We start from the raw sequence: 114,911 nt of genomic DNA on the forward strand, positions 1-114,911 counted from the left end.
CAGGCTCGACGGCTACACGGAGGACGAGAAGGTCGTCATCGCCCGCGACCACCTGCTGCCCCGGCAGCTGGAGCGCGCGGGCCTGGAGCCCGGCGAGGTCGTCCTGGAGGACGCGAGCCTGCGCAGGCTGGCCGGCGAGTACACCCGCGAGGCCGGCGTACGCACCCTGGAGCGGGCCGTCTCCCGGCTGCTCCGCAAGATCGCGGCCCAGCACGAACTGGGCGACCGGGAACTCCCGTTCACGGTCAGCCCCGACGATCTGCGTGAGCTCATCGGACGGCCGCACCACGTGCCCGAGTCGGCCCAGGATCCGGCGGAGCGGCGCACCGCCGTCCCCGGTGTCGCCACCGGGCTCGCCGTGACCGGAGCGGGCGGTGACGTCCTCTTCGTCGAGGCGTCGCTGGCCGACCCCGAGACCGGCGCGGCCGGGCTGACGCTCACCGGCCAGCTGGGCGACGTGATGAAGGAGTCGGCGCAGATCGCGCTCTCCTTCCTCCGCTCGCACGGCGCGGAACTGGAGCTGCCCGTCACCGGTCTGAAGGACCGCGGCGTGCACATCCACTTCCCCGCGGGCGCGGTCCCCAAGGACGGTCCGAGCGCGGGCGTCACCATGACGACCGCCCTCGCCTCCCTGCTGAGCGGTCGGCTGGTCCGTACGGACGTGGCCATGACCGGCGAGGTCTCCCTCACCGGCCGGGTCCTCCCGATCGGCGGCGTGAAGCAGAAGCTCCTCGCCGCGCACCGGGCGGGCATCACCACGGTCGTGATCCCCAAGCGGAACGAGGCCGACCTGGACGACGTCCCGGCCGAGATCCTGGAGAAGCTGGAGGTCCACCCGGTGACGGACGTCCGGCAGGTCCTGGAGATCGCCCTGGCCCCGGCGACGGTGCCGGTGGGAGTGGCGGCGGCGTAACTCCCGCAGGCGCGGACGACGGAGCGGGGTGCCCTGGTCGGGGCACCCCGCTCCGTCATGCCCTGGACGTGCGATTACTCGCAGGTAAATCGTCACCCGGATGTCAGCCGGGGGTGTCATGCTCGTACGCATGAACGAAGACGCCTTCTGGGCTCTCATCGACGAGTTGAGCCGCCGCACCGGGGACCCGGATGAGCGGACGGAGTGGCTGCGCACGGAGCTGCTCCGGCGACCGGCCGCCGAGAGCGTGGAGTTCCAGGTGCGCCTCGAGGACGCGTGCGACGTCGCGGGCACGCGCGCGGTGTGGCGGGCGGCGAACCGGATCGAGAGCGGGGCCTGCACCGACGACGGCTTCCACTACTTCACCCTCTGGCTGGTCGGGCAGGGGCGGAAGGTGTACGACTCGGTCGTCGCCGACCCGGACGCGCTGGCCGACGTGCCGGGGATCCGGGCCCTGGTGGGCCGGCACCGGGACGAGTGGGACGACGACGAGTGGCCGGAGTGGGAGGGGCTGGACTATGTCGCGCAGGACGCGTACGACGAACTGACCGGTCAGGAGGACGACGGCGGCGAGGAGTTCGACGACGCCGTGGACGAGCGCGCCGAGAAGCTCGCGGACGAGCTCCCCGGGGACGCCGAGGGGGAGTGGGAAGAGGGCGACGAGGCCCGGGGGTCTCGTCCGGAGGGGGTGGCGATCCCCCGGCTCACCGCCCTCTTCCCGCTCGGTACGTCCGGCTCCTAGGACCCTCGGGAGGGGCCCCGGGAGCCGGACGGTCCTGGACGGCCTCGGGGACATGTCCGGAGCGCCCCGTCCGGCCCGCGGGCCGGACGGAAGCCGCTCTCCGGACACGGCTCCTAGGAGGCCGACGAGTTCCTGCGGCGGCCCACGAGGAGGCTGCCCGCGCCGAAGGCGGCGAGGGCGCCGGCGCCCGCCAGTGCCATGGGCAGCGGCGAGGCGGGGGTCTCGGCCGTCTCGGCGGAGAGGGCCGGGGCCTGCTCGTCGCCGCCGTGGCCCGCGTGGCTCACGGTGGAGAGCGACGCGCCCGCCGCGATCTTCGCCTCGCTCGGGGCCTGGGCCTTCGCCGCGGCCGGCTGCGCGGCCGCACCGCCGAAGGTGACGTCCGAGCAGCTGTAGAAGGCCTCGGGGCTGTCGTTGCGCTGCCACACCTTGTAGACGATGTGGCGGCCGGTGCGGGCGGGGAGGTTGCCCGTGAAGTTGTAGTAGCCGTCGGTGGCCGTACGGGTGGTGTTGTAGACGGCGACCGGGGTCGTGTCCAGGTCCGACCACTTCAGCGGCTGCGTGGGGTCGAAGCCCGGCTTCGTGATGTAGACGGTCATGGTGCCGGAGTGGGCGGCCGTCACCCGGACCTTGAAGTCGAAGCCGCCCGCCGCGACCGCCGTCGCCGGCCAGTCGGTGCGCGCCCAGTCGAGCGCCCGGTACTTCGCGCGGTTCGCCGAGCAGAGCTTGCCGTCCGGGATGAGGGCCTGGTGCTGTCCGGCGGCGTTGGCGATGTTGACCTCGTTCCAGTCGTAGAGCGGCTGGGTGCCGGAGTCGGCGACGAGGTCCTTGCAGACCTGTGACTTGGGGGTCTCGGGGCCCTCCGCGTAACAGGCGGCGATGCGGCTCACGGGGTTGAAGACGGCTCCGTGGGCGCTCGCGGTGGTGGGGGTGAGGGTGACGAGTGCTGCGGCGGCGGACAGGGCGGCGACACCGGCGGCGGTGCGTCGGGAGGACTGCATGCGGGGGCTCTCTCTCGTGCGTGGGGGAGGACGGACGAGCAACGCGCGCTGAGCGCACGGAAGTTGAATTCCGGGCGATCGCCGTAGAGCCTCGCATTGGTCCATACCAATAGGCAAGGGGGAGGGCCGGAATAGCCGAAGGCCCCCGGGGTGCCGCACACCCGGGGGCCGCCGTACGCGCGGGGACGTCAGCCGTTGGCGAGCGCCTGCACGCGCGAGAGGTCGCCGTTGAAGTGGTTGTGGTCGCCGACCGTCGGGCCGGAGGAGGTGTACTGCCACATCGTGTAGTACTGCCAGCCGGCGGGGAGTTCGCCCACCGAGGCGGCGTACCGCGCGATCCACAGCGGGTTGGTCGAGGCGAAGGCGGCGGAGTTGCCGGTGCACTGCGTCCACCAGCTGGTCGCCGTGTAGATGACGGCGTCCCGGCCGGTCCTGGCCCGGTACCGGTCCACGAAGTCGCGGATCCAGGCCACCATCCCGGCCTGGGTCTTGCCGTAGCAGCTCGCGCCGTACGGGTTCCACTCGATGTCGAGCACGCCCGGCAGCGTCCTGCCGTCCTTCGACCAGCCCCCGCCGTTGTTGACGAAGTAGTCGGCCTGGGCCGCGCCCGTCGTCGTGTCGGGGGTCGCGAAGTGGTACGTGCCCCGGATCATGCCGACGTTGTACGAGCCGGTGTACTGCTGGTTGAAGGAGGTGTTCTTGTAGTAGGTGCCCTCCGTCGCCTTGACGTAGGCCCACTTGACGCCGCTGTTCCACAGGGTGGACCAGGCGACGTTGCCCTGGTGGCTGGAGACGTCCACGCCTTCGGTCTGGACGGCCAGGGCGGAGGTGCCGCCGGGGGCGCTGCCGCGCCCGTCGTGGGCGAGGACGCCCATGCCCATGCTGGCGGAGCCGCGCGGGGGCGCCCCTCCGGCGCCGGGGGCCGGGGCGGCTCCGGCGGACGCGGCGAGGGGGACGAGGAGGGTCAGGGCCGCGAGCGCGGCGCCGGCGAGGGTCGTTCCGGATCTGTGCACACGCATTGCGTGCCTCCGAAAGGATCGGTGGGGGGAGCGATGTCGAAGGTCCTGGACACCGGTCGGCAAGTCATGGTGTGGACATGTCAGCCGGGGTGTCGTGGACGACGCTACGCACGTAGACCCGGCCCATGGAAGGGGTCCCGGATACCGCCGTTGGTCTACGCCTGCGAAATACTGGAAGAGCTGCGGCGATGGCCTCGGCCGAAAGAAACTTTCAGCGGCGGGAAAGCCGTCGGCGGGTCGCCGGAGAACGTGTGAGAGGTGCTGACGTGCACGGAAGCGGTACGGGACATGAAGGCGGGCTCCCGTCGGCCCCCGGCGGCGAAGCCCACGCCCCGTCCGGCGGCGTCGACCGGGAGTTCCTCGCGCTCGAACGCGAACTCGCGGTCTTCCTCCGCCGCGCCCGCGCCCAGTCCGGCGAGATGGCCCGCGAGGTCCACCCCGAACTGGAGCCCGCCGCCTACGGCCTGTTCGTACGGCTCGACGACGCGGGCCCCCAGCGGGCCACCGAACTCGCCGGGTACTTCGGCGTCGGCAAGGCGACCATGAGCCGCCAGCTCCGGGCCCTGGAGGACCTCGGGCTCGTCGCCCGCGACCCCGACCCCGCGGACGGGCGCGCCTCCCTGGTCCGGCTCACCGAGGAGGGCCGGGACCGCTTCCGCCACGTCCGGGACGCACGGCGCGAGCGGTACGTCCGCAAGCTCGCCGACTGGGACCGCGCCGAGGTCGCCGAACTGGCCCGGCTCCTGAACCACTTCAACGTCAGATCCGAGGGCTGAGCCCCCGGAGGTCGTCGACGCTCCACGGACGGACGCCCGGCAGGCCGTCGTTCAGCCGACCGCCAGTTCCACCAGGACCGCCGTCGCGTCGTCGTGGAGCTTCCAGCGGCGCGTCCCGCCGGCCGCCTCGTCCGCCGTCTCCCGGGCGCGCACGCGGTGGAGCAGCCCGAGCGCGCCCTCCTCCCGCAGCACGCCGAAGCAGTCCGCCCAGTCGCCCTCGGCGAAGAGCTCCACCCAGCGGCCGGCCCCGTCCGTGAGAGCCGCCAGGGCCCGCACCTCCGCGCGCGGAGTCGTCCCCGTCACCGCCCGGCCGGCGACCGCCGGGTCGGCCGCCGCCGTGAAGAAGCCGCCCTCCTGGTTCCGCAGCCGGTCCGTCGCCGCGTGCGAGCGCAGGACCTCCTCGGGGACGCGGTCGAGCCGGTCGTCCAGCACGGCCCGCACGACCCCGTCGGGGGACTCCAGGAGGAGCGCGGAGTCGGAGAGGACGAGGTGTTCGACCGAGGTCTCGTCCCAGCGCGCGAGCACGACGGTCGCCTGCGGCGTACGGACGTGAGAAAGGTCACAGGTGCCCCGATGGGCGTCCGCGGTGCGCCGGATTGCCAGCGCCAGGATCCCGGGCAAGGGCATGTCCCGGCGGGAAGCGGACAGTTCGGTCAAAGCCCCGCCGAGACGCGCGGTGAACCACGGCACCGTGTGCACACAACCGACATCACCGGCCGGCGGCGTGACGCCGTCGAGGAGGACGACGGTTCCCCCGCCGCCCGAGGCGGGCAGGGCGGCGGCCACCCAGTCCTCGTTGGGGCGTTCGGGGCTGCCGGGGAGGGTGGCGACGTCGCTGCGCATGACGACCAGTGTGCCCGGACCGGCGCCCGTTCCCGGCGTACGTCTTCACCGGACCTGCAAACGTGCGGAAATGGCCTGTACCAACCCGGCGGAGGTCCCTGGGGAGCCGGAGCGGCAGGCTTCGCGGAGCTGCGGGCGGGCATCCTGCCAAAGCCCGCGCGGAAGATCCAACCGGGGGCCCTTCGGGGCCTCCTCCGGCCGCCCGGAGAAGTTGTTCGCCAACTCATGAGTGTTGTTCACTCGTTCGGGTGGCGGAGCGGCCGATGCGCGCCCCCTTCCCAGAAGCGCTGGAATGGTCGGAAGCCGTACCAGGGGTGGGGGTGCTCCATGTGACCGGCCGTCACCCCTGCTTCATGGGCGGACGAATCAAGAATGCGAGCACCGGTGCAGATGAAGCGGCCTCGGAGCAAGAACGGCACGCGGAGCCAGACCCCCGGTGCGGCGCCGACCCCGGACGGCGCCGCGGCGCCCACCGGCAGCGTCCCCAGCAGCAGCACCTTCGCCGGCAGCGCCCCCAAGGGCCGCCCCAAGCGCGTCCGCAACCGTCTCGTCGCCGGCGTCGCCCTCGTCGGCATCACGGTCATCGTCGCCGGAGCACCGGCGATCCTCGCCGCCTCCACCGGACTCAACGACTCCCAGAGCCTGGTCACCCTCGCCGAACTCGACCGGCAGGCCGTCACCCTGGCCCACTCCCTCGCCGACGAGCGCGACGAGGTCGTCGCGTACATCGCCGCGGGCCGTGACAACCAGGCCGGCGACGCCAAGCGCAAGCGCCAGGTCACCTCCACCCGTTCCACCCGGGTCGACCGCCAGATCGACGAGATCCGCCCCGCCGCGTCCGCCGAACTCCGCCGCGACCTCGCCGGCGTCCCCTCCGTCCGCCGGTCCGCCCTCACCGGCAAGGGCACGGCCCTGGAGGCGTACCGGGCGTACTCGGAAGTCATCACCAAGCTCCAGGCCCTCGCCGACGAGCTGGCCGACAAGACCCCGGCCCGCGCCTCCGACACCGCGCTCACCGAGGCCACCCGCGCCCCCGCCGCCCTCGGCCGCGCCGTCGAACAGGCCTCGGCCACCCGCGGCCTGCTCCTCGCCGCGCTCTCCGTGCCGCAGCCCGAGCCCAGCGGCGAGGTCCACTACGACGCCGAGACCGACTCCTACGTCCCCGACGTACCCGCTGGCTCCGCCGAGGCCGACCGCGCACGCGACGCCCTCACCGCCGCCGCCCAGCTGGCCCGGGTCCGTGAACTCGCCGCCCTCGGCGACTTCGACCAGGCCGCCGGCTCCACCGCCCGCGACTCCCTCGCCGCCACCGTGGCCGGCCCCGACGTCAAGAGCGCCGAGCGCTCCCTGGCCTCCCTCACCGACCAGCCGCGGCTGACGGAGGGCGAGCGCGGTACCGACCCGGCAGCCCTGGAGGCCGCCCTCTCCGCCCGCATCGAGCAGATGCGCGGCGTCGAGTCCGCCCTCGCCGCCGAGCGGGTCGAACGCCTCGGCGCGCTCCGCGACGACGACGTCACCGCCCTGGAACTGCGGATCGCCTTCCTCGGCGGCTGCCTGATCGTCGCGATCGGCATCTCCACGTACGTCGCCCGCACCCTCACCCGCCCGCTCGCCGTCCTGCGGCTCGGCGCCGCCCGGCTCGCCGCCGCCCCCGAGCCCGGCGCCGAGGAACCGGTCCGCTTCACCGGCCGCAACGACGAGTTCGCCCAGGTCGTCCGCTCCCTCAACACCCTGCACGGCAAGCTCTCCGGCCTCGCCGCGCACACCGAGCGGCTCACCGACGACCGGACCGACCTGGTCGCCGCGAAGGAGGCCCTCGGCGCCGAGCTGGCCGCCCAGCGCGCCGAACTCCAGGGGCAGGTCGCGCTCCTCACCGCCGACCTCGAACGGTTCAGGAGCACCGTCCACCACACGTTCGTCAACCTCTCGCTGCGCAGCCTCGGGCTCGTCGAACGACAGCTCGGCGTCATCGAGAAGCTGGAGGAGCGCGAGCAGGACCCGGACCGCCTCGCGACCCTCTTCAAGCTCGACCACCTGGCGACCGTCATGCGCCGCCACAGCGAGAACCTCCTCGTCCTCGCCGGGCACGAGCACGTCCACGGCCACGCCGGGCCCGTCCCGCTGGTCGACGTGCTGCGCGCCGCCGTCAGCGAGATCGAGCGGTACGAGCGGGTCACCATCCAGTCCCTGCCGCCGCACGCCCAGATCGCCGGATTCGCCGCGGACGACCTGAGCCACCTCGTCGCCGAACTCCTGGAGAACGCCACCTCCTTCTCGCCGCCCGACGCGGAGGTCCAGCTCTCCGGCTGGCTCCTGGAGTCCGGCGAGGTGATGCTCTCCGTGCAGGACTCGGGCATCGGCATGACCGCCTCCCGGCTCGCCGAGCTCAACGCCCGGCTGGCCGAGGCCGACCCCGCGGCCTTCGACGGTGAGGGCCTCGGCATGCGGGTCATCGCGCTGCTCGCCGCCCGCCACGGCGTGCGGGTGGAGCTGCGCGAGCAGCAGCCGGGCGGCACGGCGGCCGTCGTGGTCCTGCCGCAGCCCCTGCTCCCCACCGCCCTGCCGGCCACCGTCACGGAGCCCGTACGGGTGGCCGGCGAGGGCCCCACGCTCCACCTGCCCGGCTCGGCCGCGGAGGCCAACTCCAACACGCTGCCGTCCAGGAACCGCGACCCCCTCGTCGAGGCGGCGGAGCGCGCGTTCCTGGCGGCCGAGGTGACGGCGGCGAGGGAACAGGACCGGCGGGACCAGGACCGGTCCGAGGCCCCGGAGCGGCCCGAGGCCCCGGAGCCGGCGTACGAGCCGGAGCCGGTCACGGCGTACGAGCCCGAGTCGGCGTACGAGCCCGCGCCCGTCGGCCACAAGCCCGCCGCGGCCCTCCACGAGCCCGCGCCCGTCCACGACGAGCCCGTCACCCACGACGAGCCCGCCCCCCTCGGCGAGAGCGTCTCCGAGACCACGCTCCAGGTCCGGCTGCCCGACCCGCCGCCGGAGCCGGACGCCCACGAGCGCGCGGCGGACGTCACCGCCTCCGCCGCCTTCCCCGCGGAGCCCGAGGCTCCGCGGACTCCCGCCGTCGCCGCCCCGGAGCCGGTCACCGACCAGCCCGTTCCCGGGCCGCGTACCGCGCAGGGGGAGCGCGTCACCGACAAGGGCCTGCCCAAGCGGACCCCCCAGGTGGTCCGCCCCGCCGGCCCCGCCACCACACCCCCCCGGCAGGGCGGCGTGGACGCGGAGGCCCTGCGCCGCCGCCTCGGCGGCTTCCACCAGGGCGCCAAGGCCGGGCGCCGCGACGTGGAGGCGGAGATGGAGACGGAGCGGATAGATGACGTAAGGACTGCACGTACAGAGGAGATGACGGGGGACACAGTCGAGGAGGCACGCAGTTGACTGCGACGGGAACGTTCGGACTGAGCACGGAAGCCCGCAACCTGCAATGGCTGCTGGGGAATCTGGTGGAGGAGGTGCCCGGGGTCCACTCGGTCACCGTCGTCTCCTCCGACGGCCTGATGCTGCTCTCGTCCGACCCGGCCGCCCAGCAGAGCACGACGGTCGCCGCCGAAGCCGGCCGTCCCCACGGGCCGCGCGGCTCCAGCGCCGACCTGGCCACCATCGTCTCCGGCATCGGCAGTCTGACCATCGGCGCCGCACGCCTGATGGACGGCGGCGGGGTCAAGCAGACCATGGTGGCGATGGAGGAGGGCAGCGTCTTCGTCATGTCGATCAGCGACGGTTCGCTGCTCGGCGTGCACGCCACGCCCGACTGCGACATGAGCGTGGTGGCCTACCACATGGCGCTCTTCGTGGGCCGCGCCGGTCACGTACTCACCCCCGAAGTCCGCAGCGAGCTGCGCAAATCGATGGAGAGCACCCAGTGACGTCAGTGTTTCCGGGGTATTCGGGATTTCACGCCCACCGGCTGCCCGTACGGGGCGACGGACGCCGCCCCGCGCGCGTCCGCCCCTACTCGCTGACCGGCGGGCGCACCCGCTTCGGCCATGTCCTGCTCGTCGAGACCTTCGTGGCGGCGCTCGAAGCGCCCGCCGTACGCAAGCTCCTGACGGACGGCGGGCCCGGCGCCCGCGGCCTGATGCCGGAGATGCGCGCCATCGTCGAGATCTGCCGCCGGATGCGGACGGTCGCGGAGATCTCGGCGCTTCTGAAGATGCCGTTGGGGGTCGTCCGGGTGCTTCTCAGCGACCTGGCCGACCAGGGAAAGATCCGTGTGTACGGGACCGGTCACGGCACCGGCCAGCCCGACCGCGCGCTCCTCGAAAGGGTGCTGAGTGGACTCCGTCGTCTCTGACGCCTCCGCCGTCTCCGATGCCGACACCGAATCGCCGTCGGTGACCGGCATTCCCGCGCAGCCCCAGGCCCCCGCGGCCGACCTGTTCACCCGCGATACCGCCGGCCCCGATACCACCGGCCCCGACGCGGCAGGCCCCGACGCCGAGGACGGCGCGCAGGACTGGCAGCTCGACCACACCCGCGCCCCGATCGCGACGAAGATCGTCGTCGCGGGCGGTTTCGGCGTCGGCAAGACCACCTTCGTGCGCGCGGTCTCGGAGATCACCCCGCTCCAGACCGAGGCGCTGATGACCCGGGCGAGCGAGGAGACCGACGACCTCACCGCCACGCCGGACAAGCTCACCACCACGGTGGCGATGGACTTCGGCCGGATCACCCTCGACAACGACCTGGTGCTGTACGTCTTCGGTACGCCGGGACAGCAGCGTTTCTGGTTCATGTGGGACGACCTGGTGCGCGGGGCGATCGGCGCGATCGTGCTGGCCGACACGCGGCGGCTCACGGACTGCTTCCCGGCCCTCGACTACTTCGAGAGCTGCGGGCTGCCGTACATCGTGGCGGTCAACCACTTCGAGGGCACCGAGCTGTTCGAGGCGGACGACGTCAGGGAGGCGCTGACCGTGCCCGCGCACGTCCCCGTGGTGATCATGGACGCGCGCAAGCGGTACAGCGTCGTCGAGAGCCTTCTCGCGATGGTCGCGCACGCGCTGGAACACACCCCCGAATAGATCACCCCGCTCTCCCCGTCACGCCAGGAGCACCACCCATGCGGAAGATACTCATAGTCGGCGCCGGCCAGTCCGGTCTGCAGCTCGCCCTCGGACTCCAGTCGTCGGGGTACGAGGTCACCCTCATGTCGAACCGGACGGCGGACGAGATCCGGGCCGGCCGGGTCATGTCCACCCAGTGCATGTTCGACACCGCGCTCCAGCACGAGCGGGACCTCGGTCTCCACTTCTGGGAGTCCCAGGCGCCCCGCATCGAGGGCCTCGGCGTCTCGGTCGCCGCGCCCGACTCCACCCGAGCCATCGACTGGGTCGGCAGGCTCGACGGGTTCGCGCAGTCCGTCGACCAGCGGGTGAAGATGGCCGGCTGGATGGAGACCTTCGCCCAGCGCGGCGGCCAGCTGGTGATACACGGCGCGGCCGTCAGCGACCTGGACTACTTCTCGCGCGGCTACGACCTGGTGCTCGTCGCGGCGGGCAAGGGCGAGCTGGTCTCGATGTTCGGCCGGGACGCGTCCCGTTCGCCGTACAGCGAGCCGCAGCGCGCGCTGGCCGTCGCGTACGTCCACGGCCTCGGCCCGCGCCCGGAGCACCCGGACTTCGACGCGGTGCGGTGCAACGTGGTCCCGGGCGTGGGCGAGCTGTTCGTCATGCCGACGCTGACCACGGGCGGCCGTGCGGACATCCTCTTCTGGGAGGGCGTCCCCGGCGGTCCGCTCGACGCCTTCACGGGCGTCAAGGACCCGGCGGAGCACCTGTCGCTGACCCTGGAGCTGATGGAGCGGTTCACGCCCTGGGAGTACGCGCGGGCCACCAAGGTCGAACTGACCGACGCGGGCGGCACGCTCGCCGGCCGGTACGCACCGACGGTCCGCAACCCGATCGGCCGGCTCCCCGGCGGCGGCCTGGTCCTCGGCGTGGCCGACGTGGTCGTGGCCAACGACCCGATCACCGGCCAGGGTTCGAACTCGGCGTCGAAGTGCGCGGCCGCGTACCTGGCGGCCATCGTCGAGCAGGGCGACCGGCCCTTCGACGAGGAGTGGATGCGGTCCGCCTTCGACCGCTACTGGCAGACGGCCCAGCACGTCACCAAGTGGACGAACGCGATGCTGGCGCCCCCGCCGGAGCACGTCCTGAACCTCCTGGGCGCCGCGGGCCAGCTGCAGCCGGTCGCAGACCGCTTCGCGAACGGCTTCAACGACCCGTCCGACTTCGAGAACTTCTTCTTCGACCCGGAGAAGACGAACGCGTACCTGGCGTCGGTCTCCGGGAACTGACCGAGCGCCGACCGGCGTGCTGCGCGCCGCAGGTACGGGCGCGGTGGATCATCCACCGCGCCCGTAGCCGATTCCGGGGGAGGCCCGGGCCGGCCGAACTCCCGTTCCGCCGGCCGGGGGACCCGCCGGTCAGGAGAGCAGGTCGTACCGGATGTCCGGGGCGCTGCTGTACCAGGCGACGCCGTCCCGTGCGAGGAACGGCTGCTTCCACGAGCCCGTGCCCTTGTACACGTACGCGCTGCCTCCGCCGCCCTTGACGGAGGCGTACAGGTCGGGGCGGCCGTCGCGGTTCGCGTCGCCGACGCCGAGGAGACGGTCGTACGCCCCCCAGCCCGCGCCGACCCTCACCCGGGGCGCGAAGGTGCCGTCGCCCTTGCCGAGGTACAGCCAGAGGACGCCGGCCGCGTCACGGGCGACGAGGTCCCCGGCCGGGTCCCCGGCGAGGTTCCCGGTGGCGGTGAGCTGGTTGTAGGCGCCCCAGCCGGTGCCGATCCTCTTCCGGGCGGCGAAGGGGGCGGTGGCCGAGCCGGTGCCCTTGTACAGGTACAGGTCGCCGGCCGTGTCGGCCGCGACCAGGTCGGCGCGGCCGTCCCCGGTGAGGTCGCTGCCGCCGGTGAGCCGGGGGTAGGCGCCCCAGCCGGAGCCGACGCGGACGCGGGTGGCCAGCGGGGCCTTGGCGTTGCCGGTGCCCTGGTAGAGCCAGAGGACTCCGGCCTTGTCCCGGGCCACCACGTCGCTCACGGCCGAGCCGGCGATGTTCCCGACGGCCTCGATCCGGTCGTAGGCGTTCCAGCCGCTGCCCACGAGGAGCCCCGGGTTCTGCTCGACGTACCCCGCGTACGGGTTGGGGAACGTGTCGTCGATCCACAGGCGGCCCGTGGTGTCCCGGACCAGTACGTCGGGCGAGCCGTCGGCGTCGTAGTCGTGCAGGCCGGGCTTGCGGGTCACCGTGAACGCGCCGGAGCTCTTCAGCTCCGGTCCGATGCCGTTCATCGGCTTGGCCGTGATCTCCCAGGTGTACGGCCCGCTCGCGGCCCCGGTCCACATGTCGCGGGTGTTGTTCCAGGTGAGCTGGCCGTTCCAGGTGTACGCCGCCCGGTGCGGGTCGTAGTCGCCGTTGAGCGGGTAGACCCCGTCGGTCAGGGTCTCGCCCGTCCGGGTGTTGCGGATCCGGAGGGTCATCTCGACCTCGGACCGGCTGAGCCGCCAGACCATGGCGAGGCGGCCGCCGGTCCTGTCGAGGTCGACGACCGCCGGGATGTCGTGGCCGAGCAGGGTGACCTTGGTGGACAGGCCGGAGGAGGCGACCTGGGTGGCGGCCGGTTCGCCGTTCGCCCCGGGGGCGATGCGGTACAGGCCCTCGCCGTCCTCGAGGGTGCCGCCCTGGACGATCAGGGACCCGTCAGGAGCCGCGACCGAGGAGTCCGAGTCGTCCATGAGCTTGCGGGTCACGCCGGTGGCGAGGGAGCGCGCTGTCACGGCGTACGTCGGGGACGGGTTCCGCTCCCCGTACCCGCCGGTCTGCCCGTACGTCAGCCAGCCGCCGACCAGGCCGAGCGAGTCGACCGCACCCGGCAGGGTGATCCGCTGGGTGGCGGGGGCGGCCTTGCGCTCGGTGACCACCGCGGTCCGGACGCCGCCGGCGGCGGGTCCCAGCCAGGCGACGTGCGTGCCCGAGAGCGCGATCGGGGTCTGGGTGAGGTCGCTCGTCATGGCGCCCGTGCCGGTGACCTGTGCGGTGGCGAGGTCCACGGTGGCCCAGTGGCCGCCCGTGGAGGTGGTGTACGTGAGCAGCGCGGTGTCCGAGGTGGCGGCCCTGACCCGCGGGTCCTTCGCGGTGGGCGGAAGGCCGGTCACGGTGTCGTCGGCCACCTTGCCGTCGTCGCCCGGGGCGAGCAGGTGCACGTCGTGGCCGCCCTGGCTGTTGGACGCCTTGACGAACACGGACCGGCCGACGGCACCGAGGAAGTCGGCGTTCCTGGCGCGGACGGACAGGACGTCCTGGCCCGTCGCCATGTCCCGGAGCGTGATGGTGCCGTCGGACCCCACCCGGACGATCACGTCGGAGGCGCGCGAGGCGGTGATCCAGGACTCGTCGAACGACCACGGCTCCGACGTGGTGCCGTCGTAGCGCGTCCACACGGCGCGCATGCGGTCGTCGGACCGGACCCAGGTCAGGAATCCGGTCGCGCCGGCGCCGATGAGGACCGGGTCCTCCTTCGGGTAGGGCACCACCGCCGAGGCGGAGGCGGAGACCGCGGAAGGGGCGGCGGCCGCCGCGGGGACGGCCGTGGCCAGGCCGCCCGCGGTGACGGCGAGGACGGCCGCGACGGCCGCGCCGAGCCGGAGGCGACGGGTGGATACGGGGGTCAAAAGGGTGTTCCTCCCCAGTGTGAGGGCATGGCGAACTCTCGCCATGTCCTCAGGACTTCCGAGGGCGTCGAATGGTTGTACGGCCGATCGGACGACCGGCGTCGCCCCCGTACCGTCGCGGAAAACGGTTCGAGTTGTCCGGCCCCGTGCTCGACCATGTGTCCATGACTCAGTCGAACACCCTGGCTCGTGTGGACGCCGACCTCGACGCCGGGCGGGTCCCCATGGCGCGGCAGCGGCTGCGCGGGCTGGTCTCCTCGTTCCCGTCCGAGGCGACGCCGCGGCGTCGCCTCGCCGAGGTGTACCGGCTGTACGGGGACGCGGCCGAGGCGGGGCGCTGGATGTACCTGGAAGAGGACCGGGACGCCGAGGAGACAGCGGCCTTCGAGCAGCGCTACGGGACTCCCGGGTGGCGGATGAAGGCCCTCGCCTGGCGTGGTCCCGAGGCGCTGGCGGCGACCCCCTTCGCCGCCGGGCAGCTCGCCGCGGTGCGGGGCGCCTGCGCCGAGCGGCTCGGACACCCCGTCGACTGGGACGACCCGGACTCCTACGCGGGGGACCGGGGCGAGGAGGCCGGCGCACCGGAAGCCGGGCGCCGGACGCTCTCCGGAGCGATCGCGTGTGCCGGCGCCCTCGGGGGGACCGTCGTCATGGTGGGCATCTGGGTGCTCGGGGTCGTCTCCCTCTTCTCGTAGCGTCCGTCGGCCCCGTGCCGTCCGGCGGACGTCTCCGTCCTCGCGTGGCGTCCGTCGGCCTCCGCCCGCCGGACGGCCCACGGCGCCAGCAGCCCGGCCAGTGCGAAGAGCGCGCCGACGGCGTACCAGCCGGGACGGCCCCAGCCGATGCAGAGCGCGATGAGCAGGCCGGGTCCCACCGCCTCGGAGAGGCCCGCGCCGAGGCCGAAGACACCCAGGTACTGGCCGGTGGCGCGGGGCGGGGCGAGGGCGTACGACACCTCGAAACCGCCCGCGGAGTGCCACAGTTCGCCGATCGTGTGGACCACGACGGCCGCCAGGAGCAGGCCGGCCGCCACCGCCCCCGGCGCGCCCGCCGAGAGCGGGACCAGCGCGCAGGAGACGAGGAACGCCGCTCCCGCGCGACGGTAGGCCCGGCCGCCCGCGCGCGGCGAGTCGATGCCCCGGCTCGCCCGCACCTGGAGTCCCACGACGATCACGGTGTTGGTGAGCATCGCGCCCGAGACGAGCCAGTGCGGGGCGCTGGTGGACCCCACCAGCCAGAGCGGGATCGCCACCGTCAGCACCTTGAACTGCGTCGCCATGACCCCGTCGAGCAGGGTGAGCGCCAGATACGGCCGGTCCCGCAGCGCGATCCAGCGCGGCCCCCGGGCGACGGGCGCGGGCGCCACCGGCGGCAGCAGGAGCAGCACGGCCGCCGAGGCCCCGAAGGCCAACGCGTTGCCCATCACCAGGAGTTGGTACGCGCCCAGTGTGCCGACCTGGACCGCCCAGCCCGCGAGGACGGCGCCCAGGGAGATGCCGACGTTGGTCACGGCCCGCAGACAGGCCCGGAACTCCTGCGGCCGCTCGCCCCCGTAGTGCCGGACGAGCGGCGCCCGCGCGGCCAGTCCGGCGGCCTTCGCCCCGGTGGCCGTCGAGACCGCGAGCACGAACGGCCAGAATCCGTCCGCGAACACGAACGCCCCCGTCGCCACCGCCTGTACGGCCAGCGTGGCCCCGTACACGCCCCGCGCCCCGCGGCGGTCGGCGAGATGGCCGACCCCGATCCCCACGGCGAGCGAGAGGGTCCCGGCGATGCCGAGCCCGAGTCCCACCGCGGCGGCCGACAGGCGCACGGCCTGGGTGAAGTACAGGACACCGGCCGTCAGGAAGAGGCCACTGCCGACGGCGTTCACGAAATTGGAGACGGCGAGGGTGCGCCGGGGGCCGGTGGAGGGCAGCGGTCGGGGCATGGCGGGGCTCCGCGTCCGTTCGGGCGAAGGTGCGGCGAGTAAGGACCCGAACAGCATGTTGCATCTTACGTGTAGGAGCAAGAGGCATTCCAGGCACGGGAGTCGGCGGTCAGCCTCGGTCGTACCCCTCGTCCCCGCCGTCCCGCGCCCCCGCCGGCAGCACCGGCGGGGTGTACGCGGCCAGGGCCGCCCCGTCCGGATCCGGCCGCACCGCCCCCAGCAGCGGATTCGCCGCGATCGGGGAGGCCTTCACCTTCCCGCCCGGCCGCGGCGCCTGCACCACCAGGCCCTCGCCCAGATAGACCGCCACATGGGTCGCCCCCGGGAAATACACCACCAGGTCCCCGGGGCGGAGCTCCGCGAGCGACACCCGGGGCAGCGTCGCCCACTGCTCCTGACTCGTCCGCGGCACCTCCACGCCCGCCGCCGCCCACGCCCGCTGGGTGAGTCCCGAGCAGTCGTACGTCTCCGGGCCCTCCGCCCCCCACTCGTACGGCTTGCCGATCTGGCCCACCGCGAACCGCAGCGCCTCCGCACCCGCCCCCGACGGAGCGCGCCGGCCCTCCAGGACACCCGAGTCGAGCAGCTCCCGCTGCGCGCCCGCCGTCTGGACCCGCTCCAGCTCGGTGAGCCGGGCCAGCTGCTCGGGGGAGAGCGCGGCCAGCAGCTTCTCGACCTCCGCGAGCCGCACCCGCACCTCCTCGCGCCGGGCACGCTGCGCGGCGGCGAGGGTCTGCTGCCGGTCGAGCGCCTTCCGGGAGGCGCTCGCCAGGCCGGCCGCCTGCCGCTCGGCCTTCTCGAGCCGCGGCACGGCCGACGCCCGGTCCCGGGAGGCCCGCGCCATCAGATGCCCCTGGTCGAGCGCCGCCTGGGGATCCGGCGCGAACAGCAGCCGCAGATAGGAGGAGAACTCGGACCCGCCCTGGTACTGGCCGCGGGCGATCCGCCCGGCCGCCGCCCGCCCCTGCGCCAGCGCGGTACGGGCGGCGGTGAGCCGGGCGGTGACCTTCCTGGTGTCGGCGGTCTGGAGCCTCAGTGCCTCCTCGGCGGCGTTGAACCGCTCGGTCGCCGCCTCGGCCTGCTGGTAGAGCGTCCGCATCCGCGTGAGCAGGGCGGTGACGGAGTCGCCGCCGGGGGGAGGCAGGGCGGAGGCGTCGTTGGGGGCGGGGTCGCTGGATGCGGCGGGTTCCGCGGCCGGGGCGACCGGTCCGGCGGGGGCCGCGGTGGGGTCGGCCGTGCCGACGGGTTCCGCGGTCGGGTCGGTCGGGTCGGTGGGGTCGACGGGGCTCACGGGTTCCGCGGCCGGGTCCGCGCGGGCGACGGGTGCCTCCATCGGGGGGTCTGCGGGAGGCGGCTCGGGGGCGGCGGCGCCCGCCGGGAGAATGCCCGAGAGAGCGGTCACGGCGGCCAGGGCCCCCGTGCAGACCGAACGCAGCAGCCTTCGCGACACGTCACCACCTCCACGGGGATGATGACGCGCCACTTCATGTGATGAACGGATGAATGGGGGCGAGTCCGGCGCCCTCACCCGTTCGGCTCAGCGCCGTCCCGGGGAGGGGTCGTGCCGGTGCCCGGCTTCGACCACGGCCACTTCAGCTCGCGACGCTCGCGGCCCTCGGGGGCGTACACGTAGACCCAGCCGCGCTGGAGGCCCAGTCGCTTCGTGTATCCGGCGGGCTCGCGGCGATAGGCGTGGAGGACCGGAGGGTTCCCGTCGTGGGCCGGGACCGGGATCTCGTACCACTTCGGCGGGTGGCCCGTCGGGCCGAGCAGGATCGGCAGGACCCGGCCGTCGAGGGGGCCGCCGCGGAAGGAGGTGTTCTGGCTTCTCACCCCTCCAGTGTCCCCTCCGGCTCCCGGATCCCGTATCCGGCTCAGAGCAGGTGGGCGGCCTCGCCGACCACCGGGATCACCCGACGGGCCAGCCGGGCCACGGGGCCCTCGGGCGTCTCCTGGGCGAGGAGACGGCCGACGACCCGCGCGGTCTCCTCGTCACTGGCCGTGCTCGCGGCGAGCAGGGCGATGAGATGGTCCACGAGCCACTCCCGCAGCTCACGGGCCGGAGGCCGCTTGTCCTCGTCGAGCCAGATGAGGGAGGCGGCCTCGACGGCGGCGATCCAGGTGCGGACCAGCATGCTGAGACGGGGGCCCGGCTCGTCCACACCGAGGTGGACGAGGATCTGCTCGGCGGCGCCGCGGCGGACCTCGTCGACGATCGCGGTGGTACGGGAGGTCTCGGCGACACTGCCGCCGCGGAGCAGGGCGCTGAAACCGGCGTCGTGCTCGTCGACGAAGGTCAGATAGCGGTCGAGCACCCGGCCGAGCCGCTCGGTGGGAGGCCCGGCCGGAGGCTCGGTGAAGCAGTGGTTCAGGGCGTCGGCGGAGGAGCGGAGGGCGGCCTCGTAGAGCTGCTGCTTGCCGCCGGGGAAGTAGCGGTAGACGAGGGGGCGGGAGACGCCGGCCGCCTCGGCGACGTCGTCGAGGGAGACGTCCTCGGGGGTGCGGTGGGCGAAGAGCCCCTGGGCGGCCTCGAGGAGCTGGCCGCGCCGCGCCTCGACGCTGAGCCTGCGGTACGCGGGGGTGGCGGCGGCAGTCATGTCCCGCAGCGTAGCGGTCGCACCCCCACCACCTGCGATGTCCGCCCACCGGCCCGCCATGGACCCGCGCCTCCGCCCCGCGCCCGCCGCCCCGCCAAGGCCTGCCGCCGCACCGCCCTCAGACGGCGCCGATGCGCGGCGCGGCCGCCGGCGCTCAGGCGGCGGGGGTGCCACCGACACACCCCCCGCCCCCCTCACGCCAGCAGCCCCGAAGACTTCCAGAGCCGCCGCCCCGCCCCCCGCAGCACCCCGATGTCGTCCAGGAAGTCCGTCAGGCGGCGCGCGCCGGACTGCATCACCTCGCGGCGGTGTCCGCTCGCCCGCACCTGTGCGACCGCCTCCCGCCGGTCCAGGCCCACCGCCTCGTACACCCGAGGGTTCACGAAGCACGTCGAGAAGACCCGTGCGGCCTGTCCGCAGCTCACCCGCGTGAACTCCTGTTCCCAGCGCGGCGCGGTCACCATCTGGCGGCGCAGTTCCTCGCGGGCGTACCGCACATGCCGTGCCTCCTCGACCACATGGATGCGGGTCACTCCGCGCACCAGCGTCTGCACCCGCTCGTCCGGGAACGTCAGCCGCTGCATCCAGTCGAGGATCTCCTCGCCGAGCAGCGTCGAGGCGAACGAGCCCGGGGTCGTGGACACGGTCTTCAGTACGCGCGCGAGGTTGTGGTAGAGCCTCGGCACCGGGTACGCCGGGGTCCCGCCCTGCTGGATCAGCCGCGCGAACATCATCGAGTGCCGGCATTCGTCCGCTATCTCGGTGAGCGCGTACCGGACGTGATGGCTGGTCAGCGATTTGTCGTAGATGTGCCGGACGAGCAGCTGCATCAGGATGATCTCGAACCAGACGCCGAGCGACGCGAGCGACGCCGCCTCGTGGCGCGAGAGCGCGATCCGCTGTTCCTCGGACATCGTGCGCCACAGCGGCGTGTCGTACAGGGAGAGCAGCTCGGGCGGCCAGAACCACTTGCCGTCCTCGAAGGGCGCGTCCCAGTCGAGCTCGACGTCCGGGTCGTAGGAGTGCTTGCGGGAGGACTCCAGCAGTCGTTCGGCGACCTGTTCGCGGTCGCGCAGCTGACCCAGGGCGTCCCTGAGGAGGCTGAAGTCCGGCTCCGCGGCCGTCCGGGAGTCGGTGAAGGGGGTCATGGTTGCGCACCTCGCTGTGCTCGTCGCGGCGGCGTGACGTCACCGGTGGTCACCGTTTATCAGACTGCCCGTCAGTAGCGTCGTCAATCCCTTGTGCGCGACTTGTTGACGATCCGTCTACCAACGTGTGAGCCTGGCCCGGCCACAGGACTCGCACCACGGGAAAGGCCCGACCCCCCCAAGGAGGCGTCAGTGTCGACGCGCGACCTCTACACCACGGCCCCGTCCACCCCGAGCTGGCAGGTCCCCGCCACCGGCGCGGCCCGCTTCTCCTGGGAGTACGAGGACGGCCGCGAGCGCCTCCTCGCCCTCTACCAGAAGGGCAAGGACAAACAGTGGGACGGCGCCACCCGGATCGACTGGGACCTGGAGGTCGATCCGTACGACCCCCTCGGCACCCCCGACGAGGTCCTGACCCTCCACGGCACCCGCCACTGGGCGAAGATGACCGAGAAGGACAAGGGCGAGCTGCGCCGGCACTACTCCTCCTGGCAGTTCAGCCAGTTCCTCCACGGCGAGCAGGGCGCCATGATCTGCGCCGCCCGGATCGTCGAGTCCGTCCCCGACCTGGACGCCAAGTTCTACTCGGCAACCCAGACCATGGACGAGGCCCGGCACGCCGAGATCTACGGCCGCTTCCTCCACGACAAGATCGGCATGCTCTACCCGATCAACGACAACCTGCAGAGCCTCCTCGACGACACCCTGCGGGACTCCCGCTGGGACATGCCCTACCTCGGCATGCAGGTCCTCATCGAAGGCCTCGCCCTCGCCGCGTTCGGCATGATCCGCGACACCACCGACAAGCCGTTGCCCAAGCAGATCCTCGCGTACGTGATGCAGGACGAGGCCCGGCACGTCGCCTTCGGGCGGATGGCCCTGCGCGACTACTACAAGCAGCTGTCCGACGCCGAACTCCGCGAGCGCGAGGAGTTCGTCATCGAGGGCTGCTACCTGATGCGCGACCGGCTGCGTGGCGTCGAGGTCCTGGACAACTTCGGCATCCCGCGGAAGGAGGCGGAGGAGCTGACCGAGCAGAGCGAGTTCCTGCACCTCTTCCGCAAGCTGCTCTTCAGCCGGATCGTCCCCTGCGTCAAGGACATCGGCCTCTGGGGAGAACGCCTCCAGAAGGCCTACCTCGACATGGGCGTCTTCGACCTCGGCGACTCCAACCTCGACCTCCTCATGACCCAGGACGAGGAGATCGCGGAACAGCTCGACGCGGAACGCTTCGCCAGGGAGGAGCGGGCCCGGGTGGCGGAGGTCGCGGACGCGATCGCGGACGGGGCGGCGCGGGACTGAGCCCGGGACCAAGCCCCTGTACGGACCCCGCGACCGGGCCCCGCACGGACCCCGGACCCGGTCCCGTCCGCACGTGGAAGAACGGGTTGTCGTACAGGTGACGTAGCGTGCCCGTCATGACCATGCCGCCACCGCCGAACCAGCCGCCCCACAACCCGTACGGCGGGCCGGTGCCGCCCCCGCAGCAGCCCGGCCCGTACGGCGCCCCGCAGGGCTTCCCCCCGCCGGGCCACCCCCGACAGGCCCACGCCCAGCCGGGTGTTCCGTCGCAGTACCCGCCGGGCCCCGTGCCCGGCCCCGGCGGCTGGGGGCAGCCGCCCATGGGACCGCCGCCGAAGAAGAAGCTGTCGGCGGGCGCGATCGTCGCCATCGTCGTCGGCTCCCTGGTCGTGGTCGGCGGTATCGGTTACGGGGTCAAGGCCGGGCTCGACGGCGTCACCGGTTCCTTCCCCGCGGCGACGCACAGGCTGGTCGTCCCGCAGACCCTTCTCGACGGCGAGTTCACCCTCGTCTCCGACCTCTCCGACACGCAGGGCAAGGAGATCGAGGACACCCCCGACTTCACCGTGAAGGACGCGACGGCGGCGGTCGGGCAGTACAGCGGCAAGGACGAGTCGGTCCTCGTCCTCTCCGGGCTGTACGGGCAGATCAAGAGCCCCGGTTCCACCCGTTCGTCCATCCTCAAGGGGGCGGCCACGGACAAGGGCTCCACCCTCGTCGTCAAGCCCGAGGACTTCACCCCCGCCGGGTACGGCGTGACCGTCAGCTGCCAGGTCACCACGTCGAAGGACGGGCTCAGCTCGACGACCCTGCCCATGTGCGCCTGGGGCGACGAGAACACCGCCGCCGCCGTGGCCCTCGTCGGCGCCGGGGAGGCCACGGCCGATCCCAAGGACATCGACCTGGCCGATCTGGCCGAGAAGACGGCCAGGATCCGCGCGCAGATCCGCAAGCCGATCGCCGCCGCCGGCAGCTGACGCGGACGCCGACGCCGGCAGCGAGGGGCGGGGAGCGAGGGGCGAGGGGGCCGAGGAGCGGAGTGGTGCCGGGCAAGCACCCCCCACCGGACCGAAGCCCCCGCACAGGACCGCCCCCAGGGCCCACGACCGCCACCGGCGCACCGCCCCCCCGGCTACCCCCGCGCCTCCTCCTCCAGCCGCAGCGCCTCCTCCATCACCGCCCTCGCGATCGGCGCCGCGCTGCCGCCCCCGCTGATGTCCGTCCGGGACGCCTCCGCGTCCTCGACGACCACCGCCACCGCGACCGCCGGCTGGGCCGCGTCGTCCGCCTGCGCCCAGGCGATGAACCAGGCGTACGGGGTGCCGGTGTTGCCGAAGCCGTGCTGGGCCGTGCCCGTCTTGCCGCCGACCAGCGCGCCGGGGATCGCCGCGTTCGTCCCCGTCCCGTCCGTCACCGCCTTCACCATCAGCCGTTGGAGCTGCATCGCCGTCGCGGGGTTCATCGCCTGCCGGTAACTGCGGCGGCCCGTACGGTCGATCGTCGTGCCGCCCGAGGTCGTCGTGCGGTCGACGAGGTACGGCTGGGCGATCTCGCCGTTGTTGGCGACCGCCGACGCCACCATCGCCATCTGGAGGGGCGTCGCCGTCGTGTCGAACTGTCCGATCGACGACAGCGCGAGCTGGTCCGGGCTCATCTCCCGGTCGAAGTTGGACTTGGCGACCCAGGACGGCACCCGCAGCCCCGTGTCGTTGAAGCCGAACCTCCCCACCGCGTCGAGCATCCCCTCCAGGCCCACCTCCACGCCCAGGCCGGCCATCACCGTGTTGCACGACCACTGGATCGCGTACGCGAGGGACGCGTCGCCGCAGGCCTTCGCCTCGTTCGGCAGCACCTGCCGGGTGCCGGGCAGCACGAACGGGTCAGGGGTGTCCGTCGGCGCGTCCACGTCCCGCACCACCCCCGCGTCGAGCGCCGCCGCGGCCGTCACGATCTTGAACGTGGAGCCCGGCGGGTACGTCTGCCGCAGCGCCCGGTTCAGCATCGGCTGGTTCGGCGAGGTGGTGAGCCGTCCCCAGGCGTCCTTGACCCCCTGCCCCGTACCGGAGAGGACACCCGGGTCGTACGAGGGCGAGCTGACGAGCGCGAGGATGCGGCCGCTGTGCGGCTCGATCGCGACGACCGCGCCCCGCTTCCCGTCGAGGCCCCGGAAGGCCGCCTCCTGCATCGGGGTCCGGATCGTCGTCACGACGTCGCCGCCGGACTGCCGGCCCCGGGTGAGGTCGTTCCAGAGCGGCAGCGGGGCCAGCATCGGGTCGGTGCCGGACAGGATCGCGTCCTCGGCGTTCTCGACGAGGGTCGTGCCGTACGTCTGCGAGGAGTAGCCGGTGAGCGGCGCGTACAACGGTCCCTGACGGTAGGTCCGTTCCCAGCGCAGCTGCTGCCCGCTGTCCCGGGAGCCGGTGACCGGCTTCCCGTCGACGACGATCTCGCCGCGCGGCTGCGCGTAGCGGTTGATCGCGATGCGCCGGTTGGCCGGGTTGTCGTCGAGCGACTCGGCCTCGAAGACCATCACGCGCGCGGAGTTGACGAGGAGCGCCACGAGGAGCACGAGACAGAGCGCGGCGGCCCGCCGGGCGTACCGGATCACGCGGCACCCTCCCGCACCGGCGCGAGCGTCCCGGTGTCGGCGTCGTCCGGTTGCGGCGCGCGCGCCGAGTCGCTGACCCGGATGAGGAGCGCCACGATCACCCAGTTCGTGACCACCGACGACCCTCCCTGCGCCAGGAACGGCATCGCCATGCCGGTCAGCGGGATCAGGCCCATCACCCCGCCGGCGATGACGAACACCTGGAGCGCCACGATCGAGGCGAGCCCGATCGCGAGGAGCCGGCCGAAGGGGTCCCGCAGCGAGAGGCCGGCGCGGTAGCCGCGGGCGACGAGCAGCGCGTACAGCAGGAAGAGCGCGGTCAGTCCGACGAGCCCCAGCTCCTCCCCGGCCGTGGCCAGGATGAAGTCGGACTTGGTGGCGAAGCCGATGAGGACGGAATGGCCGAGGCCGAGCCCGGAGCCGAGCATGCCGCCGGCCGCGAACGAGAAGAGCGACTGGGCGAGCTGCCCGGGACCGTCCCCGGCCCGGATCGAGGCGAACGGGTCGAGCCAGTCCTGCACCCGGCTGTGCACATGCGGTTCGAGCGAGCCGACGAGGAAGGCCCCGGCGGCGGCGAGCACGAGCCCGACCGCGATCCAGCCGGTCCGGCCGGTGGCCACGTACAGCATGATCACGAAGAGTCCGAAGAAGAGCAGCGAGGTGCCCAGGTCCCGTTCGAGGACGAGCACGCCGACGCTCAGCAGCCAGATCGCCACGATCGGCCCGAGCACCCGCCCGGTCGGGAACTGGAACTTCCAGATCCGGCGGCCGGTGTACGCGAGCGCGTTGTGGTTGGCGGCGAGGTACGCGGCGAAGAAGACCGCGAGCAGGATCTTGGCGAACTCGCCCGGCTGGAAGGAGAGGCCGCCGAGCCGGATCCAGATCTTGGCGCCGTTCACCGCCGGGAAGAAGATCGGCAGGATCATCAGGGCGAGCGCGGCGGCCACCGACACGTACGCGTACCCCTGGAGCGCGCGATGGTCGCGGAGCAGCAGCACGACCACGATGAAGAGCGCGACCCCGAGCGTCGACCAGATCAGCTGCGTCGTCGCGGCCTGGTCCTTCGGGGTCTCCAGGTCGAGCCGGTAGATCAGCACCAGCCCGAGGCCGTTGAGCAGGACCGCGATCGGCAGGAGCAGCGGATCGGCGTACGGGGCGCGGAACCGGACCGCGAGGTGGGCGACGAGCGCGAGCAGACCGAGCCCGGCCCCGTAGCGCGCGGCGTCCGGCGGTACGGCCCCGCTGCGGGCGAGGCCGACCTCGGCGTACCCGTAGACGCAGATGAGGACGGCGCAGACGAGGAGGGAGAGTTCCACGCCGCGGCGCTTCGGCAGGCGTACCCCGGGCGGGGGAGCGTCCGTGCGCGGTGCGGTCATGGCCGCAACGTAGCAAGCGGTATGCGCTATGTCCCTTTTGTGTGACGGTGCGCCGTGGGGCCGTGTCGCCTTTGTGTGGCGGTGCGCCGTGGGGCCGTGTGGCCCGCGGAACGGATCCGCGGAGGGCCCTTCCGGTCCCGCCCGGCCGCTCCGGTCCCGCCCCGCCCTGGCCGCTCCGGGCGTCGCTCGGTCAGTCCTCCGGCGTCGGGTCCACGAGGCTCACGTACTCGGGCAGCCGCAGCCGGGCCTCCGCGCCCACGCCGTCGTCGGCGCCGGCGAAGACGAGTCCGGCGCCGATCACCTCCGCCTGCCCGGCCGCGATCGTCAGACCGAGGCCGTGCCCCTTGCCCCCGCTCTCGGTGCGGAACCGCTGCGGCCCCGACTCCAGCAGATACGCCGGATACCCGGGCCCGTGGTCCCGCACCGACACCACCGGCCCGTCCACGGTCAGGACCACCGGCGGGGCCCCGTGCTTGTGCGCGTTGGCGATCAGATTGCCGAGCACCCGCTCCAGCCGCCGCCGGTCCGTCTCCACCGTCGCGTCCCGCACGACCCGCACCTCGGTGTCCGTGCCCGAGGCGCGCACCACCCGCTCGGCGAGCGGACCGAGTTCGTGGACGGCCAGGTCGACGGTCTCGTTGCGGGCGTCGAGCCGCGAGATCTCCAGGAGGTCCTCGGTCAGCCCGCGCATCGCCCGCACCCTGTCCCGTACGAGCTCCGACGGCCGCCCCTCCGGCAGCAGCTCGGCCGCCGCCGAGAGCCCGGTGAGCGGGGTGCGCAGCTCGTGCGCCACGTCGGCGGTGAACCGCTGCTCGCTCTGCAGCTTGCTCTGCAGCGAGGAGGCCATCGTGTCGAGCGCCCCGGACACCGTGGCCACCTCGTCCTGGGGCCGCGAGGAGTCCTTCGTCCGGGGGTCGTCGACGCGCGCGTCGAGATCACCGGCGCTGATCCGGCGGGCCACCTGGGCGGTGAGGTGCAGCCGCCGGGTGACCCGGGTGACCGCGAAGACGCCGACGAGCAGGGTCGCGCCGATCGCGAGGACGGAGGAGCCGAGGATCGAGCGGTCGAGCGCGTCGATCGTCTCGGCGCTCTGGGTGTAGTCGAGGCGTACGGCGAGGGCGCGGCCGTCCGCCGGGCCCGCCGCCCACATCGTCGGCCTGCCCCGGTCGTCGGCGACCAGGGTGCCGCGCTCGCCCCGGACGGCCAGCGCGTGGAGGGAGGGCGGGAGTCCCGGCGGATCGACCCCGGCGAACCGGGGGAGCGGCTCGCCGGCCTCGTAGAGCCGGGTGACGTCGGTGAGCCGCGCGAGGGCCTTCTCCCGGGAGTCGTTCACGGTCTGACCGGTCACCGACACATGGACGAGGACGCCGAGCAGCGCGGCCAGGGCGCAGCACATCACCGCGATGAAGACCGCGGCCTTCCAGGTGAGGGTCGCGGTCCAGGCGGGCAGCCGGGGCGCCCTCACGGGCTCGGCTCGACGGGAACGGCCACGTCCGGGGGGGCCGGGAGCGGGGCGGGCGTCGCGGTCGAGCCCGGCGTCGGACTGACGAGGCGGGGCGCGGGGAGGGTCGGGGGCGCGGTGCGTCCCGGCTTCACCCGGACGATCTCGTCGCGGGTGGGCAACATGCTGTGCTGCTGCTCGTCCCAGGACCAGGCGGTGCGGTACTCGTACCCGGGGATGCCCGCCGAACCGACCCGTGTGATCAGGTCCCGGCCGGCCACCTCCACGCTGATGACCTGGTCGACGGTGGACATGATGCGGGTGAGCCCGCTGTTCTCGGCGAGGTAGACGCGCAGGCCGACCTGCTGGTCGGGCATCCGGATCCCGACGATCAGCTCGTCCCGGCCGTTGCCGGTGAGGTCGCGGTAGTACGGCCGCATGACCGGGCACGCGGCCGGCGCGGTGCCGCAGGCCTTGATCGCGCGGGCGGTCTCCTCGTAGAGGCCGTCGCCGCCGCTGTACGTGCCGGGGTGGGCGCGGACCTCGGCGGCGACCACCGCGACCGCGTCGACGGCGTGGACGTCGTTGTCGGCGGCCTTGATGCCGGGGACGCGTTCGGTGTCGGACTCCCCGTAGTCGAGCGGCGGATCGGTGGCGGGCGGCAGATCGGGCCAGAGCCGTACGGGCCCGACGGCGGTGGGCGTGGACCCGGCGCTCTCGAGCCCGCCCTCGTTGCGTCCGCAGCCGACGGCGCCGCCCAGGACGAGGGCGCACAGGACACCGGCGGCGAGCTGCACTCCGCGCGGTCTCACACTGCTCCTCGTACGGGTCGATCGGTGGGGCGGCCGGGGTTCCGGGTTGTCCGGGACGACCGTACGGCGGACCCGGTCCGGGCCCGCTTCCAGTAGACCTTATTCAGAGAGAAGTCCATTTTGTCCACTCGTGGGCTCGGCTCGACCCGACAGCGGAGCCGATCGGTCCGACAGCGGACCGGGCCGGTCCGAGTGCGGCCCCGGCATGCTCCGGCAGCGGACCGCGGCCCACCCTCCGCGGCTCCGTCGGCCCGTCTCCGCGGCCTACCGCCCACCGTCCGCGGCTCCGTCGGCCTGCCTCCGCGACGCCACCGGTCCGCCTCCGCGGGCCTCCGCGCGGGCCTCCGCGCGGGCCTCCGCGGGCCACCGCGCGGGCCTCCGCGGCCAGGTCACGCCGCCTAGAACGCGCCTCGCTCCATCCTCGCGAGGGCCGCCCGGCACACCGTGAGGAGCTTCTCGTCGAGGTGGACGTCATGGCTGCCCGAGGCGCCCTCGCGGGCGTTGTGACGCCGCCGCCGGGTCAGCTCCGTGAGGATGATCAGCTGCGCCTCCGAGGCCGCCGGGCCCATCTCCGCCAGGCACTCCGCCACGTCCACGCGCGCGTGCCGGTTCTCCTCCCAGGCCGAGAGCAGCACCGGCAGCGCCGCCGCCGCGTCCCCGGACACCCGCCACAGGGCCGCGGCGCTGCGGACCCGTACCCACAGGTCCCGCGAGGCCAGTCCCGGTCTCAGGGCGGGGGCCGCCGAGGCGGCGGCCGGACCGATCTCGCCGAGGGCCTGGGCGGCGGAGCACCAGTCCGCGCCCGAGGAGCCGGGCCGGAGCCACCGCTCCAGGGCGGTCAGGACCTCGCCCAGATCGCCCTCGGCCGCCCACAGGGCCCGCGCCGCCGTCGTGGCGACGGTGGCCGAGTCGGCGGCGAGGAGGCCGCGCATGTCCGGTACGGCTTCCTGGGCCGCGGGCCCGAACGCCGCCAGGGTCCGCAGCGCGGACTCGCGCACCCAGTCGCGCCGGTTCGCGGGCGCCCCGCGCAGGACCCGCAGGACCTCGGGCACGGCCTGGGAGCCCCGGACCGCCGCGAGGGCGTAGAGCAGGGGAGCCGCCCGGTCGTACAGCCGCTCGTCGAGCTCGACCTCGGCGAGGCGGCGGCGCAGCAGCGGCGCCAGCATGGCGGCGGAGGGGCCGAGGCCGTCCATCGCGTACAGCAGCTCGCGCCGTACCTCGTGCTCCTCCAGGGCGCGGGCGAGCAGCGGGACGGCGCGGGTGTCCCCGGCGCGGGCGAGCGCGAGGAGGGCGCCGTCGCGCCCGGACCGCCCGACGAAGCCGTTCTGGGGGCCGCCGCCGAGGCCGGAGCCCTGGGCGCCGCCGCCCCGGGTGGTGCCGGTGCCGGAACGGGTGGAGCCGCCGGAGCCGGTGGCCGGCCCCACGGCGAGTCGGGCGGCGAGTGCGTCGGCGGCGGGCGCGCCGAGTTCGAAGAGCCGCTCCAGGAACGAGGTCGCGGCCTCCCGGAGCCGTGGCTCGGGGTCGTCGAGCTGGGCGCCGACGAGCCGGACGACCTCCTCGTACCGCCCCCGCCAGATCCGTATCAGCCCGCCGCACAGCCAGATCGCGTCCGAACGCTGTCCCCAGTCCGGGCTGCGCAGTTGCGCCAGGACGAGCGCGATGCGGTCGTCGACCCGGTCGTCGAGCGCCGCGTGCAGGGTCCGGAGCAGTTCCTCCGTCCAGGGGGCCGGGCGCCCGGCGGCGTGCTCCTCCAGGAGTTCGCGGACCTGCCCGATGAGGGTCGGCGTCGCGGCGCGCTCGATGCCGGGCGCGGTCGTCCCCAGCGCCGAGGTCCTGATCTCCTCCAGGAGGCCCGTCACCCACGGCACGATGTCGTCCGGGATGTCGCCGGGCGCGCAGCGCGCCCGCTGGGCGAGGGCCGCGAGCCGGAGGCCCGGGTCCTGGGCGGCGCGGGCGAGCCAGCCCAGCCATTCGACGGTCTCGGTGCGCAGCGACGCATGGCGCAGGGCGATCCGTCCGACGGCGGCGACCAGGGCGAGCCGTACCTCGGTGTCCCGCTCGACGGTGAGCCGTTCCCGCAGCAGGGTCAGCACCCGCGCGGGCTCGGGGTGCAGCGAGGCGAGCGCGCAGGGCGCGGCGAGCCGCACCTCCAGGTCCGGGTCGGAGACGAGTCCGAGGAAGACGTCGGCGCCGGCGGCGATCGCGGCGGCGGCCATCGCGTAGTTGGCGGCGGGAATGAACTCCTCGTCGTCCGGGTCGATTTCGTCCAGTTCCTCGTCGTCGTCGAGCTCGATCCCGCCGATGCTGGTGAGCAGTTCGACGATGCAGCCGCGGTCCTGGACGGCGGGGTCGGCGACGAGTTCGAGGAGGAAGGGGATGCAGGCGAGGGTGGAGTCGTACACGTCGCCCTGGTGGTGCACGGCGCCGTACATGCCGTCGAGGGCCGTCTCCCGCTCGGCGGGGTCGGCGGAGGCGAGTCCGCGGAGCAGCTCCGGCACGTCGTCCGCGGGGCCGTACGCGTGCCCCAGCGAGGCCCAGTCGACCTCCTCGATCCCCGTCAGCATTTGCCAGGCCGCCTTCCCCGTGAGCCCTGTACCAGGCAGCAAGTGTGCACCACGGGACGGGTAGCAAGGCCTTACCGGCAACACCGGGCGCGCGTAGACCCCCAGTTCCGCTCTGTTTGCGCCATGTGCGGTACGCAGTGGGGCAGTTGCACTCAGTGCACACCCGCGGAACGGTGCTCCGCGGTGGTCTACCCCTCGGAGCGGACGCGGACGAAGGTAGCGGTCTCCTGCCGTTGCCGCACGGCCAGCTGCCGCAGTTCGACGGGGAGCGGAGGGTCGATCCACCGCACCGGGCCGTGCTCGGGATCCTGGACGAGCGGCCCCGCGCGGTCCCCGGCCAGGGCGCCGACCTCACGTGACTGCGCCGGGGTGAGCCGGGGCGAGGTGGACACCGTACGGCCGTCCGCGAGGCGGACGACCAGGGCGCGCGGCCGGTCGGGCGGCCCGGCGACACCGAGGAGCACGCCGTCGCTCGTCTCCGTGTGCCGGATCTTCCGCCAGGCCCAGGTGGAGCCGGCCCGGTAGGTGGAGGCCAGGGACTTCGCGACGATCCCCTCGACGCCCGCGTCCCGCAGATCGCGGAACCACCCGCGGGCCGTCTCCTCGTCCCGGGTGGCGAGCACCCGCTGGAGCGGCGGCTCGGCGTCGAGCAGCGCCGTACCGAGCAGCTCCCACCGGTCGCGGAGCGGCAGCGCCCGTACGTCGCGCCCCGGGACGGCGAGCAGGTCGAAGGCGATGTACGAGACGGGAACACCGGCCCGCGCCCGGTCGGCGGGGGAACGCAGCAGGTCGGTGAAGCTCAGCCGCCCCTCCCGGTAGGCGCACAGCTCGCCGTCGAGGACGATCCCGGGCGGCAGCCGGTCCCGCAGGTGCGCGGCGATCCCGGGGAACTCGGGAGCGAGGTCCCTACGGGAACGCGACTGGAGGACGACCTTCCCGTCGCCGAGGACGAAGGCGAGCGCGCGGAAGCCGTCGAGCTTGAGCGAGTACTGGAGCTCCCGGGGCGGCTCTCCCTGCGCGGGGATCTCATCGGCGGCGCGGGGCCGCATGACGTCGACGGGCGGGAGCAGCGCGAGGTCGTGGGGGCCGGTGCGGGCCTCGTCCCCGGCGGCGGTGGTGATCCCGGCGCGGGCGGAGGCGCGGGGAGAGGCGCGGCCGTGACCCGGAGTGCCATCCGCCGCGGGGGTCCGGCCGGGAACCCTGCCGGCGGTCCGGTCGGGGGCCTTGCCGGGGGTCCGGCCGGGAACCCTGCCGGCGGTCCGGTCGGGGGCCTTGCCGGGGGTCCCGCCGTGCCCGCCCCGAGCGCCGCCACCGGCGCTCGCGGCGTCGTCACCCGCGCCCCGGGCGTGCGCCCCGGCCTCGTTCATGACGCGCTCCCGATGCGGTTCACGAGGTGTCTCCGGCCCCGGTTCACGAGGCGCTCCCGGCCCGGTTCACGGCACGCCCCCGGCCCTCTCGGGCGCGAAAAGTGGCGCAAGGAGATCCCCGTACCGCTCAAGACGTGGCGCGATGTCATCCATGAGGAGGACGAGGGACTCGGGGTCCGAGGCGGCCCCGGAGCACTCCTCGACCTCCTCCCACGTGACGGGCGCGGAGACCATGGGACGCGGCCGCGCCCGCAGGGTGTAGGGCGTGGCGGTGGTCTTGGCGGCGGCGTTCTGGCTGTGGTCGACGAAGACCTTCCCGGGCCGCAGAGCCCGGGCCATCCGGTGCACGACGAGCCGCGGCAGCGCGGCCTCCGCCTCGACGGCGAGCGTGCGCGCGTACGCCGAGACGAGCGGGGACGGCGTGGGCACCACCGGGACGAGCAGGTGCAGCCCCTTGGAGCCGGAGGTCTTGGCGAAGGCGTCGAGACCGTCGGCGGCGAGCCGTTCGCGCAGGTGGAGGGCGACGCGGCAGCACTCGACGACCGTCGCGGGCGGGCCGGGGTCGAGGTCGAACACGAGCCGGTCGGCGACGCCGGGGGAGGAGGCCCGCCACTGGGGCGTGTGGAACTCCACCACGAGGTTCGCGGCCCACATCAGCGAGGCGAGGTCCTCGACGACCACCTGCCGGGCCCGGGGGTCCTCGGAGCGGGGCACAGGGGTGGTCCTCACCCAGGAGGGTGTGCCGGGCGGCGGATTCTTCGTGAAGAACAGCTGCCCGTCGGGGCCGTCCGGATAGCGCAGGAAGGACACCGGACGATCGCGCAGATGCGGCAGGATCGCGGGCCCGACGGTCGCGTAGTAGTGGAGCAGCTCACCCTTGGTGGTGCCGGTGACCGGGTGGAGCACCTTGTCCAGGTTGCTGAGCGCCAGGCGCCGCCCCTCCACCTCTGTGAGAGGCGTCATACGATGAGAATCCCACGATTACGGACAAATCGGGGGCGGCGAAACGTCCTGACTCCACCCGAAGGGAACACCTGTGCGATCCATCTGGAACGGCGCCATATCCTTCGGCCTGGTCAGCATCCCGATCAAGCTGGTGAACGCCACCGAGAGCCGGTCCGTCTCCTTCCGGCAGATCCACACCGAGGACGGCGGCCGCGTCCGCTACAAGAAGGTGTGCGAGCTCGACGGCGAGGAGGTCCCGCAGGCGGAGATCGGGAAGGCGTACGAGGACGCCGACGGGACCATGATCCCGATCACCGAGGAGGACCTGGCCTCGCTGCCGCTCCCCACGGCGAAGACGATCGAGATCGTCGCCTTCGTGCCGGCCGGCGACATCGACCCGCTGCAGATGGACGCGGCGTACTACCTCTCGGCGAACGGCGTCCCGGCGGCCAAGCCGTACACCCTGCTCCGCGAGGCGCTGAAGCGCAGCGAGAAGGTGGCCGTGGCGAAATACGCCCTCAGGGGGCGGGAGCGCCTGGGCATGCTCCGGGTCGTGGACGACGTGATCGCCATGCACGGCCTGCTCTGGCCGGACGAGATCCGCGCGCCGGAGGGCGTGGCCCCGGAGAACCCGGTGAGCGTACGGGACGCCGAACTCGACCTGGCGGACGCCCTGATGGCCACCCTGGGCGAGGTCGACATGAACACCCTGCACGACGACTACCGCACGGCGGTCGAGGAGATGATCGCGGCGAAGGCGGAGGGTGGCGAGGGGGTCGCGCCCCCGGCCGCCGGCGAGGAGCAGGGCGGCGGCCAGGTCATCGACCTGATGGCGGCCCTGGAGAGCAGCGTCAGGGCGGCGAAGGAGGCCCGGGGCGAGCAGGAGGAGGGAAAGGGGCGGGCGGAGGTCACCCCGCTGAAGTCCCGGGAGCGTACGCCGAAGACGACGGACGCGAAGAAGTCCACGTCGAAGGCGGCGGCGAAGAAGACGGCGGCTCCGGCGCACAAGTCGACGGCGAAGAGCACGGCGAGCACGGCGACGAAGAGCACGGCGACGAAGAGCACGGCGACGAAGAAGACGACGGCGAAGAAGACCACGGCGAAGAAGACGGCGGCGAAGAAGACGACGGCGAGGAAGGCCACCCCGCACAAGCGCACGGCGTGAGGCGACGGCCCGGGGCGGGCGCCGGGCTCGGGCATCGGCACCCGGAGGCGGGGTACAGGCGCGGGCACAGGCACCCGGAGGCGCGGGCGCGGGTGACGCGCAGGCGCACGCGCTCTCACCGGGAAGGCGGCTCCCCGGCGGAACGCAGCTCCTCGTAAGCGGTGTTGACGTCGGCGACGCGCACGGTGGTGAGGTCCTCCCGGCTCGGGGCGACGTTCCCGCCGTGGGTGTCGTAGAGGCGCAGGTCGCGGGAGGAGGCGGCCTTGCGGCAGAGCTCACGGGCGAGCCGCCCGTTGCCCAACTGGTCGACGAGGCCGTCCCGTACGACGCTCTGGAAGTGGGAATGCAGGACGGCGGCGGCGTCCTCGTCCACGACGTCGCCCTGGGCCTCCAGAACTCCGTAGGAGATCTGCAGCAGTTCGGCCGCCGAGTACGAGGGGAAGTCGATCCGCGTACTGAAACGGGAGGTGAGGCCCGGGTTCGTGGAGAGGAGCTCGGCCATCTCGTCCGGGTATCCGGCCAGGATGACGACGAGCCGGTCACGGTCGTCCTCGGCCCGCTTGAGCAACACCTGGAGGGCTTCCTTGCCGAACGCGTCGCCCCCGGAGTAACCGGTGTTGTAGAGGGCGTAGGCCTCGTCGACGAAGAGGACACCCCCGAGGGCGGAGTCGATGACCGCCTTCGTCTTCATGGCCGACGACCCGAGGTGCTCGCCCACGAGGTCGACCCGTGAGGTCTCGACGAGCGTCCCCGACTCCAGCATGCCGAGCCCGGCGAAGATGTCACCGATGACCCGGGCGACGGTCGTCTTGCCGGTGCCCGGGGGACCGGCGAAGACGAAGTGCTGCGGTCCGGCGGTCGCGGGCAGGCCCTGCTCCCTGCGGACGGTGGCCATCCGCAGCTGGGCCACGAGGGTCCGCACCTGCCGTTTGACCGGTTCGAGCCCGATCATCCGGTCGAGCCGCGCGAGCGCCTCGTCGAGCCGCAGATCCGCGGCGGAGGTGTCACCGGCCCCGGAAGAGGCGGCGGCGGCCCCCGCCGGACCCTCCGGGGAGCGGGCCGGCACCTGGACGGGCAGTTGGACCTGCGCGCGCTGGGCGACGTCGGCGTGGCCGGGGAAGCAGCGGAAGGCGTACTGGAAGTGGCGCAGCGCCTCGCGGTCGTCACCGACGCCCTCGTGGGCGAGCCCGCGCAGATACGCCACCTCGCCGTCGAACCTGCCGCCCCGGCCCAGGACGCGGGGGAGCGGCGCCAAGGTGTGGAGGACCTCGTGGAAGACGCGCTGACGGGCGAGCGCGTACCCGACGTACAGCTGGGCCTCCTCGCGCAGGAAGGGCGCCTCGATGCCCCGGGAGTACTCCAGGACCAGCGGCCAGTTCTGCTTGAGGTAGGCGTAGCGGGTGCAGAGGAACCGCGTCTCGTCACAGTCGAGAACGGCGGTGAGGAGCGCGGGCTCGACCTCGTCGACCCGCCCGGCCGCCAACTGCTGCGCCATGCCGGCGAGCCAGAGATCGCGCGAGGTCTCCAGCCGGAAGGTGACGTAGACGCCGAGGTCGAACCGGGAATGGACGGTCAGCGCGCACCTGCTCCGCAGCGCGCCGAAGGTGTGCCGGTACCGCCCCATGGCATCGACGGCCTCGGCCTGGGACCGCCCCGTCGCATGCAGCCCCAACCAGGCGTCGGCGGCCGTGGGGTCGTACTCGAGCACCTCGGTGAACCGGACGGCGGCGGCGTCGAACTGCCCCATCCGAAGCAGCGTGACCCCGTCACGCCACACCCGCTCACACCGCTTGGCGGTACGCCTGGACACGGACTCTCCCGCCACTCTTCCCCCCGACGACACCCCGGACCGCGAACTGTCAAAGCGTAATACCGCCTTGATCTCCCCGGCCCGCTCTCCACGCCTCGGCCCCGACGGCTACCCTCCGGCCGTGGACGCATCCGACGAGGGCCGGCACCCGGACGAGCAGTGGACCGACGAGGGCAACAACGTGTGTGGCACCGTACGCGGCCTCCGTGACGCCTCGCGGGTGGCCGCGCGCTTCGCCGGAGCGGGCTGGAACTCCCACCCGTCGTCCTGGCACGGCCACGAGGTGGAGACGGGCTGGTGCCGACTGGAGATCGACCCCATGGAGGCCGGGGCCGTTCTGCTCAACGGCGCGGTCGACCCCACCCGACTCGACGACCTGGCCGCACTCCTCGCCGCCTTCGGCCTCCCGTACGCACTCGAACTGGCCGACGAGCACGACACCGTGATCCGCGAGATCAACGGCTGACACAGGCCCCCGCACATACAACAAGACCCCGCACTCAGCGTTTCCGCTGATCACGGGGTCTGTGTGGCACTTCTTGCGAAGTGCCCCCGGCAGGATTCGAACCTGCGCACACGGCTCCGGAGGCCGTTGCTCTATCCCCTGAGCTACGGGGGCGTCCGCCGCGTTCGGCGGCGACGGGTAGAACCCTACCAGCTCCGCGGGAGTGGCTGTGAACAGGTATTTCCGGGGTGTCACCAGGGGCTGGGTCCCCCGCACGGGTCAGAAGTGGGTAAAACCCGGACGCAGCCGTTGGGGGCGGCCTACTCTCGTTCGTGTGTCAGGCGTGTCCGGTCGGGTGCTCGTTGTCGACGACAACAAGGTGATCCGGCAGTTGATCAGGGTCAATCTCGAACTCGAGGGGTTCGAGGTCGTGACCGCGGCCGATGGTGCCGAGTGTCTGGATGTCGTACATCGGGTCTGTCCTGATGTCGTCACCCTGGACGTCGTCATGCCCCGCTTGGACGGGATCAAGACGGCCGAGCGGCTGCGGGCCGATCCCCGGACCCGGCATCTCCCCGTCGCGATCATCAGCGCCTGCGGTGAGCACGAGGTGTCCGGCGGGGTCGCCTCCGGTGTCGACGCCTTTCTCGCCAAGCCCTTCGAGCCCGCCGAACTCGTGCGCGTCGTCCGTCAGCTGTTGCACCGCGAGCGGCGCGAGCGGCCCGAGGGGGCCGGGCCCGACGGGGGAGAGGAACCGGCCGCAGTCGACGGCTGCCAGGAATCCCGACGCGCCGGAAGCACCCACCGTCCCCACTGAGAGCGGTCGGTCGTGTGGCCACCGGGCCCGTCCCCGCCGCGGGTGACCGCATGGCGAAACCGGTTCGCGTTCCGCCCCCCCTCCTCCCCTACGCTGGTCCCGTGACCCCCGCGGACCTCTCCCTCACCGTGCTGCACGCCGTGCGCCGCGCGGTCGACGACGGTGCGCTGCGGGTCGACGTACCCCCTCTGGTCAAGGTCGAGCGCGCTCGGCCCGGTGGTGTCGGGGAGTACGCGAGCAACATCGCCCTCACCCTCGCCAGGTCCGCCGGACGCACCGCCCTCGACGTCGCCGGGATCCTGGAGGAACGTCTCCGTGACGCCCCCGGACTGCAAGAGGTCGCGGTCACCGGGCCCGGATTCCTGAACTTCACCCTCCGCCCCGACGCCGCCGGCGAGCTCGTGCGGGCCGTCCGCGAGGCCGGGGACGCGTACGGGAACGGCACCGCCCTCACCGGGACCACCGTCCGCTTCGCCGACCTGACGGAGTCGCGCGCGCTCCTCGTCACCGAGACCGTCGTCCGGCTCCTCCGGTCCCAGGGCGCCGACGCGGGGTTCGGCGGCGACGAGCGGGTGCACGTGCACCCGGGGGCGTACGAGCCGGACACCCTGGGAGCCGACGCCGCCCGGTGGGCCCTGCTGCGGGCCGCGCCCCAGGACCGGCCCCTCGAAGGGCCGCCCCTCCTCGTCCAGCACGAGCGCAACTCCCTCTTCCGCGTGCGGTACGCCCACTCCCGGGTCCGGAGGCTGCTCGTCAACGCCGCGCAGCTCGGATTCGGGCCCGCGTACGAGACCCCCGTGCACGCACCCGAACTTCTCGGCGTCCTCGGCGACCACCCCGTCGCCCTCCTCACCGCCGCCCGCCACCGCGCCCCCGACCGGGTCGCCCGGCACCTGGAAGCCACCGCCGACGCGCTGCTCCCCTTCCAGCACACCGTTCTGCCGCTCGGCGACGAGAAACCCTCGGCCGCCCATCGTTCCCGGCTCGCGCTCGCCGAAGCCGCCGGGACGGTGCTCGCCGGTGGCCTCTCCGTGCTCGGCATCAGCGCACCCGAACGGATTTGAAAGAGTTCAGACATGAGTCGTTCCGCCCATCCCGCAGGCCCTCGCCACGCCGACGTCCTTCCCGAGGGTCACTACACCGCGCCCGCAGCCGACCTCAACGTCCTCGACCCCAAGGTGTGGTCGCGGACCGTCGGGCGGGACGAGCGCGGTGTCGCCACCGTCGGGGGGCTGACCGTGACCGAGCTCGCCGAGGAGTTCGGGACCCCCGCCTACTTCCTCGACGAGAGCGACTTCCGCGCCCGCTGCCGCGCCTGGGCCGAGGCCTTCGGCAAGGACGCCGACGTCTTCTACGCCGGCAAGGCCTTCCTCTCCCGGGCCATCGTGCGCTGGCTCAAGGAGGAGGGACTGAACCTCGACGTGTGCTCCGGCGGCGAGCTCACCACCGCCCTCTCCGCGGGGATGCCCGCCGAGCGCATCGCCTTCCACGGCAACAACAAGAGCGAGCACGAGATCCGTACGGCCGTCGAGGCCGGCGTCGGGCGGATCGTCCTCGACTCCTTCCAGGAGATCGTCCGCGTCGCGCACATCGCGCAGTCCCTCGGCAGGCGCCAGCGCGTGCAGATCCGGGTGACCGTCGGCGTCGAGGCCCACACGCACGAGTTCATCGCCACCGCGCACGAGGACCAGAAGTTCGGCATCGCGCTCGCCGGCGGACAGGCCGCCGAGGCCGTGCGCCGCGCGCTGAAGCTGGACGGGCTCGAGCTCATCGGCATCCACTCGCACATCGGCTCGCAGATCTTCGACATGGCCGGCTTCGAGGTCTCCGCGCGGCGGGTCGTCCAGCTGCTCGCGGAAGTGCGCGACGAGCACGGCGTCGAGCTGCCCGAGATCGACCTCGGCGGCGGCCTCGGCATCGCGTACACCTCCGAGGACGACCCGCGCGAGCCGCACGAGATCGCCAAGGCGCTGACCGAGATCGTCACGAGGGAGTGCGAGGCCGCCGGCCTCACCACCCCCCGCATCTCCGTCGAGCCCGGGCGCGCCATCGTCGGGCCCACCGCCTTCACGCTGTACGAGGTGGGGACGGTCAAGCCGCTCGACGGGCTGCGGACGTACGTCTCCGTCGACGGCGGCATGTCGGACAACATCCGCACCGCGCTGTACGACGCCGAGTACAGCGTCAACCTCGTCTCGCGGACCAGCGACGCCGCGCCCATGCTCTCCCGGGTCGTCGGCAAGCACTGCGAGAGCGGCGACATCGTCGTACGGGACGCCTTCCTGCCCTCGGACCTGGCGCCCGGAGACCTCATCGCCGTGCCGGCCACCGGTGCGTACTGCCGCTCCATGGCCAGCAACTACAACCACGCGCTCCGGCCGCCCGTCGTCGCCGTCCGCGACGGCGAGGCGCGGGTCATCGTGCGGCGCGAGGCGGAGGAAGATCTCCTGCGTCTCGACGTCGGGTGATGAAATAGTCGAGTGATGAAATAGATGTCTCAGGATCCGGACGAGGGGCTGAAACCCCCGTCCGGTGAGTGAGACTGGTTCCACCGTCGGGAACCGCAGAGACTCGAACGTAGAGATACGAAGTAGGACGAGAAAGAGGTCGGATGATGCGTACGCGTCCGCTGAAGGTGGCGCTGCTGGGCTGTGGAGTGGTCGGCTCAGAGGTGGCGCGCATCATGACGACGCACGCCGACGACCTCGCCGCGCGCATCGGCGCCCCGGTCGAGCTCGCCGGTGTGGCGGTCCGCCGCCCGGACAAGGTCCGCGAGGGCATCCCCGCGGAGCTGATCACCACCGACGCCACCGCCCTGGTGAAACGGGGGGACATCGACGTGATCGTCGAGGTCATCGGCGGGGTCGAGCCGGCCCGCACCCTCATCACCACCGCCTTCGCGCACGGCGCGTCCGTCGTCTCGGCGAACAAGGCGCTGCTCGCCCAGGACGGCGCGAGCCTCTACGCCGCCGCCCAGGAGCACGGCCAGGACCTCTACTACGAGGCCGCCGTCGCCGGCGCCATCCCGCTCATCCGCCCGCTGCGCGAGTCCCTCGCCGGCGACAAGATCAACCGCGTGATGGGCATCGTCAACGGCACGACCAACTTCATCCTCGACAAGATGGACACCTCCGGAGCCGGCTACTCCGAGGCGCTCGACGAGGCCACCGCCCTCGGGTACGCCGAGGCCGACCCGACCGCCGACGTCGAGGGCTTCGACGCCGCCGCCAAGGCCGCCATCCTGGCCGGGATCGCCTTCCACACGCGCGTGCGCCTCGACGACGTCTACCGCGAGGGCATGACCGAGGTCACCGCCGCCGACTTCGCCTCCGCCAAGGAGATGGGCTGCACCATCAAGCTGCTCGCCATCTGTGAGCGCGCCGCCGACGGCGAGTCCGTCACCGCGCGCGTGCACCCGGCGATGATCCCGCTGAGCCATCCGCTGGCCTCCGTCCGCGAGGCGTACAACGCGGTCTTCGTCGAGGCCGACGCCGCCGGGCAGCTCATGTTCTACGGCCCCGGCGCGGGCGGCGCTCCGACCGCCTCGGCCGTGCTCGGCGACCTCGTCGCCGTGTGCCGCAACAAGCTCAACGGGGCCAACGGCCCCGGTGAGTCCGCGTACACCCAGCTGCCCGTGAGCCCCATGGGCGACGTGGTGACGCGGTACCACATCAGTCTCGACGTGGCCGACAAGCCGGGCGTCCTCGCCCAGGTGGCGACGGTCTTCGCCGAGCACGGCGTGTCGATCGACACCGTCCGCCAGCAGGGCAAGGACGGCGAGGCCTCCCTCGTCGTCGTCACCCACCGCGCGCCCGACGCCGCCCTCTCGGGGACCGTCGAGGCGCTGCGCAAGCTCGACACCGTGCGCGGTGTCGCCAGCATCATGCGTGTTGAAGGGGAGTAAGGACCCATGACCCACAAGGGCACCCACCAGTGGCGCGGCATCATCGAGGAGTACCGGGACCGCCTTCCGGTCACGGACACGACGCCGGTCGTCACGCTCCGTGAGGGCGGTACGCCGCTCGTTCCCGCTCAGGTCCTCTCCGAGCGCACGGGCTGCGAGGTGCACCTCAAGGTCGAGGGCGCCAACCCCACCGGCTCCTTCAAGGACCGGGGCATGACCATGGCCATCACCAAGGCCAAGGAGGAGGGCGCGCAGGCCGTCATCTGCGCCTCCACCGGCAACACCTCCGCCTCGGCCGCGGCCTACGCGGTACGCGCCGGCATGGTGTCGGCCGTCCTCGTGCCGCAGGGCAAGATCGCGCTCGGCAAGATGGGCCAGGCCCTCGTGCACGGCGCGAAGATCCTCCAGGTCGACGGCAACTTCGACGACTGCCTGACGCTGGCCCGCAGCCTCTCCGAGAACTACCCGGTGGCGCTGGTCAATTCGGTCAACCCGGTCCGCATCGAGGGCCAGAAGACCGCCGCCTTCGAGATCGTGGACATGCTGGGCGACGCGCCCGACATCCACGTCCTGCCCGTGGGCAACGCCGGCAACATCACGGCGTACTGGAAGGGGTACCGCGAGTACGCCACCGACGGTCTCGCGACGCACCGTCCCCGTATGTGGGGCTTCCAGGCCTCCGGTTCGGCCCCGCTGGTGCGCGGCGAGGTCGTCAAGGACCCGTCGACGATCGCCACCGCGATCCGCATCGGCAACCCGGCCTCGTGGGACTACGCGATCGCCGCGCGCGACGAGTCGGGCGGCTTCATCGACGAGGTGACGGACCGTGAGATCCTGCGCGCCTACCGCCTGTTGGCCGCGCAGGAGGGCGTCTTCGTGGAGCCCGCCTCGGCCGCTTCGGTCGCCGGTCTGCTGAAGGCCGCCGAGCAGGGCAAGGTCGACCCCGGCCAGACCATCGTCTGCACGGTCACCGGCAACGGGCTCAAGGACCCCGACTGGGCCGTCGCCGGCGCGCCGCAGCCGGTCACCGTTCCGGTCGACGCGGCCGCCGCCGCCGAGCGCCTCGGTCTGGCCTGATCCTCACCCCTCCGCGCGAGAAAACGTGCTGATCGAAACCCGATCAGGAACGTACATAGGCGCACAGGTTGGCTCGCGACACGCATCGTGCGCCTCCTGTGCGCCCTATGTCGCGGCAGAACCTTCCTTCGATAGGCTGTACCGAACCCGCCCCGACGCATATGCGCGGTGTTGTTGCCGTTGTCGCCTCCGTGGCTGAAACGGCCCCCGGGTTCCCCGTACTTCTCTTGAAGCACACACCGAAACACCCTCTGAAACACCCGCTGTTCCAGAACAACCCGTTGTCGCAATCAAGGAGATCATCGAGCGATGGCCGGTCCAGCGTTCCGCGCCGCCGCCGTACGGGTGCGCGTCCCCGCCACCAGCGCCAATCTCGGTCCGGGCTTCGACGCCTTCGGCCTGTCGCTGGGCCTCTACGACGACGTCGTCGTCCGTGTCGCCGACTCCGGGCTGCACGTCGACATCGCCGGTGAAGGCGCCGAGACGCTTCCGCGCGACGAGAGCCACCTGCTCGTACGCTCCCTGCGCACCGCCTTCGACCTGCTCGGCGGACAGCCGCGCGGCCTTGAGGTCGTCTGCGCCAACCGCATCCCGCACGGCCGCGGCCTCGGCTCCTCCTCCGCCGCCATCTGCGCCGGCATCGTCGCCGCCCGCGCCGTGACCATAGGCGGGGACGCCAGGCTCGACGAGGCCGCCCTCCTGGAGCTGGCCACCGAGATCGAGGGTCACCCCGACAACGTCGCCGCCTGTCTGCTCGGCGGATTCACGCTCGCCTGGACCGAGTCCGGTGCCGCGCGGGCGATCAGGATGGATCCCTCGGATTCCATCGTTCCGGTGGTTTTCGTCCCCGGGAAGCCGGTGCTGACCGAGACCGCCCGCGGGCTCCTGCCGCGCACCGTCCCGCACGTGGACGCCGCGGCCAACGCCGGGCGCGCCGCCCTCCTCGTCGAGGCCCTGACCCGCCGCCCCGAGCTGCTGCTCGCGGCCACCGAGGACCGGCTGCACCAGGAGTACCGGGCTCCCGCGATGCCCGACAGCATCGCCCTGGTGAACCGGCTGCGGGCGGACGGCATCCCCGCGGTCATCTCCGGCGCGGGCCCCACGGTCCTCGCGCTGGCCGAACACGGGACGGCCGACAAGGTCGCCCGCCTGGCGGGCGAGGGCTGGGCCGCGAACCGGCTCGACCTCGACGCGTCCGGAGCGAGCGTCCTTCCGCTGGCGCCCTAGGCGCACGGCGGCCGGACGCCGGGCAGCGTCCGGGACGGGAGATTGCCGGTGAGGGAGAGGGGGAATGTTTGTCGGAGCCGGTAGTGTTAACCTCAAGTCAGCACCCGGCGCCTTTGTGGCGCGGTGCTGAGTGTCCCCATCAGGGACCACCGATTCTTCCGGGAGCCTCCCCAACTGCCTGAGCAGCCTGCCTGAGCAGTTTCGAGCACGCTCCGGAACCGGCACGACACCCCTCGCTCTTCCGCAGCGAGGACCGAGCAGGGGGCGCTCGGGCCGGACCCCAGCACGTTCTCTCTCCGCCGTACCCGGCGGGACCACCGCCCCGGACACGGTCCACCCAACACGGGACCGCTGCCGGACAGCACAACCGGTCGCCGAGCCAGATGGCCGACGTCCGCTCCAGGGAAGGACCCTTCGTGAGCGACACCACCGATCTGATGGGCGTGACTGCCGACAGCAGTGTCGACGCCGCCGCGCCCGCCGCAGGTGCTGCCACCGGCGGCACCGCACGGCGCCGCCGCTCCGGCACCGGCCTCGAGGGCATGGTCCTGGCCGAGCTGCAGCAGGTCGCGTCCGGCCTCGGCATCAGGGGCACCGCGCGGATGCGCAAGAGCCAGCTGATCGAGGTCATCAAGGAGGCGCAGGCCGGTGGAGGCTCCGCCGCCCCCGCCAAGGCCGCCGACGCCGCCGAGACCAAGCCGAAGCGCCGCACCACCGCCAAGGCCCGTACGGGTGAGACCGCTGCCGAGGCCGCCGAGCCCAAGGCGGAGAAGGCCGAGAAGGCCGTCGCCCAGCAGCAGATCGACATCCCGGGCCAGCCGGCCTCCGACGACCAGCCCGCGGGCGAGCGCCGTCGTCGCCGTGCCACCGCCCCCGCCGGTTCGCCGGAGGGCGAGACCAAGGCCGAGGCCGCGCAGGCCGTCAAGACCGAGACCCGTACCGAGGCCAAGGCCGACGCGGGCACCGACACCAAGGCCGAGGCCGCCGCCGACGGCGCCGAGGGCCGTGGCCGTCGTGACCGCGGCGAGCGCGGGGAGCGTGGCGAGCGCCGCGACCGCCGTGACCGTCAGCGGGACCGCGGCAAGGGCGACGAGCAGCAGGGCGGCGGCCAGGGCGGCCAGCGCCAGCGCCAGGGCGGCCAGCAGGGCCAGGGCCAGGGCCAGGGCCAGCAGGTCCAGGGCCAGGGTCAGCAGGGCGGCCAGCAGGCCGGTCCGCAGGACGACTACGACGACGAGGCCGGCGGTCGCCGCGGGCGTCGGGGCCGCTACCGCGACCGCCGTGGGCGTCGTGGCCGTGACGACTTCCAGGCCGGCGAGCCGCAGGTCGCCGACGACGATGTCCTGATCCCCGTCGCGGGCATCCTCGACATCCTCGACAACTACGCGTTCATCCGGACCTCCGGCTACCTGCCCGGTCCGAACGACGTGTACGTCTCCCTCGCCCAGGTCCGCAAGAACGGTCTGCGCAAGGGTGACCACGTCACCGGTGCCGTGCGTCAGCCGAAGGAGGGCGAGCGCCGCGAGAAGTTCAACGCGCTGGTCCGCCTGGACTCGGCGAACGGCATGGCCGCCGACTCCGGCCGCGGCCGCCCCGAGTTCAACAAGCTGACCCCGCTCTACCCGCAGGACCGTCTCCGTCTGGAGACCGACCCGGGCGTGCTGACCACGCGGATCATCGACCTCGTGTCGCCGATCGGCAAGGGCCAGCGCGGTCTGATCGTGGCCCCGCCGAAGACCGGCAAGACCATGATCATGCAGGCGATCGCCAACGCGATCACGCACAACAACCCCGAGTGCCACCTGATGGTCGTCCTGGTCGACGAGCGTCCGGAAGAGGTCACCGACATGCAGCGGTCGGTCAAGGGCGAGGTCATCTCCTCGACCTTCGACCGTCCGGCCGAGGACCACACCACCGTCGCCGAGCTGGCCATCGAGCGCGCCAAGCGCCTCGTGGAGCTGGGTCACGACGTGGTCGTCCTGCTCGACTCGATCACCCGACTGGGCCGCGCTTACAACCTCGCGGCGCCGGCCTCCGGCCGCATCCTGTCCGGTGGTGTCGACTCGACCGCGCTCTACCCGCCGAAGCGCTTCTTCGGTGCGGCGCGGAACATCGAGGACGGCGGTTCTTTGACCATCCTCGCGACTGCTCTGGTGGACACAGGTTCACGCATGGACGAGGTGATCTTCGAGGAGTTCAAGGGCACCGGCAACATGGAGCTCAAGCTCGACCGGAAGCTCGCCGACAAGCGCATCTTCCCGGCCGTCGACGTCGACGCCTCGGGTACGCGTAAGGAAGAGATCCTGCTCGGCAGCGACGAGCTCGCCGTCACCTGGAAGCTGCGTCGTGTGCTGCACGCGCTCGACCAGCAGCAGGCGATCGAGCTGCTGCTCGACAAGATGAAGCAGACGAAGTCGAACGGCGAGTTCCTGCTCCAGATCCAGAAGACGACGCCTGGCGGCAAGAACGACGACTGAGGTATGACCTGCGTCATGCTCCCGTCGCGCGACAAGGGCCCGGCCCCGGCCTCGTAACCCTGTCGTGACCTGCGTGAACCACTGCGCCCACCGTGCCCCGCACGGTGGGCGCAGTGCTGTTCCGGCCCCGCGCTCACCGAAACCTCACAGGCACGTATGCAACCCTTCTGGGCGCATCACCGTCACATATGGTGAATCTAGGGCCCGAGGGATGGCGATGACCGAGCAGAGCAAGAGCGGCCGAATAGCCGGCGCGGGCAACGGCCGCCGCCGCAAGCAGCCCGCCAGGCGCAGCCGCAAGGCGGCCGTGCTCGTCTCGGGCGCCCTCGCCGTCCTCCTCCTCGGCGGAGCGGGCCTCGGGTACGTGTACTTCAAGCTCGACGGCAATCTCGAGACCGTCGACATCAACGCCCAGCTGGGCACCGACCGCCCCGACGACGTCGACAACGGCTCCCTGGACATCCTCGTCCTCGGCTCCGACTCCCGCTCCGGCGACAACGGCGCGTACGGCAGGGACGAGGGCGGCGCCCGCTCCGACACCGCGATGGTCGTCCACGTCTACGAGGGCCACAAGAAGGCCGACGTGGTCTCCATCCCCAGGGACACCCTCATCGACCGGCCGAAGTGCACCGACGCCCGGGGCACCGCGGCGCCCGCCGAGCGGCGGGCCATGTTCAACACGGCGTACGAGGTCGGCGGCCCCGCCTGCGCCGTCAAGACCGTCGAGTCGATGTCCGGCATCCGCATGGACCACTACATCGAGGTCGACTTCACCGGCTTCAAGAAGCTCATCGACAAGCTCGGCGGGGTGGAGATCACCACGACGAGCGCCATCAAGGACGGCAAGAGCCACCTCGACCTCGAACCGGGCACCCACACCCTCGACGGCGAGCAGTCCCTCGGCCTCGTCCGGACCCGCAAGAGCGTCGGCGACGGCAGCGACCTCGGCCGCATCCAGCTCCAGCAGGCCTTCATGAAGGCCTTCATGAACCAGGTCAAGGACCTCGGCGTCCTCAGCAACCCGAAGAAGCTCCTCGACCTCGCCGACGCCGCCACCAAGGCCATCACCCCGGACTCCGAACTCGACTCGGTCCAGGAGCTGATGGGCTTCGCCAAGGGCCTCTCCGGCATCGGCTCCCAGAACGTCCACATGGTCACCCTGCCCGTCGAGTACGACCCCCGGGACCCCAACCGCGTCGTGCCCCTGGAAGCCCAGTCACGGCAGGTCTGGACGGCCCTGAAGAAGGACCTGCCGATCCCCGCCTCGGCGACGAAGGACGCGGCCACCGGCCAGGCCGAGGGCATCGTGAAGTAGCACGACGACGGTCGCCCGAGGCAGCTCAGGAATACTTTCGCCGCCACCCCGGTTTGGGGAGATGCGGCCAGTCCTGGCAGACTGGTACGTCGGCCCCGGTTCACGTTTGCCGCGACCCGCGGAAGCGACCCGGAGCCCTCCCGAAACTAGGAGACACCTTGAAGCGCGAGATCCACCCCGAGTACGTCGAGACCCAGGTCAGCTGCACCTGTGGCGCCTCGTTCACCACCCGGAGCACCCTGACCGACGGCACCATCCGTGCCGAGGTCTGCTCCGAGTGCCACCCGTTCTACACGGGCAAGCAGAAGATCCTCGACACCGGCGGCCGCGTCGCCCGCTTCGAGGCCCGCTTCGGCAAGGCCGGCTCCGCCAAGTAGCGAGCCCCTGCGCCGGTCCACGGTCGCCCCGCGCGGGTGGCCGGGACCGGCGCTTTGCCGTCCCGTAGCAACTGACGAAAAACCCAGGAGCCCCCGATGTTCGAGGCGGTCGAGGAACTGGTCGGCGAGCACGCCGGCCTCGAGACGAAGCTCGCAGACCCTTCGGTCCACGCCGACCAGGCGAACGCGCGCAAGCTGAACAAGCGCTACGCCGAGCTGACCCCGATCGTCGCCGCCTACCGGTCCTGGAAGCAGACCGGTGACGACATCGAGACCGCCCGCGAGCTGGCACAAGACGATCCCGACTTCGCCGCCGAGGTCAAGCAGCTGGAGAAGGACCGGGAGGAGCTCACCGAGAAGCTCCGCCTGCTCCTCGTCCCGCGCGACCCGAGCGACGACAAGGACGTCATCCTGGAGATCAAGGCCGGCGCGGGCGGCGACGAGTCCGCCCTCTTCGCCGGCGACCTGCTCCGCATGTACCTCCGGTACGCCGAGCGCGTCGGCTGGAAGACCGAGATCATCGACGCCACCGAGTCCGAGCTGGGCGGCTACAAGGACGTCCAGGTCGCCGTGAAGACCAAGGGCGGCAACGGCGCCACCGAGCCCGGCCAGGGCGTCTGGGCGCGCCTGAAGTACGAGGGCGGGGTGCACCGCGTGCAGCGCGTGCCCGCGACCGAGTCCGCCGGCCGTATCCACACCTCCGCCGCCGGCGTCCTCGTCACGCCCGAGGCCGAGGAGGTCGAGGTCGAGGTCCACGCCAACGACCTGCGCATCGACGTCTACCGCTCGTCGGGTCCCGGCGGCCAGTCGGTCAACACCACCGACTCCGCCGTCCGCATCACCCACCTGCCGACCGGCATCGTCGCCTCCTGCCAGAACGAGAAGAGCCAGCTCCAGAACAAGGAGCAGGCCATGCGCATCCTGCGGTCCCGGCTGCTCGCCGCGGCGCAGGAGGAGGCCGAGTCCAAGGCCGCCGACGCCCGTCGCAGCCAGGTCCGCACCGTCGACCGGTCCGAGAAGATCCGTACGTACAACTTCCCGGAGAACCGGATCTCCGACCACCGCGTCGGCTTCAAGGCGTACAACTTGGACCAGGTGCTCGACGGCGAACTGGACCCGATGATCCAGGCCTGCGTCGACGCCGACTCGGCCGCCAAGCTCGCCGCGGCGTAAGTGGCGTAAGTTCCGTAAGCCCCACCCCGCACCACGGAGGACCAGCGTGAACCTGCTGCTTGCCGAGGTGGCCCAGGCCACCCAGCGGCTGGCCGACGCCGGCGTTCCCTCACCGCGTTTCGACGCGGAGGAGCTCGCCGCGTTCGTGCACGGCGTCAAGCGGGGGGAGCTGCACAACGTCAAGGACGCGGACTTCGACGCCCGCTACTGGGAGACGGTCGCCCGCCGCGAGGCCCGCGAACCGCTCCAGCACATCACCGGGCGGGCGTTCTTCCGGTACCTGGAGCTCCAGGTCGGGCCGGGGGTCTTCGTGCCGCGTCCGGAGACCGAGTCGGTCGTCGGCTGGGCCATAGACGCCGTCCGCGCGATGGACGTCGTCGAGCCCCTCATCGTCGACCTCTGCACCGGCTCCGGCGCCATCGCCCTCGCGATGGCCCAGGAGGTGCCGCGCTCGCGCGTGCACGCGGTCGAGCTCTCCGACGACGCGCTCCTGTGGACCCGCAAGAACGCCGAGGGCTCCCGCGTCACCGTCCACCAGGGCGACGCGCTCAGCGCGCTCCCCGAGCTGGACGGCCAGGTCGACCTGGTCATCTCCAACCCGCCGTACATCCCGCTCACCGAGTGGGAGTACGTGGCGCCCGAGGCCCGTGACCACGACCCGGAGATGGCTCTCTTCTCCGGCGAGGACGGCCTCGACACCATCCGCGGCATCGAGCGCACCGCCCACCGGCTGCTCCGTCCCGGCGGCCTCGTCGTCATCGAGCACGCGGACACCCAGGGCGGGCAGGTGCCGTGGATCTTCAACGAAGAGGCCGGCTGGGCCGATGCCGCCGACCACCCGGACCTGAACAACCGGCCGCGTTTCGCGACCGCCCGCAAGGCCATGCCATGACCGGCATGACCGCCATGACGAACCACGTGTACGAGGAGGCCGGGAACTGATGGCACGGCGATACGACTGCAACGAGGCGACCGATCGTGTGACCGGTCTGCGCGAGGCCGCGTCCGCCGTCCGCCGGGGCGAGCTGGTCGTGCTGCCCACCGACACCGTGTACGGGATCGGGGCGGACGCCTTCAGCAGCGAGGCCGTGGCGGACCTGCTCGCCGCCAAGGGCCGGGGCCGCAACATGCCCACGCCCGTGCTCATCGGCTCCCCGAACACCCTCCACGGCCTCGTCACGGACTTCTCCGAGCAGGCGTGGGAGCTCGTCGACGCCTTCTGGCCCGGCGCCCTCACCCTCGTCGCCAAGCACCAGCCGTCCCTGCAGTGGGACCTGGGCGACACCCGGGGCACCGTCGCCATCCGCATGCCCCTGCACCCGGTCGCCATCGAGCTGCTCACCGAGGTCGGCCCGATGGCCGTCTCGTCGGCGAACCTCACCGGCCACCCGTCCCCGGAGGACTGCGACGCGGCCCAGCAGATGCTCGGCGACTCCGTCTCCGTCTACCTGGACGGCGGCCCGACGCCCGGCATCGTCCCGTCGTCCATCGTCGACGTCACGGGCAAGGTGCCGGTGCTGCTGCGCGAGGGCGCGCTCTCGCCGGAGGAGCTCCGGAAGGTCGTACCCGACCTCGAGGTGGCGAATTGACCGCCCCTGAGGGGCGTGGCATAGCGGGGTTCGACGACAGCACCACCTTCCGCATCCTCCACGTCAGCACCGGCAACGTCTGCCGCTCGCCGATCACCGAGCGGCTGACCCGGCATGCCCTGAGCGACCGCCTCGGCGACCCTCTGGGCGGCGGCCTGATCGTGGAGAGCGCGGGCACCTGGGGCCATGAGGGCGCCCCGATGGAGGCCAACGCGGAACTGGTCCTCGCCGACTTCGGCGCGGACTACAGCGGCTTCGTGGGGCGCGAGCTCCTCGACGAGCACGTCATCCGCGCGGATCTGGTCCTCACGGCGACCCGCGACCACCGCGCCCAGGTCATCTCGATGGGCCACTCGGCGGGGCTGCGCACCTTCACCCTGAAGGAGTTCACCCGCCTGGTCCGCGCGATCGACCCGGCGACGCTCCCGGACGCCCACGACGAGGGCATGGTGGAACGCGCGCGTGCCCTGGTCCGCGCGGCGGCGGCTCTACGCGGGTGGCTCCTGGCCCCGTCGGTGGACGCGGACGAGGTCAACGACCCGTACGGCGCCCCGATCACCTTCTTCCGCTCGATCGGCGACGAGATCAACCAGGCCCTCGACCCGGTGGTGACGGCGCTGACGGGCGTCTCGGCGCGCGACTGACCCCTGTCGGGGGGCGCGTGGGGGAGTGCGTGCCTACATTGGTGACATGCCGGTCACCGCTCCCCCCGATGAGGCTCTCGACGTCCTGCGCCGGCAGGACCCGGAGGTCGCCGACGTGCTGCTCGGCGAGGCGCGGCGGCAGGCCGACAGTCTGCAGCTGATCGCCGCCGAGAACTTCACCTCGCCCGCCGTCCTCGCCGCCCTCGGTTCGCCGCTCGCCAACAAGTACGCCGAGGGGTATCCCGGCGCACGTCATCACGGTGGCTGCGAGTACGCCGACGCCGCCGAGCGGATCGCCGTGGAGCGGGCCACGGCGCTGTTCGGCGCCGACCACGCGAACGTCCAGGCACACTCGGGCTCCTCGGCCGTCCTGGCGGCGTACGCGGCCCTTCTGAGGCCCGGTGACACGGTGCTGGCCATGGGCCTCGACCACGGAGGGCACCTCACCCACGGTTCGCCCGCCAACTTCTCCGGGCGCTGGTTCGACTTCGTGCCGTACGGCGTCGACGCCGAGACCGGGCTCGTCGACTACGAGCAGGTCGCCGCGCTCGCCCGCCACCACCGCCCGAAGGCGATCGTGTGCGGCTCCATCTCCTACCCCCGGCATCCCGACTACGCGCTCTTCCGGGAGATCGCCGACGAGGTCGGCGCCTATCTGATCGCCGACGCCGCGCACCCCATCGGGCTGGTCGCCGGGGGAGCGGCCCCCAGCCCCGTGCCGTACGCCGATGTCGTCTGCGCGACCACCCACAAGGTGCTGCGGGGACCGCGCGGCGGGATGGTGCTCTGCGGGGAGGAGCTCGCGGGGCGGATCGACCGGGCCGTCTTCCCGTTCACCCAGGGCGGCGCCCAGATGCACACCATCGCGGCGAAGGCGGTGGCCTTCGGCGAGGCGTCCACCCCGGCGTTCACCGCGTACGCCCATCAGGTCGTCGAGCACGCGCGCGTGCTCGCGGCCGCGCTCGCCGCCGAGGGCTTCGCGCTGACGACCGGCGGCACCGACACCCACCTCATCACCGCCGACCCCGCGCCCCTGGGCGTCGACGGCCGCACCGCCCGCGCCCGGCTCGCCGCCGCCGGCATGGTCCTCGACACCTGTGCGCTGCCGTACGGGGAGGGGCGCGGCATCCGGCTGGGCACCGCAGCGGTCACCACACAGGGGATGGGAGCCCCGGAGATGGCGCGGATCGCCGCGTTGTTCACGGCGGCGCTGCGTGACGATCCCGCGGAGACGGCCCGGGTCCGGGCGGAGGTACGGGGTCTGACCGGGCGATTTCCCCCGTATGGAGGCTGAGCCGAGGTCACGGAAAGTCGCTGTGCAACCGTTCGGGGGATCCTGGTGTCTCCAAGCACATGGACGGCACGGCTAGGGTGTGGGGCTGAGATGGCCAGCGAAACCTGTGGGGCAGCCCGTGCGTGATTACCTGCTGACGCTCTGTGTCACGGCCGCGGTGACCTATCTGCTCACCGGTCCGGTGCGGAAGTTCGCCATCGCGACCGGGGCGATGCCGGAGATCCGTGCCCGAGACGTACACCGAGAACCGACTCCGCGGCTCGGTGGCATCGCCATGTTCTTCGGGCTGTGCGCGGGGCTCCTCGTCGCCGACCACCTGCAGAACCTGAACAGCGTCTTCGAGCTGTCCAACGAGCCGCGCGCGCTGCTCTCCGGTGCGGCCCTGATCTGGCTGATCGGCGTCCTCGACGACAAGTTCGAGCTGGACGCCCTGATCAAGCTGGGCGCGCAGATGATCTCGGCCGGCGTCATGGTGGCGCAGGGCCTGACGATCCTGTGGCTGCCGATCCCGGGTGTCGGCGTCGTCTCGCTGACTCCGTGGCAGGGCACGCTCCTGACCGTCGCCCTGGTCGTCCTCACCATCAACGCGGTCAACTTCGTCGACGGCCTCGACGGTCTCGCGGCCGGCATGGTCTGCATCGCCGCCGCCGCCTTCTTCCTGTACGCGTACCGCCTCTGGTACGGCTACACGATCGAGGCCGCCGCCCCCGCGACGCTCTTCACCGTCATCCTCATGGGCATGTGCCTCGGCTTCCTGCCGCACAACATGCACCCGGCGCGGATCTTCATGGGCGACTCCGGCTCGATGCTGATCGGGCTGATCCTGGCGGCCTCGGCCATCTCGATCACCGGCCAGGTCGACCCGGACGCGCTGAAGATCTTCGAGGGTTCGACCCGGCAGGCCACCCACGCCGCCCTGCCGGTCTTCATCCCGCTGGTGCTGCCGCTGACGATCATCGCGATCCCGATGGCGGACCTGGTCCTCGCGATCGTGCGCCGTACGTGGAAGGGCCAGTCGCCGTTCGCGGCCGACCGGGGCCACCTGCACCACCGGCTCCTGGAGATCGGGCACTCGCACAGCCGCGCGGTCCTGATCATGTACTTCTGGTCGGCGCTCATCGCCTTCGGGACGCTGGCGTACTCGGTCCACTCGGCGTCGATGTGGATCGTCCTCTGCGTCGTCGCGCTCAGCGCGATCGGCCTGGTGCTGCTCCTGCTGCCGCGCTTCACCCCGCGCGCGCCCCGCTGGGCCGAGTCGGTCGTACCGCCTCGCTACCGGCGCCGCAAGAGGGTTCCCGTCGTGGAGGCCGCTCCGGAGCCGGTCGTGGTCGAGGAGGAGCGGATTCCGGTGCCCGCGGGCATCAACGGGGCCACCGCCATCGGCAACCGGGGGCGCTTCACCGACAGGCGGAAGGCCGGAACGCCAAGTTGACGAAAGCCGCATTCGCGGCCATTAGCAGACAAGGCGCCGAGCTGTCGCGCACACACGCGCGGGGTAACTCTCATGTGTGACAGTTGGCACACCTTATGGGTAAAGACCTATTCAAATAGTTTGTGATACGGTTCACGAGACCCGGCGACAGTGCCGAAAGACCGTAGTGCGACGGTCCGTTGGCCCCGAGACCCACCTCGGACCGGGCTTACGCTCGTCCTTGACGACACCATCGCCCCCTCCAGCAAGCGGAGACACCGCCATGCCGTCCAACGACGCACGCATCCTTCTGCACACCGTCATCCCCACCGCAGCCGTCGGCGCGATCGCCACGGTCATCAGCGCGGTGGTCGCCGGTGGCAAGGGCGCGCTCGGCGCCGTCGTCGGCACCCTGGTCGTGCTCCTCTTCATGGGAATCGGGCAGGTCGTCCTGCAGCGGACGGCGAAGTCGCTCCCGCATCTGTTCCAGGCCATGGGGCTCATGCTCTACACGGCCCAGCTGCTGGTGCTCTTCATCTTCCTGGCTTTGCTCAAGAACACCACGATGTTCGACTTCAAGGCCTTCGCCTTCACGCTGCTCGCGACGACCGTGGTGTGGGTCGCCGCACAGGCCCGTGCCTACATGAAGGCCAAGATCACGTACATCGACCCCGGAAACACGGGGTCGAAGTCGTGAAGGGTAGGGCCGGGATAAAGCCGCGTTCGGCTTCCTGCTATCGTCCGGTGCCAACTGCGGCACTGCGGGCGCGGGCATCCGAGACGCCTGTCCCAGCGCGAGGCTCGATGCCGAACCGCCGCCCCCTTATCCGTAAGACCAGTCCAGTGCCGACCCGCGGCTGCGTGCCGCGCCGACACAACGAGGTTGCCGTACCTATGCGCCACGCTGAAGGAGCCCGCGGTGAGTGCTGACCAGACGCTTGCCTTCGACCCGGATTGCCACATCTTCAGTGGATGTGGCTTCCCGGCGCCGGGCCTGCACACGTTCATGTACGAGCCCATCGCGACGGTGGGGGGCATCGAGATCACCAAGCCGATGCTGCTCGCCCTCCTGGGCTCCATCGTGGTCGTCGGGTTCTTCTGGGCCGCGTTCCGCAAGCCCAAGCTGGTCCCCGGCAAGCTGCAGATGGTTGGCGAGGCCGGTTACGACTTCGTGCGCCGCGGCATCGTCTACGAGATCATCGGCAAGAAGGACGGCGAGAAGTACGTCCCCTTCATGGTGTCGTTGTTCTTCTTCGTCTGGATCATGAACCTCTGGTCGATCATTCCGCTCGCCCAGTTCCCGGTCACCTCGCTGATCGCCTTCCCGGCCGGTCTCGCGCTGATCGTCTACGTCATGTGGATCTCGCTGACGTTCAAGAAGCACGGCTTCGTCGGCGGCTGGAAGAACATCGTCGGCTACGACAAGTCGCTCGGCGCGATCCTTCCGATGGTCGTCGTCCTCGAGTTCTTCTCGAACCTGCTGATCCGGCCCTTCACGCACGCGGTGCGACTGTTCGCGAACATGTTCGCCGGTCACCTGCTGATCGTGATGTTCTCGCTGGCCACCTGGTACCTCATGAACGGCCTGGGCTTCGTCTACGCCGGCGCCTCGTTCGTGATGGTCCTCGTGATGACCGCCTTCGAGCTCTTCATCCAGGCCGTCCAGGCGTACGTCTTCGTCCTCCTGGCCTGCAGCTACATCCAGGGCGCGCTCTCCGAGCACCACTGAGCCGATCCGGCCCCGTAGCTCACCCCCAATCCAACAGTCGTCCGGTGGCCAACCCCCACCGGGTCATTGAAAGAGAAGGAAGTAACGGCATGTCCGCTGCTCTCGACATGATCAACCTTGCTGCCGCCGAAGGTAGCGCCAAGACGAACGTCGTCGGCAACGTCGCCTCGATCGGTTACGGCCTCGCCGCGATCGGCCCCGGCGTCGGCGTCGGCATCATCTTCGGTAACGGTACGCAGGCTCTCGCCCGTCAGCCCGAAGCTGCCGGCCTGATCCGCACCAACCAGATCATGGGCTTCGCGTTCTGTGAGGCGCTCGCCCTCATCGGCATCGTCATGGGCTTCGTCTACCAGTAAGCCGGACCCCAAGCCCAGATCTTTTTACGGAAGGCACTGATGTGAACGCTCTGCTTCTTGCGGCAGCGGAGGAGCCCCAGCCTCCTCTGATTCCGCACGCCGACGAGCTCGTCATCGGCCTGATCGCCTTCGTCATCGTCTTCGGCTTCCTCGCCAAGAAGCTCCTCCCGAACATCAACAAGGTTCTGGAGCAGCGTCGCGAGGCCATCGAGGGTGGCATCGAGAAGGCCGAGTCGGCCCAGATCGAGGCTCAGAGCGTCCTGGAGCAGTACAAGGCCCAGCTCGCGGAAGCCCGCCACGAGGCCGCGCGTCTTCGCCAGGAGGCGACGGAGCAGGGCACCGCGATCATCCAGGAGATGAAGGCGGAAGGCCAGCGCCAGCGCGAGGAGATCATCGCGGCCGGCCACACGCAGATCGCGGCCGACCGCAAGGCCGCTTCGGCTTCGCTGCGTCAGGACGTGGGCAAGCTCGCCACCGACCTGGCCGGCAAGCTGGTCGGCGAGTCCCTCGAGGACTCCGCCCGCCAGAGCCGGACGATCGACCGCTTCCTCGACGAGCTCGAGGAGAAGGCGGAGGCCGTCCGATGAACGGAGCGAGCCGTGAGGCACTGGCCGCCGGACGTGAGTCCCTCGACGCGCTGACCGACAACACGTCGGCCGACGCGACGAAGCTCGCGAACGAGCTGGCCGCAGTCACCACGCTGCTCGACCGCGAGGTGTCGCTGCGTCGGGTCCTGACCGACCCCGCGCAGTCGGGCGAGGCCAAGGCCGAGCTCGCGCAGCGACTCCTGGGCGGTCAGGTGGGCGGCGAGACCGTCGACCTGGTGTCCGGCATGGTGCGTTCCCGCTGGTCGCGTTCGCGTGACCTGGTCGACGCGACCGAGGAACTGGCGAACACCGCCGACCTCACCGCGGCGCAGAAGGCGGGCGCCCTCGACGGTGTCGAGGACGAGCTGTTCCGCTTCGGCCGGATCGTGTCCTCCAGCCCCGAGCTCCGCTCGGCGCTGACGGACAAGGCCGCCACGGCCACCGCCAAGGGCGAGCTGCTCCGCAGCCTGCTCGGCGGCAAGGCCAACGTCGCCACCGAGCGTCTGGTCGTCCGTCTGGTGACCCAGCCCCGGGGACGTAGCCTGGAAGCGGGACTCGAGTCCCTCTCCAAGCTCGCCGCGGCGCGCCGGGACCGGATGGTCGCCGTCGTCACCACGGCGGTGCCGCTGTCGGACCAGCAGAAGCAGCGCCTCGGAGCCGTACTCGCCAAGCTGTACGGCCGCGAGATGCACCTCAACCTGGACGTGGACCCCGCGGTCCTCGGCGGGATCACGGTGCAGGTCGGCGACGAGGTCATCAACGGCTCGATCGCGGAGCGCCTCGACGAGGCGACCCGTCGACTGGCCGGCTGACGACCGTCACCAGCACAAGGCATCACAGCTACACAGCTACACCAGCGGCCCGGTTGGGCCGTGCAGAGATTGCAGAAGATTCCTGGGGGTCGGCCCCCAGACCCCTTAAGAAACTTCGGGCCCAACAAGGAGAGCAGGGAACCCAGATGGCGGAGCTCACGATCCGGCCGGAGGAGATCCGGGACGCACTGGAGAACTTCGTCCAGTCGTACCAGCCGGACGCGGCCTCGCGCGAGGAGGTCGGCACGGTCAGCCTGGCCGGTGACGGTATCGCGAAGATCGAGGGTCTTCCCTCGGCCATGGCGAACGAGCTGCTGAAGTTCGAGGACGGGACCCTCGGTCTCGCGCTGAACCTCGAAGAGCGCGAGATCGGTGCGATCGTCCTCGGCGAGTTCAGCGGCATCGAGGAGGGTCAGTCGGTGCAGCGCACCGGCGAGGTCCTTTCCGTCGGTGTCGGTGAGGGTTACCTGGGTCGCGTCGTCGACCCGCTGGGCAACCCGATCGACGGTCTCGGCGAGATCGCGACCGAGGGCCGCCGCGCCCTCGAGCTGCAGGCCCCGGGCGTGATGGCCCGTAAGTCGGTGCACGAGCCGATGGAGACCGGCTACAAGGCCGTCGACGCCATGACGCCGGTCGGCCGTGGTCAGCGTCAGCTGATCATCGGTGACCGTCAGACGGGCAAGACCGCTCTGTGTGTCGACACGATCATCAACCAGCGCGACAACTGGCGCTCGGGCGACGTGAACAAGCAGGTTCGCTGCATCTACGTCGCCGTCGGCCAGAAGGGCTCGACCATCGCGTCCGTGCGCGGCGCCCTGGAAGAGGCCGGTGCGCTCGAGTACACGACGATCGTCGCCGCCCCGGCGTCCGACCCGGCCGGCTTCAAGTACCTGGCGCCGTACACCGGCTCCGCCATCGGCCAGCACTGGATGTACCAGGGCAAGCACGTCCTGATCGTCTTCGACGACCTGTCGAAGCAGGCCGACGCCTACCGCGCCGTGTCGCTGCTGCTGCGCCGCCCGCCGGGCCGTGAGGCCTACCCGGGTGACGTCTTCTACCTGCACTCGCGTCTGCTCGAGCGCTGCGCGAAGCTCTCGGACGAGCTGGGTGCCGGTTCGATGACCGGTCTTCCGATCGTCGAGACCAAGGCGAACGACGTGTCGGCGTTCATCCCGACCAACGTCATCTCCATCACCGACGGCCAGTGCTTCCTGGAGTCCGACCTGTTCAACGCCGGCCAGCGTCCGGCCCTGAACGTCGGTATCTCGGTCTCGCGTGTCGGTGGCTCCGCCCAGCACAAGGCGATGAAGCAGATCTCCGGTCGCCTCCGTGTGGACCTGGCCCAGTTCCGTGAGCTGGAGGCGTTCGCCGCCTTCGGTTCCGACCTGGACGCCGCCTCCAAGGCGCAGCTGGAGCGTGGACAGCGCATGGTCGAGCTGCTCAAGCAGGCTCAGTACCAGCCGATGCCCACCGAGAACCAGGTCGTCTCCGTCTGGGCCGGTACCACCGGCAAGATGGACGACGTCCCGGTCGTCGACATCCGCCGCTTCGAGGCCGAGCTCCTGGCGTACCTCCGCCAGAGCCACTCGGGCCTCATGACCTCCATCCGTGAGGGCGGCAAGATGTCCGACGACACCCTGCAGGCCGTGGGCGACGCCATCGCGGAGTTCAAGAAGCAGTTCGAGACCTCTGACGGCAAGCTGCTGGGCGAGGACGCTCCTGCCGCCGTCAACGTCTCGAAGTGACGACGGAAGGGACCTGACTCATGGGAGCGCAGCTCCGGGTCTACAAGCGTCGCATCAAATCCGTCACCGCGACGAAGAAGATCACCAAGGCGATGGAGATGATCGCCGCCTCGCGTGTCGTCAAGGCGCAGCGCAAGGTGCAGGCGTCGACTCCGTACGCGACCGAGCTGACGCGCGCGGTCACGGCGGTGGCCACGGGTGCGAACGACAAGCACCCGCTGACCACCGAGGCGGAGAACCCGATCCGCGCCGCGGTCCTGCTCCTCTCGAGCGACCGTGGTCTGGCCGGTGCCTTCAACTCCAACGCCATCAAGGCGGCGGAGAAGCTCACGGCGAAGCTCGAGGGCGAGGGCCGCGAGGTCACGATCTACGTCGTCGGCCGTCGTGGTATCGCGCACTACAACTTCCGTGAGCGGAAGCTGGCCGGTACGTGGACCGGGTTCACGGACCAGCCGTCGTACGGCGACGCCAAGACGATCGCGGCTCCGCTGATCGAGGCGATCGAGAAGGACACGGCGGAGGGTGGTGTGGACGAGCTCCACATCGTCTACACCGAGTTCGTCTCGATGATGACGCAGACGGCGGTCGAGGCCCGGCTGCTGCCCCTCAGCCTCGACGAGGTGGCGAAGGAGGCGGGCGACTCGGACACGCTTCGTCCGCTGTACGACTTCGAGCCGTCGGCGGAGGACGTCCTCGACGCCCTGCTGCCTCGGTACGTCGAGAGCCGGATCTACAACGCGCTGCTCCAGTCGGCTGCTTCCAAGCACGCCGCCACGCGACGCGCGATGAAGTCGGCGACCGACAACGCGGGAGACTTGATCAACAACCTCTCCCGACTTGCCAACGCGGCCCGCCAGGCCGAAATCACCCAGGAAATCAGCGAGATCGTCGGTGGCACCGCAGCCCTGGCCGACGCGACCGCGGGGAGTGACAAGTAATGACGACCACTGTTGAGACGGCCGCCGCCACGGGCCGCGTCGCCCGGGTCATCGGCCCGGTCGTCGACGTGGAGTTCCCCGTCGACGCGATGCCGGCGATCTACAACGCGCTGCACGTCGAGGTCATGGACCCGACCGAGGAGGGCGCGACCAAGACGCTGACCCTCGAGGTCGCCCAGCACCTCGGTGACGGCGTCGTCCGTGCCATCTCCATGCAGCCCACCGACGGTCTGGTCCGCCAGGCCTCGGTGACCGACACGGGCACGGGCATCACCGTTCCGGTCGGCGACGTCACCAAGGGCCGTGTGTTCAACACGCTCGGTCAGGTGCTGAACGCCGACGAGTCCACCGTGGCCGACGCGCCGCGCTGGACGATCCACCGCAAGGCCCCGGACTTCGACCAGCTCGAGTCCAAGACCGAGATGTTCGAGACCGGCCTCAAGGTCGTCGACCTTCTCACCCCGTACGTCAAGGGTGGAAAGATCGGTCTGTTCGGTGGTGCCGGTGTCGGCAAGACCGTTCTGATCCAGGAAATGATCGTCCGTGTGGCCAAGCTGCACGACGGTGTGTCGGTCTTCGCGGGCGTCGGCGAGCGCACCCGTGAGGGCAACGACCTCATGGTGGAGATGGAGGAGGCCGGCGTTCTGGACAAGACCGCGCTGGTCTTCGGCCAGATGGACGAGCCCCCGGGCACCCGTCTCCGCGTGGCCCTCGCCGGTCTGACCATGGCGGAGTACTTCCGCGATGTGCAGAAGCAGGACGTGCTGTTCTTCATCGACAACATCTTCCGCTTCACCCAGGCCGGTTCCGAGGTGTCGACCCTGCTCGGCCGTATGCCCTCCGCGGTGGGTTACCAGCCGAACCTGGCCGACGAGATGGGTCTCCTCCAGGAGCGCATCACCTCGACCCGTGGTCACTCGATCACCTCGATGCAGGCGATCTACGTCCCCGCGGACGACCTGACCGACCCGGCTCCGGCCACCACCTTCGCCCACCTCGACGCGACGACGGTTCTCTCCCGTCCGATCTCCGAGAAGGGCATCTACCCGGCCGTGGACCCGCTGGACTCCACGTCCCGGATCCTGGACCCGCGCTACATCGCGCAGGACCACTACGACGCCGCCACGCGCGTCAAGGGAATCCTGCAGAAGTACAAGGACCTCCAGGACATCATCGCGATCCTCGGTATCGACGAGCTGAGCGAGGAGGACAAGCTCGTTGTCCACCGCGCCCGCCGTGTCGAGCGCTTCCTGTCCCAGAACACCCACGCGGCGAAGCAGTTCACCGGTGTGGACGGTTCGGACGTTCCGCTCGACGAGTCGATCGCCGCGTTCAACGCGATCTGCGACGGTGAGTACGACCACTTCCCCGAGCAGGCGTTCTTCATGTGTGGTGGCCTCGAGGACCTCAAGGCCAACGCCAAGGAGCTCGGCGTCTCCTGAGCCCCGTGCTCTCCCGAGGGGGGCGGGATCCGGTCCCGCCCCCCTCACCACGCCCACTAGAATTGACCCCAACACCCGGCACGACCGCCGGGTGGTGACCCGAGGAGCCACCCTTGGCTGCTGAGCTGCACGTCGAGCTGGTCGCCGCGGACCGGAGTGTCTGGTCCGGCGAGGCCACCCTGGTCATCGCGCGTACCACCTCCGGCGACATCGGCGTCATGCCCGGCCACCAGCCGCTGCTCGGTGTGCTGGAGTCGGGCCCGGTGACCATCCGTACCAGTGAGGGCGCGACCGTCGTCGCCGCCGTCCACGGTGGATTCATCTCGTTCGCCGACGACAAGCTGTCTCTGCTCGCGGAGATCTGCGAGCTGGCGGACGAGATCGACGCCCAGCGCGCCGAGCGCGCGCTGGAGCGCGCGAAGTCGGATTCCGACGCGGCCGCCGAGCGGCGCGCCGATGTCCGGCTGCGCGCGGTAGCGGTCCGCTGACGGTCCGCGCAGAGTAGTGCCCTCAGCCGCGGCACGGCTGGAATTTTCCAGACCGTGCCGCGGCTGAGGCGATGCAGATGCAGGTTGTATTCGGTTCTGCCGGCGGTGCCGGCTACGGGACGCAGCGAGGAGGTCGGTGAAGATGTTCCTCGCTCTGCTCGTGTGCGGCCTGGTCGTCGCACTGGTGGTGATCGGGCTCTTCGTCTTCGGCTTGCGCCGGAGGCTGATCCAGCGTGCCGGCGGCACCTTCGACTGCTCACTCCACTGGAACGTCCCGGACGAGCCGGATCCCAGCGGCAAGGGCTGGGTGTACGGCGTCGCCCGCTACAGCGGTGACGAGATCGCCTGGTTCCGGGTCTTCTCGTACGCGCCCCGCCCGCGCCGTGTCCTGGAGCGGGCGTCCATCGTGGCGCTGGAGCGCCGGATGCCGGAGGGCGAGGAGGAGCTCGCACTGCTCTCCGAAATGGTGATCCAGCCCTGTATGTACGAGGGCGTCCGCCTGGAGCTCGCGATGAGCGAGGACGCCCGGACGGGTTTCATGGCCTGGCTGGAGGCTGCGCCTCCGGGACAGAGAGTGAATGTCGCGTAGGACGTGAGGAAGCGGGGGTCGGCGTGCTGCGCCGGCCCCCGCTTCTTCGTGCCCCGTGGGGGGGGGGTTAGTTCAGACCGGTGTTGATGGCGCCGACGAGCTCGCCGTTGCCGGTGTCACCGCTGAACTCCCAGAAGAACGCTCCGCCGAGGCCCTGGTTCTTGGCCCAGCTCATCTTCGAGTTCACGGTGGCGGGGGTGTCGTAGCTCCACCAGTTGGTGCCGCAGTGGGCGTAGGCCGTGCCCGCGACGGTGCCGGTGGACGGGCAGGAGTTCTTGAGGACCTTGTAGTCCTCGATGCCCGGCTCGTAGGTGCCCGTGGCAGGCCCGGTCGCCGTGCCGCCGGGTGCGGACTGGGTGACGCCGGTCCAGCCGCGTCCGTAGAAGCCGATGCCGAGCAGCAGCTTGTTGGCGGGGACGCCCTTCGCCTTGAACTTGGCGATCGCCTCCGCGGAGTTGAAGCCCTGCTGCGGGATGCCGGCGTACGAGGTCAGCGGGGAGTGCGGGGCCGTCGGGCCCTGCGCCGCCCAGGCGCCGAAGAAGTCGTACGTCATGACGTTGAACCAGTTCATGTACTGCGCGGCGCCCGCGTAGTCGGCGGCGTCGATCTTGCCGCCGGTGGAGGCGTCGGCCGTGACGGCCGCGGTGACCAGGTAGTTCTGGCCGAACTTGGCGCGCATGGCCTGCATCATGTTCTTGAAGGAGGCGGCGCCGCTGGTGTCGCAGGAGAGACCGCAGGCGTTGGGGTACTCCCAGTCCAGGTCGATGCCGTCGAAGACGTCGGCCCAGCGCGGGTCCTCGATCAGGTCGTAGCAGGACTGCGCGAAGGCGGTCGGGTTCTGGACGGCCTGGCCGAAGCCGCCGGACCAGGTCCAGCCGCCGAAGGACCACAGGATCTTGATGTTCGGGTAGGCCTTCTTCAGCTTGCGCAGCTGGTTGAAGTTGCCGCGCAGCGGCTGGTCCCAGGTGTCGGCGACACCGTCGACGGACTGGTCGGCGGTGTAGGCCTTGTCGTAGTCGGCGTAGGCGTCACCGATGGTGCACTTGCCGCCCTGGACGTTGCCGAAGGCGTAGTTGATGTGGGTGATCTTGGACGCCGAGCCCGAGGTCACGATGTTCTTGACGTGGTAGTTGCGCCCGTAGACGCCCCAGTTGGTGAAGTAGCCCATCTTCACCGCGTTGGGGAGCGGCTGGCCGCCCCCGCCGCCGGTGGTGCGGACGGGAGTGGCGCCGGAAGCCGGGCCGGTCTGGTCGGCGGTGTCGCGGGCGACGACCGTGTAGCTGTAGTCGGTGCCGGCGGTCAGGCCCGTGTTGGTGTAGGTGAGGCCGGTGACGGTGGCGACGGTGGTGCCGTCGCGCTTGACGTCGTAGTTCTTGACGCCCTTGTCGTCGGTGGCCGCGCTCCAGGTGAGCTTCACCGAGGTGTCGGTGATGTCGGAGGCGGAGGGGGTGCCGGGGGCGGAGGGGGCGTTGTCGCCGGGCTGGGTGGTGCCGTCACAGGCGGCTCCGTTGATCTTGCAGCCGGTGGGGGCGCCGGGGCCCGCGCCGTTGTAGCCGAAGGAGACGGATGCGCCGGGGGCGAGGGTGCCGTTCCAGCCGACGTTCTTGGCGGTCCAGTGGGTGCCGGAGCTGGTGACGGTGGCGTCCCAGGCGGAGGTCACCGAGGTGCCGGCGGGGTAGTCCCACTCGACGGTCCAGGAGCTGATGGTGGTGGTGCCGGTGTTCTTGACGGTCCAGTTGGCACCGAATCCGGTGCCCCAGTCCTGGGTCTTGGTGTACGTGGCGGTGGCCGAGGTGGCCGCTTCCGCGGGGGTGGCGAGGCCGACCATGGCGGCCAGGGGCAGGATCAGGGCGGTGAGGCCGGCGGCGGCCCGGTGTCTGAACCCTGTTCTGCGCGTCGGTGCTTGAGTGCTCAACGGTGCTCCTCAAGTTGCGGACGGACATGGGTGGGGGTGGTCCGGTGGTCCGTGAAGATGCGCGCGCCCCGCGAGCGTAGGAAGGTCTGGACCAATCGTCAAGAGGTCCAGACCAACGTCGCCGATGTCCTCCTAGACCCCCAACTCCTGTGCCAGGACCGCCGCTTGGACCCGGCTGCGCAGCGCCAGCTTCCCCAGCACCTTGCTGACGTGGGTCTTCACCGTCGCCTCGGCCATGTCGAGCCGTACCGCGATCTCCGCGTTCGACAGGCCCTGGCCGAGCGTCGAGAGCACCTGCCGCTCCCGGGGCGTCAGGACATCGAGCACGGAGGGGTCCGTCCTCGCCGTCGCCCGGGGCGGCGGGCTCCCCGCCGCGAACTCCGCGATCAGCCGCCGGGTCACCGCGGGGGCGATCAGCCCCTCGCCGCGCGCCACGGTCCGGACCGCCTCGATGAGCTCCCGGGCCTCCGCGTTCTTCAGCAGGAAGCCCGACGCCCCCGCCCGCAGCGCCCCGAAGACATACGCGTCGAGATCGAAGGTCGTCAGGACCAGCACATCGGCGAGCCCCTCCGACACCACGATCCCGGTCGCCGTCACCCCGTCCATCCGCGGCATCTGCACATCCATCAGGACCAGATCGGGGCGCAGTTCGCGGGCGAGCCGCACCGCCTGCTCGCCGTCGGCCGCCTCCCCGACGACCTCGATGTCCGGTGCGCTGCCCAGGATCAGGACCAGCCCCGCCCGTACCGCGGACTGGTCCTCGGCCACCACCACCCGCACTGTCATGCCCGCTCCTCGTCCTTCACGTCCATGGGCAGTTCCGCCCTGACCCGCCACTGCTTCCGCCCCTCGCGGTCCGTCACCGGACCCGCCTCGAACACACCGCCGAGCAGGTCCACCCGCTCCCGCATCCCCACCAGACCGGCGCCCGAACCGGGGGCGGTCGGTCCCGGGCGCTCCCCGCACGGACTCGTCACCTCGACCGCGAGGGCCGCCCGTCCGCCGCCGAGCACCACCCGGACCTCGCCCGGAGCCGCGTGCTTGAGCGCGTTCGTCAGGGACTCCTGCACGATCCGGTACGCGGCCAGCTCCACCGGTGCCGGGAGACCCGCGGCCGACTCCCGGCCGTCCTCCAGGACGAGGTCGAGACCGCTCGGCCGGGCGTTGGCCCGCGCCTGGTCGACCAGGGCGTCCAGACCGGCGAGCGTGGGCGCGGCGGCGGGCTCCGCGTCCCCGCTGCTGTCCCGGAGGAGGCCGATGAGCCGCCGCATCTCCGAGAGGCCCGCCACACTGTTCTCCCGGATCACGGTCAGCGCCTGCCGGGTGGTGGCCGGTTCGTCGATCGACATCGCCGCGGTGGAGTGGATCGCGATGGCCGAGAGGTGGTTGGCGACCATGTCGTGCAGCTCGCGCGCCATCCGTGCCCGCTCGGCCACGACGGCCTGGCTGCGGTCCATCTCGGCGAGCAGCGCGGTCTGCTCCGCGCGCAGGAGGGCGGCGTCGGTGGCCTCGCGGTGGTTGCGTACGACCGCTCCGGTCAGCGCGGGCAGGAACGACACCATGCCGGTGATCAGGCCGACCACCAGGGCGATCGCGTTCTGCCACCACACGAGGAAGCCGATGGTCGCGCCGATCGTGATGAGTCCGGTCAGGTACGGGATGCGCCGGGCGGCGGCGGGTGTCCCGTAGACGACGGCCGCGTAGACCAGGTCCGTGAACATCAGCGCGGTCACGAGCGTGCCGTAGGTGAACTGGTCCGCGACGAGGGCGACGGTGCCGACGTTCAGGGCGGTCAGTGGCCTCGTCCGGCGCAGGGCCACCATCGCGGCCATGACGAAGAGCGGGATCAGCGTCGCCCAGCGCGCGGTGATCAGCCGGTCGGCCTGGGTGTGCAGCCCGAAGGACCACATCAGCAGACCGATGGCGAGGCCGCCGAGGGCCATGAGCAGGTCGACGCGGTGCGGTCGGGGGAGTGTCACCTTCCCATCCAACACGGCCCGCCCGCCCCGGACCTCGCCGTCCGGGCCGATCCGTGCCTCCGTCGAAGGATGTAGACGCACTTCGTCATCGGCGACGACGATCCGGGCGGACCCCCGGGGGACGCTGAGGAGGTACCGGAAGGGGAACGTCGTGATCGTCACGCTCATCGTCGTCTGCGAGGTCGGATTCTGGGTCCTGCTGGCCGCGGGCCTCGCCACCCGCTACCTCCTGAGGATGCCCCGGACGGGCATCGCGCTGCTGCTCTGCGAGCCGCTCCTGGAGGTGCTCCTCCTGGTCGTCACCGCGATCGATCTCAAGAACGGCGCCGACCCCAGCTGGAAGCACGGCCTCGCCGCCCTCTACATCGGCTACACCGTCGGCCACGGCCACCGCACCGTGAAGTGGCTCGACGGACACGCCGCCCACCGCTTCGGCGGCGCGCCCCGGCCTCCGAAGCCTCCGCGGTACGGGATGGCCCGCGCCCGCCACGAGGGCAGGGTCTGGCTGGGTTCCGTGACGGCGGCGGCCGTCGCCTCGGGGCTGCTGCTCCTGGCCGCGCTGTACGTCGGCGACGAGGGGAACACCGACGGGCTCTACGGGTGGATCTTCGTCGCCTGGCGGACGGCGGGCATCCACGGCCTGATCGCGCTCAGCTACGCGATCTGGCCGCGGAAGGCCCCGGCGGAGGAGGCCTCAGCGGTCCCCGCCCGGGACCCAGAGCACGTCCCCGATCTCCTTGTTCGCCGTCCGGGCAAGGATGAAGAGCAGGTCTGAGAGTCGGTTGAGGTAGGTGGCGGTCAGGGCGTTCATCGTCTCGCCGTGCACCTCCAGGGCCGCCCAGGTGGAGCGCTCAGCCCGCCGGACCACCGTGCACGCCTGGTGCAGCAGGGCCGCCCCGGGGGTGCCGCCCGGCAGGATGAAGGAGCGCAGCTTGTCGAGCCGCTCCAGGAAGAGGTCGCAGTCGGCCTCCAGCTTGTCGACGTAACTCTGCTCGACCCTCAGCGGCGGGTACTTCGGGTCCTCGACCACGGGGGTGCAGAGGTCCGCGCCCACGTCGAACAGGTCGTTCTGCACCCGGACGAGGACCTTCACGACCTCCGTGTCGAGCTGCCCCAGGGCGATCGCCGTACCGATGGCGGCATTGGCCTCGTTGGCGTCGGCGTAGGCGGAGATCCGCAGGTCCGTCTTGGCGGTCCTGCTCATGTCGCCGAGTGCCGTGGTGCCCTGGTCGCCGGTACGGGTGTAGATGCGCGTCAGATTGACCATGGGGCCAGCCTAGTGAGGCGATGGCCTTCTGGAACGTCCGTGTGCCGACCGTCACGGCGAGCGCCGCGACGCCGAGGGCGACGAGCACCCCGTACGGCAGCGTCGGTGTCGTGGAGTGCCCGAGGTACGCCTCCCGGACCGCGTCCACCAGATGGCAGAACGGCATCAGATGGATCGAGAACACCGTCGTCGGCTACATCACCCGCGCGATGACCACCGGGGGCAGGGCGACCACCGTCGCCCGCGAGGCGCTCGTGCTCCTCGACGAGAGCGAGGAGCTGCTGAGCGAGAAGGTGCTGGACTACGCGGTACGGGAGAGCTGGCGGGCCGCGTCCCCAGGGGCGACGGTCCACGCGTCCAGGGCCGGCGGTCACGGTGCGCGCGCCGGCTCGGGGGCGGCCACCGCCGCCAGCGCGTGGGCGGCGCGGACCGCGTCCGGCTCCGTCGTGAAGCGGCCGAACGAGAGCCGGACGCTGCCCCGGATCCGCTCCGGCGCGAGCCCGATCGCCCGCAGCACGTGCGAGGGCTCCTGGGCCGAGCTGTTGCAGGCCGAACCCGTCGAGACCGCCAGACCGGCGACCTCCAGGAGCAGCTGCTGCGCGTCCACGCCCGGGAAGGACAGATTCACGGCATGCGGCAGGAAACCCGGCCCCGTACCGCTGTTGAGCACGTACGGGACGAGCTCCGCGAGCTCGGACAGGAACCGCGCCCGCAGCCCCGCGAGCCGTACCGCCTCCGCCTCCCGGCACGCCTCGAGGACCCCGACGGCCGCGCCCAGGCCGATGACCGCCGCCGTGTTGAGGGTGCCCGCGCGCAGCCCGCGCTCCTGGCCCCCGCCGTGCAGCAGCGGCACCAGCGGCGTCCGGTCCGAGAGCCGGTGGGCGACGTACAGCACCCCGACGCCCTTGGGGCCGTAGATCTTGTGCCCGGAGAACGTGAGCAGATCGACGCCGAGCGTCCTCACGTCCACCGGCAGCGAGCCCACACCCTGGGTCGCGTCGCAGTGCAGCGGGACCCCCGCCGCCCGGGTCAGCGCACCGATCTCGGCGACCGGCTGGACGGTGGCGACCTCGTTGTTCGCGAGCATCACCGAGACGAGGGCGGTGTCCGGCCGCAGCGCCGCAGCCACCCGCCCCGGGTCGACCCGGCCCTCCCCGTCGACCGGCAGCACCGTCACCTCGTGCCCCGCGTCCCGCAGCGAACGGCAGGTGTCGAGCACGGACTTGTGCTCCACCGCCGTCGTCACCACATGGCGGGCCGCGCCCGGGCGCACGATCCCCTTGATCGCGAGGTTGTTGCCCTCCGTCGCACCGGAGGTGAAGCAGATCTCGCCGCGCCCCGCCCCGATGAACCGGGCGACCGCCCCGCGTGCCCGCTCGACCTCGCGGAACGCGCGGATGCCGGCGGCGTGCGGGCTGGACGGGTTGGCGTAGCAGTGGGTGGCGGCGAAGGTCATCGCCTCGACGACCGCCGGGTCCATCGGGGTGGTGGCCTGGTGGTCGAGATAGATCGTGGGCATGCCGGTTCTCCCTCTTCCGTTCGGACGGGTGATCGGATGTGAAGGATCGTCAGAAGTCGTACGCCGTGTAGGCCAGGGCCAGCGGCTCGGCGCAGGAGGGGTCGGCGAAGGCGAGGATGATCTCCTCCTCGGGAGCGCCGTGCGCGCGGAGGTAGATCTCGGCGCCCTTGGTCACCTTGTCGCGGTCGGCGAGCGAGTTGATGTCGACGACATGGCGGTGTCCGCAGTCGGGGAAGGCCCGTCGCAGCCGGGCGAAGTAGCGGGCGAAGTACTCGGCGACGATCAGCGGGCAGCGCGGTACGACGTGGCCGTCCGTGACGACCCCGGCCAGCACCTTCTCGTACTGGCGGGAGCGGAAGACGATCTCGTCGCCGTCGCGGGTGAACAGCGGCTGGGCCGCCGGGTCGCGGAGCCAGCGCTTCATGGAACGGGCGGCGCGATTGCGCAGGTTCCGTTCGCGGGTGACGGTGAAGGAGATCCCGGCCCCGGCGGCCGAGGCGGTGAGCGGGGAGAGGTCGGTCTCGGCGGGGCCGGCGGCCGGCAGGGTGCAGACGTCGGTGGAACAGGACATTCCGAGGTCGTTGACGATCACGTCGTAGAGCACCTTGTTGCCGCGGTGCAGCCGGCGGGCGGCGGCGCCGGTCTCCTGCGCGAGGGCGAAGGAGTTGAGCGAGAAGGCGCCGATGCCGGCGGCCGTGTCGAAGTAGCCGCCCGCCACGAGGACCGCCGAGCGGGAGGTCGTGGAGACGGTCTCCAGGAGGGGCGCGACGCGGTCCGTGACCTGGGGGCTCCAGGGGCTGGTGGTGCGGTTCATTGGTGCACTCCGTTCTTCCGGGAGGAGGATCGATCGGACGGTGCGGGGGATACGGGGAGCGGGCCGGTCCGCTCGGCGGTGGCGCTCGCGGCCAGGCCCGTGCCGAGCGCCGCGCCCACCACGCAGAGCACGGCCGCCCACTGGATCCACGTCAGGAGCTCGCCGAGCAGGGCCTGGCCCACCAGGGCCGCGATCACCGGCTCCACCGTCGAGAGCACGGCGAAGACCCGCGGCGGCATCCGCCGCAGTGCGGCGAACTCCAGCGAGAACGGCACCACCGTCGTGAGCACGGCCACCGCGAGCGCGGCGCCCAGGACGCCCGGTGTCAGCAGGACGTCCATGGGGGGCAGGCCGAGGGCCGGGGCGGTGGGCAGGGCGAGCACGGCCGCCACGGTGAGGCCGAGGGCCAGGCCCGAGCCGCCGGGGACGGCCCGGCCGACCCGGGCGCCGAGCAGGATGTAGCCGGTGAGCGCCGCCCCGGTGAGCAGGCTCGCGGCCAGGCCGACCGGGTCGTCCATGCCCTTCGTGCCGCCGAGGACGAGCAGGCCGATGCCGGCGAGCGCCACCCAGGCCCGGTCGCGGGCGCGGGGTGAGGTGACGGCGGCGAGCAGCAGCGGTCCGCTGAACTCCAGGGTCACCACCACGCCGAGGGGGAGCCGTGAGGTCGCCTCGTAGAAAGAGAACTGCATCACGGCGAACACGGCGCCGTACGGCAGCAGCAGTCGGCCGTGGGTGCGGAGCAGCCGGGGCGCCGGCCGGGAGAACAGGCAGAGCAGGGTGGCGGCGATGAGCAGGCGCAGGAGGGTGGCGCCGGCCGGGCCGGTCTCCTCGAAGAGCCGCTTGGCGAACGCGGAGCCGAACTGGAGGCTGACCATGCCGGTCAGCAGGAGCAGCGGCGCGGGGGCGGTCCCCAGGGTGTACGGACGCATGACGGCGGCTCCTCCCCGTGCGGCGGCAGTCGGACAAGTGCGCTCGACCATATACCCCCCGAGGGTATGTGGCGACCGGGAAGGTGCCCGAACGGGGTGCTGTGAGTGTGACGTCCGTCAAAGAGGGCGTGACGCGCATTACTTCGCGGTCACATGGCGCCTCCCGACCGCTAATCTCCGCCGGAGAGCCAGAAGTGAACAGGCGTTAAGGGGTGGAACATCGTGGCCAGGAAGCTCGCCGTCATCGGGGCCGGACTCATGGGATCCGGCATCGCGCAGGTCTCGGCACAGGCGGGCTGGGACGTCGTCCTGCGTGACGTCACCGACGCCGCCCTCACCCGGGGCACCGACGGCATCAAGGCGTCGTACGACCGGTTCGTCGCGAAGGGCAGGCTGGACGCCGCCGACGCCGAGGCCGCGCTCGGCCGCATCACCGCCACCACCGAGCTCGAGGCCGTCGCCGACGCCGACGTCGTCGTCGAGGCCGTCTTCGAGAACCTCGACGTCAAGCACGAGATCTTCCGCTCGCTCGACAAGGTGTGCAAGGACGGCGCGGTCCTCGCCTCCAACACCTCCGCGATCCCGATCACCAAGATCGCCGCGGTGACCGGGCGCCCCGAGTCCGTCGTCGGCGTCCACTTCTTCTCGCCGGTCCCGATGATGCAGCTCGTCGAGCTCGTCCGCGGCTACAAGACCAGCGACGAGACCCTCGCCGCGGCCCGGGAGTTCGCCGAGTCCGTCGGCAAGACCTGCATCGTCGTCAACCGCGACGTGGCCGGCTTCGTCACCACCCGCCTCATCTCGGCCCTCGTCGTCGAGGCGGCCAAGCTCCACGAGTCCGGCGTCGCCACCGCCGAGGACATCGACATCGCCTGCAAGCTGGGCTTCGGCCACGCCATGGGCCCGCTCGCCACGGCCGACCTCACCGGCATCGACATCCTGGTGAACGCGGCCAACAACATCTACACCGAGTCCCAGGACGAGAAGTTCGCGGTGCCCGAAGCGATGCGCCGGATGGTGGACGCGGGTGACATCGGCCGCAAGAGCGGGCAGGGCTTCTACAAGTACTGAGCCGTACCCGCCACCCCGCCTCACCCCGTGGGGTGAATTTCGGTATCGGTTCGCTGACAAGGCGCAACGTATCTGCCGGTGCGGCAGTCAGTTGTTGCGAAGACGGAGCACTCTCGGGGAGCGCATATGCACATCAGGGGCGACCATGTCGAGCTGGTCGTCGGGGGCCGCCTCGACGTCCGGAGCGCGGCGGACGCCCGTACGGTCCTGCACTCGGCCGTCGACGACGGCGTCGGCGACCTGGTGCTCGACCTGACCGGCCTCGACTCGTGGGACGCGACCGGACTCGGCGTCATCATGGGCGCCCACCGGCGTGCGGGCCGCTGCGGCCGACGGCTCGTCCTGCGCGGCGTGCCGCCCCAGATGCAGCGACTGCTCGTCGCCACCAAGCTGCACCGCATCCTCGCCATCGAGGGCGGCCTCGCGCTGGAGTCCCTGCCCCGGGTGTGACGACCCGGTGCGGGGGCCACCCGCGCCGGGACGCCGACCGCGAGCGGGGACGGCCCCGTACGGGACAACCCGCGGTGGCGCGTGTGTGAAGCAGCTGTGTGAACCAGGCGTCACGCTCAATCCTCACAAGACCGTGACGACTGGGTCTCGTGAGCACCCCACCTGTTCCCGAGCGCCTGACCACGGTCTAGGGTTCGGTCGCCTGCACATTGACGGACCCACCCGGCGGGCACCGGACACCGCTTCTTGGGGGCTTGGACCATGGACCCGATCAACCGGGGGCCGGAGGAGTACGGACACGACGGCGAGGGCGACGAAGCCCGCCAGGGTCGCGGCGCCCCCGCCCCGGCCCCCGCACCCGCGCGTGCCCGCGTCGTCCAGCTCGTCTCGGGCGACCTCCTCGTCACCGTCAACCCGGTCGACGGCAGCGAGATCGAACCCTGCCCGCCCGGCCACGAACCCGCGGCCCCCCGCCCCCGTACCGCCGAGGAGCGCGCCGAGACCGCCCGCGCCGCCGCCCCGCCCGTACCGCCGGGCCCCGCCGCCCCCGCCCTGCCCCTCCTCGAACGCCAGGAGGAGCGCGAGCGCCTCGTCGGCATCCTCGGCCGCGGCCGCTCCGCCCGCCTCAGCGGCCCCGCCGGCTCGGGCCGCACCGCCCTCCTCGACGCCGTCGCCGCCGACTGCGCCGACCTCGCGCCCGACGGAGTCGTCCGGCTCTCCGGACACCACCGCACCCCGGCCGAACTCCTCCACGAGCTGTTCGCCGCCGTCCGGTACGCCCCGGACCACCGGCCCGGCCGGGCCGTGCTCCACGACCGGCTCCGCGAGATCGGCGCCGTCGTGGTCGTCGACGACCTGGAGTTCGGCGGCGCCGCCCTCGACGAGTTCCTCGCCGCCGCCCCCGAGTGCGCCTTCCTGCTCGCCTCCGGACCCGACACCCCCGCCCCCTCCTCCGACGCCGCCATCGAGGACATCCACCTCGCCGGCCTCGGCCGCGGTGCCGCGCTCAAGCTCCTGGAGAGCGCCGTCGGCCGCACCCTCACCGACGACGAGGCCAACTGGGCCGGCGACCTGTGGTTCGAGTCCGAGGGCCTGCCGCTCCGCTTCGTCCAGGCCGGCGCCCTCCTCCGGCAGCGCGACCGGCTCCGCGTCACCCCCGCCGAGTTCGACGCCTTCGGCGCCCTGGAGGAGGCCTTCGGCCCGACCGACCCCGAAGCGGCCGCGGCCGTCGCCGCGGCGGCCTTCGACGGAGTCGACGACCCCGACGTCGAACTGCGCGAGATACCCCTGCCCAGCCTCGGCGAGGGCGCCGCCCCCGCCGCGCTGCTCGCCTCCCGCCTCAGCCGCTCCGCCCAGACCGCGCTGCGCTTCGCCGTCGCCCTCGGCGGCGAGGTCCCGCACCAGGCCCATCTGCCTGCCCTCGTCGGCGACACCCACGCCGACGCCGCCCTCGGCGAGCTGCGGGCCTGCGGCCTGCTCTCCCCGGTCGGACCCCGCTACCGGCTGGCCGCCGGGGTCCTCACCCAGCTGCTCGCCCAGGGGTACGAGCCGGACGGCGCCGCCGCCGACCGCGCCCACACCGTCGCCCAGCACTACGCCTGGTGGGCCGCCCACCCCTCCGTCACCCCCGACCGGGCCGCCGCCGAGTCCGACGCCCTCCTCGCCGCGCTGTCCGCCCTCGTCGCCGGCACCGGAGGCGACCCCGAGACGGAGGCGGAACACCGCGCCACCGCCGTCCTCCTCGCCCGCGCCGCGGCCCCCGCCTTCGCCGCCGGACTGCACTGGGGCGCCTGGGAGCGGGCCCTGCGCGCCGGACAGGAGGCCGCCCGGCTCACCGGGGAGGTCGCCGAGGAGGCCTACTTCCACCACGAGCTCGGGGTGCTCGCCCTCTGCGCCGGAAACCTGGAGCGGGCCCGCGCCGAGCTGGAGGCCTCCATCGGCATGCGCGGCGTGCTCGCCGACAAGCGCGGCACCGTCGCGGGACGCCGGGCGCTCGCCCTGGTCGCCGACCTCTCCGGGGAGCACGCCACCCCGGCCGCGACCCGTGCCGAGGAACCCGTCTCGCCGCCCCGCGGCATCCCCTCCCTGCGCGGCCCCGGACGCAGACCGGCCCCCGAGCCCTTCCCGACGCCGCCGCCCGGCGGAGCCGCGGGAGGGGCGGGCGCCAAGGGCCACACCCCGCCGGCCGGCGTACCCGGGCGAGGACCGGCGCGGTCCCCGATGCCGGCGTTCCCCGACTTCGCCGACGAGGGCCCGACGCTCATCACCCGCCCCGACGCCGACAAGGGCACCGGGCGCCCGAGCCTCCGCGGCGGCATCATCAACGGCGCGCGCCGCAACCTCGCCGCCGTCGGCGCGGGCGCGCTCCTCGTCGCCGTCCTCGGCACCGTCGTGACCCTCGGCGCCACCTCCGGCAACGGCGAGGACCCGGCCACCAACCGCGTCACCTCCGACAGCACGGCCACCGACGACACCACCGACGACGGCATCGACGGCGAGGAGCAGCCGGCCGAGGGCGAGGAGGGGGAGCCCGGCGAGACCGGCCGGCCCACCCGTTCCGGCTCCCCGAGCCCCTCCGCCTCCGGGAGCACCTCCCCGTCGGACCCGACGGGGACGTCGAGCTCGGGCGCCCCGGACGGCTCCGGCACCCCGTCGTCCTCGGACAGCCCTTCGACGACCACACCGCCCAGAACGACCGCATCGCCGACGAGGCCGACCCCACGGCCGACGAGCACCAAGCCGTCGAGCCCGAAGCCTCCGACCACGACGCCGCCGACGACGCCTCCCTCCACCCCGCCGACGACGCCGCCGACGACGCCGCCCACGACGCCCCCGCCCACGACCGATCCGCCGTCGGAGGAGAACAGCCCCAGCATCTCCGCCTCCTCGTCCCTCGGCGGCCCGCCCGCCCCCGGCGAGGTCACCGCTTCCGAGCCGCCGGCCTGACGGGAGCCGACGAGCACCCGCGGACGGAGACGGGGACGGCCCCGGGCGCGTTCACCGCACCCGGGGCCGTCCCCGTACCGCCGTCGCCGTCCGTCAGAACAGGCGCAGCTTGTCGTCCTCGATGCCCCGCATCGCGTTGTAGTCCAGGACCACGCAGCCGATCCCGCGGTCCGTCGCGAGGACCCGGGCCTGCGGCTTGATCTCCTGCGCCGCGAAGACGCCCCGCACCGGGGCGAGGTGCGGATCGCGGTTGAGCAGCTCCAGGTAGCGGGTCAGCTGCTCGACGCCGTCGATCTCTCCGCGCCGCTTGATCTCGACCGCGACGGTCGCGCCGTCCGAGTCCCGGCAGAGGATGTCCACCGGACCGATCGCCGTCGGGTACTCGCGGCGGATCAGGGTGTAGCCCTCGCCGAGGGTCTCGATGCGGTCGGCGAGCAGTTCCTGGAGGTGCGCCTCGACGCCGTCCTTGATGAGACCCGGGTCCACACCCAGTTCGTGCGAGGAGTCGTGGAGGATCTCCTCCATCGTGATGATCAGTTTCTCGCCCGCTTTGTTGATCACGGTCCAGACGCCCGCCTCGCCGTCGGTGCCCTCCTTGAGGGTGCAGGGCGGGGACATCCAGTTGAGCGGTTTGTACGCCCGGTCGTCCGCGTGGATGGAGACACTGCCGTCTGCCTTGATGAGGATCAGACGGGGCGCGGAGGGCAGGTGGGCCGTGAGCCGGCCCGCGTAGTCCACGGAGCAACGGGCAATGACGAGACGCATGGTCGGCAACGCTACAAGACGGGCGCTCTTCCGCGCGATTCGGGCGCCGTCCCGCTCCTCCCGGGGACCCCTCCGGGCATGATCCTGAGCCGAACACCCGTCGGTTATCAGCCGGTTGTGTTCGCCATCTCCTGGTGCGTGCAGGACTGCGCGCTTACCGTGGAAGCTGGAGGTCGTCGTCCGTGCACGCTGCGTGGCGGACGGCCCGGCCTTCGCCCCTGCCCGCAAGACCCCGTCCGCGGGGTCGCGAGAGGAGAACCCATGTCGCTCGACGTCTCACCGGCACTGTTGGAACAGGCCGAGCGAGGCGAGGTCGACGAAGCCGACTTCGTCGACTGCGTCCGGACCTCCCTGCCCTACGCATGGGAGATGATCAGTTCTCTGGTGGCTCAGCTGAAGGTCGACGGCGGAGAGTTCGCCGACAACCAGACGCCGCCGCCGAATGAGCAGGCACGTGGTCAGCTGCTGCGCGCGCTCGCGAGCGACGCCATTCGTGGTGCGCTGCAGCGGCATTTCGGGGTGCGTCTCGCCTTCCAGAACTGCCACCGCGTGGCGGTCTTCCCGCTGGACCCGTCGGTGGACGAGCGGCTCGCCCGCTTCACGTCCGTACGGGGCCAGCTGCTGAACCAGTCGCCGGAACTGCGCGACTGCTGAGACATGGTGCTGCCGCTCCCCATCGCGGGAGACGCGATCGATGCGTGTCGACGCGCATCGCCGCGCGGAGATGCCGGAGCGGCAGCACGGCACCGCCTTGGGTCCGTACGGTCCGCACGTCCGTCCGTACGGTCAGACGAGCAGCGGCAGGACCTCCGCGCCGAGCCGCCGCACGTTCTCCTCGGTCGACGCGAGGTCGCCCGTGCCCTCGGCGAGCAGGGCGAAGCGGGTGATGCCCGTGCGTTCCGCCGTCGCCGCGAGCCGGTCCGCCGCGCGCCGCGGGGTGCCCACCGGGTGCAGGTCGCACAGCAGCTCCGTGTACGCCACGGGGTCCCGCATCGCCCGGTGCCGGCCGTCGACCGTCACATGCGCGTCGAGGCCCTGCTTCAGCCAGCCCGGCATCGCCTTCACCAGCGACTCGGCCGCGTCCGCGGCCCGGTCCGCCAGCTGGGCCACCCCCGCCGACACGTGCTGGGAGCCGATCCGCGCGATCTCGTCCGGGTCCCGCCCGGCCTCCCGCGCGCCGCGCGCCCAGGCCGTGACCATCTCGGCCTTCTCCTCATCGCCGCAGTGCATCCCGAGCAGCATCGGCAGTCCGCGCTCGGCGGCCAGCCGCACGCTCTTCGGCGAGGTGCAGGCCACCACGACCTCCGGAGCCGGGTCCCCGCCGATCAGTTCGTCGGCGCGCGGCACCACCGCCACCTCGCGGAAGGCGAATCGATCTCCCTCGGAGCCCACCCGGGGCTCGGAGAGCCAGCGCAGCAGCAGGTCGAGGGCTTCGGGGAAGCCGTTCTCGTACGCGTCGAGGCCGGCGCCGAAGACCTCCAGGTCCACCCAGGGGCCGCCCCGGCCCACCCCGAGGGTGAACCTGCCGCCCGAGGTGAGGTGCAGCAGCGCCGCCTGCTCGCCCAGGGCGACCGGGTGGACGTTCGGCAGCACGCTCACCGCCGTGCCCACCCGCAGCCGCCGGGTGCGGCCCAGGAGCAGCGCGGCCAGTGTCACGGCCGAGGGGCAGACCCCGTACGGCACGAAGTGGTGCTCGGCCAGCCAGACCGAGTCGAGGCCCGCCTCCTCGGCGACCTCGGCGGTCCGCACCGCCCGGTGCAGGGCCTCACCCTGTCCCTGGCCCGGGAACTGGGCTGCCAGAACGAACGTACCCACGCGCATCGCCTTGTGCCTCCTCTGCGGCCGACGCGTAACTCCCCTCGCACTGGCACCAACGTCTGACACGTGCCAAAGGCAACGGCCGTTCATGAAGTTCTTGCGATTTTCGGCTAAGCCCTCGCGGACGGGGCCCGGGGCACCGCATGGCGGCCCGTAGGCTTGAGGGAACGGTCCGTGTTCCCAGACCCCGTGAGGTGTGCCCGTGTCCCCGCGCCACAACCGTTCCCGAGGCGGCGAGAAGCCCGAGCAGCAGCAGCAGGGCGACCACGGCGACCGGTACGGCGGAGTGCAGCGCACCGAGACCTGGCAGGGCGAGGAGTGGTACGTCCGCCTGGTCGCCGGGGCGAGCGCGCCGGGCAAGCGCTACCGCTGCCCCGGTTGCGACCAGGAGATCCCCGGCGGCGCCCCCCACGTGGTCGCCTGGCCGGAGTACGGGGGAGTGGACGACCGGCGGCACTGGCACAAGGCCTGCTGGACCGCGAAGGACCGCCGCACCAGCAGGGTGCAGCGGTCCCGGAACGCGCCGAAGTACTGAGCCGGCGTACGGAGCTGGGGGCGGGCGGTCACACGTCCCGGTTGTTCAGCAGCGCGAACGCGCCGGCCAGGGCGATCCCCGCGACCCCGGTCATGATCAGCAGCGGCTCCCAGCCCGCCGGGCCGTCGTCCCCGAACGGCGGCTGCGCCGCGTACAGCGCGATCATCTGCGAGGGGATCGCGTACGTGAAGAGCCACTCCTGGACCGACTTCAGCGCCTCGGAGAACATGAACATGGCCGCCACCAGCGGCAGCAGCAGCAGGCCGATCATCACCGTGATCGCACCGGCCGAGTGCCGGATCAGCGTGCCGAGCGCCAGCGAGAGCAGCCCGAGCATCGCGAGGTAGGCGCCCGCACCGACGGTCGCCCGCAGCCACTCGCCGGCCGTCGGGGCGCCCGCCGTGTCCACCAGGGCGACCTGCCCCGCCCCGACGAGCGCGGCGACCACCGTCGTCACCGTGAAGACGAGCAGGAAGAAGACGATCGCCTTCGCCGTGAGCACCCGGGCCCGGCTCGGGCAGGCCGTCAGGGTCGTACGGATCATGCCGGTGCCGTACTCGGAGGCAATGGTCAGCACGCCGAGGGTGATCACGCAGATCGAGGCCGGCAGCATCCCGAAGAAGCCGAAGCCGAGCGCGGACTCCTCGCCCATCGGGGCCTCGGAGCTCGCGGCGATCGCCGCCACGCCCAGGCCGATGACGAGCATCAGCAGAACCATGACGCCGAGCGTCCACAGCGTCGAACGCACCGAGCGGATCTTCGTCCACTCGGAGGCGAGGGCGTCACCGAGGGTCGCCCTGCGGACCGGGATGGGGGAGACGTAGGAGTGCGGCGCCGGAGCGTGGTGCGGGGCGGGGGCGGTCATCGGGCGTCCTTGGTGGTGTCGCTCGGCTGCTGGGCGGCCGGCTGCTGGGCGGCCGGAGGGGCGTACGGACCCGGCACGGGCGGCTGACCGGGAGCCCCCGCGTACGGGTTCTGTCCGGGCGGCGGCGGGGCGTACCAGCCCTGCTGCGGCACGTCCTGCGCCACCGGCTGCGGCGGCATGCCGTACCCGTGGTGGCCGGGCTGCTGCGGCGGCTGGAGGTGCGCGAGCCGGTCGTCGGTGGAGCGGTAGTCCACGGCGCCCTGCGTCAGACGCATGTACGCCTCCTCGAGGGAGGCCTGGTGCGGGGACAGCTCCCAGAGCCGTACGTCCGCGTCGTGCGCGAGGTCGCTGATCCTCGGCAGCGCCAGACCCGTCACCCGCAGCGCGCCGTCCGGCTCCGAGAGCACCTGGCCGCCGGCCTCCATGAGGGCCGCCGTCAGCTTCTCCCGCTGCCCCGGATCGGTCTGCGGGGTCCGCACCCGGGCGAAGTCGGCGGAGTTCGCCGAGATGAAGTCCGTGACGCTCATGTCCGCGAGCAGCTGCCCGCGGCCGATCACGATCAGATGGTCGGCGGTGAGGGCCATCTCGCTCATCAGGTGGCTGGAGACGAAGACCGTCCGCCCCTCGGCGGCCAGCTTCTTCATCAGGTTGCGGACCCAGAGGATGCCCTCCGGGTCCAGGCCGTTGACCGGCTCGTCGAAGAGCAGCACCTGCGGGTCGCCCAGGAGCGCCGCCGCGATGCCGAGCCGCTGGCCCATGCCGAGCGAGAAGCCGTTGGAACGCCGCTTGGCCACGTCCTGGAGGCCGACGACCCCGAGGACCTCGTCGACGCGCTGCGCCGGGATGCCGGCGAGCTGCGCGAGCGACAGCAGATGGCTGCGCGCGCTCCGCCCGCCGTGCACGGCCTTCGCGTCGAGGAGCGCGCCGACCTGACGGGGCGCGTTCGGCAGCTGCCGGAAAGGATGGCCGCCGATCGTGACATGGCCCGCGGTGGGCCGGTCGAGGCCCAGGATCATGCGCATCGTGGTCGACTTGCCGGACCCGTTGGGCCCCAGGAAGCCGGTGACGACACCGGGCCTCACCTGGAAGGAAAGGTTGTACACGGCCGTCTTGGCGCCGTAGCGCTTCGTCAGGCCGACTGCCTCGATCATTCTCCAGCCCCATCGACAGGTCGGTCGCACCATGGTCGGGGCGTGGCGGCCGTCGGCCGGAGCCCCCCGTATGAGCTAGGAGCTTATCCAGCCATTGACGGTTCCGGCGAAGTGGAGACGGCCTCCGGCCGGTCTCCGGGGGAACGTCAGGGTTCTCCCCTGGGGGCTCCGACGGGATCCCGGGGGACCGGGCGCCGGGCCCCGAGGGGATCCCGTGAGCTCTCAGGCGTCGCGCTTCTTCAGCACCAGGTAGCCGCCGGCCAGCGCGGCCACCACCCAGATCACCATGATCCCCAGCCCGGCCCACGGGCCGTACGGAGCCTCCTCCGAGTTCATGGCGTCCGGCACGACCTGCATGATCTTCGAGCCGGCCTGGTCGGGGAAGTAGCGGGCGACCTCCTTGGCCTTCGGCACGGCCGCCAGGATCTGCGAGACCAGGAAGAAGAACGGCATCAGGATGCCGAGCGAGAGCATCGACGAGCGCAGCATCGCCGCCACGCCCATGGAGAACAGCGCGATCAGGCCCATGTAGAGCCCACCGCCGATCACCGCGCGCAGCACGTTGTCGTCACCGATCGAGGCCCGGTGCTCGCCGAGCAGCGCCTGTCCCAGGAAGAAGGAGAGGAAACTCGTCGCGAGACCCACGGCGAACGCGAGCCCGCCCGCCACCGCGATCTTCGAGAAGAGGAAGGTCGCGCGCTGCGGCACGGCCGCCAGGGAGGTGCGGATCATGCCCGAGGAGTACTCGGTCCCCACCACCAGGACACCGAAGACCACCATCGCCAGCTGCCCCAGGGTCATCCCGAAGAAGCTGACCAGGGTCGGGTCGAAGGTGGCCCGCTCGACCTCGCTGAGGTCGTCGAAGGTGGAGTTGAACACGGCGGACAGTGCCGCACCGATCGCCACCGTGACGATGAGGGCGCTCGCCAGCGTCCAGACGGTCGACGACACCGTCCGGATCTTGGTCCACTCGGACTGCAGGACCGCGGATACCGCTGCCATGGTTCAGGCTCCCTGGGAGGTCGTGCCCCACTGGGGGCCGGGCGCCGGGGCGCCACCGTGTACATCGGTGCCGTGCGCGTGGTACTCCACCGCACCAGCCGTCATCTGCATGAAGGCTTCTTCGAGCGAGGCGCGCTGGGAACTCAGCTCGTGCAGCACGAGCCCGTTCTCCGCGGCGAGTTCACCCAGCTTCTCGGTCGTCGCACCGTCCACCTCGAGGGTGCCGTTGCCCGCTTCGACCGCGATGAACCCGTGCGTGTGCAAGAGGTCCCGGAGCCGCTCCTGCTGAGGAGAGCGCAGTCGTACATAACTGCGGGAATTCTCCTGGATGAAATCCGCCATCGACGTGTCGGCCAGCAGCTTTCCCTGCCCGATCACGATCAGATGATCGGCTGTCAGGGCCATTTCACTCATCAGATGGCTGGAAACGAAGATCGTCCGGCCCTCGGCCGCCAACGCCTTCATCAGATTGCGGATCCAGTGAATTCCCTCGGGGTCCAGACCATTGACGGGTTCGTCGAACATCAGGATCTCGGGATCACCGAGCAGCGCCGACGCGATGCCGAGCCGCTGCCCCATGCCCAGGGAGAAACCCTTCGACTTCTTCCGTGCGACCGGCGTCAGACCCACCAGGTCCAGCACCTCGCTCACCCGGCGCTCCGGGATGCGGTTCGACTGCGCGAGACACAGCAGGTTGTTGTACGCGGAGCGGCCGCCGTTCATGGCCTTGGCGTCGAGCAGCGCGCCGATGTACTTCAGCGGCTCCTCCAGCTCCCGGTAGTGCTTGCCGTCGATCCGGACCGTCCCGCTCGTCGGGTTGTCCAGGTCCAGCATCATCCGCATCGTCGTGGACTTGCCCGCCCCGTTGGGCCCGAGGAAGCCCGTGATCACCCCAGGACGCACCTGGAAGGAGAGATGGTCGACCGCGGTCTTCGCCCCGTATCGCTTGGTCAGGCCCTCAAGCTCGATCATGAGTCCCAACCTAAGGGTGCGCAAAACCCCCCGCCACCGGAATGACAGGGGGTCTCGGGAACGCTGCGAACTCGTTACCGGCAGTGCGTCAGGTCGACGGCCACCACCCGGACGGCCGTACGGGGGGCGGCCGTCCGGGTTGTGGTCGTACGAGGGACGGGCGTCAGCGGGACTGCTGGGCCGGGACGCCGGCCGGACGCTCGTCGTCGATCGGGGAGCCGGCGGCCGCCACCGCGGCACCGGTCAGCGTCGCCAGCATCTCGCGGACGTTGGTCAGCTGGGCGTTGATCGAGTCGCGGCGGTTCGTCAGCGCCGCGAGCTCGCGCTCCGATTCGCTGCGGATCCGGTCGGCCTTGGCGTTCGCGTCGGCCACGATGTCCTCGGCCTGGCGCTGCGCGGTCTCCACCGTCTGGCGGGCCCGGCGCTCCGCGTCCGTGCGCAGCTTCTCGGCCTCCAGGCGGAGCTGCTCGGCGCGGTGCTCGATCTCGGCGAGGCGCTTCTCGGCCTTGGCCTGACGCGAGGCCAGGTCGCGCTCCGACTGCTCGCGGCGCTTGGCAAGGTTCGTCTCGAAGTCCGCGGCGGCCTGGGCGGCCTTGGCGCGGGTCTCCTCGAAGAGGGCGTCCGCCTCCTCGCGCTTCGACTGCGCGTCCTTCTGCGCCTCGGCGCGCAGCGTGTTGGCCTCGCCCTGCGCCTTCTCGACGATGCGGACGCCCTCGTCCTCGGACTTCGACTTGCGCTCGGCCGCGAAGGACTCCGCGTCGTTGCGCACCTGCTGGGCGGCCGACTCGGCCAGCTCGCGGTGCTGCTCGGCGGCGCGACGGGCCTCCTCACGCAGGTCCTTCGCCTCCTCCTCGGCGAGCCGGAGGATCTTCTCGACCCGCGCGCCGAGCCCCGCGTACGACGGCTCGGCGTCGGTGACCTGTGCCTGGGCGTTCTGCGTCTCGAGGTGGAGCTCCTCGATGCGCTTCTCCAGGGAGGTGATGCGGGACAGCGCACTGTCGCGGTCGGAAACGAGCTTGGTAATGCGGTCGTCCACCTGACCGCGGTCGTAACCGCGCCGCACGAGCTCGAAGCCGAAGGGGGAGGATGTGTCGCTCATGGGTTTCCTGTCGAATGAGACCGGTGAGGTGTTAGAGGGAATCCTAGGGGCCGAAGCGGCGTGTCATCGAGCGTATGCCCGTTTGATCTGGAGAATGTCCAGCCTTTTGAGTGGCTAGCCGTCCTGGGGCTTGCCACTCGAACGAGTGGACCCCGCTGACGCGCCCGCCTTGGCGCCGACCGGCCCGGCGGACTTCGTACCGGCGGACGGAGTCTCGAAAGACTCCAACGCCTCCAGTACGTCCTGGACACGGGAGATCTCCGCATTGATGTCCTTGCGGCGCCGCACCAGCACCTCCAGTTCGCGCTGGCCTTCCTCGATCGTCTTCTCCGCCTCGGCCTGGGCCTCCGCCAGCGCCCGCTCGGCCTCGGCCTTGATGCCCTCGGCCTCCGCGACGAGCGAGGCCTTCTTCTGCTCGGCCTCCTTGAGGAGCGCCTCGGCCTTGCGGACCGCGGCGATGCGGACCTTGCTCGCCTCGGAACTCGCCTCGGAGACCAGTTCCTTGGCCTTCGCGTCGGCCTCGGCCCGTTGCTCCGTCGCGGCCTTCATCAGGTTGTCGACCCGCTCGCCCGCCGTCTTCATCTGCTCGGCGCTCTCGCGGCGTGCCCGCTCGTGCAGTTCCTCGATCTCGCCCTCGATCCGGCCCCGCAGCTCCTCGGCCCGCTCCCTTATGGCCGTCGCGTCCCCGCGTGCCCCGACCAGGAGTTCGTCCGCGTCCGTACGGGCCTTCTCCACCAGCGAGTTGCCCTCGACGGTCGACTCGGCGACGATCCGCTCGGCCTCCTTGCGGGCCGCGCCGACCATCATGTCGGCCTGCGCCTCGGCCTCGGTGGTGGCGCGCAGCGCCTCCTCCTGGGCCTTGCCGATGAGCTGGTCGGCCTGCTCGGCCGCGTCGGAACGCTTCCGGGCACCGGCCTCCCGCGCCTCGTCGAGCGTCCGGTCCGCCTCCTCGCGGGCCTCCGAGCGCATCTGCTCGGCCGCCGCCTCGGCCTCGGCCCTGAGCCGCTCCGACTCGGCCCGGATCCGCTCGGCGTCCTGCTGGGCGGAGCCCACGGTCGCCTCGGCCGCGGCACGCGCCTCCGCCGTGACGGCATCGACGAGTTCGCCGGCCTCGCGGGTGAGCCGCTCGGCCTCCGAAGTGGCCTCCGCGAGCAGCGCGTCGGCCTGTTCCGCGGCGTCGCTGCGGCGCTTGTCGGCGGCCTTGCGGGCCTCGTCGAGGACCTGCTCGCCGTCGGCCAGGGCGGCGTTCCGCAGAGCCTGCGCGTGCGCCTCCCCGTCGATCTTGACCTGTTCGGCCTCGGTGCGCAGGCGTCGGGCGTCCTGCTCGGCGGTCTCCATGAGCTCGACCGCCTCGGCGGTGAGCCGTTCGGCCTCGGCGGCCGTCTCGCGGGTGAGCCGTTCGGCCTCCGAAGTGGCCTCCGCGAGCAGCGCGTCGGCCTGTTCCGCGGCGTCGCTCCGGCGCTTGTCGGCGGCCTTGCGGGCCTCGTCGAGGACCTGCTCGGCGTCGGCGACCGCGGCCGCCCGCAGCGCCTCCGCGTGCGCCTCCCCGTCGGCCTTGACCTGTTCGGCCTCGGTGCGCAGGCGTCGGGCGTCCTGCTCGGCGGTCTCCATGAGCTCGACCGCCTCGGCGGTGAGCCGTTCGGCCTCGGCGGCCGTCTCGCGGGTGAGCCGCTCGGCCTCCGAAGTGGCCTCCGCGAGCAGCGCGTCGGCCTGCTCGGCCGCGTCGCCGCGGCGCTTGTCCGCCGCCTGACGGGCCTCGTCCAGGGTCTGCTCCGCCTCGGCGGCGATCCGGTCCGCCTCCGCACGGGCCTCGCCGACGACCGACTCGGCGCGCTCGGCGGCCTCCGAACGGATCCGGTTCGCGTCGTCGCGGGCGTCGGCCCGGGTGCGGGCCGCGTCCTGCTCGGAGGCGGCGAGCGAATCGCTCACCTCGGTCCGGACCCGCTGCGCGTACTCGGCGGTGTCCGCCCGGAGCTTCTCCGACTCGGCGATCGCGTCGGCGACCGTCCGCTCGGCCAGTGCCTTCGCGGCGTCCGTCTCCTCCTGCGCACGCGTCCGCGTGCGGGCGGCGTCCTCGGAGGCCCGCTCCCGCTCCTCGTAGGCGTCGGCGCGGACCCGGTCCGCCTCCTCCTGCGCCTCGGAGCGCGTCCGCTCGGCCGCGTGCTCGGCGGCGCTGCGCAGCCCGGCGACCTCTTCCTCGGCCTGCTCGCGCAGACCCGCCACCGAGTCCCGAACCTCCTGGGCGGCTCGCGAGGCCACGGTGACCATCTCGGTCGCCCGCGCGTCCGCCTCCTCGACCAGGCGCTGCGCCTCGACCTGCGCGTCCTCGACGCGCTTGCGGGCCGCGGCGAGAAGCTCCTCGGACTGCTCGCGGGCGTGCGCGCGCTCCCGGCCGGCCTCGGAACGGGCCGACTCCAGCGTCTCCTCGGCCTCCCGGCGGCGCCGGACGGCCTCCTCCTGCGCGGCGGCCAGCGCCTCGGCGGCCTCGGCGGCCACCCGCTCGGCCGCGGCGGCGGCCTCGGCCCGTACCCGGTCAGCGGTCTCCTGTGCCTCCGACCGCAGTCGCTCGGCCTCCTCGGCCGCCTCCTTGCGCAGCCGTCCGGCGGCGCTCTCGGCCTCGGTGCGCGTGGTGGACGCGTCCGACGCGGCCTCGGTGCGCAGCCGCTCGGCCTCCTGCTCGGCCTGCTCCTGGAGCGTACGGATGCGCTCGGCGGCCTCGGTGCGCAGCCGCTCCGTCTCCTCGGCGGCCTCGCGCCGGATCAGCTCGCCCTCGGTCCGCGCGTCGGTGAGCTCCTCCCCGGCCGCCACGACCTTCGCCTGGGCGTCGGCGTGCAGCCGGGTCAGCTCCTCGGCGGCCTCGGCACGGCGGGCCTCGGCGGCCCGCTCGGCGTCGGCGCGCAGCCCGGCCGCGGCATCCTCGGCCGCCGCCTTGACCGCCTCGGCCTGCTCCTCGGCCTCGGCGCGCAGCCGCTCGGCCTCGGCGCGGGTGCGCTCCAGGGTCTCCTCGGCCTGCGTCCGGAGCGTCTGGGCGCGCTCCATGGCCTCCGACTTGGCCCGCTCGCTCTCGACGCCGGCCTTCGCCCGCATCTCGTCGGCGTCGGTACGGGCCTTGGTGAGGAGCTCCTCGGCGCTGCTGGCCGCCTCCTCGATCTGCTGGACGGCCTCGCGGCGGGCCTCGCCGCGGATCCGCTCGCCCTCCGCGATGGCCTCGGCGCGGAGCTGCTCGGCCTCGCCGCGCAGCCGGCGGGCCTCCTCCTGCAGCTCGACCGTCTTGGCGCGGTACTCCTTGGTGTCGTCCTTCGCCGAACCGAGCAGCTCGTCCGCCTGCTCCTCGGCCTGGGAGCGCAGCCGGTCGATCTCCGCCTCGGTCTCGCGACGGATCCGCTCGGCCTCCTCGGAGGCCTTGCGGGTGGTCTCCCGGGCGTCGTCGGAGGCCTTGGTGAGGATCTCCTCGGCGTTGCGCGCGGCCTTGGCCAGTGCGGCGGCGGAGTCCTCGGCGGCGACCGTACGGGCCTTCTCCGAGGCCTCGGCGACGAGCTTCTCCGCCTCGGCGGTCGCCTCGCGGAGCTTCTCGGCGGCCTCGGCCTTGAGCGCCTCGGCGTCCTTGGTGGCCTCGCCGACCAGCCGGGCGATCTCCGTCTTCGCGGTGCGGGTGCGCTGCTCGTTCACCGACTCGGCGGTGGAGAGCTGCTTGGCGGCGGCGTCCTTGGCCTCGCTGAGGGCCTTCTCGGCCTCCGCGCGCGCGACGCGCAGCTTCTCCTCGGCCTCCTGCATGCGCTGCTCGGCGGCGCGGGAGAGTTCGGTGGCCTGGCGGCGGGCCTGGTCGGTCTCGGCGGTCGTGGTGGAGCGGAGCTGCTCGGCGTGGCTGGTGGCCTCCTGCGCCTGGCTGGAGGCGGCGCCGAGGAGGCGCTCGGCGTCCCTGCGGGCGCGCAGCAGAATCGCTTCGGCCTCGGCGCGGGCGGCCTCGGCCTCGGAGCCCACGCGCCGACTGGTCTCCTCGGCGAGCCGGGTGGCCTCGGCGCGGGCGGTGGCGAGCGCCTGCTCGGCCTCCGCGCGGGACTCCTCCATCAGACGGCGGGCCTGGGACTCCGTACGGGCGCGGAGCTGCTCGGCCCAGGCGACGTTCTCGTTGACGTGCGCCTCGACGGTCTGCCGGCGCTCGCTGAGTTCCTGGTCCAGCTGCTGACGGCGCTGGACCGCCTCGTTGTGCAGTTCGGCCTGGAGCCGGGACTGGTGCTCGGCGTGCTCCTGGAGGATGCGCTGCGTCTGGGCGCGGGCGTCGCGGAGCTCGCGCTCGGCGTCCTGGCGGAGCTGCTCGGCCTGCGCCTGCGCGTTCCGCAGCAGCTGCTCGGCCTGGTAGCCGATGTCCGCGCTGTCGTAGGCGGGTCGGGACGCGATGGTGCGGCGCGCCTCGTGGAGCTTGGCGCGCAAGACCTCGACCTGGTATCCGAGGTCCTCGGCGTGCTGAACGGCCTTCTCGCGCTCGGTCTTCAGCCGGTCCATCTCGGCTTCGAACCTGGCGAGATGGTCGTCTTCAGCTCGGTGGCTCTCCTGGCGTTCGTAGCCCCGCACTGCGCGGTCCATCCTTCCCCGAGCTCTTCGAGCAGGGGAGACCCCAACCCTGGTCGCAACTCCGACGACCGCCCTCACGGCCGAGGACGGACCCCCGGGGAATCGTGGCAGATCGGACGACCCCGACATCCCGACTACGGTGCCGCACGGAGCGGCCCCGACCGGCCCCGGCCCGGAGTCGCCCACTCTACCGGGCCAGGAATCCGGTGGTCAGTGCTCCGCTGAGGAGTGGTCAGCCGACGGCTCTGCCGAGGTGACCAGTTCCGTCAGGACGCCGTGGCAGTCCTTGGGGTGCAGGAAGGTGATCCGGGAGCCCATGGAGCCGATCCGCGGCTGGTCGTAGAGGACCCGGACGCCCTTGCCGCGGATGTCGTCGGCGTCGCCGTCCACGTCCGCCGTGCCGAAGGCGATGTGGTGCACGCCCTCCCCGTTCTTGGCGAGCCACTTGCCCACCGCCGAGTCCTCCCGGGTCGGCTCCAGGAGCTGGAGGTAGGAGGCTCCGCCGTCCGAGGTGTCGTTGATCTTGAGCATGGCCTCGCGGACGCCCTGCTCCTCGTTGACCTCGGAGTGGAAGACCTCGAAACCGTACGTGGCACGGTAGAACTCGACAGTCTTGTCCAGGTCGAAACAGGCGATCCCGATGTGGTCGATTCGCGTCAGCATGCCTCCAGTGCAACGCCGCGACGGTGGTTACGCAACGTGCGCGCCGTCACACCGACCGGCCGGTGACCCGGCGGTCCGCCGCTCAGTACATTGGCGGTAAACCCTCGTTCACTTCTCATCCCTAGGGGCCGTGCCTCATGTCTGGAACGACCGGTACCACCTCAGTGATCGTCGCGGGCGCCCGCACGCCCATGGGTCGCCTGCTCGGCTCGCTCAAGTCCTTCTCGGGCGCCGATCTCGGCGGCTTCGCCATCAAGGCCGCGCTCGACCGGGCCGGCATCGGCGGCGACCAGGTCCAGTACGTGATCATGGGCCAGGTGCTCCAGGCGGGCGCCGGCCAGATCCCCGCCCGCCAGGCCGCGGTCAAGGCCGGCATCCCCATGAACGTCCCCGCGCTCACCATCAACAAGGTGTGCCTGTCGGGTCTCGACGCCATCGCGCTCGCCGACCAGCTGATCCGCGCCGGTGAGTTCGACGTGGTCGTCGCCGGCGGCCAGGAGTCGATGACCAACGCCCCGCACCTGCTGCCGAAGTCCCGCGAGGGCTTCAAGTACGGCGCCATCGAGATGCTCGACGCCATGGCGTACGACGGTCTGACCGACGCCTTCGAGAACATCGCCATGGGCGAGTCCACGGAGAAGCACAACAGCCGTCTGGGCATCCGGCGCCCCGAGCAGGACGAGGTCGCCGCCCTCTCGCACCAGCGTGCCGCCGCCGCGCAGAAGAACGGCATCTTCGAGGCCGAGATCACCCCGGTCGAGATCCCGCAGCGCAAGGGCGAGCCGGTCGTCTTCTCCAAGGACGAGGGCATCCGCGCGGAGACCACCGCCGAGTCCCTCGGCAAGCTCCGCCCCGCCTTCGCCAAGGACGGCACCATCACCGCCGGCACCTCCTCGCAGATCTCCGACGGCGCCGCCGCCGTCGTCGTGATGAGCAAGGCCAAGGCCGAGGAGCTGGGCCTCGAGTGGATCGCCGAGATCGGCGCCCACGGCAACGTGGCGGGCCCGGACAACTCGCTGCAGTCGCAGCCCTCGAACGCGATCCTGCACGCTCTCAAGAAGGACGGTCTGACCGTCGACGACCTCGACCTGATCGAGATCAACGAGGCCTTCGCCGCGGTCGCCGTGCAGTCAATGAAGGACCTCGGCGTTACCCCCGAGAAGGTGAACGTCAACGGTGGCGCCATCGCCCTGGGTCACCCGATCGGCATGTCCGGCGCCCGCGTGGTGCTGCACCTGGCCCTGGAGCTCAAGCGGCGTGGCGGCGGCATCGGCGCGGCCGCCCTGTGCGGCGGCGGCGGTCAGGGCGACGCGCTGATCGTCCGCGTCGCCGGCAAGTAAGTCACCTCGGCAAGGTCAGGCAAGGAGCTCTGCACATGGTGGACGTCCCCGCTCTGGTCGCCCAGGCACGGGAGGGCAGGCCGCGGGCCGTGGCCCGGCTGATCTCGCTCGTGGAGGGGGCGTCCCCGCAGCTGCGGGAGGTCATGGCGGCGCTGGCGCCGCTCACCGGCGGCGCGTACGTGGTGGGCCTGACGGGCTCGCCCGGCGTCGGCAAGTCCACGTCGACGTCCGCCCTGGTCTCCGCCTACCGGCGGGCCGGCAAGCGGGTCGGCGTCCTGGCCGTCGACCCGTCCTCGCCGTTCAGCGGCGGGGCGCTCCTCGGCGACCGGGTCCGGATGTCGGACCACGCCTCCGACCCGGGCGTCTACATCCGCTCCATGGCGACCCGCGGCCACCTGGGCGGCCTCGCCTGGTCCGCCCCGCAGGCCATCCGCGTCCTGGACGCGGCGGGCTGCGAGGTGATCCTGGTGGAGACCGTGGGCGTCGGGCAGTCGGAGGTCGAGATCGCCTCCCAGGCCGACACCTCGGTGGTGCTCCTGGCGCCGGGCATGGGCGACGGGATCCAGGCCGCGAAGGCGGGCATCCTGGAGATCGGCGACGTGTACGTGGTGAACAAGGCCGACCGGGACGGCGCGGACGCCACCGCCCGCGAGCTCAACCACATGCTGGGCCTGGGCGAGGCGCGCGGTCCCCATGACTGGCGGCCGCCGATCGTCAAGACGGTCGCGGCGCGCGGCGAGGGCATCGACGAGGTCGTGGAGGCCCTGGAGAAGCACCGTGCCTGGCTGGAGGAGCGCGGGGTCCTGGCGGAGCGCCGCCGGGCCCGTGCCGCCCGTGAGGTCGAGACCATCGCGGTCACGGCGCTGCGGGAGCGGATCGGCGATCTGCACGGCGACCGGCGGCTCGACGCGCTCGCGGAACGGATCGTGGCGGGCGAGCTCGATCCGTACGCGGCCTCGGACGAGCTGGTCGCGAGCCTGACGGGCAACTGAGCGGCGTACGGCTCCGCGGAGACGGAACAGGGCCTCACCGGGACGACCGGTGAGGCCCTACTTCGTCAGGTCCGCCGGACGCGGCCGCCGCTACGGCTTGCCGCGCCGACCGCGGAGCTGGTCCGCGACCGGCTTGAGGGACTCGCGCAGGTCGCCGAGCGCGTCCGGGCCGATCTGGTCGATGAAGTGCTTGCGCACCGACTCCACGTGGTGCGGGGCGACCTTCTGCATGGTCTCCATGCCCGCGTCGGTCAGCACGGCGTACAGGCCGCGCCGGTCGGACTCGCAGTTCTCGCGCCGGACGAGTCCGGCGTTCTCCATGCGGGTGATCTGGTGCGAGAGCCGGCTCTTCGACTGGAGCGTGGCCGAGGCCAGATCGCTCATGCGCAGCCGCCGCTCGGCCGACTCCGAGAGGTTCACCAGGATCTCGTAGTCGTTCATCGTCAGTCCGAAGGGCTGGAGATCCCGCTCCAGCTGGTACGTCAGCATCCTCTGGACGTCCAGGAATGTGCGCCACGCACACTGCTCGGCGTCGGTGAGCCACGGGGTGGCGGTCTCGGTCTCCATATATGGATTCTACCTAAGAAGTTGAATACTTGACGAAGTCTGGGAGCGTGCGTTCGAAGACGTCACCCTCCGCAGACTACCGCTCACAGACCGAAGCGACGCTGGAGGTCGCCGAGCTGGCCGGGAAGGCGCGGTACCGAGCCTTGCACAGACTGGCCGGAACCCGGCGATCCATGGCCGCCCGGTACGCCCGGCTGCGCCGGAGGGCCGCCGATCGCACGGTCCGCCATCAGGATCTCCGTCGACTGGAGGAGGACCGTGCCCGCCCCCACGAACTCGAACTGGTGCTCCTCGCCCGAGGTGCCCCCGATGCCCGTCAGCGCGCGGACGCCGCCCATCACACCGGTCATGTAGCCGTGGTCGTAGTGGTGGCACGGGGAGGGGCAGTCCGCCCAGCCGACCAGGGCCTGCGGGTCCACCCGCATCGGCGGCTCCATGAAGACCACCGGGCCGTTCGACGCGGCCACGAACTTGCCCGTGCCGATCAGGGTCACGAAGCCCGGCACGATCGACTGCTTCAGCGCGAGCGTCGGCTGGTAGGCGAGGAGATTGCCGGAACGGATCGTCAGATTGCCCTGGTCCAGGTCGAACGAGTTCACGTCGAAGGCCCGGTCCGCGAGCAGCATCTTCCCGCTGCCCTCGGCCACCACCCAGTCACTGGCGTGCAGGGGCGAGTGGAACGACGTCCGGACCAGCCGGTCCAGCCGCCCGTGCCCGATGCCGTTGAACTCGATCCGCCCGTAGTAGGCGATCATCTTGCCCTTCTGCAGGAACCACTGGGAGCCCTTGAGCTCCACACAGAAGGTGTACGGGTTCACGTTGTCGTCCGACGGCAGGGTCGTCGGGTCGTGGATCACGGGACCGGTCACAGCTTTTCCTCCGAGGCCTGCACGTACACCGCACCACTGCCGCTCAGCTCCAGCTGGAACGCCTCGCCCGACCCGCGCCCCACCATGTCGCGCCAGCCGAGCGCGGTGGAGAGCTTGTTCCGTACGTCGCCGTGGTGGGCCACGTACGCCTGCGGGTCCACGTGGACCGGGCGGCCCGGGGTGATCGGCAGCTCGATGACGCCGCCGTGCGCCATGACGGCCACCGCGCCGTGGCCCTTCAGGGTGGTGGTGAAGAGGCCCTGGCCGGTCACCTGGCCGCGGACCATGCCCATGACCCCGCCCTGCGAGCCCATGAACATGGTGCCCTGCTCCAGGGTGCCGTCGAAGGCGAGGAGGCGGTCGGCCTCCACGTACAGCGTGTCACCGGTCAGCCCGATCACCTGGATGTGGTGACCGCCGTGCCCGAACATCACCGTGCCGTTGCCCTCGACGGTCATCAGCGGCGTCGCCTCGCCGGCCACCCGGCGGCCGATCATCGACATCACGCCGCCCTGGCCGCCCGCCGTGTTCGGCGTGAAAGTGACGTCGCCCCGGTACGCGAGCATCGCGCCGCGCTGGCTGAACATCCGCTGCCCGGGGATGACGGTCGCCTCGACCATCTTGGAATTGATCTCGCGGAACGGCATCAGACGTCGCCCCCGATCGTGTTCCGCTCGCTCGGCTGGACGTACACGAGGCCGTCCCCCTCGAAGCGGATCTGGAAGGCCTCGCCGCCGCCCTCGCCCATGAGGGTGCGGAAGGTCACACCCGACTGGAAGTGCTGCTGGAGGTTGCCCTGGTGGGCGATGTACGCGCCGGGGTCGACCTGGAGCGGGTACTGCGGGGTCACCCGCAGCACCACCGCCGGGCCGTCGGACATGATCGCCGCCTGCCCGGTGCCCTCGACGGTCGTGGTGAAGAGGCCGTTGCCGGTGGCCCCGCCGCGCAGGCCCGTGAAGGTGGTGCCGGTGCGCAGCCCCGCGTCGGTGCAGAGCAGATTGCTCGCCTCGACCCAGAGCTTGTCGCCGTGCAGGGCGACGAGGTTGATCTCGGAGGCCCGGTCGGCGAACCAGCAGGTCCCCTGGCCGCGTACCTCCATCACCTCCATCTGCTCACCCGTGAGCCGGCGGGTGACCATGCCGCGCAGGCCCTCACCGCCGCCGCTCATCTTCTTGAACGCCATCTGGCCGTCGTAGGCGACCATCGAGCCGTTCTTCGCCTTGACGGCGTCGCCGGTCATGGAGACGGCGAGCACCTTGCTGCCTTGGAGTCGGAACGTTGCCACCAGCAGAAGGTACTGGGGACCCGGATAAAGAGACAGCAAAGTCGGCGTGCACAATGGACGGGCCCTTGTGCATCCGTTCACAAGATCGAACGAAGGTGACCCCCTCCGTGGACATCAAGACCGCTTCCTCCCTCCACCGGCTCCGGCTCGTCTCCGCGCCGGAGGCCGTCTCGTTCCTGCTCCTGCTGGTCTGCTCGGTGCTCAAGCGGACGACGGACTTCAACGCGGTGCCGGTCATGGGCGCGATCCACGGCGTGCTGTTCGTCCTCTACGTCCTGTTCTGGCTGGACGCCTGGAACCGGACCAAGTGGAGCTTCGGGACCGCCGCCCTCTACTTCGTCCTCTCCGTGCTGCCCCTGGGCGGCTTCTACGCCGAGCGGAAGCTCAAGCGCGAGGCCGAGGACGCGGTCGTCGCCTCCCGCGCCCGCGCCGCGGCCGCCGAAGGCGCGGTGCAGGTGTGATCGTCGCCTTCTCGGTCACCCCGCTGGGCGTGGGGGAGGAGGTCGGTGAGTACGTCGCCGACGCCGTCCGGGTCGTCCGTGAGTCCGGTCTCCCCCACCGCACCGACGCGATGTTCACCTCCGTCGAGGGTGACGACTGGGACCAGGTCATGGACGTCGTGAAGCGCGCGGTCGCCGCCGTGGAGGCGCGGGCCCCACGCGTCTCGGTGGTCATGAAGGTCGACATCCGCCCCGGTGTCACGGACGGTCTGCACAGCAAGGTCGCCACGGTGGAGCGGTACCTGGAGGGCTGAGTCCCCGCCCGTCCTCCGTACACGAGAAGCCCCCGGTCCCGCTTCGGGACCGGGGGCTCCGTCGTGTCCGAGGGCGCTGCTCCGGCCCGGGCGCCGGCTCCGCGGGAGCCGTCCCGGGCGATGACCGCCGTGGCGGAGCCGAAGCGTCACGTACGCCCCGGGGAGACGGGGCGGCCGTCACCGCCGGCGCTACCCACTCGGACCATCCCCGGTCGACACGCCGACAGGTCACCCCTTTTGCTGGGGTATCGACCTGTTCGACGGCAGCTGGAGGCACCGTGCGGCTGGGAGGCTACGACTACGACACCTACAGTCGACTCGCCGGTCCGCTCACGGAACCGGACCCGGTGGCCTACACGGTGCGGTACCGGAGTCTGCTCTCGAAGGAGCCGCACCGCGTACGTGCCGTCCTCCTCATGTGCCTCGCACCGGTCCTCTCGGCGCTGCTCCTCGCCTATCTCGTCTGGCCCGGCCACTGGACCGTCCGAGAGGGCGGCGCCCCCTGGCTCGTCCGCCTCGACACCGTGATGCTCGCGTCGATCGGGCTCATCTGCTTCTTCATGCTGGTGAACGTCACGTCGATCGCCCACGCCACCATGGCCGCCCGTGACCCCATACCCGTGTACGCCGAGCCCGGCACCCGCGTCGCCTTCCTCACCACGTACGTCCCGGGCAAGGAACCGCTCGCCATGGTCCGCCGCACCCTGGAGGCCGCCACCCGGCTGCGGCACGACGGCGTCCTCGGGGTCTGGCTCCTCGACGAGGGGGACTCCGCCGAGGCCAGGGCGCTCTGCGCCGAGCTGGGCGTCCACCACTTCACCCGGGCCGGAGTCCCCGAGTGGAACCGTGCGAAGGGCGTCCACCGGGCGAGGACCAAGCACGGCAACTACAACGCCTGGCTCGCCATGCACGGCCACGCGTACGACTGCTTCGCCTCCGTCGACACCGACCACGTGCCGCTCCCCGACTTCCTGGAGCGGATGCTCGGCTGGTTCCGCGACCCCGACGTCGCCTTCGTCGTCGGACCCCAGGTGTACGGCAACTACACCAACATGGTCACCAAGGCCGCCGAGTCCCAGCAGTTCCTCTTCCACGCCCTGATCCAGCGCGCCGGGAACCGCTATCACGCGCCCATGTTCGTCGGCACGAACAACGTCGTCCGGATCTCCGCCCTCCGGCAGATCGGCGGCCTGTACGACTCGATCACCGAGGACATGGCCACCGGCTTCGAACTGCACCGCAGGAGGAACCCGGCCACCGGCCGCCACTGGCGCTCCGTCTACACCCCCGACGTCCTCGCCGTCGGCGAGGGGCCGGCTTCCTGGACGGACTTCTTCACCCAGCAGCTCCGCTGGTCCCGCGGCACGTACGAGACGCTCCTCAGGCAGTACTGGAAGGCGCCCTTCCGTACCCCGCCGGGCCGCTTCCTCAACTACACCCTGATGCTCGTCTACTACCCGATGACCGCGGTCAACTGGCTCCTCGGTGTCCTCAGCGGCGTCCTCTACCTCTGGTTCGGCGCCTCCGGCACCCAGGTCTCCACCTCCGTGTGGCTGATGATCTACAGCGACGCCGTCGCCCTCCAGATCGGCCTCTACCTGTGGAACCGCCGGCACAACGTCTCGCCCCACGAACCCGAGGGCTCCGGCGGCCTCGCCGGCATGGCGATGTCCGCGCTCTCCGCCCCCGTCTACCTCAAGGCCCTCGGCTCGGTGTTCCTGCGCACCCGCGGCCGCTTCGTCGTCACGCCCAAGGGCGGCGAGGCCAGTCCCGACCGGATCGGGACCTTCCGTATCCACCTCTTCTGGGCGGCGGTCCTCATCGCCTCGCTCGCCGCGTCCGTCCACTTCGGGCACACCCACGCGGCCATGCGCGTCTGGGCGGCCCTCGCCCTGGTCATCGCCCTCGCCCCGATCAGCCTCTGGGCCTTCACGCGCCTCAGGGAGCGGCGGGCGCTCCGCGTCCGCGCGCGCGCCCGTGCCCGGGTCCGTGCCCGCGTCGCGGCCGTGGCCCGTGTCGAGGCCGCGGCGGCCGCCCCGCCCCCGCCCGGTCCCGCCACCCCCGCCCCCACGACGACCGGAGGGAACTGAGCCATGGCCCACCGGCCGTCGAAGAAGTTCAGGAGGACCCTCCTCGGCAGCGCGGCGGTACTGGTCCTCGCGGCGCTCAACGCCCCCGCGGCCGTCTCCTTCGCCGAGGAGAGGTACCACGCGTACAAGATCGCCCAGCCCGGCTACCAGCGGCGGTTCGGCTCCTGGGCCGAGGTCGAGGTCCCCGACCGGTACCGGATCAACGCCATCCACGCGGCCCTGCTGCACACCGGCAAGGTGCTGCTGATCGCCGGCTCCGGCAACAGCCAGAAGAACTTCGACGCGGGGACCTTCGAGACCATCCTGTGGGACCCCGCCGCGAACACCTTCAAGAAGATCCCCACCCCGGTGGACTTCTTCTGCTCCGGCCACACCCAGCTTCCCGACGGCCGCCTGCTCGTCGCCGGCGGCACCGCGCGGTACGAGATCCTCGACGGCGAGGTCAAGAAGGCCGGCGGTGGCATGCGGGTCAAGAACGAGAGCCCCGACAAGGCGGTCACCCTCAAGAAGGGCACCGTCTTCCGTTCGCCGTCCGGGGTCGAGTACGTCTCCCGGTTCGACGTCACCGTCCCCAAGGCCGAGCGCGCGTTCGAGATCTCGTACTCCGCGGGCGGCCAGATGCAGCCGTGGAAGACCAAGGTGACCGCCGCCGAGGCCCGGGTCTTCGTCGAGGCCCGCGAGGAGGGCCCGCAGGCCCTCACCACCGAGGCCGCGCAGTACGAGGTCGTCGGCCTCGAGGGCGACGCCGCCGACGACGTCTACGGACTGGCGCAGAAGCTCACCACCGAGAAGCAGGACTTCCAGGGCATCAAGGGCGCCTACGAGTTCGACCCGAAGGCCGAGAGGTACATCCCGGTCGCCCCCATGAAGGACGCCCGCTGGTACCCCACCCTCGTCACCCTCCAGGACGGCAAGGTCCTCGCCGTCTCGGGACTCAACGACGTCGGCGACGTCGTCCCCGGCGACAACGAGATCTACGACCCCGTGACCAAGAAGTGGTCCAAGGGCCCCTTCCGCTACTTCCCCACCTACCCCTCCCTCTTCCTCACCCGGGGCGGCAAGCTCCTCTACACCGGTTCCAACGCCGGATACGGACCCGCCGAGAAGGGCCGCGAACCGGGCCTGTGGGACCTGCGGAAGAACTCCTTCACCAAGCTCGGCGGGCTCACCGACCCCGACCAGCTGGAGACCTCCGCCTCCCTGATCCTGCCCCCCGCCCAGAACCAGAAGGTCATGGTCCTCGGCGGCGGCGGGGTCGGCGAGTCGTCCCGGTCGACCGCCCGCACCTCGATCATCGACGTGTCGCAGGAGAGTCCCGTCTTCACCGACGGGCCGGCACTCCCGCAGGGCACCCGCTACCTCAGCGGCGTCCTGATGCCCGACGACACCGTCTTCACCACCGGCGGCTCCGAGAACTACCGGGGCCGCGGCGGCAGCGACATCCTCAAGGCACAGTTCTACGACCCGAGGAGCAACACCTTCACCGAGGCCGCCGAACCCACCGTCGGCCGCAACTACCACTCCGAGGCGCTGCTGCTCCCCGACGGCCGGGTGGCCACCTTCGGCTCCGACCCGCTCTTCGACGACAAGGACGACACCCGGCTCGGCACCTTCGAGCAGCGCATCGAGGTCTTCACCCCGCCCTCCCTCCACCGGGCCGGCGCCGACCGGCCCGTCCTGGGGGAGGGGCCGCAGGAACTCGACCAGAACGGCCGCGCCACCTTCCGGACCAAGGACGCCGGCCGGATCGTCACGGCCCGGCTCATGCGGCCCAGCGCCGTCACCCACACCACCGACGTCGAGCAGCGCTCGGTGGAGGCGGGCCTGACGAAGAGCCCGGACGGGACGACGGTCACCGTCGACGTACCGGACGACCGGACCCTCGTACCGCCCGGCTGGTACATGCTCTTCGTCACCGACGCGACCGGCGTCCCGTCCGAGGCGAAGTGGATCCAGGTGGACTGAGCGCGCCCTCCCGGTGGCCTACGAATCCGCCCTGCGCGCCAGGCCCAGGGCGTAGTCCGGCCACCACGTCCCGGCGGCCGGGCCGCCCCGGCACGGGCCGTCCGAGTCGCCGGGGCGCTTGACCCAGAGATAGGCGTCGACCAGCTCGTCCCCGGTCCGGTCCGTCGGCGGTACGCCCAGGGCCCGGCCCGGCGGGTTGCACCAGGCCTCCGCCCCGTCGCCCGGGAGGGGACCGTCACCGTTGCGGCTGGTGTCCACGGTGAAGTGGGCGCCGCCGAGCAGCCCCGACAGCCTCGCGCCGAAGCCCCGCACCGTCTCGGTCGTCTGGAAGTTGGAGACGTTCAGCGAGAAGCCGTCCGCGTGGGCGACGCCCGCCCGGCGCAGCGGCTCCACCAGTCTGCCCGGATCGTCGATCCAGGCCGGGTTCCCGGCGTCCAGGTAGACCCGGGTGCGGGGCTGCCGCTTGAGCCGTTCGACGGCCTCGGCGAGCAGCCCGTACCGCTCGTCGTGGTGCTCGGCCGGAGTGCAGCCGTCCACGAGGTGCGGCACCGCGTCGGGCTCCAGGACGACGATCGCCGAGGCCTCCCCGAGGGCGCCGGCGAAGGAGTCGATCCAGGCCCGGTAGGCCCCCGCGTCGTGCGAGCCGCCCGCCGAGTACAGGCCGCAGTCGCGGTGCGGGATGTTGTAGGCGACGAACACGGCCGTACGGTCCTCCGCCGCGGCCCCCCGCACCGCGCGGGTGATCTCCGGCACGGGATCGTCGCCGGCCGGCCAGTCCGCGACCGGGCGGTCCGCGATCCGCCTCAGGATCCTCGCGTCCTCGGTCCTGCCCTGCTCCTCGTACCGCCGCACCTGCCGGGCCGCGTCGCTCTCCGGGTCGACCCAGAACAGCGAGCCGCCCGCGGGGGCCGCGGTCCCGTCGCGCGTGGACGGCGGACCGACGGGCCCCCTCGGGGGCTCGTCCTCACCGCATCCGGCCAGAAGCAGCGCGGCGACGAGGGTCAGGGCGACGGCGGTGGCGGTGCGGCGGGACATCCGGCCCCCCGGGGTCGGGTACGGCGGTCACGGCGCGTACGGGGACGGAACGGGGCCATCGTGGCATGACGGTCAGTCTGTTCCGGGCTGCGACACCGCGATCCCCAGCGGTGTCCGCTCGTACAGCACCTGGTGGCCGTAGCGCCGGGAGGTGAGCAGCCCGGCGTCCCGCAGCACCGCGAGGTGCGCGGAGACGGTGGACGGGGCCCGGCCCAGGAGGTGGGAGAGCGCCGTCGTCCCCATCGGCTCGGCGAGGGCGCACAGGACGTCCGCCCGCACCGGTCCCAGGAGCCGCCCGAGCGCCTCCGGCGTACGGTCCCCGGACTCCGACCACAGCCCGCCGACCCCGCGCGCCGGATAGACCACGGTCGGCTGCCACGGCGGATCGAAACCGCTCACCACGTCCGGCCAGGTGAACACCGACGGCATCAGCACGAGCCCCTGCCCTTCCAGCGGCCGGATGTGCTCGCCGCGGTACGCGACCCGCAGCGTGGCGGTGCCCGCGTCCCACGCGAAGGACGGATGCAGCTCGTCGAGGAGCCGTTCGAGACCGCCCTCGGCGAGCCGCCGCGAGTGGTACGCCACGTCCGCCTCCAGGAGCGCCCGCAGCCGTGGCCAGTCCGGGGCGATCAGCGTCTCCCAGGCGACCAGGAGCAGCTCCGCGAGCCGCCGCACCGCCCCGGCCGGGTCCGCGAGCATCCGCCGCCCCTCGGCCGTCCCGGCCGCCCCCGGGGTGTCCGCGAGCGCCCGCTCGAAGTCGTCGAGGACCAGCGCCGGATCGGTCTCCCGTACCGCGGCGATCTCGTCCTCGAACGCGGCGGCGGGCCCCAGCGGCGGCGGATAGAGGAAGTCCGGACTGTGCCCGTGCAGCGGCATCAGCAGATGCAGCGGCCCGAGGTCCAGCTCTCGCGCGGCGGACGCGATCCGCCGCATCCACGGCAGGTGGTAGCCCTGCTTGCCGGGGCGGGCCAGGACCCGCACGGCGGAGTGGGTCTCCCAGAGCGGGGAGATCGCGAACCGGATCCGCAGCGGATCGGCCTCGCCGAAACGCAGGTGGTACGGCACGGGGCCCTCCGGGTCGCTGTCGGGCGGGAGATTCGTCTGGAGCCGAAAGTCTAGGAGGGAGCCCGTCCCCGGCGGCACGCTGCGTGCCATGCCGAAGCACGACGACCCCACCACCGCGCCGCCCGGAACCGGACCGGCGCCCACCGCCACCGCGCCGCCGCCCCCGCCCGGCCCCGAGCCCGCCGCAGGCCCCGGCTACCGAGCCGTCTTCCGGGTGCGGGAGTTCCGGGTCGTGTTCGTCGCGCACCTCTTCTCGCTGCTCGGGGTCGTCGTCAGCGAACTCGCGCTCACCGTGCTCGTCTACGACCTGACCCGCTCCCCGCTCCTCTCCTCCCTCACCTTCGCGCTCGGCTTCCTCCCCTATCTCGTCGGCGGCACCCTGCTCGCCGGGCTCACCGACCGGCTGCCACCCCGCCGGATCCTCGTCGTCTGCGACCTCTTCTGTGCCGGCTGCGTCGCGCTCATGGTCGTCCCCGCCACCCCGGTCGCCGTCCTGCTCGTACTGCGCTGCGCCATCGCCGTCGTCTCGCCCGTCTTCAACGGCACCCGCATGGCGACCCTCGCCGACATCCTCGGCGAGGGGGACCTCTTCGTCCTCGGACGCTCCCTGCTGCGGATCGTCTCCCAGAGCGCGCTCCTCACGGGCTACGCCGTCGGCGGCGTGCTGCTCACCGTCGTCCCGCCGCGCGGCGCCCTCGCCGTCACCGCCACCACCTTCCTCGTCTCGGCGCTGCTGCTCCGGTTCGGCACCGCGCGCCGGCCCGCCCGGGCGTCCGGGGCCGCGGGCAGCGGGCTCTCCGGGACCTGGGCGGTGCTGCGGAACCGGCGTGTGAGGGCCCTGATGGTGATGTTCTGGGTGCCGCCGCTCTTCGCCGTCGTCCCCGAGGCGCTCGCCGCCCCCTACGCGGACCAGATCGGGGTCTCCACCGCCGCCCTCGGGCTCCTCATGTGCGCGCTGCCCGTCGGCACCATCACGGGCGAGCTCTTCGCCGGATCGTTCCTCTCCGCCGCCACCCGCTCCCGGATCGTGCTGCCGCTCGCCGTGGCCGGCGTCCTGCCCTACCTCCTGTACGCCCCCGAGCCCGGCGTCGCCCTGGCGGCCGCCGCTCTCTTCCTGGCGGGCGCCACCGGGGCGTACACCCTCGGGCTCGACGCCTGGTTCGTCGCCGCCGTCCCCGAGGAGCAGCGGGGGAGGGCCATGACCCTGATGACGGCGGGCATGATGACCGTCCAGGGCGTCGGCATGGCGGGGGCCGGGATCGCCGCCGAGTTCGCCCCCGTGCACGTGGTCGTCGCGGGCACGGGCGTCCTCGGCACGCTCTGCCTCCTCGTGGCCGCCGCCGAGCTGCGGGCGGCCGGGGCGGCGGCGGGGCCCGGCCGGGCCGGTCGGAGACCGAAAGGCGAGACGGGGCTGACCGGCATATGACCAGTCGGTAAGGTCGACGCGTGCCGAAGCCGCTCAGTCTCCCCTTCGACCCCATCGCCCGCGCCGACGAACTGTGGCAGAAGCGCTGGGGCCCGGTCCCCTCGATGGCCGCGATCACCTCGATCATGCGCGCCCACCAGATCCTCCTCGCGGAGGTCGACGCCGTGGTGAAGCCGTACGGGCTGACCTTCGCGCGGTACGAGGCCCTGGTGCTGCTGACCTTCTCGAAGGCCGGGGAGCTGCCGATGTCCAAGATCGGCGAGCGGCTGATGGTCCACCCCACGTCCGTGACGAACACGGTGGACCGGCTCGTGAGGTCCGGTCTGGTCGACAAGCGGCCCAACCCGAACGACGGCCGCGGAACGCTCGCCTCCATCACCGGGAAGGGCCGTGAGGTGGTCGAGGCGGCCACCCGCGACCTGATGGAGATGGAGTTCGGGCTCGGCGCGTACGACGCGGAGGAGTGCGCGGAGATCTTCGCGATGCTGCGTCCGCTGAGGGTCGCGGCGGACGACTTCGAGGAGAAGTAGGCGCTCGCGCCCCGAGGGCCGACCCGCCCGAAGATCGCCCGGAACGTGCCGTTACGCTCGACGGCATGAAATCCAGCGTGCTGACCCGTTACCGCGTGATGGCGTACATCACCGCCGTCATGCTGCTCGTGCTGTGCACCTGCATGGTCTTCAAGTACGGGTTCGAGATGGGCGAGGACGTGACCTTCGCGGTCTCCCAGGCCCACGGCGTCCTCTACATCATCTACCTGGTCTTCGCCTTCGACCTGGGCTCCAAGGCCCGCTGGCCGTTCGGGAAGCTGCTCTGGGTGCTGCTCTCGGGCACCATCCCGTTCGCCGCCTTCTTCGTCGAGCGCAAGGTCGTCGCCGAGACGCTGCCGCTGATCAGTGGCGCGCGGCCGGAGCCGGTCAAGGCCTGACACGGACCCCCGCACTGATGTGCGGGGGTTTCCCATCGACATTTACTAGGACGTCCTAGTAAATTCGAAGCATGGACGCTGACGCCATCGAGGAAGGCCGCCGTCGCTGGCAGGCCCGTTACGACAAGGCCCGCAAGCGGGACGCCGACTTCACCACGCTCTCCGGCGACGCCGTCGAGCCCGTCTACGGGCCCCGCCCCGGCGACACCTACGAGGGCTTCGAACGCATCGGCTGGCCCGGCGAGTACCCGTACACCCGGGGACTCCACGCGACCGGCTACCGCGGCCGGACGTGGACCATCCGCCAGTTCGCCGGCTTCGGCAACGCCGAGCAGACCAACGAACGCTACAAGATGATCCTGGCCGCCGGCGGCGGCGGCCTCTCCGTCGCCTTCGACATGCCCACCCTCATGGGCCGGGACTCCGACGACCCCCGCGCCCTCGGCGAGGTCGGCCACTGCGGTGTCGCCATCGACTCCGCCGCCGACATGGAGGTCCTCTTCAAGGACATCCCGCTGGGCGACGTCACCACCTCGATGACGATCTCCGGCCCCGCCGTGCCGGTCTTCTGCATGTACCTGGTCGCCGCCGAGCGCCAGGGCGTCGACCCGGCCGTGCTCAACGGCACGCTCCAGACCGACATCTTCAAGGAGTACATCGCGCAGAAGGAGTGGCTCTTCGAGCCCGAGCCCCATCTGCGCCTCATCGGCGACCTGATGGAGCACTGCGCGCAGGGCATCCCCGCGTACAAGCCGCTCTCCGTCTCCGGCTACCACATCCGCGAGGCCGGGGCGACGGCCGCGCAGGAGCTCGCCTACACCCTCGCCGACGGCTTCGGCTACGTGGAGCTCGGCCTCAGCCGCGGCCTCGACGTCGACGTCTTCGCCCCCGGTCTGTCCTTCTTCTTCGACGCCCACCTCGACTTCTTCGAGGAGATCGCCAAGTTCCGCGCCGCCCGCCGGATCTGGGCGCGCTGGATGAAGGAGGTGTACGGCGCCACGACCGACAAGGCCCAGTGGCTCCGCTTCCACACCCAGACCGCCGGTGTCTCCCTCACCGCCCAGCAGCCGTACAACAACGTCGTACGGACCGCCGTGGAGGCCCTCTCCGCCGTCCTGGGCGGCACCAACTCGCTCCACACCAACGCCCTCGACGAGACCCTCGCGCTCCCCAGCGAGCAGGCCGCCGAGATCGCGCTCCGCACCCAGCAGGTCCTCATGGAGGAGACCGGCGTCGCCAACGTCGCCGACCCGCTGGGCGGCTCCTGGTACGTCGAGCAGCTCACCGACCGCATCGAGGCCGACGCCGAGAAGATCTTCGACCAGATCAAGGAGCGCGGCCGCCGCGCCCACCCGGACGGCCGGCACCCGATCGGGCCGATCACCTCCGGCATCCTGCGCGGCATCGAGGACGGCTGGTTCACCGGCGAGATCGCCGAGTCCGCCTTCCAGTACCAGCGCTCCCTGGAGAAGGGCGACAAGCGCGTCGTCGGCGTCAACGTCCACCACGGCTCCGTCACCGGCGACCTGGAGATCCTCCGGGTCAGCCACGAGGTCGAGTGGGAGCAGGTCCGGGTCCTCGGCGAGCGCAAGGACCGCCGTGACGACGCCAAGGTCCGCGCCTCGATCGACGCCATGCTGGCGGCCGCCCGGGACGGCTCGAACATGATCGCCCCGATGCTGGACGCGGTCCGCGCGGAGGCCACCCTCGGCGAGATCTGCAACGCGCTGCGGGACGAGTGGGGCGTGTACACGGAGCCCCCGGGCTTCTGATCCCCCTTCACACGCGCGTGGGGCGGTACGGGAACTCCCGTACCGCCCCACTTCCATGAGGCGCCCTCAGCCGATGGCCGCCGCCGCGCCGAGGCCGCCCACCAGGAGCGCCGAGAGCCGCGCCACCCACGGCGCGTCGACCGGCTCCGCGCTCACCAGCGCTCGGTGCACGACGGCGCCCGCGATCACGTCGAAGATCAGGTCGTCGGTGGCGTCCACCGCGCCGGGGTCCCGGTCGGCCGGGAGCTCGCCGCGCCGCTGCGCCCGCATCCGGCCCTCCAGGACGAGCCGCTTCTGCCGGTCGACGATCGAGGCCCGTATGCGCTCGCGCAGCGGCTCGTCGCGGGTCGACTCGGCCACCACCGCCATCAGGGCCGTCTTGGTCTCGGGGCGTTCCAGGAGGGCGGCGAACTGCAGGACGACGTTCTCGATGTCGGCCTGGAGGGAACCAAGGTCGGGCAGTTCGAGTTCGTCGAAGAGGACGGCGACGGCGTCGACCACGAGCTCGCTCTTGTTGGCCCAGCGGCGGTACAGGGTCGTCTTGGCCACCCCGGCCCGGCCGGCCACGTCCCCCATCGTGAGCTTGGACCAACCCAGCTCGACCAGGGCCGCGCGGGTCGCCTCCAGGATGGCCGTGTCGGCCTCGGTGGAGCGGGGGCGCCCGGTACGGCTGCTGCGGTGGGTGCGGCGACACATCGACGACATGGACGTCGACCATACCCGCCGGTAGGTAACGCGCCAGAGGGGCCGCGTGTGAGGCAGTTCACCGTGCGGATCCGGCCCGCGCCCTCCCCCCGGCCCGCTCCGGGGAGTTACGCTACGACCTGTAGCGAAAGGCATTGAGCGGCCTGAGCGACAACCACGGCACCGGGTGGGGATCCGGCGCCATCGAGCACCGGGTGGGGACCCGGTGTGAACCGAAGACGAAGAACCGTGTCGCCCCCACGTCTCGCACACCGGCGGGAGACGTGCGGACGGCACGGTTCAGCCATGACTTAACGGTTACGTGCGCGGAAGGGGGAGGATGTACTCATGCAGCCCCGAAACATGTCCATGAGCGGCGTCGTCGACCTCGCCGCGGTGAAGGCGGCCGGAGAGGCCAAGGCGAAGGCGGAGCAGACGCGCGCCGCCGCCGCCCGGCAGGGTGGCCCCGCCGCCGTGCCCCCGTCCGCCCTGGTGATCGACGTCGACGAGGCGGGCTTCGAGCGCGATGTGCTCCAGCGCTCCGCCGAGGTCCCGGTCGTCCTCGACTTCTGGGCCGAGTGGTGCGAGCCCTGCAAGCAGCTGAGCCCGCTCCTCGACCGGCTCGCCGTCGAGTACAACGGCCGCTTCCTGCTCGCGAAGATCGACGTCGACGCCAACCAGATGCTGATGCAGCAGTTCGGCATCCAGGGAATTCCGGCCGTTTTCGCGGTGGTCGCCGGTCAGGCGCTGCCGCTCTTCCAGGGCGCCGTGCCCGAGGCCCAGATCCGCGAGACCCTCGACCAGCTGATCCAGGTCGGCGAGGAGCGGTTCGGTCTGACCGGCATCGTCGTCGACGCGCACGGCGAAGACCCCGAGGGCGGGGCGGCCGCGGCCGCGCAGCCCGCCGGCCCGTACGACGCCCTCCTCGAATCGGCCATGTCCGCGCTCGACGCGGGTGATCTGGCCGGCGCCGTCCAGGCGTACAAGAACGTGCTGGCCGACGACCCGGCCCACCCGGAGGCCAAGCTCGGTCTGGCCCAGGCCGAACTCCTCGCCCGGGTGCAGGACCTCGACCCGGCCGCGGTCCGCAAGGCCGCCGCCGACGGTCCGGCCGATGTGACCGCGCAGATCGCCGCCGCCGACCTCGATCTGGTGGGCGGTCATGTACAGGACGCCTTCGGCCGTCTCGTCGAGACCGTGCGCCGCACGGTCGGCGAGGACCGGGACGCCGCGCGACTGCGGCTCCTGGAGCTCTTCGAGGTGATCGGCGTCGACGACCCGCGGGTCACGGCGGCCCGGCAGGCCCTGGCACGGGTGCTCTTCTAGCTCCTGCCGGTGCGCCGGATCGTCCGACGATTTGGCAGCAGGGTGACAAAAGGCGGCCGCGTTTTACCAAAACTTGGTAATCGCGGCCGCTGTTACTTGCAGTAAATCGAACCTGTGGTTCTGTCCGCATTCTTCCGGCGATCTGCTGATATTCCTCGCCACGCGAACGTACCCTCCGTACCCATTCGGCCCCGCCCCGCCATGACGTGGTTATCCACCCGTTACTAGCCAGTAACGAACCCCCTTGTGCGGGGGCCCGGAATGGACCACGATCGGCGACGCTCGGTCCGAACCGCACCACCCCGGCAACCAACCGGGAAGCGGCGAGGGTCCCCACCGGGTGGACCGGTGTTCCGGCACCGGTCGTGGACAGGGGGGTTCCCGCTCTCATCGAACGGGGCCTGTCCAATCAGGTCGCGCTCCAAGGCGCGGCCCATGGTTGTCGCTCGGGGGTGATCGCCGGTGATTCGGACGCGCAACGCGCCGCCTGATGCCTCGGCGCTCTCCTTCCCGAGGACGTAGCTCTTCTCCCATCCCAGGACGGGCCCCTGGCCCTTCCGGAGATGTACGTCCGAGAAGGAGGAATTCTCATGAAGTCCCAGGTTCGTGGCGGGACCAGATGGAAGCGGTTCGCCGTCGTCATGGTCCCGAGTGTGGCCGCGACGGCCGCGATCGGTGTCGGCCTGGCCCAGGGCGCGCTCGCCGCGTCCTTCAGCATCTCCGGCCAGGAGTTCAAGGTCTCGGCCAACAGCCTTGTCGGTACGGACTTCGTCCAGTACGGCAGCGTCGACGCCGGTAAGGACCTCGAGGGCAAGGACTTCGCCGCCCCGGTGGCGGTGTCCGGCTTCTCCGAGGCCTGGATCACGAACATGTGCCAGTCGGTCGTGACGCCGAAGGTGCCGTTCATCGGTGACGTCACCCTCCGTCTGGAGGCCGGTACCGAGGCCGCCAAGAGCGGCAAGGCCGAGGACAAGGTCTACGCGAAGGGCATCTACCTCGATGTCTCCGAGCTCAAGGCCGACGCCGAGTTCACCAACATCGACATCGGCATCGCCGCCGGCGACCTGCACAAGGTCAACGGCCAGCCGGTTCCGGGCAAGCCGGGCATCCAGCCCAACACCAAGGCCAACCCGTACGGCTTCGGCCAGCGTGCCGAGCAGGCGACGCTGAACAACGTGGAGCAGAAGGCGTGGGCCACCACGGCCGGCACCTTCAAGCTCCCCGACCTTCACCTGTCCCTGCACCGGGGCACCTCGAAGGAGTGCTACTAGGACTGACCGGTCCGCGAGGACCAGGTCGTCCTGGGGGTGGGACCGCTCCGTGCGGTCCCACCCGCGAGGCCCCTTCTCTTCAACTTCTCAGCAACACCGCTTCCAGGGAGCTGTTCCATGAGCGCCGAGATCCCCGCCTCCCGCGAAGTCCCCAAGAAGGAGAACCGGTTCAAGGTCTGGCGGCAGACCCGGCCCTTCTGGGCGGGACTGTTCACCATGATCGGCGGCGTGCCGATCGCCTACCTTCCGTACGGGGACATGCGGCTCGGCAATGTCACCCTCGCCATGCAGACGACCGCCGGAGCCGGCGCGCTGATCATCGGCGTCCTGCTCATCACGCTCGGTCTGACGATGTGGTTCCAGCCCATCGTCCGAGTGTTCGCGGGAGTCGCGACGATCGTCCTGGCGCTCGTCTCCATCCCGGTCTCGAACTTCGGTGGCCTGGTCATCGGCTATCTGTTCGCGGTCATCGGCGGCGGCATGTCCGCCGCGTGGGCACCCGCCCCGCCGGCCGAGGAGACCGACGAGGCAGAGGCCGACGCAGAGCACGACGGTCAGCCGGAGGCCTCCGACGAGGCAGCCCCCGCCCTCGACCCCGAGACCGCGGCCATGGTGGCGGCCGTATTCCCGGAGCAGCGCGAGGGCGCGCAGCCGCTGACCGACACGACGATCGACGCCAAGGGCGGGAGGAACAGTGCGGGGTGACGAGACTCAGTCGGCGCTCGCGAAGGAGGGCCCGCGGCACGCGGCCCCGCGCAAGTCGCTGCTGAACAGGATCCAGGGCCCCGCGGGCAAGGCGATGGCGCTGGCCGCCATGCCGACCGCGGTGTTCGTGGGCATGGGCCTCACGCCCAGGCTCGCCCTCGCCGACGAGAAGGACATCCCCTTCGCACCCGGCCCCTGCGTGACGCGCTCGGACGAGCCGGCGCAGGAGGAGACGACGAAGCCGGCCGAGACGGCGAAGCCGACGCCCTCCTCCACCGCGACGCCTTCCGCGACCGCGACGGCCACCCCGACCGCCACCGCGACCCCCACCGCCACCGGAAGCCCGGCGCCGACCGCGACCGAGACCGAGCAGGCGGCCACGCGACAGCGCGACGAGGCGAAGACCACCGCCGCGCCGACCGCGACGACGGCCCCGACGGCCCCGACGGCCACACCCACGCCGACGAAGTCGAAGAACCCGCTCGACCCGCTGGGCGTCGGCGACGCGCTCAAGGACCTGTTCGACGGCCCGGACCCCAAGCCGACGGAGACGCCCACCACGGCGGCCCCGACGACCCAGGCACCCGCCCCGAGCACCTCCGCGACGCCCCCCGCCGACAAGCCGGACACCGCCGACGAGACGGACGGGACCACGCCGCCGAAGGCGACCGCCGGCCCGGGCGTGGAGACGAAGAAGCAGATCGAGAAGGCCGCCGAGGAGGCGGGCGCGAAGGTCCAGGAACTGCCGGAGAGCGCCAAGGGCCTGGACGCCAAGAAGGACGAGTCCATACCCGACGGCGCCAAGCCCCGGTTCCCGTGCCCCGAGGCGGACCCCGAGGCGCTCGCCGCCGCCGACCTGGAGCCGGGCGTCCCGCTGCTCCCGGACGAGCCGTGGCGGCTGGAGAGCACGCTGCTCACCCTGAAGGGTCTCAAGTACCACGGCATCGTCGAGGTCAAGACGGGCAGCGGCAAGATCAAGAAGGTCCTGAAGTTCACCTCGACCGGTATCGACATCAAGGACCTGCACCAGCTGACGGTCCACTCCGAGGGCCGCACGGGTCACGTCCGCTCCGACAAGGGCTCGACGTCGACCATCACCAACGGCACGGTGACGATGTACACGGAGGAGCTGAAGGGCAACCTCTTCGGCATCATCCCGATCACCTTCAGCCCGGAGAGCCCGCCCCCGCTGGACGTGCCCTTCGCCTTCTTCACCCAGGTGAAGCTCAAGCAGGCGGGCCAGTTCGGCGGCACCCTCAAGGTCCCGGGCCTCCGCAACACGATCGAGCCCAGCTGAGCCCCGTACCCCTTCCGTACGACGAAGCCCCCGTCCGCACAGTGCGGACGGGGGCTTCGTCGCGAGGTCAGGCGTGCTCGCCGCCACCGAGGTGGTGGACGCGGACCATGTTCGTCGTGCCGGGGACGCCGGGGGGCGAGCCGGCGGTGATGATCATGGTGTCGCCGGCGTTGTGGCGCTGGAGCTTCAGGAGCTCGGCGTCCACCAGGTCGACCATCGCGTCCGTGTTGTCCACGTGCGGGACGACGAAGGACTCGACGCCCCAGCTCAGGGTGAGCTGGTTGCGGGTGTTCTCGTCCGTGGTGAAGGCGAGGATCGGCTGCTGGACGCGGTAGCGCGAGAGGCGGCGGGCGGTGTCGCCGGACTGGGTGAAGGCGACCAGGGCCTTGCCGCCCAGGAAGTCGGCGATCTCGCAGGCCGCGCGGGCGACGGAACCGCCCTGGGTACGCGGCTTCTTGCCGGGCACCAGGGGCTGGAGGCCCTTGGAGAGCAGCTCCTCCTCGGCCGCGGCGACGATCTTCGACATCGTCTTCACGGTCTCGATCGGGTACGCGCCGACCGAGGACTCGGCCGACAGCATGACCGCGTCCGCGCCGTCGAGGATCGCGTTGGCGACGTCGCTCGCCTCGGCGCGGGTCGGCCGCGAGTTGGTGATCATCGACTCCATCATCTGGGTCGCGACGATCACCGGCTTGGCGTTGCGGCGGCACATCTCCACGAGGCGCTTCTGCACCATCGGGACCTTCTCGAGCGGGTACTCGACGGCGAGGTCGCCGCGGGCCACCATGACCGCGTCGAAGGCCGCGACGACGGCCTCCATGTTCTCCACGGCCTGCGGCTTCTCGACCTTGGCGATGACGGGGACCCGGCGGCCCTCCTCGTCCATCACCTTGTGGACGTCCTTGACGTCGTCGGCGTCACGGACGAAGGAGAGCGCGACCATGTCGCAGCCCATGCGGAGCGCGAAGCGGAGGTCGTCGACGTCCTTCTCGGACAGCGCGGGGACGTTGACCGCCGCACCGGGCAGGTTGATGCCCTTGTGGTCGGAGATGACACCGCCCTCGACGACGATGGTCTTGACCCGGGGGCCCTCGACCTCGACGACCCGCAGCTCGACGTTGCCGTCGTTGATCAGGACCTGGTCGCCCTTGGAGACATCGCCGGGCAGGCCCTTGTAGGTGGTGCCGCAGATGGACTTGTCACCGGGGACGTCCTCGGTGGTGATGGTGAACTCGTCACCGCGCACCAGCTCGACCGGGCCCTCGGCGAAGGTCTCGAGACGGATCTTGGGGCCCTGGAGGTCGGCGAGCACGCCGACGGCACGACCGGTGTCCGCGGAGACCTGCCGGACGCGGTCGTACCGCTCCTGGTGTTCCGCCTGGGAACCGTGGCTGAAGTTGAATCGGGCCACGTTCATGCCGGCCTCGATGAGAGCCTTCAGCTGCTCATAGGAGTCGACGGCGGGGCCCAGCGTGCAGACGATTTTGGAACGGCGCATGAGGCGGATCCTATCGGTTTGTTTCGCTGCGGAATATTCCGACTGGCGGAAAGTACAAATGGGCGCGGGGTCGCTCAGGCGTTCACTTCTCCGAGTGTTTCTCCGGGCCTTTCGCCGGGCGTTTCCGCGGGCCTTTCCCCGGGTGCCTCCCCGCCCACCAGAGCGAAGGCCTGACGGGCGATCTCCAGCTCCTCGTCCGTCGGCACCACGGCGACCGCCACCCGCGCGTAGTTCGGCGAGATCAGCCGTGCCTCGTCCGACCGCACCGCGTTGAGGTCCGCGTCCACCGCGAGCCCCAGCTCCTCCAGGCCCGCGATCGCGGCCGCCCGCACCGGGGCCGCGTTCTCCCCGACGCCCGCCGTGAACACCACCGCGTCCACCCGGCCGAGCACGGCGTAGTACGCCCCGATGTACTTCTTGAGCCGGTGGATGTAGATGTCGAAGGCGAGCGCCGCCCGCTCGTCGCCCTCGTCGATCCGGCGGCGGATCTCCCGCATGTCGTTGTCACCGCAGAGCCCCACCAGGCCGGACCTCTTGTTCAGCAGGACGTCGATGTCGTCCGCCGACATGCCCGCCACCCGCTTGAGGTGGAAGGTGACAGCCGGGTCGATGTCGCCCGAGCGGGTCCCCATGACCAGGCCCTCCAGCGGCGTCAGACCCATCGAGGTGTCCACGCACCGGCCGCCGCGCACCGCCGAGGCCGACGCGCCGTTGCCCAGGTGCAGCACGATCACGTTCACCTCCTCCGGCTCCTTGCCGAGCAGCCGCGCCGTCTCCCGCGACACGTAGGCGTGCGAGGTGCCGTGGAAGCCGTACCGCCGGATCCGGTACGCGTCGGCCGTCTCCACGTCGATCGCGTACCGCGCCGCCGACTCCGGCATCGTCGTGTGGAACGCCGTGTCGAAGACCGCGACCTGCGGCAGGTCGGGGCGGAGCGCCATCGCCGTACGGATGCCCGTGAGGTTCGCCGGATTGTGCAGCGGCGCCACCGGCACCAGCCGCTCGATCTCCGCCAGCACCTCGTCGTCGACGACCGTCGGCTCGGTGAACCGCAGCCCGCCGTGCACCACCCGGTGGCCGATCGCCGCCAGCTCGGGGGAGTCGAGCCCGAGCCCGTCCGCCGCCAGCTCCTCGGCGACCGCCTTCAGCGCGGCCGCGTGGTCGGCGATCGGGCCGTCCTTCTCCCGCTTCTCGCCGCCCCCGCCCTGGAGCGGGGTGTGCACGAGCCGCGAGGTCTCCTCGCCGATGCGCTCCACCAGCCCCTGGGCCAGGCGGCTGTCGTCACGCATGTCGAGCAGCTGGTACTTCACCGACGAGGAGCCGGAGTTGAGGACCAGGACGCGAGTGGGGGTTGTCATGCCGGGAGCTCCTGACCCTGGGCGGGGACCTGGGACTGGATCGCCGTGATGGCGACCGTGTTGACGATGTCGCTGACGAGCGCGCCCCGCGAGAGGTCGTTCACGGGCTTGCGCAGACCCTGCAGCACCGGACCGACGGCCACGGCGCCGGCCGAACGCTGCACGGCCTTGTAGGTGTTGTTGCCGGTGTTGAGGTCGGGGAAGATCAGCACGGTCGCCTGCCCCGCCACCTCCGAGCCCGGCAGCTTCGTCGCCGCGACCGAGGGCTCGACGGCGGCGTCGTACTGGATGGGTCCCTCGATGCGCAGCTCCGGGTGCGCCTCGCGGACCAGCTTCGTCGCCTCCCGCACCTTGTCCACGTCGGCGCCCGAGCCCGACGTGCCGGTCGAGTACGAGAGCATCGCCAGCCGCGGCTCGACGCCGAAACGGGCCGCGGTGGCCGCCGACTGGACCGCGATGTCCGCGAGCTGCTCGGCGTTCGGGTCCGGGTTGACCGCGCAGTCGCCGTACACGAGGACCTTGTCGGCGAGGCACATGAAGAAGACCGACGAGACGATCGACGCGTCCGGCTTCGTCTTGATGATCTCGAAGGCCGGGCGGATCGTCGCCGCCGTGGAGTGCACCGAACCGGAGACCATGCCGTCGGCCAGACCCTCCTGGACCATCAGCGTGCCGAAGTAGTTGACGTCCGAGACCACGTCGTACGCCAGCTCCACGGTCACGCCCTTGTGGGCCCGCAGCGCCGCGTACTTCTCGGCGAACGAGTCCCGCAGCTCCGAGGTCGCCGGGTCGATCAGCTGGGTGCCGGCGAGCGCGATGCCCAGATCGGCGGCCTTCTTGCGGATGACCTCGACGTCGCCGAGCAGCGTCAGGTCGCACACGTCACGGCGCAGCAGCACGTCGGCGGCGCGCAGCACCCGCTCCTCGGTGCCCTCCGGGAGCACCACCCGGCGCCGGTCGGCGCGCGCCTGCTCGATGAGCTCGTGCTCGAACATCATCGGGGTGACCCGGCCGCTGCGGGCCACCGAGATCCGCTTGAGCAGGTCGGCCGTGTCCACGTGCCGCTCGAACAGACCGAGGGCCGTCTCCGCCTTGCGCGGGGTGGCCGCGTTCAGCTTGCCCTCCAGGGCGAAGAGTTCGGTAGCGGTCGGGAAGCTGTTGCCCGCTACGGAGATGACCGGGGTGCCCGGCGCGAGCCGGGCCGCCAGGGTCAGGATCTCGTCGCTGGGCCGCTCGTTCAGGGTGAGCAGCACCCCGGCGATCGGCGGGGTGCCGGCCGAGTGCGCGGCCAGCGCCCCGACGACCAGGTCGGCCCGGTCCCCGGGGGTGACGACCAGACAGCCCGGGGTCAGCGCGTTGAGGAAGTTCGGCAGCATCGCCCCGCCGAAGACGAAGTCCAGCGCGTCGCGCGCGAGGCCCGCGTCGTCGCCGAGGACCACGGAGGCGCCGAGCGCGTGCTTGATCTGCGCGACGGTGGGCGCGGCGAGCGCCGGCTCGTCCGGCAGGACGTAGCAGGGCACGGGGACCCGGGCCGCGAGCCGCTCGGCGATGACCTCCCGGTCCTCGCCCGCCACCCGGTTGACGACCATCGCGAGCACGTCGCAGCCGAGTCCGTCGTACGCCCGGAAGGCGTTGCGCGCCTCGGACCGTACGGACTCCGCGGACTGGCCCTTGCCGCCGACGACCGGTATGACGGAGGCGCCGAACTCGTTGGCGAGCCGCGCGTTGAGCGCCAGCTCGTCGGGGAGCTGGGTGGCGGCGAAGTCGGTGCCGAGGACGAGGACGACCTCGTAGTCGCGGGCGACCGTGTGGAAGCGGTCGACCAGCTGCGACACCAGCTCGTCGGTGCCCCGTTCGGCCTGCAGCGCGGAGGCCTCGTGGTAGTCCATGCCGTAGACCGTCGAGGCGTCCTGCGAGAGCCGGTAGCGGGTGCGCAGCAGGTCGAAGAGCCGGTCGGGACCGTCGTGCACCAGCGGCCGGAACACCCCCACCCGGTCCACCTGGCGGGTGAGGAGCTCCATGACTCCCAGCTCGACGACCTGACGGCCGTCTCCGCGGTCGATCCCGGTCACGTACACGCTGCGCGTCACGCCGTGGTCTCCTGTCCAGTCCTGCGGAAAACGGGACTCACGGAGCCGGGGCGGGCGTGCCGTCGCGGCACGCTCGCGGCCCGTACGCCGGTCGACGCCGTCGTCCCTCGCGTCCACCGGCTGTGCTCAGAAAGCCCCGATAGGGCGGCATTACCCCCTTGACAATACCCCCGCCGATGGTTAGGTCGCCCGCCGGACGAAGGGCCCGGAACCCCGGGACGAAAGGCCTCCGCGAGCACCCCGGGAGGGACGCGCGGAGCGGCCGCGAGCGCGCCCCTCATGCCGGGCGTGTGAGAATCGCTCTGGCTCACCACGGAACGCGACCGAGCAGGAGACACAGCACGATGCGCATCGGAGTTCTCACCGCAGGCGGCGACTGCCCCGGCCTGAACGCAGTGATCCGGTCGGTCGTGCACCGGGCGCTGACCGGCCACGACGACGAGGTCATCGGCTTCGAGGACGGCTTCAAGGGCCTCCTCGACGGCCACTACCGCCCCCTCGACCTCAATGCCGTCAGCGGCATCCTGGCCCGCGGCGGCACCATCCTCGGCTCCGCGCGCCTGGAGCGGAACCGGCTGGCCGAGGCCGCCGCGACCGCCCCCGACCTGGCCCGCGAGTACGGCATCGACGTCCTCATCCCGATCGGCGGCGAAGGCACCCTGACCGCCGCCCGGATGCTCTCCGACGCCGGCATGCCCGTCGTCGGCGTCCCGAAGACCATCGACAACGACATCTCGTCCACGGACCGCACCTTCGGCTTCGACACCGCCGTCGGCGTCGCCACCGAGGC

General features: G+C 71.8%; 101 protein-coding genes, 1 tRNA gene and 2 pseudogenes (2 of these 104 running past the window's edge). 59 read left to right on the plus strand and 45 right to left on the minus strand.

What is annotated here, in order from left to right; translation table 11 throughout:
• Together lon and OG392_RS24740 are read left to right on the plus strand one after the other, a co-directional pair.
• A protein-coding gene (gene lon / locus OG392_RS24735; protein ID WP_329282992.1) for an endopeptidase La crosses the window boundary here: on the plus strand, positions 1-913 show its 3' end. It extends 1,511 nt beyond the left edge of the window; the window shows 913 of its 2,424 coding nt (coding positions 1,512-2,424); its start codon lies off the left edge, out of view; it ends in the stop codon at positions 911-913.
• Positions 914-1,043: 130 nt separating this feature from the next.
• Positions 1,044-1,655: a DUF4240 domain-containing protein gene (locus OG392_RS24740; protein ID WP_329282994.1), complete on the plus strand. Its 612-nt coding sequence runs from the start codon at positions 1,044-1,046 to the stop codon at positions 1,653-1,655.
• Positions 1,656-1,768: 113 nt separating this feature from the next.
• Here the strand turns inward: OG392_RS24740 and OG392_RS24745 are convergent, their stop codons facing one another.
• Both OG392_RS24745 and OG392_RS24750 read right to left on the minus strand, forming a co-directional pair.
• On the minus strand, positions 1,769-2,653 hold the full coding sequence (locus OG392_RS24745; protein ID WP_329282996.1) for a lytic polysaccharide monooxygenase auxiliary activity family 9 protein: 885 nt from the start codon (positions 2,651-2,653) through the stop codon (positions 1,769-1,771).
• Positions 2,654-2,841: 188 nt separating this feature from the next.
• Positions 2,842-3,672, minus strand: coding sequence for a lysozyme (locus OG392_RS24750; RefSeq protein WP_329282998.1), 831 nt, complete (start codon positions 3,670-3,672; stop codon positions 2,842-2,844).
• Positions 3,673-3,938: 266 nt separating this feature from the next.
• On the opposite strand from OG392_RS24750, the gene OG392_RS24755 reads away from it, so the two are divergent.
• Complete coding sequence (locus tag OG392_RS24755; protein ID WP_329283000.1) at positions 3,939-4,448, plus strand: MarR family winged helix-turn-helix transcriptional regulator; 510 nt, start codon at positions 3,939-3,941, stop codon at positions 4,446-4,448.
• 51 nt (positions 4,449-4,499) lie between these two features.
• On the opposite strand, the gene OG392_RS24760 is transcribed toward OG392_RS24755, so the two are convergent.
• Positions 4,500-5,291: a hypothetical protein gene (locus tag OG392_RS24760; protein ID WP_329283002.1), complete on the minus strand. Its 792-nt coding sequence runs from the start codon at positions 5,289-5,291 to the stop codon at positions 4,500-4,502.
• A 372-nt stretch (positions 5,292-5,663) separates the two neighbouring features.
• Between OG392_RS24760 and OG392_RS24765 the strand changes: the two genes are divergently transcribed.
• From OG392_RS24765 to OG392_RS24785, 5 genes are all read left to right on the plus strand, one after another.
• Complete coding sequence (locus OG392_RS24765) at positions 5,664-8,681, plus strand: sensor histidine kinase (RefSeq protein WP_329283004.1); 3,018 nt, start codon at positions 5,664-5,666, stop codon at positions 8,679-8,681.
• Positions 8,678-9,169, plus strand: coding sequence for a roadblock/LC7 domain-containing protein (locus OG392_RS24770; RefSeq protein WP_329283006.1), 492 nt, complete (start codon positions 8,678-8,680; stop codon positions 9,167-9,169). The genes OG392_RS24765 and OG392_RS24770 overlap by 4 nt, the downstream gene beginning before the upstream one ends.
• Positions 9,166-9,597, plus strand: coding sequence for a DUF742 domain-containing protein (locus tag OG392_RS24775; protein ID WP_329283008.1), 432 nt, complete (start codon positions 9,166-9,168; stop codon positions 9,595-9,597). Before OG392_RS24770 ends, OG392_RS24775 begins: the two co-directional genes overlap by 4 nt.
• Positions 9,598-9,679: 82 nt before the next feature.
• Positions 9,680-10,327 (plus strand): GTP-binding protein, encoded by a 648-nt coding sequence (locus OG392_RS24780; protein WP_443055096.1) that lies wholly within the window; start codon positions 9,680-9,682, stop codon positions 10,325-10,327.
• 38 nt (positions 10,328-10,365) lie between these two features.
• The gene (locus OG392_RS24785; RefSeq protein ID WP_329283013.1) at positions 10,366-11,601 is read left to right on the plus strand and encodes a styrene monooxygenase/indole monooxygenase family protein; all 1,236 of its coding nucleotides are present in this window, start codon (positions 10,366-10,368) and stop codon (positions 11,599-11,601) included.
• A 129-nt stretch (positions 11,602-11,730) separates the two neighbouring features.
• On the opposite strand, the gene OG392_RS24790 is transcribed toward OG392_RS24785, so the two are convergent.
• Positions 11,731-13,974, minus strand: coding sequence for an FG-GAP repeat domain-containing protein (locus OG392_RS24790; protein WP_329283015.1), 2,244 nt, complete (start codon positions 13,972-13,974; stop codon positions 11,731-11,733).
• Between the two features lie 164 nt (positions 13,975-14,138).
• On the opposite strand from OG392_RS24790, the gene OG392_RS24795 reads away from it, so the two are divergent.
• Positions 14,139-14,669, plus strand: a complete 531-nt coding sequence (locus tag OG392_RS24795; protein ID WP_329283017.1) for a DUF6584 family protein — start codon at positions 14,139-14,141, stop codon at positions 14,667-14,669.
• A 326-nt stretch (positions 14,670-14,995) separates the two neighbouring features.
• Here the strand turns inward: OG392_RS24795 and OG392_RS24800 are convergent.
• The 5 genes and pseudogenes from OG392_RS24800 to OG392_RS24820 all read right to left on the minus strand — a co-directional run.
• Positions 14,996-15,961, minus strand: a pseudogene (locus tag OG392_RS24800) (MFS transporter); the annotation flags it as partial.
• Positions 15,962-16,013: 52 nt separating this feature from the next.
• The gene (locus OG392_RS24805) at positions 16,014-17,354 is read right to left on the minus strand and encodes a C40 family peptidase (protein WP_329283018.1); all 1,341 of its coding nucleotides are present in this window, start codon (positions 17,352-17,354) and stop codon (positions 16,014-16,016) included.
• A 74-nt stretch (positions 17,355-17,428) separates the two neighbouring features.
• Positions 17,429-17,737 carry a hypothetical protein gene (locus OG392_RS24810; RefSeq protein WP_329283019.1) on the minus strand — a complete coding sequence of 103 codons (309 nt, stop codon included), beginning with the start codon at positions 17,735-17,737 and terminating at the stop codon, positions 17,429-17,431.
• A 41-nt stretch (positions 17,738-17,778) separates the two neighbouring features.
• Positions 17,779-18,501 (minus strand): TetR/AcrR family transcriptional regulator, encoded by a 723-nt coding sequence (locus OG392_RS24815; RefSeq protein ID WP_329283021.1) that lies wholly within the window; start codon positions 18,499-18,501, stop codon positions 17,779-17,781.
• Between the two features lie 194 nt (positions 18,502-18,695).
• Positions 18,696-19,649: an AurF N-oxygenase family protein gene (locus OG392_RS24820; protein ID WP_329283024.1), complete on the minus strand. Its 954-nt coding sequence runs from the start codon at positions 19,647-19,649 to the stop codon at positions 18,696-18,698.
• Between the two features lie 192 nt (positions 19,650-19,841).
• On the opposite strand from OG392_RS24820, the gene OG392_RS24825 reads away from it, so the two are divergent.
• Entirely contained in the window at positions 19,842-20,951 is a 1,110-nt protein-coding gene (locus tag OG392_RS24825) for a ferritin-like domain-containing protein (protein WP_329283027.1), read from the plus strand.
• Between the two features lie 116 nt (positions 20,952-21,067).
• Positions 21,068-21,928 carry a hypothetical protein gene (locus tag OG392_RS24830; RefSeq protein WP_329283029.1) on the plus strand — a complete coding sequence of 287 codons (861 nt, stop codon included), beginning with the start codon at positions 21,068-21,070 and terminating at the stop codon, positions 21,926-21,928.
• Between the two features lie 155 nt (positions 21,929-22,083).
• Here OG392_RS24830 and OG392_RS24835 read toward each other — a convergent pair whose 3' ends face one another.
• The 7 genes from OG392_RS24835 to ligD form a co-directional block, all read right to left on the minus strand.
• Complete coding sequence (locus tag OG392_RS24835) at positions 22,084-23,559, minus strand: penicillin-binding transpeptidase domain-containing protein (protein ID WP_329283030.1); 1,476 nt, start codon at positions 23,557-23,559, stop codon at positions 22,084-22,086.
• Entirely contained in the window at positions 23,556-24,935 is a 1,380-nt protein-coding gene (locus OG392_RS24840; RefSeq protein ID WP_329283033.1) for an FtsW/RodA/SpoVE family cell cycle protein, read from the minus strand. Before OG392_RS24840 ends, OG392_RS24835 begins: the two co-directional genes overlap by 4 nt.
• A gap of 190 nt (positions 24,936-25,125) precedes the next feature.
• Positions 25,126-26,400, minus strand: a complete 1,275-nt coding sequence (locus OG392_RS24845; protein WP_329283036.1) for a HAMP domain-containing sensor histidine kinase — start codon at positions 26,398-26,400, stop codon at positions 25,126-25,128.
• A complete protein-coding gene (locus OG392_RS24850; RefSeq protein ID WP_329283038.1) occupies positions 26,397-27,188 on the minus strand; it encodes a hypothetical protein in 792 nt (263 codons plus the stop codon). Before OG392_RS24850 ends, OG392_RS24845 begins: the two co-directional genes overlap by 4 nt.
• A gap of 398 nt (positions 27,189-27,586) precedes the next feature.
• On the minus strand, positions 27,587-29,752 hold the full coding sequence (locus tag OG392_RS24855; protein WP_329283040.1) for a PBS lyase: 2,166 nt from the start codon (positions 29,750-29,752) through the stop codon (positions 27,587-27,589).
• A 188-nt stretch (positions 29,753-29,940) separates the two neighbouring features.
• Positions 29,941-31,119 (minus strand): ATP-dependent DNA ligase, encoded by a 1,179-nt coding sequence (locus tag OG392_RS24860; RefSeq protein ID WP_329283042.1) that lies wholly within the window; start codon positions 31,117-31,119, stop codon positions 29,941-29,943.
• Positions 31,120-31,185: 66 nt separating this feature from the next.
• Positions 31,186-32,082, minus strand: coding sequence for a non-homologous end-joining DNA ligase (gene ligD / locus OG392_RS24865; protein ID WP_329283044.1), 897 nt, complete (start codon positions 32,080-32,082; stop codon positions 31,186-31,188).
• Positions 32,083-32,155: 73 nt separating this feature from the next.
• On the opposite strand from ligD, the gene ku reads away from it, so the two are divergent.
• Entirely contained in the window at positions 32,156-33,229 is a 1,074-nt protein-coding gene (gene ku, locus OG392_RS24870) for a non-homologous end joining protein Ku (RefSeq protein ID WP_329283046.1), read from the plus strand.
• A 115-nt stretch (positions 33,230-33,344) separates the two neighbouring features.
• On the opposite strand, the gene OG392_RS24875 is transcribed toward ku, so the two are convergent.
• Complete coding sequence (locus OG392_RS24875; protein ID WP_329283048.1) at positions 33,345-34,976, minus strand: AAA family ATPase; 1,632 nt, start codon at positions 34,974-34,976, stop codon at positions 33,345-33,347.
• Between the two features lie 184 nt (positions 34,977-35,160).
• Here OG392_RS24875 and OG392_RS24880 point away from each other — a divergent pair, with 184 nt between their 5' ends.
• Positions 35,161-35,505, plus strand: coding sequence for a hypothetical protein (locus tag OG392_RS24880; protein WP_329283050.1), 345 nt, complete (start codon positions 35,161-35,163; stop codon positions 35,503-35,505).
• A gap of 81 nt (positions 35,506-35,586) precedes the next feature.
• On the opposite strand, the gene OG392_RS24885 is transcribed toward OG392_RS24880, so the two are convergent.
• A tRNA-Arg gene (locus OG392_RS24885) sits at positions 35,587-35,658 on the minus strand.
• 160 nt (positions 35,659-35,818) lie between these two features.
• Between OG392_RS24885 and OG392_RS24890 the strand changes: the two genes are divergently transcribed.
• The 25 genes from OG392_RS24890 to OG392_RS25010 all read left to right on the plus strand — a co-directional run bounded on the left by OG392_RS24890 (position 35,819) and on the right by OG392_RS25010 (position 61,472).
• Positions 35,819-36,301, plus strand: a complete 483-nt coding sequence (locus OG392_RS24890) for a response regulator (RefSeq protein ID WP_329283052.1) — start codon at positions 35,819-35,821, stop codon at positions 36,299-36,301.
• Positions 36,302-36,402: 101 nt separating this feature from the next.
• Positions 36,403-37,365, plus strand: a complete 963-nt coding sequence (gene nrtL / locus OG392_RS24895; RefSeq protein ID WP_329283054.1) for an ArgS-related anticodon-binding protein NrtL — start codon at positions 36,403-36,405, stop codon at positions 37,363-37,365.
• 12 nt (positions 37,366-37,377) lie between these two features.
• Positions 37,378-38,769, plus strand: a complete 1,392-nt coding sequence (gene lysA / locus OG392_RS24900) for a diaminopimelate decarboxylase (protein ID WP_329283056.1) — start codon at positions 37,378-37,380, stop codon at positions 38,767-38,769.
• Between the two features lie 143 nt (positions 38,770-38,912).
• Complete coding sequence (locus OG392_RS24905) at positions 38,913-40,205, plus strand: homoserine dehydrogenase (protein WP_329283058.1); 1,293 nt, start codon at positions 38,913-38,915, stop codon at positions 40,203-40,205.
• A 6-nt stretch (positions 40,206-40,211) separates the two neighbouring features.
• Positions 40,212-41,282 (plus strand): threonine synthase, encoded by a 1,071-nt coding sequence (gene thrC / locus OG392_RS24910; RefSeq protein WP_329283060.1) that lies wholly within the window; start codon positions 40,212-40,214, stop codon positions 41,280-41,282.
• A gap of 309 nt (positions 41,283-41,591) precedes the next feature.
• Positions 41,592-42,509 (plus strand): homoserine kinase, encoded by a 918-nt coding sequence (gene thrB / locus OG392_RS24915; protein ID WP_329283062.1) that lies wholly within the window; start codon positions 41,592-41,594, stop codon positions 42,507-42,509.
• Positions 42,510-42,925: 416 nt separating this feature from the next.
• The gene (rho, locus tag OG392_RS24920; protein ID WP_329283064.1) at positions 42,926-44,983 is read left to right on the plus strand and encodes a transcription termination factor Rho; all 2,058 of its coding nucleotides are present in this window, start codon (positions 42,926-42,928) and stop codon (positions 44,981-44,983) included.
• Positions 44,984-45,200: 217 nt separating this feature from the next.
• Positions 45,201-46,298 (plus strand): LCP family protein, encoded by a 1,098-nt coding sequence (locus OG392_RS24925; RefSeq protein ID WP_329283066.1) that lies wholly within the window; start codon positions 45,201-45,203, stop codon positions 46,296-46,298.
• A gap of 158 nt (positions 46,299-46,456) precedes the next feature.
• Positions 46,457-46,675 (plus strand): 50S ribosomal protein L31, encoded by a 219-nt coding sequence (gene rpmE / locus OG392_RS24930; RefSeq protein ID WP_055599288.1) that lies wholly within the window; start codon positions 46,457-46,459, stop codon positions 46,673-46,675.
• 96 nt (positions 46,676-46,771) lie between these two features.
• Entirely contained in the window at positions 46,772-47,848 is a 1,077-nt protein-coding gene (gene prfA / locus OG392_RS24935) for a peptide chain release factor 1 (RefSeq protein WP_329283069.1), read from the plus strand.
• Between the two features lie 46 nt (positions 47,849-47,894).
• Entirely contained in the window at positions 47,895-48,740 is an 846-nt protein-coding gene (gene prmC / locus OG392_RS24940; protein WP_329283072.1) for a peptide chain release factor N(5)-glutamine methyltransferase, read from the plus strand.
• 49 nt (positions 48,741-48,789) lie between these two features.
• Positions 48,790-49,437, plus strand: coding sequence for an L-threonylcarbamoyladenylate synthase (locus OG392_RS24945; RefSeq protein ID WP_030321077.1), 648 nt, complete (start codon positions 48,790-48,792; stop codon positions 49,435-49,437).
• Positions 49,434-50,081, plus strand: coding sequence for an arsenate reductase/protein-tyrosine-phosphatase family protein (locus OG392_RS24950; RefSeq protein WP_329283073.1), 648 nt, complete (start codon positions 49,434-49,436; stop codon positions 50,079-50,081). Before OG392_RS24945 ends, OG392_RS24950 begins: the two co-directional genes overlap by 4 nt.
• 46 nt (positions 50,082-50,127) lie before the next feature.
• Complete coding sequence (gene glyA, locus OG392_RS24955) at positions 50,128-51,375, plus strand: serine hydroxymethyltransferase (protein ID WP_329283074.1); 1,248 nt, start codon at positions 50,128-50,130, stop codon at positions 51,373-51,375.
• A 118-nt stretch (positions 51,376-51,493) separates the two neighbouring features.
• The gene (locus OG392_RS24960) at positions 51,494-52,807 is read left to right on the plus strand and encodes an MraY family glycosyltransferase (protein ID WP_329283076.1); all 1,314 of its coding nucleotides are present in this window, start codon (positions 51,494-51,496) and stop codon (positions 52,805-52,807) included.
• 262 nt (positions 52,808-53,069) lie between these two features.
• Positions 53,070-53,483: a hypothetical protein gene (locus OG392_RS24965; protein WP_329283077.1), complete on the plus strand. Its 414-nt coding sequence runs from the start codon at positions 53,070-53,072 to the stop codon at positions 53,481-53,483.
• A gap of 222 nt (positions 53,484-53,705) precedes the next feature.
• A complete protein-coding gene (gene atpB, locus OG392_RS24970; RefSeq protein ID WP_319309821.1) occupies positions 53,706-54,515 on the plus strand; it encodes a F0F1 ATP synthase subunit A in 810 nt (269 codons plus the stop codon).
• An 89-nt stretch (positions 54,516-54,604) separates the two neighbouring features.
• Positions 54,605-54,871, plus strand: a complete 267-nt coding sequence (gene atpE / locus OG392_RS24975) for an ATP synthase F0 subunit C (protein ID WP_209496827.1) — start codon at positions 54,605-54,607, stop codon at positions 54,869-54,871.
• 41 nt (positions 54,872-54,912) lie between these two features.
• Entirely contained in the window at positions 54,913-55,458 is a 546-nt protein-coding gene (locus OG392_RS24980; protein ID WP_266969304.1) for a F0F1 ATP synthase subunit B, read from the plus strand.
• Positions 55,455-56,270: a F0F1 ATP synthase subunit delta gene (locus OG392_RS24985; protein WP_329283082.1), complete on the plus strand. Its 816-nt coding sequence runs from the start codon at positions 55,455-55,457 to the stop codon at positions 56,268-56,270. The genes OG392_RS24980 and OG392_RS24985 overlap by 4 nt, the downstream gene beginning before the upstream one ends.
• A gap of 146 nt (positions 56,271-56,416) precedes the next feature.
• The gene (gene atpA, locus OG392_RS24990; protein ID WP_328942525.1) at positions 56,417-58,015 is read left to right on the plus strand and encodes a F0F1 ATP synthase subunit alpha; all 1,599 of its coding nucleotides are present in this window, start codon (positions 56,417-56,419) and stop codon (positions 58,013-58,015) included.
• A 20-nt stretch (positions 58,016-58,035) separates the two neighbouring features.
• On the plus strand, positions 58,036-58,953 hold the full coding sequence (locus tag OG392_RS24995) for a F0F1 ATP synthase subunit gamma (protein WP_329283085.1): 918 nt from the start codon (positions 58,036-58,038) through the stop codon (positions 58,951-58,953).
• The gene (atpD, locus tag OG392_RS25000) at positions 58,953-60,395 is read left to right on the plus strand and encodes a F0F1 ATP synthase subunit beta (protein ID WP_329283087.1); all 1,443 of its coding nucleotides are present in this window, start codon (positions 58,953-58,955) and stop codon (positions 60,393-60,395) included. Before OG392_RS24995 ends, atpD begins: the two co-directional genes overlap by 1 nt.
• A 113-nt stretch (positions 60,396-60,508) precedes the next feature.
• Entirely contained in the window at positions 60,509-60,883 is a 375-nt protein-coding gene (locus OG392_RS25005; protein WP_024761909.1) for a F0F1 ATP synthase subunit epsilon, read from the plus strand.
• A gap of 142 nt (positions 60,884-61,025) precedes the next feature.
• Positions 61,026-61,472: a DUF2550 domain-containing protein gene (locus OG392_RS25010; protein ID WP_329283089.1), complete on the plus strand. Its 447-nt coding sequence runs from the start codon at positions 61,026-61,028 to the stop codon at positions 61,470-61,472.
• Between the two features lie 67 nt (positions 61,473-61,539).
• On the opposite strand, the gene OG392_RS25015 is transcribed toward OG392_RS25010, so the two are convergent.
• The 3 genes from OG392_RS25015 to OG392_RS25025 form a co-directional block, all read right to left on the minus strand.
• Positions 61,540-63,387 carry a glycosyl hydrolase family 18 protein gene (locus OG392_RS25015; protein WP_443054864.1) on the minus strand — a complete coding sequence of 616 codons (1,848 nt, stop codon included), beginning with the start codon at positions 63,385-63,387 and terminating at the stop codon, positions 61,540-61,542.
• A gap of 132 nt (positions 63,388-63,519) precedes the next feature.
• Positions 63,520-64,173, minus strand: coding sequence for a response regulator transcription factor (locus OG392_RS25020; RefSeq protein WP_329283092.1), 654 nt, complete (start codon positions 64,171-64,173; stop codon positions 63,520-63,522).
• The gene (locus OG392_RS25025) at positions 64,170-65,366 is read right to left on the minus strand and encodes a sensor histidine kinase (RefSeq protein WP_329283094.1); all 1,197 of its coding nucleotides are present in this window, start codon (positions 65,364-65,366) and stop codon (positions 64,170-64,172) included. Before OG392_RS25025 ends, OG392_RS25020 begins: the two co-directional genes overlap by 4 nt.
• Positions 65,367-65,517: 151 nt before the next feature.
• Here OG392_RS25025 and OG392_RS25030 point away from each other — a divergent pair, with 151 nt between their 5' ends.
• Complete coding sequence (locus OG392_RS25030; RefSeq protein WP_329283096.1) at positions 65,518-66,141, plus strand: hypothetical protein; 624 nt, start codon at positions 65,518-65,520, stop codon at positions 66,139-66,141.
• Here the strand turns inward: OG392_RS25030 and OG392_RS25035 are convergent.
• From OG392_RS25035 to OG392_RS25050, 5 genes and pseudogenes are all read right to left on the minus strand, one after another.
• The gene (locus tag OG392_RS25035) at positions 66,061-66,633 is read right to left on the minus strand and encodes a cob(I)yrinic acid a,c-diamide adenosyltransferase (RefSeq protein WP_329283098.1); all 573 of its coding nucleotides are present in this window, start codon (positions 66,631-66,633) and stop codon (positions 66,061-66,063) included. The genes OG392_RS25030 and OG392_RS25035 overlap by 81 nt on opposite strands.
• 22 nt (positions 66,634-66,655) lie before the next feature.
• Positions 66,656-66,805 (minus strand): annotated as a pseudogene (locus tag OG392_RS37560) (ABC transporter permease); the annotation flags it as partial.
• 198 nt (positions 66,806-67,003) lie between these two features.
• Positions 67,004-68,152: a cysteine desulfurase family protein gene (locus OG392_RS25040; protein ID WP_329283099.1), complete on the minus strand. Its 1,149-nt coding sequence runs from the start codon at positions 68,150-68,152 to the stop codon at positions 67,004-67,006.
• Positions 68,153-68,201: 49 nt separating this feature from the next.
• A complete protein-coding gene (locus tag OG392_RS25045) occupies positions 68,202-68,966 on the minus strand; it encodes a hypothetical protein (RefSeq protein ID WP_329283102.1) in 765 nt (254 codons plus the stop codon).
• On the minus strand, positions 68,963-69,895 hold the full coding sequence (locus tag OG392_RS25050; RefSeq protein ID WP_329283104.1) for an EamA family transporter: 933 nt from the start codon (positions 69,893-69,895) through the stop codon (positions 68,963-68,965). Before OG392_RS25050 ends, OG392_RS25045 begins: the two co-directional genes overlap by 4 nt.
• Before the next feature lie 222 nt (positions 69,896-70,117).
• On the opposite strand from OG392_RS25050, the gene OG392_RS25055 reads away from it, so the two are divergent.
• The 3 genes from OG392_RS25055 to OG392_RS25065 all read left to right on the plus strand — a co-directional run bounded on the left by OG392_RS25055 (position 70,118) and on the right by OG392_RS25065 (position 74,362).
• Positions 70,118-70,966 carry a 3-hydroxyacyl-CoA dehydrogenase family protein gene (locus tag OG392_RS25055; RefSeq protein ID WP_329283106.1) on the plus strand — a complete coding sequence of 283 codons (849 nt, stop codon included), beginning with the start codon at positions 70,118-70,120 and terminating at the stop codon, positions 70,964-70,966.
• A 126-nt stretch (positions 70,967-71,092) separates the two neighbouring features.
• Positions 71,093-71,416 carry an STAS domain-containing protein gene (locus OG392_RS25060; protein ID WP_015036221.1) on the plus strand — a complete coding sequence of 108 codons (324 nt, stop codon included), beginning with the start codon at positions 71,093-71,095 and terminating at the stop codon, positions 71,414-71,416.
• 261 nt (positions 71,417-71,677) lie between these two features.
• Entirely contained in the window at positions 71,678-74,362 is a 2,685-nt protein-coding gene (locus OG392_RS25065; protein ID WP_329283108.1) for an ATP-binding protein, read from the plus strand.
• A 93-nt stretch (positions 74,363-74,455) separates the two neighbouring features.
• Here the strand turns inward: OG392_RS25065 and nucS are convergent, their stop codons facing one another.
• Positions 74,456-75,127 (minus strand): endonuclease NucS, encoded by a 672-nt coding sequence (nucS, locus tag OG392_RS25070; RefSeq protein WP_329283109.1) that lies wholly within the window; start codon positions 75,125-75,127, stop codon positions 74,456-74,458.
• Positions 75,128-75,388: 261 nt separating this feature from the next.
• Between nucS and OG392_RS25075 the strand changes: the two genes are divergently transcribed.
• A complete protein-coding gene (locus OG392_RS25075) occupies positions 75,389-75,781 on the plus strand; it encodes an SCO5389 family protein (protein ID WP_015036224.1) in 393 nt (130 codons plus the stop codon).
• Positions 75,782-75,913: 132 nt separating this feature from the next.
• Here the strand turns inward: OG392_RS25075 and OG392_RS25080 are convergent, their stop codons facing one another.
• Positions 75,914-76,948: an LLM class flavin-dependent oxidoreductase gene (locus OG392_RS25080; protein ID WP_329283112.1), complete on the minus strand. Its 1,035-nt coding sequence runs from the start codon at positions 76,946-76,948 to the stop codon at positions 75,914-75,916.
• A 199-nt stretch (positions 76,949-77,147) separates the two neighbouring features.
• Between OG392_RS25080 and OG392_RS25085 the strand changes: the two genes are divergently transcribed.
• Entirely contained in the window at positions 77,148-77,480 is a 333-nt protein-coding gene (locus OG392_RS25085) for an ATP/GTP-binding protein (protein ID WP_329283114.1), read from the plus strand.
• Between the two features lie 28 nt (positions 77,481-77,508).
• On the opposite strand, the gene OG392_RS25090 is transcribed toward OG392_RS25085, so the two are convergent.
• The 7 genes from OG392_RS25090 to mce form a co-directional block, all read right to left on the minus strand.
• A complete protein-coding gene (locus OG392_RS25090; RefSeq protein ID WP_329283118.1) occupies positions 77,509-78,345 on the minus strand; it encodes an ABC transporter permease in 837 nt (278 codons plus the stop codon).
• Complete coding sequence (locus OG392_RS25095; protein ID WP_329283120.1) at positions 78,342-79,496, minus strand: ATP-binding cassette domain-containing protein; 1,155 nt, start codon at positions 79,494-79,496, stop codon at positions 78,342-78,344. Before OG392_RS25095 ends, OG392_RS25090 begins: the two co-directional genes overlap by 4 nt.
• Before the next feature lie 222 nt (positions 79,497-79,718).
• Positions 79,719-80,498 carry an ABC transporter permease gene (locus tag OG392_RS25100; RefSeq protein ID WP_329283122.1) on the minus strand — a complete coding sequence of 260 codons (780 nt, stop codon included), beginning with the start codon at positions 80,496-80,498 and terminating at the stop codon, positions 79,719-79,721.
• Between the two features lie 3 nt (positions 80,499-80,501).
• Positions 80,502-81,470 carry an ABC transporter ATP-binding protein gene (locus tag OG392_RS25105; RefSeq protein ID WP_329283124.1) on the minus strand — a complete coding sequence of 323 codons (969 nt, stop codon included), beginning with the start codon at positions 81,468-81,470 and terminating at the stop codon, positions 80,502-80,504.
• A 163-nt stretch (positions 81,471-81,633) separates the two neighbouring features.
• Positions 81,634-82,569, minus strand: a complete 936-nt coding sequence (locus OG392_RS25110) for a cellulose-binding protein (RefSeq protein ID WP_329283126.1) — start codon at positions 82,567-82,569, stop codon at positions 81,634-81,636.
• Between the two features lie 114 nt (positions 82,570-82,683).
• Positions 82,684-87,141, minus strand: coding sequence for a polarized growth protein Scy (gene scy / locus OG392_RS25115; protein WP_443055097.1), 4,458 nt, complete (start codon positions 87,139-87,141; stop codon positions 82,684-82,686).
• Between the two features lie 210 nt (positions 87,142-87,351).
• Complete coding sequence (mce, locus tag OG392_RS25120; RefSeq protein WP_329283128.1) at positions 87,352-87,804, minus strand: methylmalonyl-CoA epimerase; 453 nt, start codon at positions 87,802-87,804, stop codon at positions 87,352-87,354.
• Positions 87,805-87,941: 137 nt separating this feature from the next.
• On the opposite strand from mce, the gene OG392_RS25125 reads away from it, so the two are divergent.
• Positions 87,942-89,144 (plus strand): acetyl-CoA C-acetyltransferase, encoded by a 1,203-nt coding sequence (locus OG392_RS25125; protein ID WP_329283129.1) that lies wholly within the window; start codon positions 87,942-87,944, stop codon positions 89,142-89,144.
• A gap of 35 nt (positions 89,145-89,179) precedes the next feature.
• The gene (meaB, locus tag OG392_RS25130) at positions 89,180-90,136 is read left to right on the plus strand and encodes a methylmalonyl Co-A mutase-associated GTPase MeaB (RefSeq protein ID WP_329283132.1); all 957 of its coding nucleotides are present in this window, start codon (positions 89,180-89,182) and stop codon (positions 90,134-90,136) included.
• A 90-nt stretch (positions 90,137-90,226) separates the two neighbouring features.
• Here the strand turns inward: meaB and OG392_RS25135 are convergent, their stop codons facing one another.
• The 4 genes from OG392_RS25135 to OG392_RS25150 all read right to left on the minus strand — a co-directional run bounded on the left by OG392_RS25135 (position 90,227) and on the right by OG392_RS25150 (position 92,857).
• Positions 90,227-90,703 carry a MarR family winged helix-turn-helix transcriptional regulator gene (locus tag OG392_RS25135; RefSeq protein ID WP_329283135.1) on the minus strand — a complete coding sequence of 159 codons (477 nt, stop codon included), beginning with the start codon at positions 90,701-90,703 and terminating at the stop codon, positions 90,227-90,229.
• 83 nt (positions 90,704-90,786) lie between these two features.
• Positions 90,787-91,572, minus strand: coding sequence for an AIM24 family protein (locus OG392_RS25140; protein WP_187623217.1), 786 nt, complete (start codon positions 91,570-91,572; stop codon positions 90,787-90,789).
• Positions 91,569-92,219, minus strand: a complete 651-nt coding sequence (locus tag OG392_RS25145; RefSeq protein ID WP_030321147.1) for an AIM24 family protein — start codon at positions 92,217-92,219, stop codon at positions 91,569-91,571. The genes OG392_RS25140 and OG392_RS25145 overlap by 4 nt, the downstream gene beginning before the upstream one ends.
• Positions 92,219-92,857: an AIM24 family protein gene (locus OG392_RS25150; RefSeq protein WP_329283137.1), complete on the minus strand. Its 639-nt coding sequence runs from the start codon at positions 92,855-92,857 to the stop codon at positions 92,219-92,221. The genes OG392_RS25145 and OG392_RS25150 overlap by 1 nt, the downstream gene beginning before the upstream one ends.
• A 107-nt stretch (positions 92,858-92,964) precedes the next feature.
• Between OG392_RS25150 and OG392_RS25155 the strand changes: the two genes are divergently transcribed.
• From OG392_RS25155 to OG392_RS25170, 4 genes are all read left to right on the plus strand, one after another.
• Positions 92,965-93,318, plus strand: coding sequence for a DUF3817 domain-containing protein (locus OG392_RS25155; RefSeq protein WP_329283139.1), 354 nt, complete (start codon positions 92,965-92,967; stop codon positions 93,316-93,318).
• On the plus strand, positions 93,315-93,611 hold the full coding sequence (locus OG392_RS25160; protein ID WP_030321151.1) for an MTH1187 family thiamine-binding protein: 297 nt from the start codon (positions 93,315-93,317) through the stop codon (positions 93,609-93,611). The genes OG392_RS25155 and OG392_RS25160 overlap by 4 nt, the downstream gene beginning before the upstream one ends.
• Before the next feature lie 278 nt (positions 93,612-93,889).
• Entirely contained in the window at positions 93,890-95,701 is a 1,812-nt protein-coding gene (locus OG392_RS25165; protein WP_329283140.1) for a glycosyltransferase family 2 protein, read from the plus strand.
• A gap of 3 nt (positions 95,702-95,704) precedes the next feature.
• Positions 95,705-97,666: a galactose oxidase-like domain-containing protein gene (locus OG392_RS25170; protein ID WP_329283142.1), complete on the plus strand. Its 1,962-nt coding sequence runs from the start codon at positions 95,705-95,707 to the stop codon at positions 97,664-97,666.
• An 18-nt stretch (positions 97,667-97,684) separates the two neighbouring features.
• Here the strand turns inward: OG392_RS25170 and OG392_RS25175 are convergent, their stop codons facing one another.
• Both OG392_RS25175 and OG392_RS25180 read right to left on the minus strand, forming a co-directional pair.
• Positions 97,685-98,701 (minus strand): glycoside hydrolase family 6 protein, encoded by a 1,017-nt coding sequence (locus OG392_RS25175; protein ID WP_329283143.1) that lies wholly within the window; start codon positions 98,699-98,701, stop codon positions 97,685-97,687.
• 72 nt (positions 98,702-98,773) lie between these two features.
• On the minus strand, positions 98,774-99,766 hold the full coding sequence (locus tag OG392_RS25180; protein ID WP_329283145.1) for an ArsR/SmtB family transcription factor: 993 nt from the start codon (positions 99,764-99,766) through the stop codon (positions 98,774-98,776).
• An 88-nt stretch (positions 99,767-99,854) separates the two neighbouring features.
• On the opposite strand from OG392_RS25180, the gene OG392_RS25185 reads away from it, so the two are divergent.
• From OG392_RS25185 to OG392_RS25200, 4 genes are all read left to right on the plus strand, one after another.
• Complete coding sequence (locus tag OG392_RS25185; RefSeq protein WP_329283147.1) at positions 99,855-101,192, plus strand: MFS transporter; 1,338 nt, start codon at positions 99,855-99,857, stop codon at positions 101,190-101,192.
• Between the two features lie 20 nt (positions 101,193-101,212).
• Complete coding sequence (locus OG392_RS25190) at positions 101,213-101,722, plus strand: MarR family winged helix-turn-helix transcriptional regulator (protein ID WP_329283148.1); 510 nt, start codon at positions 101,213-101,215, stop codon at positions 101,720-101,722.
• Positions 101,723-101,787: 65 nt separating this feature from the next.
• The gene (locus tag OG392_RS25195; RefSeq protein WP_329283150.1) at positions 101,788-102,120 is read left to right on the plus strand and encodes a DUF3817 domain-containing protein; all 333 of its coding nucleotides are present in this window, start codon (positions 101,788-101,790) and stop codon (positions 102,118-102,120) included.
• 71 nt (positions 102,121-102,191) lie between these two features.
• Positions 102,192-103,892: an acyl-CoA mutase large subunit family protein gene (locus OG392_RS25200; protein ID WP_329283151.1), complete on the plus strand. Its 1,701-nt coding sequence runs from the start codon at positions 102,192-102,194 to the stop codon at positions 103,890-103,892.
• Between the two features lie 66 nt (positions 103,893-103,958).
• Here the strand turns inward: OG392_RS25200 and OG392_RS25205 are convergent, their stop codons facing one another.
• Positions 103,959-104,588, minus strand: coding sequence for a TetR/AcrR family transcriptional regulator (locus tag OG392_RS25205; protein ID WP_329287441.1), 630 nt, complete (start codon positions 104,586-104,588; stop codon positions 103,959-103,961).
• A 336-nt stretch (positions 104,589-104,924) separates the two neighbouring features.
• Between OG392_RS25205 and OG392_RS25210 the strand changes: the two genes are divergently transcribed.
• The 4 genes from OG392_RS25210 (at position 104,925) to OG392_RS25225 (ending at position 109,175) form a co-directional block, all read left to right on the plus strand.
• Positions 104,925-105,902 (plus strand): tetratricopeptide repeat protein, encoded by a 978-nt coding sequence (locus OG392_RS25210; RefSeq protein WP_329283152.1) that lies wholly within the window; start codon positions 104,925-104,927, stop codon positions 105,900-105,902.
• A 590-nt stretch (positions 105,903-106,492) separates the two neighbouring features.
• Positions 106,493-107,173: a DUF6230 family protein gene (locus OG392_RS25215; protein WP_329283154.1), complete on the plus strand. Its 681-nt coding sequence runs from the start codon at positions 106,493-106,495 to the stop codon at positions 107,171-107,173.
• A gap of 117 nt (positions 107,174-107,290) precedes the next feature.
• A complete protein-coding gene (locus OG392_RS25220) occupies positions 107,291-107,878 on the plus strand; it encodes a DUF6114 domain-containing protein (RefSeq protein ID WP_329283156.1) in 588 nt (195 codons plus the stop codon).
• The gene (locus OG392_RS25225; protein WP_329283158.1) at positions 107,868-109,175 is read left to right on the plus strand and encodes a hypothetical protein; all 1,308 of its coding nucleotides are present in this window, start codon (positions 107,868-107,870) and stop codon (positions 109,173-109,175) included. The genes OG392_RS25220 and OG392_RS25225 overlap by 11 nt, the downstream gene beginning before the upstream one ends.
• A 67-nt stretch (positions 109,176-109,242) precedes the next feature.
• On the opposite strand, the gene pyk is transcribed toward OG392_RS25225, so the two are convergent.
• The 3 genes from pyk to pta form a co-directional block, all read right to left on the minus strand.
• Positions 109,243-110,673: a pyruvate kinase gene (gene pyk / locus OG392_RS25230; protein WP_329283160.1), complete on the minus strand. Its 1,431-nt coding sequence runs from the start codon at positions 110,671-110,673 to the stop codon at positions 109,243-109,245.
• A gap of 74 nt (positions 110,674-110,747) precedes the next feature.
• Positions 110,748-112,031, minus strand: coding sequence for an acetate kinase (locus OG392_RS25235; RefSeq protein ID WP_329283162.1), 1,284 nt, complete (start codon positions 112,029-112,031; stop codon positions 110,748-110,750).
• The gene (gene pta / locus OG392_RS25240) at positions 112,028-114,121 is read right to left on the minus strand and encodes a phosphate acetyltransferase (protein ID WP_329283164.1); all 2,094 of its coding nucleotides are present in this window, start codon (positions 114,119-114,121) and stop codon (positions 112,028-112,030) included. Before pta ends, OG392_RS25235 begins: the two co-directional genes overlap by 4 nt.
• A 344-nt stretch (positions 114,122-114,465) precedes the next feature.
• Between pta and OG392_RS25245 the strand changes: the two genes are divergently transcribed.
• Positions 114,466-114,911: the start of an ATP-dependent 6-phosphofructokinase gene (locus OG392_RS25245; RefSeq protein ID WP_329283166.1), read on the plus strand. The gene runs 580 nt beyond the window's last position; 446 of the gene's 1,026 nt are visible here — the first part of the coding sequence; its start codon is at positions 114,466-114,468; its stop codon lies beyond the right edge, outside the window.

Source organism: Streptomyces sp. NBC_00691 (assembly GCF_036226665.1).
Lineage (GTDB): Bacteria > Actinomycetota > Actinomycetes > Streptomycetales > Streptomycetaceae > Streptomyces.

What these genes read in the sequence shown, in the direction of transcription:
- OG392_RS24740 (WP_329282994.1), top strand. Translation starts at nt 1,044, where the DNA reads ATGAACGAAGACGCCTTCTGGGCTCTCATCGACGAGTTGAGCCGCCGC.
- OG392_RS24745 (WP_329282996.1), bottom strand. Translation starts at nt 2,653, where the DNA reads ATGCAGTCCTCCCGACGCACCGCCGCCGGTGTCGCCGCCCTGTCCGCC.
- OG392_RS24750 (WP_329282998.1), bottom strand. Translation starts at nt 3,672, where the DNA reads ATGCGTGTGCACAGATCCGGAACGACCCTCGCCGGCGCCGCGCTCGCG.
- OG392_RS24760 (WP_329283002.1), bottom strand. Translation starts at nt 5,291, where the DNA reads ATGCGCAGCGACGTCGCCACCCTCCCCGGCAGCCCCGAACGCCCCAAC.
- OG392_RS24765 (WP_329283004.1), top strand. Translation starts at nt 5,664, where the DNA reads ATGCGAGCACCGGTGCAGATGAAGCGGCCTCGGAGCAAGAACGGCACG.
- OG392_RS24785 (WP_329283013.1), top strand. Translation starts at nt 10,366, where the DNA reads ATGCGGAAGATACTCATAGTCGGCGCCGGCCAGTCCGGTCTGCAGCTC.
- OG392_RS24795 (WP_329283017.1), top strand. Translation starts at nt 14,139, where the DNA reads ATGACTCAGTCGAACACCCTGGCTCGTGTGGACGCCGACCTCGACGCC.
- OG392_RS24815 (WP_329283021.1), bottom strand. Translation starts at nt 18,501, where the DNA reads ATGACTGCCGCCGCCACCCCCGCGTACCGCAGGCTCAGCGTCGAGGCG.
- OG392_RS24820 (WP_329283024.1), bottom strand. Translation starts at nt 19,649, where the DNA reads ATGACCCCCTTCACCGACTCCCGGACGGCCGCGGAGCCGGACTTCAGC.
- OG392_RS24830 (WP_329283029.1), top strand. Translation starts at nt 21,068, where the DNA reads ATGACCATGCCGCCACCGCCGAACCAGCCGCCCCACAACCCGTACGGC.
- OG392_RS24840 (WP_329283033.1), bottom strand. Translation starts at nt 24,935, where the DNA reads ATGACCGCACCGCGCACGGACGCTCCCCCGCCCGGGGTACGCCTGCCG.
- OG392_RS24855 (WP_329283040.1), bottom strand. Translation starts at nt 29,752, where the DNA reads ATGCTGACGGGGATCGAGGAGGTCGACTGGGCCTCGCTGGGGCACGCG.
- OG392_RS24860 (WP_329283042.1), bottom strand. Translation starts at nt 31,119, where the DNA reads ATGAACGAGGCCGGGGCGCACGCCCGGGGCGCGGGTGACGACGCCGCG.
- ligD (WP_329283044.1), bottom strand. Translation starts at nt 32,082, where the DNA reads ATGACGCCTCTCACAGAGGTGGAGGGGCGGCGCCTGGCGCTCAGCAAC.
- OG392_RS24875 (WP_329283048.1), bottom strand. Translation starts at nt 34,976, where the DNA reads ATGGGGCAGTTCGACGCCGCCGCCGTCCGGTTCACCGAGGTGCTCGAG.
- lysA (WP_329283056.1), top strand. Translation starts at nt 37,378, where the DNA reads ATGAGTCGTTCCGCCCATCCCGCAGGCCCTCGCCACGCCGACGTCCTT.
- OG392_RS24905 (WP_329283058.1), top strand. Translation starts at nt 38,913, where the DNA reads ATGATGCGTACGCGTCCGCTGAAGGTGGCGCTGCTGGGCTGTGGAGTG.
- thrC (WP_329283060.1), top strand. Translation starts at nt 40,212, where the DNA reads ATGACCCACAAGGGCACCCACCAGTGGCGCGGCATCATCGAGGAGTAC.
- thrB (WP_329283062.1), top strand. Translation starts at nt 41,592, where the DNA reads ATGGCCGGTCCAGCGTTCCGCGCCGCCGCCGTACGGGTGCGCGTCCCC.
- OG392_RS24925 (WP_329283066.1), top strand. Translation starts at nt 45,201, where the DNA reads ATGACCGAGCAGAGCAAGAGCGGCCGAATAGCCGGCGCGGGCAACGGC.
- prfA (WP_329283069.1), top strand. Translation starts at nt 46,772, where the DNA reads ATGTTCGAGGCGGTCGAGGAACTGGTCGGCGAGCACGCCGGCCTCGAG.
- OG392_RS24945 (WP_030321077.1), top strand. Translation starts at nt 48,790, where the DNA reads ATGGCACGGCGATACGACTGCAACGAGGCGACCGATCGTGTGACCGGT.
- glyA (WP_329283074.1), top strand. Translation starts at nt 50,128, where the DNA reads ATGCCGGTCACCGCTCCCCCCGATGAGGCTCTCGACGTCCTGCGCCGG.
- OG392_RS24965 (WP_329283077.1), top strand. Translation starts at nt 53,070, where the DNA reads ATGCCGTCCAACGACGCACGCATCCTTCTGCACACCGTCATCCCCACC.
- atpE (WP_209496827.1), top strand. Translation starts at nt 54,605, where the DNA reads ATGTCCGCTGCTCTCGACATGATCAACCTTGCTGCCGCCGAAGGTAGC.
- OG392_RS24985 (WP_329283082.1), top strand. Translation starts at nt 55,455, where the DNA reads ATGAACGGAGCGAGCCGTGAGGCACTGGCCGCCGGACGTGAGTCCCTC.
- atpA (WP_328942525.1), top strand. Translation starts at nt 56,417, where the DNA reads ATGGCGGAGCTCACGATCCGGCCGGAGGAGATCCGGGACGCACTGGAG.
- OG392_RS24995 (WP_329283085.1), top strand. Translation starts at nt 58,036, where the DNA reads ATGGGAGCGCAGCTCCGGGTCTACAAGCGTCGCATCAAATCCGTCACC.
- atpD (WP_329283087.1), top strand. Translation starts at nt 58,953, where the DNA reads ATGACGACCACTGTTGAGACGGCCGCCGCCACGGGCCGCGTCGCCCGG.
- OG392_RS25010 (WP_329283089.1), top strand. Translation starts at nt 61,026, where the DNA reads ATGTTCCTCGCTCTGCTCGTGTGCGGCCTGGTCGTCGCACTGGTGGTG.
- OG392_RS25020 (WP_329283092.1), bottom strand. Translation starts at nt 64,173, where the DNA reads ATGACAGTGCGGGTGGTGGTGGCCGAGGACCAGTCCGCGGTACGGGCG.
- OG392_RS25035 (WP_329283098.1), bottom strand. Translation starts at nt 66,633, where the DNA reads ATGGTCAATCTGACGCGCATCTACACCCGTACCGGCGACCAGGGCACC.
- OG392_RS25040 (WP_329283099.1), bottom strand. Translation starts at nt 68,152, where the DNA reads ATGCCCACGATCTATCTCGACCACCAGGCCACCACCCCGATGGACCCG.
- OG392_RS25045 (WP_329283102.1), bottom strand. Translation starts at nt 68,966, where the DNA reads ATGAACCGCACCACCAGCCCCTGGAGCCCCCAGGTCACGGACCGCGTC.
- OG392_RS25050 (WP_329283104.1), bottom strand. Translation starts at nt 69,895, where the DNA reads ATGCGTCCGTACACCCTGGGGACCGCCCCCGCGCCGCTGCTCCTGCTG.
- OG392_RS25060 (WP_015036221.1), top strand. Translation starts at nt 71,093, where the DNA reads ATGCACATCAGGGGCGACCATGTCGAGCTGGTCGTCGGGGGCCGCCTC.
- OG392_RS25065 (WP_329283108.1), top strand. Translation starts at nt 71,678, where the DNA reads ATGGACCCGATCAACCGGGGGCCGGAGGAGTACGGACACGACGGCGAG.
- nucS (WP_329283109.1), bottom strand. Translation starts at nt 75,127, where the DNA reads ATGCGTCTCGTCATTGCCCGTTGCTCCGTGGACTACGCGGGCCGGCTC.
- OG392_RS25075 (WP_015036224.1), top strand. Translation starts at nt 75,389, where the DNA reads ATGTCGCTCGACGTCTCACCGGCACTGTTGGAACAGGCCGAGCGAGGC.
- OG392_RS25080 (WP_329283112.1), bottom strand. Translation starts at nt 76,948, where the DNA reads ATGCGCGTGGGTACGTTCGTTCTGGCAGCCCAGTTCCCGGGCCAGGGA.
- OG392_RS25090 (WP_329283118.1), bottom strand. Translation starts at nt 78,345, where the DNA reads ATGACCGCCCCCGCCCCGCACCACGCTCCGGCGCCGCACTCCTACGTC.
- OG392_RS25095 (WP_329283120.1), bottom strand. Translation starts at nt 79,496, where the DNA reads ATGATCGAGGCAGTCGGCCTGACGAAGCGCTACGGCGCCAAGACGGCC.
- OG392_RS25100 (WP_329283122.1), bottom strand. Translation starts at nt 80,498, where the DNA reads ATGGCAGCGGTATCCGCGGTCCTGCAGTCCGAGTGGACCAAGATCCGG.
- OG392_RS25105 (WP_329283124.1), bottom strand. Translation starts at nt 81,470, where the DNA reads ATGATCGAGCTTGAGGGCCTGACCAAGCGATACGGGGCGAAGACCGCG.
- OG392_RS25110 (WP_329283126.1), bottom strand. Translation starts at nt 82,569, where the DNA reads ATGAGCGACACATCCTCCCCCTTCGGCTTCGAGCTCGTGCGGCGCGGT.
- mce (WP_329283128.1), bottom strand. Translation starts at nt 87,804, where the DNA reads ATGCTGACGCGAATCGACCACATCGGGATCGCCTGTTTCGACCTGGAC.
- OG392_RS25125 (WP_329283129.1), top strand. Translation starts at nt 87,942, where the DNA reads ATGTCTGGAACGACCGGTACCACCTCAGTGATCGTCGCGGGCGCCCGC.
- meaB (WP_329283132.1), top strand. Translation starts at nt 89,180, where the DNA reads ATGGTGGACGTCCCCGCTCTGGTCGCCCAGGCACGGGAGGGCAGGCCG.
- OG392_RS25135 (WP_329283135.1), bottom strand. Translation starts at nt 90,703, where the DNA reads ATGGAGACCGAGACCGCCACCCCGTGGCTCACCGACGCCGAGCAGTGT.
- OG392_RS25145 (WP_030321147.1), bottom strand. Translation starts at nt 92,219, where the DNA reads ATGCCGTTCCGCGAGATCAATTCCAAGATGGTCGAGGCGACCGTCATC.
- OG392_RS25170 (WP_329283142.1), top strand. Translation starts at nt 95,705, where the DNA reads ATGGCCCACCGGCCGTCGAAGAAGTTCAGGAGGACCCTCCTCGGCAGC.
- OG392_RS25175 (WP_329283143.1), bottom strand. Translation starts at nt 98,701, where the DNA reads ATGTCCCGCCGCACCGCCACCGCCGTCGCCCTGACCCTCGTCGCCGCG.
- OG392_RS25185 (WP_329283147.1), top strand. Translation starts at nt 99,855, where the DNA reads ATGCCGAAGCACGACGACCCCACCACCGCGCCGCCCGGAACCGGACCG.
- OG392_RS25195 (WP_329283150.1), top strand. Translation starts at nt 101,788, where the DNA reads ATGAAATCCAGCGTGCTGACCCGTTACCGCGTGATGGCGTACATCACC.
- OG392_RS25200 (WP_329283151.1), top strand. Translation starts at nt 102,192, where the DNA reads ATGGACGCTGACGCCATCGAGGAAGGCCGCCGTCGCTGGCAGGCCCGT.
- OG392_RS25205 (WP_329287441.1), bottom strand. Translation starts at nt 104,588, where the DNA reads ATGTGTCGCCGCACCCACCGCAGCAGCCGTACCGGGCGCCCCCGCTCC.
- OG392_RS25210 (WP_329283152.1), top strand. Translation starts at nt 104,925, where the DNA reads ATGCAGCCCCGAAACATGTCCATGAGCGGCGTCGTCGACCTCGCCGCG.
- OG392_RS25215 (WP_329283154.1), top strand. Translation starts at nt 106,493, where the DNA reads ATGAAGTCCCAGGTTCGTGGCGGGACCAGATGGAAGCGGTTCGCCGTC.
- OG392_RS25220 (WP_329283156.1), top strand. Translation starts at nt 107,291, where the DNA reads ATGAGCGCCGAGATCCCCGCCTCCCGCGAAGTCCCCAAGAAGGAGAAC.
- pyk (WP_329283160.1), bottom strand. Translation starts at nt 110,673, where the DNA reads ATGCGCCGTTCCAAAATCGTCTGCACGCTGGGCCCCGCCGTCGACTCC.
- OG392_RS25235 (WP_329283162.1), bottom strand. Translation starts at nt 112,031, where the DNA reads ATGACAACCCCCACTCGCGTCCTGGTCCTCAACTCCGGCTCCTCGTCG.